The following is a 109,123-nucleotide window of genomic DNA, read 5'->3' as shown; positions in this document are numbered from 1 at the left end:
CGCAGCTCAATTTATTTGGTGGCTGTGAATAATATCATGAATTATTTTTAATTTTTTGTTATTTCTCATTCTATAATTTTATTTAGTCTAGTTAGTACCATCAGTGACAAGGTAAGCATAAGTAGCCCCGCTGCATAGAACCTTATTGGAGTATCATACTCGAATATAGTCAGTGCATTTCCTCTTCCCGGACTTACAATTCCATATTTCATATGAAACAATAGCGATACAACCAAAAATGAACAAAACAGAATGGTAGCAGTATATTCTAACACAGCCAATACTTTTTTCCTTTCTGCCCGCTTTAGTGAAGTTATGATGGCGATAATTCCGCAAATCGTTAAAAGATGAGCAAGCACGACTCCACTCTTCAAAGGTAATAAAAGAAGTTCAAACTGGACAACGTACCACCCATACATGTGCAAACCAACAGCAAAAATCAACAACCCCACTATAGTAGTCCGATCAAGCTTAATTTTATCCTCGGTCATCGCACCACCTCACTCAAAATTACAGCATTATGAGTCACATAAACTTCAATGTAGCTCGAAGTTACCGTCATAATAACTGCCAGCACAGCAATAGGTACTAAATCTTTACTATTTACCTCTTTCTTCTTCACAAAACCGATAATAACGGTAGTTCCAACTGAAGCAGCAAGTACAATCGCAATTACTTCGGTAAATAGGTGTGGAAACATCCTCATAACTGTCTCATTCAACCCCAAAAAGATTAAAGCAGATTTAAACTTCGCTCCAAGCATGTAGCCATTGTACAGAAGCAATGCGGAAGACGGTATGCCAAAAAGCAGCCCAGAAAGAAGCATTATAAGGCACAGACCCAAATTGACGGCAAGGATGTAATACAGCGGGGGTTGAATATTGGTTGGAGATATTCTGGCATTTCCAGACACTGCCCCGATAACAAAAGATACGAGAAAAAGTGCTGCTGAGAGAGCGATACCTTCCACTGCTGTACGAGATATCACATGGGACACACCATGAAGCATCACACGTCCCTCCTCCCACCATAGTGCGTGGCGAACCAGAGAAATACTATGGAATAAAAAAGCAGAACTGCAATCGAAGTTAACTGCATTGCGATTTGACCGTGTTCAGGAAGGACACCCTTTATAACCAGTGCATGTGGGGAAAAGTAGTATAAGAGCTTATTCTGGTACACATACCCGATTACCCCGACTCCGGCTTCTATGGTCGTATAGATGCCAGTGAGAATGAGGGATGCCATTGTCGAGTTTGTCAGTACGGAAAAACAAGTAGATGCAGAGACGAATACGAGTGAAAATAAGAGAAAACATACTACTGCAAACAGAAAATTTATATTAAACTCAACACCATGAAATCGCATATATGAAATAAACACAGGAATCGCAATTGATAAAACAATTCCAGTTGCCAGCAACAGATAAGCTGCCACCCACCTGCTCAACAAGTAAGTTTTTCTTGAAACGCAGCTAAGAAGTATTTCTCTACTACTTCCCGTAAACGTGTCCGATCCAAGCAATATGCCAGCCATTGGTGCGAAGAGTACAATTGATGTAAGGGCTGAAATCAGGGCGAAAACTGTTGAATCTTTTGCAAGGATAAAAACTGTTTCTGAAATTCCCCACGAAATCAAACTCGAAGTTCCAATTAAACATATTAGAAAGAACAATTTGAAACTAAACACATCATCCTTCAGCTTTTCCATCGTAATAAGCGTATTTACGATGTTCACCCCGTCTCCTCCTTCAAGTCCCCAAAAACCTCGTAAAGATTTTTGCGAGATTCCATTTTTAACACGTCAACGCCATTTCTTGTAAGGATGTCAAGAATTGTAGCTATGTCGCTCTTGTTATTGACTGCCACCCACTTACCGGTAACCTGTGCATCAACTCCAGCCTTTCTTAGCAGTTCTATTGCCGCTGTATTATTGCTTGTTTGAAGTCGCAGAACGGCAGAAGTCGCAAGTTCGTGAATTGGCCCATTAAAGTACAGTTTGCCTCTATTGATGAATATAACCCGATCACATAAATCATCAACCTCGTACAAGTTATGCGTGGACAGCAAAACAGTTTTACCATTTTCTACTGCCTCCCTGACGATTTCATGTAAAGTAACCGTCGCCTGCGGATCCAATCCAGCGGTGGGTTCATCGAGTATAAGCAAATCAGGATCGTGGAGAACAGCTAAAGCCAGAGACAACTTTTTACGCATGCCCTTAGATAATTCTCGGGCTTTTTTAGAGCTATCGAGGTCAAGTTTAGAGAGAATTTCATCACAATCGACTTCAATTCCCCGTAGTCTGGCAAAGAACTCCAAGTGGTACTTTACAGTCTTTTCTTCGAAAAACTCTGGTCGCTCTGGCATATAGCCTATCCGGGACTTGACAGAATCTTCAAACGGGTTTTTGCCAAATACTTTTACCTCCCCAGATGTTGGTTGTATGAGTCCAGCAACGATTTTAATCAGGGTCGTCTTACCAGCACCATTTGGACCGATTAGTCCGGCACACGTGCCTTCAACCACATCAAAATCTATGTTTTTTAAGATGAGTTTCTTTTTCCCGTACGCCTTTGACACACCTGATACTGTTACCGGCTTCATCGACTACACCATCTGGACTGCAACTATAGCCATTATCACCCCGAAGAGGATCAACATCCCAAATACTGCTACACCAACACCAACATAGCGCACAATTCCTCTTTTCTTAACAAATGCGTACATTCCTCCTCCCAGCATTCCGATGCTCAAAAATATTGGCACCGCAAAAGTTGCCAGCATTATACCCACGGGTGGCTTGATGATGATGTGCGCTTCAGCAACCTTTCCCGATGTCTCAACTCTGAGTATGTACTCGGCAAACTTAGCATCCTCAGGCACACTGACTGTAACTGTGCTCCCCTCAACATTAACTTCCCAGTCGACTTTAGTCTTTGTGACGTTGTTTACTATTATCGCTTTAATTGCCCCTTCTGCTCCCTCTACAGTAAAACTGTACTTTTCCCCAGGGGTGACTATCTGTTTGTCTGGCACTATGCTTAACCCTGCAGCAGGTGTCAATGCTAAAACCGCCAGCAGTAAACATACCAAAACCTCGATAGCGCAACTTTTCCCCATGGCACCGCATTGCGGCAATATTTTTTAACACTTCACATTTTGCCATATCATTAAAATAATTCAGTTTTATTTGCTTGCTCAGTAGCACCACTGAATAATTTAACAAAAAAATAAGATAGAGATTAACAAATATCAAAAAGAATCGAAAATATTATATATCACAGTAAGAATGCGGGCCCTCGTGGAGAATACAAAACTAACAAAGAAAGACTTGCTAATACTTCAAAACCTCCATGGTAAAAAGATGCCAGGGTATACAGACATAAGCATTAAAACCGGTCTTCCAGAAAGCACGGTACGATATCGCATAGAACGAATGGAGAACATCGGTGTGATAAAGGGCTACTCGGCGATAATTGATCCGTACGCCCTCGGCCTCCATATGGCGATAGTCATAGGCAGTGGTCAATCCCACCAAGGACTGTGTTTCAATACTGTGGGCAGCAGCGAGTGCATAGTCATACTCTTGGATGAATACCAAGAATTATACAATAGCGTAATACGTGGAATGGGAGAGAATATGGACATTAGAGAAGTACTGCCAGTAGTAAACACAAATATTCCAGTAACCACCTGGAGCGTTGAGGATATTTTAAAGAGAAAAATTTTAAAGAAAAAAGCCTAAATTACAAGGCCTGCATTAACTTATCAAACCGCCAACTTTAAATCCCCATAGTTAACCCGATAAAAACATGGTTAACACAAGTCAGAATTCAACGTTGAAGCTCGTATTGGCTGCATCAATGGCTGTAATAACGGCAATCACAGCCCAGCTCAAGTTCAACTTGGGACCTGTGCCCTATACCATGCAGAACTTCGGAATTGTGCTTTCAGGGCTTCTCCTTGGCCCAGTTTATGGTGCGCTCGCTCAGCTCATATATTTGGCGATGATAGCCATCGGCCTGCCTGTTGCCAGCGGTTTCAGGAGTGGGCTTGAAGTTCTGTTTGGATACACAGCAGGTTACCTCTGGATGTTCCCTGTTGCTGCCTTCATAACCGGACTTGTAAGGAGAGCTGTATGGAAGAAGGGCAGCAAGGCGGAACTCTCCATCCTGTGGCTCGGAAGCTGCATAGCAACAATCCCCGTCTATCTGGCGGGATTCTACGTGTTCTACAGCTTTGCTACAGGCGGAGTGCTTGGTGAGTGGTGTCAGTCGGTCGTGGAATACTTCGGCCTGTCTCTAAGCCCATACTGGACTGTATTCTTCGCCTCCGTAGCTATATTCATCCCGCAGGATTTCTTCGTTGACCACGTGCTTGCTGTTCTTGCGTTTGCATACGTGTTCGACCTGATGAGGCAGAAGGGTATCGAGATATGATAGAGCTCAAAAATGTGAGCTACACGTACCCAAACGGTAGAAAAGCCCTCGATAAAGTTAGTTTCCATGCTTTGCATGGAGAAAAGGTATTTGTTGCAGGCAAAACCGGCAGCGGGAAATCCACAATGCTGAGAATTTTAAACGGCCTGATACCCAACTTTTACGGTGGTAGGCTCGATGGAGATGTGCGAGTTTACGGGGAAAAGCCGGGAGTTAAGCGGGTTTTCTTCGTGTCCCAGCATCCGGAAGAGCAGATACTTTGCGACAGAGTAATCGATGAAATAGTCTTTCCGCTCCTTCAGAGGGGATGGAGCTGGAAAGATGCAGTTAATGCTGCAGAATGGGCTGCAAAGCGTTGTGGCATAGAGCACCTGCTCGAAAGGTGCACTTCAGAACTTTCAGAAGGAGAGAAGCAGCTCGTTGTAATATCGACCGCCATAGCAAGCGATGCTGAATGCATCGTGCTGGATGAGCCCTTCAGCCACCTTTATCCAGAAACTGCACTCAAACTTCTCAGAAAGATTACCAAGACGGACAGGACGGTAATAGCGTCGGAGCACCGGCTCGAAATGAGTGAACAGTTTGACAGAGTCTTCTGGCTTGGAGATGAAACGCTGGAGACGGACGTAAAGGTGTCGGATGGCAATGGAAGCAAGGGAGAAGAAAGAAGCACAAGTGATGATGTTGCCATTGAGGCAGAGCTGACGATAGGATACGACGAGCCATTGACCAGCGTATCCCTTGAAGTTGCAAGAGGGGAAATCCATGCCATAGTCGGTCCTAACGGCTCTGGAAAAACTACGTTGCTAAAAACAATCGCCGGAATCCTGAAACCCATCGAGGGTAAGGTAAAAGTAAAAGGGAAAGTTTCGATGGCCTTCCAGTACCCCAACTACCACTTTTCAGCGAAGAGTGTGGAGAGAGAGGTCAGTCCAGAGATGTTGAGACTCTTCGGCCTTACCCACCTTTCAAACAGACATCCGCACGCCCTTAGTGGTGGGGAGGCGAAGAGGGTTTCCATAGCTAAAGCTTTCGCTGGCGATGTTGTGCTGCTGGATGAGCCTACAGCAGGCCAGGATTACGAGTTTCGTAGCAGGCTTTTGAGGATTGCAAGAAAAACAGACAAAACGGTGATTATAGCCACCCACGACTTGAAGCTTGCGTCGATGTGCGACGGGGTGATTGAGCTTTGCTGAAGATGTTGCAAGAGACGGAGAGGATTCTCTCTCCTGAAGGGTTGAGAGTAGGGGATGCAAGGATTGCAATAGCGTGTACACTCGCTTTAACCCTTGCTCTCTACATCTCGTCCTTCAGGATAGAGGTTTCGCTGCTCATAATAGCCATCGCCTGCATGTATGCAGGATTAAGGGCTCTGAGGGCAGTAATCGTCGCCTCACCTTTTCTGGCCTTCTTCGCACTCTCGAGCTTTCTTCTGAGGGGTGATGCCACGCATGCAGCAACCACGACTTTTGGTTTTGCATCCCTCGTGGCCCTTGGCAGTGTGCTTGCTGCCATTCCTCCTGCTGAGCTGAGCTGCGCCCTTGTTTACTTCAGGGTGCCTTACAGGTTCGCCTTTCTTATCTCGCTGGCAGTTAGGATGTTTCGTGTGTACGTCAGAGATTTGAAGCAAGCAATGGAGGCGATGAAGTTGAGTGGGGAGAGAAAAATCACAATTTATGCAAAGCTGCTGAAGACCATGGCATCCATTGCTGTTCTGAGGAGTGTTGCCATCGCGGAAACGCTTTACTCGAGGGGTTTCAGCGGTAAGGCGGAGTGTTTTAGCAGGAGGCTGTCCAGATCTGACTGTCTTGTTCTTTTGTTTGCTATTGTGGTTCTCACATATGCCTGTCTGTACTGATGCCGGAATATTAACAGATGGAAGTTGCTCAAAGGATACATTAGCGATGAGAATAGAATTTACCTTATAATGGACAACAGCATCATTACTCTGCCACCAGAAGCTGAGGAGCACCTGAAAATGCACGTACGAAAGATTGAGAGCATTACAATGACAGGAAGTTTGATTTTTATCTGTTCGAGCAATTATGCACACATTCCAGAGAAAATGCGTGGCAGAGTATATAATCTAAAAAAAATAAAATTTATATACTTTACACGTTGTCAGAGTGTAACAATCATCAGGTGACACAATGGAGATAAGATGTCCGAGATGTGGGATGAGATTGCCGTGGTGGTGGAAAATACGTGGCCAGCACAAATACGGAGCCCTATTCGTGTGTCCGAACTGCAACGCAGCGGTGAAAATCAGAGCCAAATTGGGAAGAAATGAGTACGTCAGGATTTTCCTACTTACAGCATTTTTCATTACGGCTATACTCTGGAGGGATGTGTCCAAGGGAGAACTCATACTCGGACATATCGATTCCGCTGGTATTCTCAGGTGTGTGGACTGGAAGTATCCGTACCTCCTGCTCCTTCTGCTAGTAGTCGGCCACACCATACACTTCGCCCGTTCCGGAGAATTTACTGTAGAACTTGAGAGTAACATTAAGAGGTACACAACGTTCAACTACCTCGCCATCGCCGTGGTTTGTAGTATGGCGTTGTTCGTCACCCTCATGGGTCTGTACATCTATATGCTCGGAGAATGGCGTTTGCTTGCCTTAGCCCTTGCTGTGGACGTTGCAGTAGTCGTATTCGCAAGGAAAGAACGTGAAAAGCTGAAAAGACTGGAAAGGGGGCAGATGATCAGAATTTAACAGCTAAATTTTTTCAGAACGTTCCGTATCACGCCACCCTCGTCCCTTATTCTTATTTTTATCGCAGGAGTTCCCCTAACCTCAATCTCAATGTAGTCATCCTCTACTTCGTAGCCCGCAACATCTCTCCACTCGATAAACCTCAATCCATACACTATTCCCCTCTCGTATATCCCGTACTTGCGCTCTTTGAAGAATGTGATCAGGTTAAGGGCGAAGATAAAGAACAAACTGGCATACATGACCGGGTTAAGTTTCGCTATGAGGTACAGCAGAAATGCAAAGGCAAAAGTTCCTATGAAAAAGTATTCCGCGTACCTCAAATCCCGGCTGGCATCCCTTATTAACCTGTACCTAACTTCAGCGAGCTTTCTTCCCTTGTCCAGCCTTTCGAGTTTTCTCTTCTGCCTGTAAATTTCTGCTCCAAACACGGCTACGCTGAACAAAATCAGGATCACTGCAGCGGGCAGAATTTTGTTTGGCGAAACTCTGCTGAAGAATACAACCAGAGCAGCAATTGTTGCTGCTACAACCGACGAAATTATTAGCACGGCTATGCCTGTTTTCAGGTTGACCATTGCTATAGGCTACATTAAAATAATTCATATACTATTCGTTTTATGTTGTCCTGAACGAGGCTTCAGAAGAGGTTAGTATATGAACGAGAGACCGATTACTTATTACTCTTATATTGTGCAAAGTCACGTAGAAAATCGAGAATTCTATTCAGTCCAATCCATAGGTCATAAAAAGGTGAGCAAATAATGGGAAAGGTGCTGAAGTTCATCGGATTTGGTCTTGCAGCAGTCCTGATCTTGTTTTTGGCTTTAACAGCATATTTCGTATATCAAACCTACCAGCTTAAGGAGGAAACTTTTAGAAGCGGGTACACCTATGAAATACACATAGGCACAAATAAAACACTATTCAACGTTACACTATTCCTGCCACTTCCAGCAGGAGAAATCGCCGACGAACTATCCGCCGGAAACGTTTACAATCCAGAAAACTGGTCATTTGAGATCGTTGACACCGAATACGGAAAAATGCTCAAAATAAGGGCTGATGAAATTCATCCCCGCTATCCGCCCGAGTTCAGACCTATACCTGTAGAACCGGGCAAAGAGTCGCCAAAGGTTGAAAATGTACCATACCACGAAAACATGCTTAAGATTTCAGCTAAATCAAGCAGAGAAATCAATACAAAAGACCCCATTGGCAACGAGCCTCTTTTGCTTCCGAAATACGGGTTGGTGGAAGTTGAGTGTATTCCCTCGTGCAGCAACTGCGATAAATGCTACAGCTATGAAACAGTTATCTATGCGAACTACAACGCCACTCCGAGCACAACCGTAGAAATTACCATCAGGCTGGAGGGTACCAATTCCTGGTGGGCTTACGGCTGGAGCTTCAACGAATACAGAGATTACATCTACGTTTCCCTGTCAGGTGAACATCATTGCTGGATTTCTGCTTCGGGATACATCGTTGCAGGAGACGGCATATATTAGCCGTAACGCAAGAATTTCATCAATAGCACAGGCGGCAAAAAGACCAGAAAACACCAAGACAAAAACTTATATCCCGTTATATACAGGCATTCATAATGCTCAAAGAGCGTATTGATGCTGAAACAGCACTAAAGCTGTTCCTGCCACACGTAAAGCCAGTTACGAGATGTGAAGAAGTGCCGCTATCAGGAGCCATTAACAGAGTTCTCACCCGAGACATTATCGCGAGCAGAGACATCCCCCCATTCGACAGGGCTGCGATGGATGGATATGCTGTTAGAGCCGAAGATACCTTCGGCGCATCGCCTGAAAATCCCATCCTCCTCGATATCGTGGGAGAGATAGAGATAGGAGAAAAACCGGGTGTTGAGGTGCAAAAGGGACAGGCTGTGAGAATCGCTACCGGAGCAATGATGCCCGAAGGCAGCAATGCAGTCGTCATGATAGAATACACAAACAGAGTGGGCGATTCAGTGGAGATATACAAAGCTGTGACCCCCGGAGAGAACGTATCGCTGAGAGGGGAAGACGTAAAAGCTGGAGAGGTCGTCTTAAGGAAAAAAACTGTTCTACAACCGCAAGACATCGGCATGCTTGCAGCCCTCGGTATGAAAAGCGTTGAGGTTTACAAACCCGTCGTTGCTGTAATGTCGACGGGAAACGAGCTTGTTGAGCCAGGTGATGGGGATGAGGAAGCAGGAAAAACCATCGATTCCAACAGATACGCACTGATTGCTGCTTTGAAAGAGCTTGGATGTGAAGTTGTTGACATGGGAATATCCAGGGACAACGAAGAAGAGCTTGAGAGAACAATTAAAACTGCACTTAATAAAGCGGACATGGTAATAGCCAGCGGTGCAACTTCTGTAGGCAAAAAAGACTTGCTTCCAGCTGTCGTTGAAAAGCTTGGGAAAGTTGTTGTGCACGGCGTTGCGATAAAGCCAGGGATGCCAACAGCCCTTGCCATAGCAGATGGCAAGCCGGTCATTATGCTTCCAGGCTTCCCTGTCGCAACCCTGATAGCCTTCTACACATTCGTTCCCCGTATTCTCGAACACATGATGGGATTCGAGACAATAAGGCGGAAATGGGAGAAAGCAAGGGCGATCACGGCAAAGCGCATCCCCTCAAGCTCTGGCATGAGAACCTTCACGAGGGTAATCCTGAGGGAAAGCAAAGACGGTTATATTGCGGAGCCGGTGAGAACATCTGGCTCCGGCATTTTGTCGTCCCTCGTAAGAGCCCACGGTTTTGTTATCATTCCAGAAGAGAAAGAGGGTGTTGAGGAAGGTGAAGAAGTTGAAGTCCTGCTTATCCGCCCGCTCACGAGGTGTCTAAATGCGCAGAATATTTAGAAGCCTCGTCTCAATTGAAGAGGCGAAACAAAAGCTTGAAGAAAGCCTTAAAATAGAGAGGAAGGTCGAAGAAGTTTCCCTGAGAAGCTCGTATGGCAGAATTATAGCCGAAGACGTTTATGCTCCCATCGACATTCCTCCATTCGACAGGGCTGCGATGGATGGCTATGCGGTTAGAGCTGAGGATACCTTTGGAGCTGAAGAGGATAAACCCATAAGGCTGAAGGTTGTGGGCAGAATAGAGGCAGGAGACAAACCAGAAGTTGAAGTTAACAAAGGCGAAGCAGTAGAGATCTCCACTGGGGCGGCGATGCCCAAAGGAAGCAATGCAGTCGTGATGGTTGAGTACACTTCTGCAGAAAACGGAGATGTTCTCGTATTCAGGCCGGTAGCCCCGGGAGAGAACGTCATTGCTGCGGGAAGCGACATAATGGCTGGAGAATTGCTTGTCAGAAAGGATACAAGGCTCACTGCAAGAGAGATCGGAACGCTTGCCGCCGTCGGAATTACCAGCGTTAAAGTTTACTCAAAGCCCGTCGTTGCAGTTATCTCTACAGGAAACGAGCTCATTGATGGCGGAGAGCTCGAATACGGGAAGATATACGACATAAATTCCGCAATGCTGTGCGCTGCCATAGAGGAAAATGGTGGGAAAGCTGTTTATCTGGGCATCGCAAGGGATAACGAAGAGGAAATCAGAAAAATGATAGAGGATGGGCTCAAAACTGCGGACATTGTTTTAACCTCGGGCGGAACGTCAACAGGCATAGGGGACATGATTTACCGCATCCTCGACAATCTTGGTGAAGTACTCGTCCATGGCGTTGCTGTGAAGCCGGGGAAGCCCACAGTTATAGCCATAGCCAACAACAAGCCCGTATTTGGTTTGCCGGGCTATCCAACATCAGCCTTCATGATTTTCGAAATATTCGTCGCCCCTCTGATAAGAAGAATGGCTGGAGTAAGCAAAGAGGATAGCAGGCTGAAAGCAAAGCTCAGCAGCAGGGTTTTCTCCGCTTTAGGTAGGAGGGAGTTCCTGCCTGTAAACATAGTCAAAGGCGAAGGCTATACCGCTTATCCAGTCACTGGCAACTACTCCGCTGCGATTTCAAAGCTTGGTGAAGCAGACGGCTTCATAGAAATCCCCGAAAGCAGAGCATTTGTTGAAGAGGGTGAAGAGGTTGAAGTTAAGCTGTTCTCCACGCTGAAGCCGGCAGACCTCATTATTATAGGCAGCCACTGCGTTGGAATCGATGTCCTGCTGGAGCTCATGCGAAAGGGCAAACCGTTCACTTCGAAGGTCATAAATGTTGGTTCTTCCGGCGGTTTAGCGGCGATAAGAAGGGGAGAGGCTGACATCGCCGGAGTTCATCTGCTTGATGCAGAAACGGGAGAGTACAACGCCCCCTACATAAAGAGATACGGACTCAGAGGCGTCGTTCTCGTGAAGGGATACATGAGGGATCAGGGTTTCATAGTTGCGAGGGGGAACCCCAAAGACATCAAAGGCTTTGATGATCTGTTACGGGATGATGTAACGTTCATAAACAGAAATCAGGGTTCGGGGACAAGGATACTCCTCGACATGCATCTCAAGAAGATTGCTGAACAGAGGGGAGTCAAACTCGAAGATGTAACTGCGAAGATAGATGGTTACACAATCGAAGCGAAGTCTCATACCGCCGTTGCTGTAGCGGTTTTGATGGGGAAAGCTGACGTTGGCCTGGGGATAAGAAGCGTAGCGGAGCGATATGGCCTTGATTTTATTCCTGTGAGAGGGGAGGAGTACGATTTCGTGATAAGGAAGGAGAGATTCGAGAAGGATGTCGTCAAACGATTTCTCGATACTCTCAGGTCAGAGGAGTTCAAAAAAGAATTAGAGAAAAGATTGCCGGGAATAAGAGCGTACGAGAAGACTGGGGAAATTATAGAGTTTACGTGAGGTATGGGTAAATAACCAGAGACTGCATGCATCCTATTACAAAGCCGAGCACCGCTCCAGAGAGCTCTATAAATCTGAGCTCCTTTTTCGCAAATTTCTTGAATATTTTCTCTATCTCCTCGTCGCTTACCTCCTGTGCCTTTTTGATCACGAACTCACGCAAATCAATATTCTTTGCAATATTCTTTGCAACAGCATCCTTCAGCACTCCCGCAATAGAGTCGGAGATTGCTAAAGACATCCTTGCCACAAGTCCTGAGCGTTCTGCAATATCTCTGATGAAAGAGAGCGGATACTTGTCAAAAATCTCATCAATCCTCTTTGCGAGGTCGCTCTCGATGTACGCTCTTACGATTGCCCTGTCGATCATGAACTCAAAGTCGTCCTGAGTGAGGATTTCGGAGAGGGAGTCCATCATCCTCTCCACTATCTCTCTGCTCCTCGCAGGAACAAGGCCCTGAATTTTAAATCCAAAAATGCTGACAGGCTTTTTTGGATGGAAGAGCAACTCTACTGCGATGACGTTCGTTATATAGCCTATGAACGCCCCAAGAATTGGAGGTAGAAAGTATACGAGTTCCATAGTCCGCAGTTGTGAGTTGTCTCAAAAATCTTTGCATACATATTTATATATAAATTAGGTTATATAATCTTATAGGATGGCCACCTTTCAAGAATCATCCCCGATACAACCACGGGAGGTTCGCGCATCGCAAGCTCTACTGCCCTGTCGAGCTTCCACTCCTTCTCAGCGTAAATTGTAAACAGGGGGTCTCCAACCTTCACGTGCTGGCCACCCTTCTTGTGCAGCATAATACCTGCCCCCTTATCCTTCGGAGCTCCAGCAGCCCTTGCAACTTTTTTGATCATAACGTTGTCCAGTCTGGATATTGCCCCATCGATATTCGATGTAACTGTGTACGTTCTGTCTCCAACAGCGATGTCGTCAGACTTCACGTCAGGATTTCCGCCTTGCGCCTCAATTATTTCCCTGAACTTCTCAAGAGCTTTTCCAGATTCGAGAATCTGCCTAGCGTAGTCTGCGCCCCTTGTAGCCTTCCCAGCCATTTCAAAAAGCACTCCAGCAATTCCTATGGATTTTTCGATTAAAGTTTTTGGCCCTTTTGCACTTTCAAGGGCTGATAAAGCTTCTCTGGCTTCCAGAGCGGGGCCAATAGCTCTTCCAACTGGCTGGCTGCCGTAGGTTAAGACGCACGAAACGTTTAGGCCGAGTCTTCTTCCAAGCTCTGAAAAATCGTTGGCGAGCCCCCTGCCATCCTCTGATGTTGCGATTCTCGAGCCTTCTCCCACAGGTATGTCGATTACCACATGTTTTGCACCGAGGGCCCCTTTCTTCGCCATAACACTCGAAAGAAGATGGGGCTTTGGAATTATGGCGAGGGGATATTCAACCCTGATTATCTTGTCGTCCGCAGGGGCTATATTTGTTGCACCACCCCACGCGATCACTCCGCCAACTCTCTCGGTGATCTCCTTTATCTCGTCAACGCTGAGGCTGACGTTTGCAAGCACCTCCATTGTGTCGGCAGTACCGCTCGCAGAAGTGATTGCTCTGCTTGCAGTCTTGGGAATTAATAATCCGCCTGCTGCTATTATCGGAACCACGAGCAGAGAAGTCTTGTCTCCCGGCACACCACCAACGCTATGTTTATCAACGACTATACCCTTCTCAAACGTTAGCGTCTCGCCAGTGTCTATCATCGCCCTCGTCATCCACTCCACTTCGTCTAAATCGACGTCCCGCAGGTAGTTTGCCATGACGAAGGCTGAAAGTTCCACTTCGTTGAGCATGTTCACAACTATGTCCCGGATAATCGCATAAAGTTCCTCTTTGCTGAGTTTCTCCCCCTCCAGCTTTTTCCGTATGTAATCGACCGAGCTTGGCTTAGCAACAGGAGTTACTTCAACCTCAGCGCCTTCAGGCAGCTCCACCTCACACGGACCGACGGTCGTGCAAACACCAAGTTCACCCTTCTCTATCAGCCCAGTAGCGATCTGTACGTCTGCAATACAGTACCTCCTGCCATAGGTTACCTTGAGCCTGTCTCCGACTATGAGGCCGAGTTCAGCAGCATCATCCGGATTCATTATTATCGAAGAGTGCTCGAGCTTTATCGGAATTATTTTCACCTTCAGTTTCATACAATTAATTTAATTATCAAAATTCCTAAGTTTTTTGGTAAAAAGACATTATATTTAGGAGCCATACTGGTGGAGTGGTCTCATGCTTCCTTCCTTCATGAAAGCTTTTTAAACTAAAGGCCAGAGTTCGAGGCATGTGGAGCATCCTCAAGGCTTTGCGAGAGAACCCGGAGATTCTCATGGAATCTCAGCGAAGAAGGGGTGAAAGCACTGAAATCGTTGAAAGAGCTATTGAACTCGACAAACTATGGAGACAGAAGCTGCACGAACTCAACAATCTCAGGCATGAAAGAAACAAGCTTTCTGCAGCGATAAAAAAGGCATCGAAGGACGAGAGAGCGAAACTCATCGAGGAAGCAAAGAAGATAGCAGAGAAAGTGAAGGCTGGCGAGGAGGAACTCAAGAAGCTCGAAGAGGAACTTAACAGAGTTCTGCTCTCCATACCAAACATACTGCACGAAAGCGTACCCATAGGTAAGGATGATACCGAGAATGTCCCTATCAGGTTCTGGGGGAAGCCAAAGGTTTACAGGGAGCACGTCGAGGAATTCATAAAGCAGACCGGTGGAAATATCGATTACGATGTCATCGACAGGCTTCCAGTAGGGCATGCGGATGCTGTGGAAACTTGGGGATGGGCAGATATTGAAAGGGCAGCGAAGGTTGCCGGTTCTCGCTTTTACTATTTGCTGAATGACCTTGTATGGCTCGACTTCGCGCTGATAAGCTACGCCCTCGATTTCCTTGCGAAACAGGGTTTCAGAATTGTCAGCCCGCCGTACATGATGAGAAGGCAGGCCTACGAGGGCGTTACCGCCCTCGGAGATTTTGAAGAAGTCATCTACAAGGTTGAGGGGGAAGACCTGTTTTTGATAGCCACATCAGAACACCCCCTCGCTGCGATGCACATGAATGAAGTTATTGCTGAGGATGATCTGCCTCTGCTCTACGCAGGCGTAAGCCCGTGCTTCAGGAAGGAAGCCGGAGCGCACGGCAAGGATACAAAGGGCATATTCCGCGTTCATCAATTCAACAAGGTCGAGCAGTTCGTTTACTGCCTGCCTGAGGAAAGCTGGGAGTGGCATGAAAAGCTGATTGAGAATGCCGAAAAGCTCTGGCAGGGATTGGAGATTCCATACAGAATCGTGAACATATGCACAGGCGACATAGGTATTGTCGCAGCGAAGAAGTACGATTTAGAGGCGTGGATGCCCGCTCAGGGTAAATACAGAGAAATGGTCTCATGCTCTAACTGCACGGACTGGCAGAGCTACAGACTCAACATCAGATACGCCGAAGAAAAGGGGAAGCCGTCAAAGGGGTTCGTCCACACCCTCAACTCGACGGCAATAGCGACGACGAGGGCTATCACCGCAATTATCGAAAACTTCCAGCTCGAAGACGGCAGGGTTGAGATTCCGAAGGTGCTCAGAAAGTATCTGGAGCCCATCGAAGCTGCTCCGAAAGAGTACCTTGAGCCGAGGAAGAAGATATGAAGTGGGAACCTGATGAACCAGTAAGGCTTACACCAGAGAATGTGAGACGGATGCTGGGCAAAGAGCTGCAGCTTCCAAAGTACACCAGCCCAATAATCAATCTCGCAAACAGATTTGCACAGGCCACGCGTCCCAAAGTGGTCGGAAAAGTAAGCGAACTCGTAAAAGAGTGCCCATATAAGGACTTCGAAGGGTGGAAGCACTGGTACCTTGAAAAATACCCGGAGGCGATAGAAGACGCTACAGATAAAATAATGAAAATGATAGACAGCTTCAAAGAAGTCCTGGATAACATAGATAGAGATACCGTGAGAAAGTGGGTGGAAGACCTTGTCCTCGTAAAAACCTTCATTGGTCTAAATGTTCAGGAACCCATACTCAGCTTCTTGGCCTCGAAAACAAAGTTAACATACAGGTTGTCTACGCCAGAAGAGGAATCGGCAGGCATAGATGGATTTATTGGAGACTTCGCAGTTTCGGTAAAGCCAGTGACATACAGGGAAAAAGAGAGACTCGCCGGAGAACTTCCAAGGGGCGATGTCGTTATTTACTACGAAAAAGACAGAGAGAATAACATTACCATTTCAGAAGTAGAAGCTCTAACTGAGAAAGGAAAGAAATTCATTAAACTGCTCGAAACTCTTGAACTGTAGGCCTCTCTATTATCTCCACCCTGAAATCCATATCAAGTCTGCTCTGGCTGACACCTATTTTATCCTTTATAACCGGTAGGAGATTTTTATCAATCTCGTAGCCGATAGAATTTCTATTAAGCTGCATAGCCACCTTCATTGTTGTTCCAGTACCTACAAAAGGATCAAGAACAGTATCTCCAATTATCGAAAACATCCTTATCAATCTGTATGGTATCTCCTCTGGAAACGCTGCAACCCTTCGCTCAACTTCCGGCAAAGTCTGTCTTGTTCCAACGATGTCCCATATCTGCGTAAACCACCTGTCCCGCTCTTCCTTGGTATATTTACTCGCGTACCTCATGGGGTCATGGGGCGGGAACTTTCTTGGTTCCCCTTTTCTGAAGATAAGAATGAATTCACAGTCAAGGGTTACGTAGGCGTTTGGAGGTAGCATTCCCGAACCAAGAAAAGCTCCTTTTCCCTTGTATTTCGGTTTCGTGGTTGGTTTTTTCCAGAGAATGTATGGCAGAGTAACAAAACCGATTCTCTCACAATGCTCTATGACTCTAGCGTGGTTTGGGAAAAGCCTAAACAGACCATTGACCTTCCTCGTTGCATCTCCGATATTTATACAGGCTATACCACCATCAACCAGTACTCGATAGCATTCCTTCCATACCCCGGCAAGATTCTCGTGCATCAGGTCGTAGATTTTTTGCACGATCCTGTTTTTCTCCGAAGTACCTCCAATAGTGTCTAATTTCGCCCACAGATCATCTATTCGGCTATCCATTTTCCTGAATTGCTCATCCCAGATCTCGATCATGGGGTACGGTGGAGATGTAACGACGAGATGGACAGACTCGTCATCGACTTCTTCCATTTTCCTTGAGTCGCCAATTATGATTTTGTGAGTTGTGGCTTCAACTTCCTCGAGCATCCTAACCCCTCATTTTGTTTTTTATGGTTTCAGAAATCAGCGATTTCTCCGCAAGCCAGGCAAGAACAACATTTCTTACAACTTCTGCATCCGTAGAACCCATTTCACCTTTGAGCGCTTCAATAATTTTCCACTGTTCAGATGTAAACGTGACCTGAACCCTTTTGACGTCTTCACTCATTAAAGACACATCGGAGACACAACATATATGCATTACTGTTTGTCCTTCCTCCTCTTCAAAAGAGATGGGAGGTGTATGACATACCTCCCGTCCTCCTGAAGAGCTATCACAATTTCATCTCTTGAAAAGACTTTCTCCAGGTTTATCTCGTACATTCCAGGGCTGATTATCTTAACGCTCTCTATGCCCTCCGGCAGTGCTTCTCTAACTTCTTCTTCACTTACCTCCTTTTCGCGCCCTCTTTCTTCCTTCGGCACGTAGAGAAACTTGTTGTTCCCACATTCACAGCCCTGCAGTATACGCATGTCACCATCAGGGTATTCCTTTCCGCACTTTGTGCAGCGGTGGGGCATCAGCCTTCACCTTCACGTCAGCCCTCGCCGAGCTGAACAAGGGCAGTAATGAGGTCATCTCTCTTTTGCAGGGTTTTGAGCCTGTTTGCCGGCCCTATAACTGTCAACCTTCCTTTGGATTTCCCGAAGAGCTTGTCGAAAAAGCCCTTGGACTTCTGGGGATAGGATTCAACCTCGATACCAACGAAGTTTTCATGATCGATCTCGAGCATGGTGAGTTCTATGAGCTTTGCCTCCTCCTCCGGTGTCAGGCCCGACTCGAGAACGACTATCTTTCCGCTCTTGACCTCGTCGAGAATCATCCTTATCTTTTCCATCGAAGCCATTTTGTCGAGTCTGTCCTTGGATATGAGATTGAGCTGCACACCCTCCATCTGCAACACCTCAGCCAAACCTCTCGGCTATTGCCTTGTACAGGCTGTCGATGTTAAGCCCTTTCAGCGCTGAAATTGGTACGACGGGGTGCTGCGGGAATGCAGCCTTGATCCTCGCAGGCGACGCGTTTGGAAGGTCAATCTTGTTGGCAACTATGAGCAACGGCAAACCCCTCGCCTCTATGTTGCCCACAATCGTAACGTTAACCTGCGTGAAGGGATCTTCCGTCGAATCCATCACAAGCAGCACTCCATCGAGGTCGTCGAGCCATTTTATTGCTTCTATAACTCCTTCGGTAGCCTCTTTTGCTCTCCTCTTCGCTTCCTCCTCCGGCAGACCGTACTTCAGAAATTCGTGGAAATCGATCTTCGTCGCCAGACCAGGAGTATCGACTATGTCCAGTGTTACCGACTTGCCATCGACTTCGATTCTCACGCCCTCTCTGAGCCGCGCTCTCCTCGTCTCGTGGGGGACGTTGCTAACAGAACCCATAACGTCTCCAGTCCAGTCCCTGAGAATTCTGTTGGCAAGTGTCGTCTTTCCGGCGTTGGGCGGTCCGTATATACCTATTTTCATCCTGTCCTTCTTGAAGAACCACTTGAAGAGGAAACCAAATTTTTTCCTTATCCTGAATATCAATCCCATGAGCACACCTCTATGCTCATAATTTAGACGTGATAATTAAAACTTTGCCATACTTAACTTGCCTACTCAAGCGTTATTGCCTCATTGGGACATACATCAACACACGTCCCGCAATCGGTGCATATGTCCACATCGACATGAGCTGTGTCGTTAAGCTCTATCGCCCCTACGGGGCACTCGTCAACGCACGTTCCGCACCCATCGCACTTGCTCTCGTCAACAACGGCTGGCATAGCTCTCCATTGGTATTATGGGATATAATTCTATCGCTGCTTCTCCTTTAAAAGTGCTCGGGAGTGTCTGATAGTTTAAGATTTGATAGTTTTTCAAAAACTTTTTATTGTTTTTATTGATCGTTAATAATTAGATGCCAATGCAAAGGGCAACACTTGGATTGATTCTGTTCGCAATAGCTCTGGTAAATTATTCCTCCCTCCACCCAGACAGAACAGACTTTCTGAATTACAGAATAAAGAGGTTTGCTCTGTGCACAGTTGTGGCGTCGCTACTTCTGATAATGCAAGGTGTGCTCGGGTTCTGTATATTGCTGCTGAAACTGAACCCTGTTTACCATGCAGTTGTTGGATTCTTGCTGATTGAAGCTTTCCTGATACTCGTGAACACAGACATTCTGTACAGCATGTGGAAAAACTCGTCGATAAAACTTGGAAAAGAAACTTTCGACGCCTGTATTTACGTAACCGTTATTTTTCTCTTTCTGGATAGAACTTACACTCTGTTCTCGAGGGGTTTGGTGATTACAGCTGTCGCGTGTCTCACGATTCTCCTTATAGTTGTCTCCTTCCACCTTTGGAGATACTACAGAGCGATGGACATTCTCGTGGAGCCAGTAACACTTAGCACGCCTGCCAAGGTGTTCGCGTTTGGATGCCTGTTAATATCTGCCTCAGGTGTGCTCATGGATATACATCCTGAAATTGGGCTTGGCGGGCTGTTTGTTTCCATATCTGCATTTTTCGTTACATACGTTGTACTTCTCAAAGAGCTTACAAGGAATTTCATAAGATACTCGTGACACCTCTAAATCAAAACCCACTGGCTGGGGTTTTGCAGAGTGACACCAAAACTTTTATGTGTTTTCGTCAAGCACGCTGAGGCATGGCACGCAGAATGGAGACGAGATCCGCAAGATTTCTCGCATTCTTCCTCGCGCTCATCATGCTGGGTAGCGTTCTCGTTTACGCCCTTAAAGGTAGTTACGTTGCTCCAGAAAGAGAAACAAAGTACGACTTCCAGAGTTTTGACGATTTGCTCAAATGTCTGCCTGCAGGGGCTGGACAGATAATCTACGCATCTACGAAAAATTGCAGCAATGAGATTTTGCTCGAGTACGTGGATCACATCATAAAGATAAATTACGATCCTTACGTCTTCTCAAATTTGCGGCTCGCGCATCCCGTTGAAAGAATGCTCGTGGCAAGCTACGGCGATGGTTTGCTCTACCTCGTTGACGTTAACAAGACTAAAATTTACTTCGCAGGAGAGAAAGACGAATACAGAGGATTTAAAGTGAAAGTAGCAAACGGAATAATGGTAGCTCCCGAAGTTTCTCCGTTTCTGATAGGCACTGCTCCCCACGTCGCAAGGGCAATCGACACGATTGTTTCCGGAAACGGGAGCATGGACGAACTGATCGCAAACTACACATCCAGAATTCCGGGCAGCTTTAACGTGATTCTGATGTTCTACGGCGATGCTGCCAAAGCCCTAACTGAGGGCGACAGTAACGTTACAGACTACATGGACTTCTACTTTACCGGACTGAGAATGAACGGTAGCATGTACGAGAAGGTTGTCGGCGTGCACTTCATCAAGAACGGAGCGTTCGTTGACTCCAACGTCACAGAGTACTACAACTACACCAACTACGATGACGGCCTCAGCGTTGCAGTGATGCGTGACACAAACTTCACGAAGATAAGGACGGCCCAGCCGGAGCTGAGAGTTCTGGAAATAAGGCTCGCAAATTAGAGCTATGCTCGTAAGAGATTCCGATGTAACACTGCTGCTCGAGGGGAAAGCAGAGGTCGTTGAGGGTTACGCAGAGGTCTTCGGCTGCCCCGTGAAGGAGATTGAGGCAAAAAACCTCACCCCCCTGTATCTGAGAGAGGGTGCAGTGAAGATAGAAGGAAAGTATATACCCGTAAAGGGCTCAACGATTCCGGAAAGCTGGGAAAAAGTAGTTGAAGAGATAAAATCCAGCGGATGGAGAAAAATCCTTCTTTTTGGCGAGACGGATACGGGTAAGAGCAGTTTTGCTGTGTGGCTCGTCAATAAACTCGATGGAAAGACGTGCGTGATAGATGCAGACATAGGCCAGGCAGACATAGGCCATCCGGCAGCGATGGGGATCGGTATCGCAGAGAAATGCGCAAGCCTATCAGAAATACCGATGCTCGACGGCTTCTTTGTGGGATCGACGTCACCGATGGGGAGAGAAGCGAGGTGCTTGCGGGGATTTGCAAAGCTTGCAGCCGTTGCAAAGGAGATCAATGCAGACTGGATTATTGTAGATACAACCGGCTGGACGCGTGGCAGGAAAGCGAGGAATTACAAGCTCGCGAAGATTGAGATATTCAGGCCAGACGTCATCGTTTGCCTTGGAGAAATTCCATACTACCTTGAAGAGTTCAACACAATCACCGTCGAGACTTTCGTACCAAAAAAGAGGAGCAGAGAGCTAAGAGGCGCTATAAGGAGCGAGCGCTATGCGAGGTGGCTTGAGGGAGCAAATGTCGTAAGTCTAAGTGTGAAAGACGTAAAGCTTCGCAACACCACGCTTTTCAAGGGGCGAAGGGTGTCGGACGACTTTATAAGGGAAATTCTTGACACTGTTCTCTTCGCCGAAACCGGCCCGGACTTTCTGAACGTCTGCGTTCTGGAAGAAGGAGAGCTGGGAGTGGAGGCGTTAAAGGCCCTCAGGGAAGTCTACGGTGTTGAGGATGTCAGCATATTCACACCCAAAAGCTTTGAAGACCTTGTTGTAGGTGTTTACTCTGACAATAAATACGAAGGTCTGGGACTGCTGAAAAGAATAGATTTCGACTCCGGAAAGATTGATATTCTTACCCGCGCAAAAAGCATAAGAGCAATAGAATTTGGAGAATTCAGACTCGAAAAGGGTAGAGAAGTACTGGCCAGAGTTCCATGATAAACCAGACTCCGGCCAAATAAAATGTAAGAGGTAAGTGTATGCCCGCAATCGAAATTAGAACGGGAAAGAGGACTGAAATAATCGACATAACGGCAGACGTTCGGAAGGTAGTTGAGGAAAGTGGAGGGGGCGGCATAGCCGTAGTTTACACGCTGCATACAACCACGGCCGTGATTATAAATGAAGCGGAACCGGGGCTGCTCGAAGACATAGTCTCAGCCCTTTCAAAGATTGTGCCCACGGGAGCGGGATATAAACATGATCGCATAGACGATAATGCAGATGCGCACATTCGCGCAGTTCTTTTAGGCAATAGTGTGGTTGTGCCAGTTGAGAACGGAAAACTTCAGCTTGGAACGTGGCAGCGCATACTCTTCGTCGAACTTGATGGCCCGAGAACGAGAAGAGTAATTGTAAAGCTGGTAGATTAACATGGCAAAGCCTCGAAGGACTCAGGACAGACAGGATTACTACTACTGGGAGGCCAAAAAGAAAGGGTACCGAAGCAGGGCAGCATTCAAGCTGCTCCAGATGAACAAAACTTTCAAGCTGATTAAAAAAGGCAGCAAGGTTCTCGATCTGGGCGCATCGCCTGGTGGATGGAGTCAGGTTGCTGTAGAGCTTGGAGCAGAAGTCGTTGCCGTCGATATTAACCCGATGCCGCCCATAGAAGGCGTTACATTCATCCAGGGGGACATAACTAAAGAAGAAACGCTTGAAAAGATAAAGGCTGTAAGCAGGGAATACGATGCAGTAATTTGCGATGCATCACCAAAGATTACGGGGCACTGGTCGATAGACCACCTGATTTCAATGGATTTGGCGAGGGCGGCATTCAACATAGCAAGGCAGGTGCTGAAGCCAGGAGGGAACTTCGTTGTCAAAATGTTTCAGGGAGAAGAAATACAGAAGGTCTTCAATGAATTCAAGCCGTACTTCCGCTTCAAGAAGCTTCACAGTCCCCCTGCTTCGAGGAAGAGAAGCGCGGAGATATACTTCATAGGAAAGAGATTTAAGAAGATAAAAACGTACTACATCGTGCCTCCTGAAGAGCAGGAGTAATTACACTATACAAACCTCTCATTTGCCAAGATGCTTGAAGGAGAAATTTACTCCCCAACCCAGCCCACAACAGCCAGCTTGCACTATTAGATGCTAACAGTATTCTCTTACAAGCCTTTCAAGTTCAGCTTTAACGACGTTTCTCGTTGTGAATCCCATAAAACCTCCCACCGCTTCGCCCCTGCTGAAGACAATTACTGTGGGTACGAGTTCGATCTCGTACTCTCTTCCGATGTCCGGATAATTCCCCACATTTATCTTCCCCACCTTAATGCCCATTTCCCGGCATATTGAGCTGAGAATAGCCGTAAGCATTCTGCAGTAAGGACAAAAGTCGTTGTAAAATTCTACAACAGCGAACTTCTCTCTTACGAACTCTCTGAGAGATTGCTCATTTAGTTCAATCACTTCAGAGATTAAAAGCCGGGTGATTGAAAAATGTGTCGAAACCCGGCAGAGATGGGGCATATATAGCCCCGCCCGGATTCGAACCGGGGTCAGGGGATCCAGAGTCCCCCAGGATTGACCACTACCCCACGGGGCTTCAGGCTGGAAAGATTGAGGTGGATAGCTATATGAAATTTATGGTTGTTTTTAGTTGGCAGCAACCCATCCAATCTCCTAAAATAGAATTTACATGTTGAGAACGCGCACCCTATGGTTTCGCAAAACAAACCTAAGTGGCCGAAATTTATTTGTATTCGTTACTATGATGATAGTTATAATGATAAAGAGGAGGTGTGTTGATAATGGCAGACTGTGAATTTCTGGCAAAATGCCCATTTTTTAACAACATTGCGTTGCCTGCGACAGCAGAAATCTTGAAAAAGAGGTACTGTAAGGGAGACTTCAAAAACTGTGCAAGGTACCAGTTGAGAAAGGCTGGAAAAGAGGTTCCTGAGAACCTCTGGCCTGATGGAAAAACTGGCTAAATTCTTCTGAGATTTTATTTTTTGTTTTTCTTTTATTTAAATAAAGCACCTACCAACATCTCCACTTCTTTCAGATTGATAGCAATATTGTCTGAATCAAACAGAACAATAGGTACTCATTCCCAAACACGGGTACGAGATAAGACGAACACGTATTAACCTAAATTTAACCCCCAAACACTACCTCCGGCAAAGGCAGAATAACCCGGCATCAACAGAAAACGTTATAGCTTCCCCGCATGCCATGCCATGGGGATTACGATGATCGTAACACCAGATGACCTGCTGGTTGAGAGAAGCAAGTCCATTGACGAGTACATAGAGAAAGTAAGGCCTATCGTCGAAAAAGTAAGGGAAGGAGGAGATGAGGCGCTGATAGAGCTGACAAAGCAGTTTGACGGCGTTGAACTTCAGTATATCAGGGTCCCATCTGAGGAAATCGATGCTGCATATGAAGAAGTCGACGACGAGATTATAGACGCACTTGAAGTTGCAAAGCAGAACATAGAGCGTTTTCACTCCATAACGTGCGTTGAAAGGGACATGTTCATAGATTTCGGCGATGTTGTACTGGGGAAGAGGTACGTACCCCTGGACAGTGCGGGAATATACGTTCCCGGCGGGAGAGCGAGCTACCCCTCAACAGCCCTCATGGCCGGCATTCCAGCGTCAATTGCAGGAGTAGAAAGAATCGCTGCATGCACACCGCCGGACGAAAGGGGGAAAGTTAAGCCGCTCACCCTCGTCGCCTGCGATATAGCAGGAATAAACGAGATTTACGCCGTTGGTGGAGCCCAGGCAATTGCAGCTCTCGCCTATGGAACCGAAAGTGTGAAGCCTGTTGATAAGATAGTCGGGCCGGGAAACATCTACGTTACGGCAGCAAAGATTCTCGTTTCGAAGGATGTGCCCATCGACATGCCGGCCGGCCCTTCTGAAGTCCTTATTATTGCAGATGAGACCGCAAATGCAAGATTTGTAGCTCTCGATGCTTTAGCTCAGCTCGAGCACGATCCTATGGCCATTGCCGTCGTTCTCACAACATCGGAAAAACTTGCGAAAGAGGTGCAATCGCTGGCAGAAGAGCTTGGAAAAGGTCTGAATCTCGAAAATCTAAGGATTGCCGTTGTAGACAGCATAGACGAGGCAATTGAGATCTCAAACAAGTTCGCTCCAGAGCACCTCGAAATGATGTTTGAAGGGGCCGAAAACTGCATGGACAGAATAAAGCACGCTGGAAGTGTTTTCGTCGGAGAATACAGCCCTGTTGCTGCTGGCGATTATGCATCCGGGACGAACCACATCCTTCCCACTGCAGGATATGGAAGGCGTTACTCTGGCCTGAGCGTTGAAACATTTTTAAAGCACATAACCTTCCAGAAGCTCAGCAAGGACGGACTGAAGAGAATAGGCCAGGCAATAATCACGCTTGCAAATAAAGAAGGTTTGCCGTTTCACGCAAAATCCGTCGAAGAGAGGTTGAAAGAATGAGGAAGTACACAAGCGAGATTGGAGAAGAGGACGTAGGCAAGGAGGTAACGCTCTACGGATGGATTCACGAGGTTAGAGACCACGGTGGGCTGGTATTCGTAATTTTGAGAGATAGAGAGGGGTTCATCCAGATTACGCTGCCTAAAAAGAAGGTTGACAGAGAAATCTTCAACAGGGCAAAAAAGGTTCGAAGGGAAAGCGTTGTCATGGTTAAAGGCATTGTAAAGGCTGAACCAAAGGCTCCCGGAGGGTACGAGGTTATTCCAACCGCCTTCGACGTGCTCAATGAAGCCGATGCGCCTCTCCCGCTTGATGTTGCCGAGAAGGTTCCGGCGGAGCTCGATACAAGGCTCGACCACCGCTACCTCGACCTGAGAAAGCCGAAGATCCAGGCAATATTCAGGATTAGGCACTGCATGCTTCAAAGTGTTCGCAGGTTCCTGTGCGAAGAGGGGTTCATTGAAGTTAATACGCCAAAAATCGTGTCGACCGCCACAGAAGGTGGAACAGAGCTGTTCCCAATAAGCTACTTCGAAAAAGAGGCTTTCCTGAACCAGAGTCCTCAGCTCTACAAGCAGGTTTTGATGGGTGCCGGCCTTGAAAAGGTCTTCGAAATAGGCCCCATTTTCAGAGCTGAAGAGCACAACACCGTAAGGCATCTCAACGAGGCGATATCCATCGACATCGAGGCGAGCTTTATGGATCACGAGGGGGTCATGGATGTGCTCGAGCGACTTGTGGCAAGAATTTACGAGGATGTAAGCGTTGAGTGCGAGAAATTCCTCTCGTGGCTCGACATCAAGCTTGATGTGCCCGAAGTCCCCTTCGAGAGGTTGAAGTACGATGAAGCCATAGAGATTGCACACGAAGGTGGAGAGGACATACCGTGGGGCGAAGATCTTAGCACGGCTGCGCTGAAGATCATCGCAGAACACATGGACAGCCACTACTTCATAGTTGATTGGCCCACCGAATCAAAGCCATTCTACGCGATGCCTTACGACGATAAGCCGGAAGTTTGCAAGAGCTTCGACCTGATGCATGGCTGGCTCGAACTGGCGAGCGGTGCACAGCGTATCCACCTCTACGATCTCCTCGTGAAACGCATAGAAGAGTGCGGAATGAGTCCCGAAAGTTTTGGCTTCTACCTCGAAGCTTTCCGCTACGGCATGCCACCGCACGCTGGATGGGGGCTTGGAGCAGAGAGGCTGCTGATGTCGATGCTTGGCCTTAAGAACATAAGAGAGGCGATAATGTTCCCGAGGGACAGGCACAGGCTTGTCCCCTGATTTCTTTTTTGTTCTTTTGACGAAGGCTTAATTACACATCTTCAAGAACAAAGTTTAAATAAGGATGGGGGAGAGGGGGATGAAATACGCAGTAGGAGGAGTTAGAATTGGCCGAGATAACGGAAGTTAGAATATATAAGGCGAGAGGAGATGGGGCCGTTAAGGCCTATGCGTCTGTATCTCTGGACAACGAATTTGTTGTGAAGGGAATAAAGGTGCTGGAAGGGGAGAACGGCCTCTGGGTAAGCATGCCCAGCAGAAGGGCAAAGGACGGTACCTTCCAGGATATATTCCACCCCGCAAGTAAAGAGGCGAGGGAGAAGATAGTTAACGCTGTTCTTGAAGCCTATAGGGAGCAGGTTTAAAGAGTTCAACCTTATATTCATTCATTAATACTTCTTCTCCATTATTTTAAAGTCGATAACAAGTTTTTTATAAAGTTCATGCACAGATTCAGGTATGGAAGAAGGGGTAACGAGGATCGGTGTTAGCCTTCCAAAAAACCTGCTTGACGAGTTTGACAGCATTATCAGGACGAGGGGCTATTCCTCAAGAAGTGAAGCTATAAGAGATGCAATCAGAAACTACATCGCCGAATACAAGTGGCTCGAGAAAGAAGAAGGGGAAATCGTTGGTGTGGTCACAATCCTCTATAACCACCACTACAAGGGGACAAGCGATGCAATAATCTCGCTCCAGCATGACTTCGGCGACGTTATAACAACCACCCTCCACATACACCTCAACGAGGATAGCTGCCTCGAGATGGTCATTGTAAAAGGAGATATGGCAAAAATAAAGAGGCTCGTTGATAAAATAACGACGATAAAGGGTGTAAACAACGTAAAACTGATTACGGCGCTGAAGGAATAAGCTGAAAAACTTTTTGCACCCAAACCTTCAGGGGATTAAGTTTAAATACCGTGTGGAATTATGATGAATTGAAGCGGGGTGGGGTAGCCAGGTAATCCCGGCGGGCTCATAACCCGCAGATCCGTGGTTCAAATCCACGCCCCGCTATATGCCCTTCCTTCGCTACCCTCCCCTATGATATGCAGAAATTGTGGGACAGAACTTGTGTCGCCTGCTGCGTTCTGTCTCGTCTGCAACACGAGGAATGCCCTTGGATGCGGCCTTTTTTGCGATGGTAGTAATATTTACCTTTTCTTCATAGCCGCAAGAGGGCATGAGTCGTTTAAAATAGCTCTGTATGAGGACGAGTTTGAGATTTCGAGGAGAAACGCCTTCGAGCTTGCTGCAGAACGCATGCACGAGAAAAGAGTTGAGGATGTTTTCGTTTCAGGAACAGACAGAAAAGCCATACTCGATGCAGCCGAGTGGGTGAGGAGAACAGCGATTCATCCGGTTTCGGTAATAACAACAGACACCTTCAACTCTCCTGAAGAGTTCTGCGACGCTATTTCAAGGCATTTGAGGGCGAAAACCGTTCTGCGGAGAATAGACGCAAGGCCAGAGGATAAAATTGGAGGAGCACATTCCACAATAATAGGGGGTAGAGAGGGAGCGAAGCTTCTTCACAGGATTGCCACATGTGAGTACGTAAAGAAGATTGTCCCGGGAGTTATAGAGGCAAAGGGCACGGCTGCTGGAGGGGGTGTAAGGTTGAAGCTCAACAGGAGCGACGAGAGGGGCAACATAAGGGCAATTCTAATCGATGGGGCGAGCGTTCAGAAGGTTCTGGTAATTACGACTGCCTCAAACGCAGAGGAGGGAGAAGAAGTAAGAAAGATACTCGAAGGTTACCTGCGTTCCTGAATTACAATCTCTGTTGTGTACTACCCGTCGTGAACCCAGTGCTCCCCGTCGGTAAAGACCTCTTTCTTCCATATCGGCAGCTCTTTCTTTATCAGCTCCATGCTGTCCTCGAGGGGTTTCCACACATCCTTTCTGTGCCCCCCCATGATGACAACATACACAATGTCCTCTCCCGGCTTTAAAATGCCATCCCTGTGGTGGATTTTAACTTCCACCACTCCAGGATAACTCTTGAGTTTTTCCTCAATATCTATGAGCTTCTCTGTGTAAAGTTCGTCGTACTTCTCGTATTCCAGCCTTTCGACTTCCTTACCATCGGATATCTTCCTCACGAAGCCGACGAAGATTCCTATAGCCCCACACCTTTCGCTACCCTCGCTCCGCTTTACCTTCTCCACGAGGGATTTCAGCGTCTCCCACTCGCTGGCTTCAAAATCGTCGAATCCTTTGAGTATGGCACAGTCGTAGCCAAGGTCTGCAAGAAAGTCGAGGACGTTCTTCAAATTTACTCTGTCAGCCTTGAAGGTACCCACATCTGTTTTTATCAGCTCTCCATCTCTCTCGACGATGGCTACCCTGCCAGAAGCCATGCATTCAGCTTCTCCGCCCTTCTCAGTGTCCTTTCCCAAAACGAGCACCCTCAGAACTCAACCCTCCTGATGTCAAGTGATGGTAGTTCTATCTCAGCATAAACACCGCTTTTCAGAGTTCCCGGACAGAGTATTGTAGGTTTTCCTCTCTTTAAGTAGAATGCGTGGATGTGACCAAATACCATCACCTCAACTTCCAGTTCCCTCGCGAGGTAATAGATGTCCATGAAGTCAGGCATTTCAGGCATGTGCTTGACGCCAAATCTGACGCCTTCGACTTCGAAAACTGTTACTTCCGGAAGCTCTTTTTTGAGCTTCGCATCATCGCAGTTTCCGTGAACGGCCCTAACATCATACTCCTGCGAAAGAAAAGAATAGACGTCGTAGGACACGAAATCTCCGGCGTGGATAATCAAGTCTGCGTCGAGCTTTCGCAGGACTGACTCAGGCTCAACCATATGAGTGTCGGAAACCGCAACGACCTTCATGGCTCGAGTGACAGGTGTCCGTAGTACTGTTCGTAAAGATCCATGGCCTTTCTCATCATCTCTATCGTTTTATCCTTCTCCTTCACCCTCAGGCTGTATATGTGTTCTCTGGCCTCCATGTATTTGTTGAAGGCCTTGCATGCGAGTGAATCAATTGCGTTACTTATCTTTACAAAGTCGTCTATAGTCATGTCGGGAAAGGTCTTGAGGAGTAGCTTTTTAAGGTGCAGGAGTTGGGCGATGCTCTCACCCGGCGTCAGATTTTTATCCGTCGCGAGAAACCTCATTAAATCGTCCACCGCCTCGTCCACATCCACCTCTCTACCTTCATAGTATGCTTCGACGAAGCCGAGGAGTGCTTTTGTGCATTCCTCTATGTAATCCGTTATCTCAATTACTGGCTCTACTGGATAGTTTGCCAGTAGAAGCTTCTGCCAGTCTTCAAGAATCTTTTTCCTCTTTTCTTCACTGAACTTTATCATGAGTTACCATTGATGCGTTCCGATTATAACTTCTTTCCTCGATAAGTAAAAAATGAGGGAAGGAGAAAATTACCAAGGGTGGGTACCCACCACGACCTCTTTGCCTGTAAGGTTCTTGACTGTTTCAACCACCTTATCGAGGTCAAGCGAGCATCCTCCGAGGTTTATGGCGGTTTTTATACAGTTTCCTATAAAGACAACGTCATATTCATCGAACCCGTCTATCCACTTGTTGAAGAGCTTCAGCTTTGGAACAATGTATCCTGGACAGCCGCCACAGCTAACAATTCCAATCAGTTCGACCTTGTCAAACTTCTCAAAGTTGCCAAGTCTCTCCCTTGCGGCAGTCATGCACCTCTCACAACCTATGCAGAACTTACTTCAACCTTATAAGATCGATTGATGGTAATTCAGCCCGATATTGTCCCGATGAGCATAGAGAGGTAAACGACCCCGAGTGTTATGCTTGCGAGCTTGTACATCTGTTTTGCCTTCTCCCTGCTTGGAGAGAGGGCAAATTTCACGGCTCTGTAAAGGAAGTAGGAAACTACGGCAGTGGAAGTCACAAAGTAAAGCACGCTGAGGGGCGCGACAAAGAAAAGAACAGCAACGGTTACAAGCATGAACGCAACGCTGAGCACTATTGCCCATGAAGCGCGCTCCATACCGACTACGAGGGGTAGCATTGGGATGCGGGCGTTGCGGTAGTCTTCCTCAAAGTACATTGAAAGGTACCAGATGTGGGCGGGAATCCACAGAAGAATTATCGCCGCTGCAAGAATTCCTGCAAGCTCAATTCTGCCAGCAGCAGCCGTCCAGCCTGCTAAACAGGGCATCGCTCCTGCAAGACCACCGAGGACGATGGAGTACGGACTTTTCCTTTTTAGCATGATTGTGTAAACGATTATGTCGAAAAAGAGGCCAAGGAGCAAAACCAAGGCAAGATACGCATTTACGAGAAGCCCAAGGCCGAAGCCTGCTACGAACAGGACGAGGCCGTAAAGAGCACAGCCTACGGGGCTGAGCCTACCCGATGGTACGGGGCGGTGCCTCGTTCTGCACATCAGCGCATCTATGTCGCTGTCAAGCCACATGTTGAGTGCTGTTGTTCCAGCAACCGCCAAAATCGTCGCGGTGAAGGTCGCAGCGAAGTGAGAGGGTAAAAAAGGCTTCTGATATAGTTTGAGGGCAATAGTGTATGCTACGACACACGTGACCATGAGAAGAGTTGTTTGCTTGGGTTTTATGACTTCAAGGAATGATCTTGCATCAGGCATGAATGAAGGGGAAAGCTGGCAGATACTTCAAAGTTTCGGTTTACTGGGTTTGAGGCGATTGTTGATGAAAAATAACTTGCTGGCATCATGCCCTAGTAAACTCACCTCCCGATTTCTTTGCTATTTTCAAGAGTGTGAAAACAAGAGTTGTGATGAGGTACTTTCCCATCGTTACAAACTTCGGAACAAAAAATCAAAAAATTGGGGTTACTCAATCTTAATCTCCTTCTTCTGTGCCTTTTCGGTCTTTGGCAGTACTATTTCGAGCACTCCGTTGTTGTAGCTGGCCTTTGCTTCTTCGATCTTCACTTCAGCAGGTAGCGACACACGCCTGTAAACCTCGCCGTACCTGCGCTCCTGTCTTATGAAGTCCTTGCCCCTCTCTTCCTTCTCCTCTTTCCTTTCAGCTCTGATTACAAGGTCTCCGTCTTCAACGTAAATCTGGATGTCCTCCTTGTTGAAACCTGGCAGGTCTGCGACAACCTTGATCTTATCACCCTCATCGATTACGTCCACGGGCATCGCAGCAGGAACCGCAAGTTCCTCTGGAGCAAACTGCCTGCTAAATCTCTCAAACTCCTCAAACATCCTGTTCAGCCTGTCATGCATTCTCCTCAGCTCCTCAAACGGGTCGAGAAAGTGTCTCATCCCCATCACCTCCTTAACTTTTGTACATTTACCTACAAATCCTAACTAATTGTTAGCTACAATAATATTTAAGTTTTTCGGTGAACTTTAATGCAGTTCCAGCGTTGAAAACACGTGCACACAAAAATTTGCAAAGATCTCCAAGAATACATCGAAAGCAGAAGGTACAGGGAGGAGTGGAGAAAAGTCGTAAGCTATGCAAGTGAGCTTCCTCGACTGATGGAGAGCGAGGATTGCAATGTCAGAAAGAAGGCCGTGTATGCAATGGGAAAGCTGACAGAAGAAGGTTACGCAGACTTCTCAGCCCTGCTGCAATCCGCCCTCGACGATGAATGTGAGTGGGTTAGAGGTCATGCAGCCGAAGCTCTCGGCAGGCTCGGCATTGCCGATGAGAGAATAACCGAATTGCTTAAAGACGGCTGTCCGTGGGTGAGACACAGAGCTGCAGAGGCTGCTGGGAGAATAGCAGAGGTTAACCCGGAGTTTGCGAAGAAGACCTACAAGGCTCTGATCGAGAAGCTCAAAGACAGGAGTTCCTACGTACAGTACGTTGCCATCGAGGCTCTAAGGAGGTGCATGAAGGTTCTCGATGAAAGTGAGAGAAGAGAGGTCGAAGCTGCGTTAAGCTCGTTCAGCCCTGAAGGCAGCGCGGAATCAGACCCTGAAGCATCATCGCGTCAGCAATAGCAAGGCTGACCATAGCCTCAACCACCGGCACGGCTCTCGGCACTATGCACGGGTCGTGCCTGCCCTTAACGACTATCTCTTCTTCCTTCATCGTCCTGAAATTTACAGTTCGCTGGGGCTTTGAAATGGACGGTGTGGGCTTTATTGCAGCCCTGACGATAATGTCGTCCCCGTTTGATACCCCACCAAGGATTCCGCCGGCGTTGTTCGTGGCAAATCCGATTCTACCATTTTTTATCACAATCGGGTCGTTGTGTTCGCTGCCTTTCATCCTCGCTGCTTCGAATCCGGCGCCTATCTCAACACCCTTCACTGCAGGAATCCCCATGACCGCATAGGCTATGTAGGCGTCGAGCTTCATGAAAACGGGTTCACCCAAGCCAGCGGGTGGATTTTTCACGATTACCTCCACCACACCCCCAACGCTGTCGCCTTCCCTCCTCGCTTCGATGATGCGCTCCTCCATCAGCTTCGCAGCCTCGCTGTCTGGACATCTGACATCGCTTTTCTCAGCCTTCTCGACTATCTCCTCAAAACTCATGCCATCAACGTTACAGCTTACGCCGGCGATTTCCTTCGCGTATCCTCCAACCTTCACACCAAACCTTGCGAGGAGGTGCTTCGCTATAGCTCCCGCTGCCACTCTCGCAGCAGTCTCTCTTGCTGAGGCTCTTCCACCACCACGCCAGTCTCTGATGCCGAACTTCGCAAGATACGTGTAATCTGCGTGTCCCGGGCGGAGCAGGTCCTTAATCTCTTCGTACGGCCTCGAATCCACATCTTTATTCCAGATGAGCATGGATATTGGTGTGCCGAGTGTTTTACCTTCAAAAACTCCAGATAGAATTTCGACTTTGTCTTCTTCTTTTCTCTTTGTTGCAAGCCTCCCACCCGGTTTTCTCCTGTCGAGCTCCCGCTGAATTACCTCACTGCTGATGTCGAGGCCAGCAGGACAGCCATCAACGACACAGCCTACAGCTTTCCCATGGCTTTCGCCCCACGTTGTTACGCGAAAGATGTGGCCGAAGGTGTTTCCAACCATGCATCACTTTAGCACAGCCTGGTTTATAGCTTTTTGTGGTTTTTAGGATGCTCGCAGCTCACTCCATAGACTCGATAACCCTTCTGGCCCTCTCAAAAACGACGGCATTCATCCACATAACCTCAGACAGACTTTCAAGAGACTCTACTGCCTCATTCTTCGCTATCAGCCCCATCTTCACAGCCTTAATCAGCACACCAACGCTACCAGCGATTTCCAATCTCAGGCCAGCAGCAAACCTCCTAGCTGCGATGTCGTCGAGCAGGACGGGCAGGCCCTTCTCTCTTGCAACAAGGATTGCTGCAGCCTCTCCAGCATGTATGCCCGCTCTGCTTGCAATCTCTTCCACTCCCCCAGGGTTATCGCAAACCTCAATCCACCTACCGATTTCACCTTCGATGAGAAAAGCATCCGGCTTACCCAGCTTTTTACCCGCATCAACCACTTCAACCTTAACAAGCGAGGGGAGTATGATTCTACCAAAGATATCCTTTAGTAGAAAAAGTCTGCCAATTTGAGCGAAGTGAATAAGTGGACCAGCATTGCTAACGGCGGTCATTTCATCGCCCAGCGAACGTCAGCTTCGAGGTCTTCAATGTCGTATCGGAAAGGAATGTTCCTCAGCCTTAGCTGTTCAAGAGCCTCTCTGTAGGTTATACCAGCTATTTCCGCTGCTTTCCAGAGAGACACCTTACCTTCTCTGTACATCTCCATTGCCTTCTTTACCCTGTATTCTCTCAGTGATTCCGTTAGGAGTTTCCTGATGATTGCTCCCTTGTCAATTCCTTCTTCCCTGCTGATTTTCTCCAGCTCATCGAGCAGTTCCTTGGGCAGCCTTACGGAGGTTGTCACCATTCTCATGTAATGCAACTTAGTATGATGTAATACATAAAGTTTACCGGAATCTTGTCAATCCCTCCTCCCTTATTCCCAAGCCAACTCTTCGATAAAATCAGTCAACCAAGCCATAAAGCCCCTCAACGGTACACTCATCCGGCCCCTTATCATCCCTGAGTCTCAGAAAGACAGGAGCCCTTAACTTTCCGTCTTCAGTAACTTCGAGAAACTCGACCTCACAGACATACACAGGCTTAACCCAGTGCACTCTTCGCTTGAATTCTGCTTCGAACCATGGCTTGCTAATTTCAATCTCCTTCAGCTTCTCGTAGAACCAGTCTATGAAGTCGGACTCGAAGCCTGTGCCAACCTGACCAACGTGGACGAGTTTATCCCCTGATTTCAGGGCTAAAACAAGGGAACCGAACTTCCCTTCTCTAACCCCCTCGCCCTCCAGCCAGCCGACGATTATACAGTCGAGGGTCTTTCGCTTCTTCATCTTGACCCATGCGGCGCTCCTCTTTCCCGGCTGGTACGTGCTGTTTTTACGCTTGGCCATCACGCCTTCGAGTCCCATTTCAATTGCCTTTCTGTAAAATTCTACTCCCGCCCCTTCTATAAACTCAGATTTCGTAACCCTCCTTGCCTCTTCCGCCAATTCGTCGAGAATTTTCTTCCTTTCCACTAATGGTAAATTCATTATCCACCCGTCGCTTGCCGTATAAAGCACGTCGAAGGCTATGTAAACGGCGGGAATCCTTTTCGAGAGGATTTCAATCTTTAGCCTGCTGTCAACGTGATCTCTCTGCTGCAAAAGGGGGAACGACGGCTTTCCATTATGGAAAACGACTATTTCTCCATCGAGCACGGCGTTCTGCGACTCAAAATCGAAGAAGTCAAGCTCGGGGTAGCGATACGCTATCTCAATCAGCCTTCTGTTTTGCAATCTAAGTCTCTTTTTCCCAACATCAACGAAAGCTATGCAGCGCGTCCCGTCCCACTTTATCTCATATATATAGTCGTCACTGCTGAAAGGTTTGCCTCTGACTGCCAGCATTGGCTTGATTTTTCTGTTGAACCAGTCTTCCATTGTCTGCCTCCTGCAATGTTCCAGACGGGAAAGTTCCTTTGTGTACCGGTTCTACCGCGACCGAAGTTTCGTCTAACTAAGATTCTTTCACAGCCTCGAGGCTTGCCTTCAGTGCATCCATCAGTGACTTCGCAGCTGTAACCTCCTCTGTAATTGTAATTTCCTTTCCCGCAAGCTTCGCCTCGATTAGTTTGAGCAAAGCTTCCTTGTACTCGTCCTTGTACTCCTCAAGCTTCAACGGCTTTTTCATCGCCAGAATGAGCTGCTTCGCAAGCTCGAGTTCCTCTTCGCTCACGTCAACGCTAATACCCCAGCCCGGAACTTCTGCAGGATTTCGTATTTCATCTATATAGTGGAGCTGCGCGAGCAGCAAACCGCCGTCAAACGCCTTTATGGCTACGAGGTGCTCCCTGCCCCTCATTCCAACCTTTCCTATAGCCATGCTCTGCGTTGCTTTCATCGCCTCCTTCAGCAGGAAGTAGGCCTTCTCACCACCCTTCTCGGGAGCGAGGTAGTAGAAGTTATTATAGTAAATCACACTAAGCTCAGAGGGGTCGAAGAACTGCTTTATCTCTATGCTTTTTACAGACTTCAGCGGAATTTTCTCGAAGTCCTCGTCTGTCAGTATAACGTACTCGTTTTTCGAGATTTCGTAACCCCTAACGATTTCGTCAGCCGGAACTTCAGCGTTGCACTTCTCACACACCTTCTTATAACGAATCCTCCCGCCATCCTTCGCATGCAGGAGATTGAACTTTAGCTCTCTCGTTACCGTTGCTGAGTACATCTTTACGGGAATGCTCACGAGGCCAAAGGATATTGAGCCCTTCCAAGTAGCCTTCATAAGTTAAACTAAGATAGCAATCGATAAAAACTTTTAGTGGGAATATTTAGAATTCTGTGTATTATTTCAACCGCTTATTTCAGCATCCTCGCATTCACTGCAACTATAACCGTGCTCAAGCTCATCAGCAACGCTCCTACGGCTGGTGTGAGCAGTACCGTATCCATAAAGTATGCCCGCAGCGAGAGGAATTGCAAAGGTAGCCGGTGGTCCACAGTAAGTTCTGAAACATCTTTGAATACGTTTTCCTATACAGTGAATTACCGATACGACGTCCCTTGGATCGTTTCTGACTAAAATGATGTCAACAGTCTCTATTGCTACATTGCCAGCTTCAATGACTATGCCTGCATCAGCCTGAGCTAAAGCGAGAGCATCATTTACACCAGATTGTAGCATACCCGAAAAGCCCACATTAAAAATAGGGTAAATATTTATCTCCTCACTTCAAAATGCCAGATATGCCTCTGCTTTTCGGCACTGCAGGCGTCCCACACGCTTCGAAGGATAGAAGTACTGCCGGAGGTGTTAAGACCATAAGTGAGCTTGGTCTCGACGCAATGGAGGTGCAGTTCGTCAGGGGCGTTAAAATGGGCGAAACCAAAGCCAGAGAGGTCGCAACAATGAGCGAGGCTTTAGGCGTTGCCTTGAGCGTTCATGCGCCCTACTACGTCAATCTCAATTCGGAGGACAAGTTTGAGGACAGCGTCAAGCGAATAGTCGATTCTGTAAGAATTGGAAGCATATTCAACGCAAGGAGCATAGTTTTCCATGCAGCATACTACCAGAAGTCGTCGAAGGAGAGAGTTTACGAAAGGGTGAGGAAGGGTATTGCAAAAGTTCTCGAATACATGGAGCAGCATGGTATAAAAACGATTCTCAGGTCAGAAACCACTGGAAAGGCCACGCAGTTTGGTGAACTTGACGAACTGCTGAGACTAAGCCAAGAGCTCGAAAACGTTATGCCGTGTGTCGATTTCGCACATATCCACGCGAGGTACAGGCGATATAATAGCTACGACGAATTCTGCGAGATTCTGAGCAAAGTTGAGGATGTACTCGGAAAAGAAGCGCTGAAGAACATGCACATGCACGTAAGCGGGATTGACTATGGCTTAAAGGGTGAGAAAGCACACCTTAACCTTGAAGAATCGGATTTCAAGTACGTTGAGTTGCTGAAGGCCCTGAAGGACTTTGGTGTCGAGGGCATACTGATATGCGAAAGCCCCAACCTTGAAGAGGATGCGATGCTTCTTAAGAAAACCTACCAGAGCCTATGAGAATTGGCAACGTGGAGCTCACACCTGAAAAAGCCGTAATAATCGAAAACACGGCGATAATAGCTGACTTACACTTGGGATTCGAGAACGTCATGCAGGACTACGGCGTAGCTTTTCCAAGGATGCAGATAAGAGACATTATAGCGAACACGAGAAAAATTCTGAAAAAGTACGATATTGAAAGGCTAATAATCGCTGGCGATTTGAAACACGAGTTCAGCAGGAACCTGCCCTACGAGTGGGAGGACGTAGAGGCTTTTCTCAAGGCTTTTTCCGGCGTGAAAATTGAGGTTATTAGAGGAAATCACGACAACTTCCTCGCTGCAATTCTCGCAAAACACGGTATTGAGTTGAAGGAGAGCATTGACGTTGGGGGCTGGACGGTTGTGCATGGCCATAAGGAATGCGAAGCTGAGAGAATAATTATGGGGCACGAGCATCCGGCGGTCAAGATAAGGAAGGGCGGTTTGTACAGTTTCCCCTGCTACCTCCATGTTAAGGGTGAAAGGGAAATTATCGTCCTTCCAGCTTTCTCTCCTCTAATGTCTGGAAGTGACGTTCTGAACATCGACTCCTTCCTTTCTCCGATTCTGCACGTGAACGCTGATGATGTCGAAGTCTATGCCGTGGATGAAGAGGTCGTGTACCTCGGAAAAGTCAGGGACTTGAGACGGGTCGTGGGCAGTCTCGAATAGCCTTGCTCGCTATCCCTCGCTTTGCCTGTGGATTCGTTGAGTGCAAAAAAGGGATGTTTTGCAAGACACAATATTCCTGCCAGGGCTGCTCGCGTCCACTCAAAGACAAATAAAGTCAAATTAAGTCAAAATAATAATAAATTATTAAATATAACTTTAAATCTCTCCAAAAAGAGACATCCATGATAACTATCAGCCAAAATCGCAAAATTAAATAGGGGGAAGAACAAAAATAAGATTTGTGAACGTGACCGTGATGCAATCAGACGAGCTCATCCGCGAACTCATCGAAAGGGTTGCTGGAGACGTCGGACTCATCATCTACACCCTCAGACCAAAGAGGGAGTTCACGGACGAGGAGCTCTCAGCAGAGCTTGGGATTGAAATAAATGATGTCAGAAAATCTCTTTTCGCTCTGTACGAGCTTGGACTCGCAGAGTACAGAAGAAAGAGGGACGACGAGACGGGATGGATGGAATACTACTGGAAGATAAACTACGACAAGCAGAACGAGGTTCTTAGGAGAGAGCTGCTCAAGACAAGGAGGAAGCTTGAGGAAAAACTCGAGATGGAGGAGGCGAGCGTTTACTACATTTGTGTCAATGGCTGCATTAAGGTGAACTACGAGGAGGCGATGGAGTTCAACTTCATGTGTCCGAGGTGCGGCGGATTCCTCGAGTACTTCGATACAAGCCTTATAGTGGAGAAGGTCAGAGAGGAGATCGAAAAAATTGATGAGATGCTGAGCAACCTGCAATGATTGCTGGTGTAGGGCCTGCGCTCGTTGACCACATCTACTCAATAGACTCCTACCCGCAGAGGGGAGGGCAGGCTATTGTAAGGAATTCGGTTAAAGAGGCAGGAGGCGCTGCAGCAAACGTTATATATGGGCTCGCTTCCTTTGGTTTGCCGTGCAGATTCTACTCCACAATTGGAACAGACAGCGATGCGGACTTTTTTATCTCAAGTTTGAAAAAAGTCGGAGTTGATGTAAGAGCTGCTGTTACCCATCCTGAAACTGGCAGGGTGGACATCTACGTGGACAGCGAGGGTGAAAGAACCTTCTTCGTCCATCCAAACGCCGCGGGTTCTGCTGCTGTTTCAATCCCCAACGGGGATTACGATGAGGTTGAATACTTTTATCTTGACCCATTTCCCGCTGCGAACAGCTTTGAAATCCATCTCGAGATAGCAAGGAAGGCAACGGAGAGAGGAAAGACCGTTATCCTGAATCCCGGCCACCCCTACTCGGCCATGGGATTCGAAAGACTTTCAGAGCTGTTGCAGTACACAGACATTGTAATTCTCTCGCTTCCGGAATTCGAGATGCTGGGAGGGAACGCAGAGAAGTTTCTTGAGTTTGTTGACGTACTCGTCGTTACCATGAGCGAAAAAGGATGTAAAGCTTACAGCGATGAAAAGAGTGTGCACTGCCCGGCGTTCAGAGTTAAGGTTGTTGACACAACCGGGGCGGGAGACGCTTTTTCTGCTGGCTTCCTCTACGGTTACGTGAAAGGCTACTCGCTGGAGAAGTGTCTGAAAGCCGGAAATTTCGTTGCTGCGTACAGCATCCAGCATTATGGGGCGAGGACTTTTCCGCCCGTTAGAGATGTTGACAGGGTTCTTTCGGAATAACTGGTCCAGGTTGTAACTCGCTGGCTCCGTTTTAAGCCCCGATTTCTGCTTCAGACTCCTTCATTCAGACAAGACACTCTTTATTAAAACTGCCTTACTCTGACGAACCGCTCCTCGTTCTGAAGCTCCAGAATTCAAAAAGCTATGGCTACGCAATATCTCTCGACGTATCTATCTGTACACCCTCGCTTATGTAGAACTTGAAGGTCTCCATCATCGGCGGCTTGTTCCTTATCTTCGGGATTGCGAGCCTGCTGGATATGCGATCGCCAACACGCTCCGAATCTATGTCGAATATGACATCGCAGATGTCCATAACCATGTTAACGATGTCTTCAGAATGTACACCCTTCATCAGGTATATGTAGAACAGGTTCTTGCTCTGCTTCGATGCGATGTACAGCTTGTTAATCAACCACTCCTTGAGCCCCCTGCCGACATCGAGCTTGAGAAAGAAAGATATGGAGTCGAAGATGACCACGTAATCATCCTGCTTGGCAAGGATCTCGTTGATGTGATGGTCAACGAAGTCGAATATCTCTTTATCTCTGTAGCGGTCTTCGAGCACGAACTGTCCGTATTCGTTTAGATAGTACTGGGAGAAAACGTCGATAAACTCGATGTTTTCAGCGGAAAAACCCATGGCTTCGATGTTTTCCTTAACGTACTGCGCAGGACGGGACGTTATGAAGTAGTACGTCTGAGTGACCGACGCAAACTGATAAAGGAAGGCTTCAGGCATGCTTATGGGACTTGCATAAACACAAACCAGACTACCTTCGGGCAGACCCCCGTCTAACCTTTTATCGAGAAGAGTTATACCAGTGGGCTTGCTCCGTATAGCCGGAATCGCCCTGTAGTGCTGCTGCAACTCCATCATTATTATTATCACCCTACATTAATATGTTATACAACTCATCCTATTAAGCCTTTTCTGCACCCAATTAACGGCATTGAATAAAATTGGGATAGCGGCTTGGGGAAAGCACTAAAAAATCTTGAGGGCTTTCTTTAAGTCCTCAAAAACAGGATTAGACCGCCTAAAGAACAAACGAGAATATACGTTAACAATTTAACCCTTACCTCTGTAAAGAATGTATGGAGGCTTTCATCCATGGAAATTCTGCATGGGTTAAGGCTACAAAAAACCTCGAAAAAAGAAAGTTTGGCACAAAAAGAGGAGATAAGATTATCCTCCATCCTGTGGAGGTCGCATACCTGTCGTTTAAGGGCATTATTTGCGTTAAAGATGGTGAAAGGGTTATAGACCCGATAGAGGTTCTTGAATGGTGCGCATCCCTTAATCCGGCATACACTCCCATGTTCTTCGTTTTTCAGGATTTAAGGGAGCGTGGACACAGGGTTAGGCCACAGGGGGAAGTATTAGTTGGAAAAGACATTTTTCTGCCTGTTTCAGAGAGGGAGCACCTGAATTTTTACGCGCTCTATGGAACTGTAAAATCTCTGAACCCTATTCTTGCTGTTGTGGATGAGGAGAGCGAAGTAACATACTACAGACTGTACGAGCCGGAGCTCAAGGGAGGGCAGGAAGAGAAACTCGTGACGTTCAGGGGGACATTCACGGGAGACAGAGTTATCACCGACCGAAAGGAGATTTTTGAGGAACACTTCTACGGCAGCCTCGGCTGGGGTGTCGTTACGCTATCTCTCATAGAGGCCCTCTACCTTGTCGATGCTGGCTTTCTCGAGGTCTATGCGAGGGGCAGAAGAATGTCCTTCGAAGAGTTGTGGAAAGCTTCGCTTTCAATCGAGCCGAACCTCGAGAGAAGATATAGCGTTTACAAAGATCTGAAGAGCAGAGGCTTTGTCGTGAAGACGGGTTTCAAGTTCGGGAGTGACTTCAGGCTGTACGAGGAGGTCAGAGGGGTTGAGGAGCTTCCCCACTCCAAGTACCTTGTCTCCATCACTGACAAACCTCTGCCAATGCGAGAGGTTGCAAGGGCGGTAAGGCTGGCCCAGAACGTTAGAAAGCGTATGATTTTCGCCTTCAGTGATGGAGAGGTCAACAGATATGTATGCATTGAGAGGATCAGGGTGTGAGTTCGTCGTTTCTGCCCTAAAGCGAGATTAGACCTTTTTTCAATCATGTCTTTCGACGTTTAAAGGTATGGCGCCTATAGACTCCCCAGAACTTATGCTGAGGTTTGTGGATTGAGTATCCATCATAACATGCCTTTAACTGATCGTGCGGTGGAAAAATTAAGAGGATCAACCTACTCACATTTTTTACTCCCGTATCCCGCAGCGAGCCATGCTGTCGCGAAGGAAAAGAAGCTCAGGAGAAGCGTAACGGCTGCAACAACTTCTATCCCATCAAGAGGGATGTATGGGTGCAGACCAAGGCAGTAATCGCAGAAGTCATTGAAGAGCAGCCAAGCAAGAACGGCTGCGAAGTACGGCTTTCGTTCCGTAATTGTGCAGGCAAGGGGGATTGCTTCGACCGCCATCAGGAAGTGTGTGATAAAAATTCCGGTATAGAGAAGTCGGCTGTAGGGTGAAAAGAAATAGTCGGAGTGGAAGAGCAGAACGAAGCAGGTCCAGAGCCCGTACTTAATCAGGCTTGCTGAAGCTGCAAAGGAGAGAAAGTCGCTCTTCCTGCCTTTCAGGATGAGAAAGAGGGCTACTGTAAACAGCAGGGTTGAATTAGGGCTGTCAGTTATAACCGGCCACGTGTAAACCGGGTTTTCCGCAAGCTGGAGATGATAGTAGTACCATCCGTAGACGGTACCGGCTGCATTCGCTAGAAGAGCGAAGTATACGAGTCTTTTCATCCTGCATTCTGCGAACATTCCGAGGAACGATGATGCGCTCAATGATAGTCTCACGTGCAGGAAGTAGGCAAAGGTATTTATATAGTTTATAAACCTTTTACTCTGGGGGGTAAAATGAAGAAGGATTATAAAATAAAAATAGAAAATGTCGTTGCTTCAACTCAGATAGGGGAAAACATAGACCTCAACAAAATCGCCAAAGAAGTAAAAGATGCCGAATACAAACCCAAGCAGTTTCCCGGACTCGTTTTGAGGACCAAAGAACCAAAAGCTGCAGCTCTTATCTTCAGAAGTGGAAAGGTTGTCTGTACGGGTTCGAAATCCGTTGAAGATGCGAACAGGGCAGTAAGGCAGGTTGTCAAGATTATAAGCGAACTCGGAATTCCCGTAATCCTCGAACCTGAAGTTAAGGTTCAGAACATAGTTGCTTCTGCTGATCTTGGCGTTGACCTAAACCTCAACGCAATTGCTATTGGTCTCGGACTTGAGAACATCGAATACGAGCCTGAGCAGTTTCCCGGTCTCGTTTACAGACTTGACAAGCCCCGTGTTGTCGTGCTAATCTTTGGCTCCGGGAAGATGGTTGTTACGGGAGGCAAGAACCCAGAAGACGCTGTAAAGGCTGTGGAGAGGATAGCCGAAGAACTCTCAGCCCTCGGTCTCATGTAACTTCTTTTTCCACTTTTTAACTGAGTTCCGCATTTTTTATGGCTATATTATTGAAAATCAGTTTTTAATGTTTTTGGAAAAACCAGTAAGATTTATATACCTCTCCTGCAGAACAACTAAACATGAAGGAGGTTAACGGGAACTTTAAGGAAATCGTGAATAAGGACACCCTTGTAGTCGTCGACTTCTATGCAGACTGGTGCGGGCCGTGCAGGTTTCTGACACCAGTACTGGAAAAGCTCGAGAAGGAGTTCGACGGCGTTGAGTTCGTCAAGGTAAACGTTGACAGACACCGCGAGCTTGCGTTCGAGTTCGGGATATCGAGCATACCAACCGTACTGATGTTCCACAAGGGCAAGATCGTAAATTCGTTCATCGGCGCGCTGCCAGAGGCCGCAGTTAGAGTTGAAATTGAAAGAGCACTCCAGCTCATACAGCCATGATGTCGATAAGGGAAGCCATAACCGCCCTGAGCTGCGAAAATGTGCTGGAGTGCTTTTTTGGTCTGAACGAATTTGATATTTTAATTTACAGAACTCTGCTAAAACTTGGCGGTGCGAGAATAGAACAGCTTGCAGAGACAATTGAAAAAAGCGAAAACACGATTTACAAGTCACTCCAGAAGCTCATGCTCTGCGGGCTCGTTTTCAGAGAGAAGAAAACGATTGAGGCTGGAGGCTACTACTACATTTACATGCCTGTGGAACCTGAACGTGTTGCGGAAAAAATGAGGAAGATGCTGGGCGAACTATGCAAAAGGGTTGACACGGCCATAAACGAGTTCGTCACCGAGTTCCGCGAGGTGTGAGTCGGGGGGATTTAAAAGTTACTATTCTACTCTGCTGTTTCTGAAGGGGTGATAACCAAACTTGGGCAAATTAAGATTGCATGCATATGGGCTCTGAGGCTAATAATTTTGGATTATTATTTTACAGACTAAAATCTATTGAAGGGTCAACATAACTCCCCAACAAACGGAGTAGAAGTTGAAGTAAATCGGAATTCGACGAAACTCCGGACAGCTGCTGGAGTGTAGGCAGGTTACTTTAATTCTACAAGTATTCGCCACAAATCCGACAATGACAGACTTATGCGCCATTGGAAATGCAAAAGGTAATCGGACTTAGACCGTTCCAAAAATAGTAAATTCTTGACTTTCGTTACTTGCGATGCAGGGGGTGTCCAGAGTGGCCGTAGGTATTTCCCCAATACGTACAATGAACGTTGGCTTGTCCAGCGGTGACCACGAGAGTTCAGCTACCTTTCCAATGAAAAAGAAAGTAAGTCACAAGGGATCACTTACAGATGAAAAAATTGAAAATCTCATGGAAAACTCCGAAATGAGGAATAGCTAATATGGGCGTGCTTGAGCTTGTCGTACTGACGATGAACTACGTTGGTGTATTTGCATTTGCAGTGAGCGGTGCACTCAAAGGAATCGACAAAAACATGGACGTTTTTGGCTGTGCGTTTCTCGGTCTCGCTACAGCCTTTGGAGGGGGCATTACAAGAGACATAATAGCTGGCAATGTTCCACCGCTGGCATTCAGGAGCGAGCCCGATTTTATCATAGCGATTGCAGCCATAACGATCACGATCTGCATGTACAGAAAGCTTGCGAACGCTGTTGGGCTTCTGCCGTACTTCGATGCGGTTGGGCTGGGTGCTTTTGCCGCACTCGGTGGGGCTGTAGCCCTAAATGTGGGGCTTGGCCCGCTTGGAGTTGTGTTCGCTGCCATGTTTACCGGAGCGGGTGGGGGAATAATAAGAGATGTTCTTGCTGGAGAAGTCCCCCTCGTTTTTACACGCGAGTTCTACGCGACTGCTGCCCTTATTGGCGGCGCTGGGCTTTACGTCCTGAGCTGGGTTACGACGCTTGAAGTTGCCATGTTTGTTTCGGCACTATCCACCACAATTCTCAGAATCGCTTCGATCCGATTTGGCTGGAACCTGCCGAGGGTTAAGATGGATGGATGATTGTTCAGTGAATGAGCGACTGTACAGCACGTTTCAAGGATTTTAAGCCTATATGAGCCTAATTTTGATGAATGGAAAGTTCAACATGTTTTGAGAGTTAAATTATCTCAGATACCGCGAAGATTAAACGTAAAAGCTAAAAAATAGATGCATTCTGTAGTTGTTCGGTAGACGAGAGATGACACTCTTGAACATCAAAATGCGGTAAAATAATCAGAACGACCGGATTGAGGCCCGTTCTCAAGAAAGAGCACGTAAATCCGAACGGGGGCCTTAATCTTTCCAAAAAAAGATGTCCTCGGGGGTGGCTGGCTAAGGAGGTTCTGGAAGGTGTTGCATGCCCCAAAGTGTGGCGAAGTTATTGGAAATGCTAGTAGTCGTGTTATTCGGACACGTCGTTCAATATGAAACCTGTACAGGAAAAGTGTAAGAGGCCCATTACCATATAGGCCGTCCGTGAAGTTTACCACAGCCATAATGCCTTCAACCACTCTTGATAACAAGCCACGCATCCTTCCCGGCCTTGGGGAACTTAACGAGGACATAGGTTCCTTTCAGCTTCTCTCCCTTGAGTTTGACTTTTATTTCGCTCTCGCTTCTTTTTAAAAGTTCATAAGTGCCCTTATCCCATATGATGATCTTCCCTGCACCGTACATGCCTTCAGGGATCTCGCCTTCAAAGTCCATGTAGTCCACGCTGTGGTCCTCAACCTGAATTGCCAGTCTCTTCTCACCCTTTTTAATCGGCATTCCCTTCGGAACTGCCCAGCTCTTCGCCACGCCGTCCATTTCGAGGCGGAAATCATAGTGGTGATGACCTGCGAAGTGCTCTTGTACTACGAACTTCATACTTTTTGCATTATTCCAGACAAATAAACCAGTTATGCCTGCCGGAGCTCGCTTAACCCGAAACTAACTGAAACCAACCAATGCCGCCACAAGCTGCAATCTAACTCAAAAGCTACAACCTTACTTTCACGCCCCGACTCTCAAGCCTTTCTCTGCAAACATCGCAGTATTTCCAGTCCTTCGCATCGGTGTCGAATATGCTGTTGGAAAAGTGCATGACACAGCGGGGATTGGAGCAGTGTGCGAGTCCTAAAACGTGCCCGATTTCGTGCATTGCCTCCTTTAATGCCCTGATCTTGAGTGAGTCCCCGTTCTTCATTCCATAGATGTTCGGATTCAGCCTGCTGAGCGATATGATTGCCCTCGAACCGTTGAGTTCAGCTTCGCCAAAAACGAAGTTCAGTTTGCCTGCGTAAATATCCTCCTCGGTAACACCAAGGAGCACATGGCAGCCTTCAGCGGGTTCGAGATTTTCGAGGATGGTTGTAGAGTTGTACTGGCCTCGCATTGGATTGTAGGCTTCTGGCGGAATCTTCCCCATGTGCAGCACATCACACTCTCCAAAAACCTTCGCAAGATTGCTCTGTAAAAAATCCAGTACTGTAACGTCCACGATGCCAAGAGGTTTTATGCATATTCTCATCAACCCGATTCAATTTTAATAGCATAAAAATTTTTCACATTGCATACCTATATTGATGTTACCTGATAATATTGCCAGCAATATGCCGTCCCGGGTTTTGACATCTGCAGTTCTTTTGCAAATCTGCAAATCTACAGGTTTTGTACATTTCCTAAGCCGAAATATCTTGTAGATTAGAAAATCCGTCTACGAACGGTCTCAAAAAATTTTATAACGAACTTCCACAGGAAACAATGGGGTTATTGTCATAGTATGTCACACCAGCTGCTACATACACGAAAACCTTTAAAAGCAAGCTGACAAGCTGGGCAGCATGAGCGAAATCATGGAAATGCTCATCAGAAGGGGCTTTCTCTGGCAATCCTTCGAAATATACGGAGGAATGGCCGGATTTATTGATTATGGTCCTCTCGGTAATGGATTGCGTAGGAGGCTCGAGAACCTCTGGCGCGAGTTCTTCGTAGTTAACGAGAGAGCTGTCGAGATAGACACGCCAACCGTAGGAATAGAGGAAGTTTTCATAGCCTCCGGCCACGCCACATCCTTCACCGACGTGGCTATTGAATGCAAGAAGTGCGGTAGAGTTTTCAGGGCCGACCACTACATAAAGGAGAAGCTCGGAATCGAGGCTGATGAGACCGTTGAGGCGGTGAAGGAGATCCTCGAGAGCTTCGACTTAAAGTGTGAATGTGACGGTGAGTTTGGAGAACCAACGCCGTTCAACCTCATGTTCGAAACGAAAATAGGGCCGGGGAAGGGGAAGAAGGGCTACCTGCGCCCTGAAACGGCCCAGGGAATATTCATTGCCTTCAAGAGGCTGGCGGACTATTTTAGAGATAAGCTTCCCTTTGGAGTTGCCCAGATTGGAAGGGCTTACAGAAACGAGATAAGCCCGAGACAGGGTGTGATCAGGCTCAGAGAGTTCAATCAGGCCGAACTTGAGTTCTTCGTCCATCCGGGCGAGAAGAAGCATCCTGATTTTCACATTTATGCAGATGATGAAGTCAAGCTTCTCGACAAGTTTGGGAACGAGCATGTCATAACTCTCAAAGAGGCTGTTGAGAAGGGAATAATAGCCAATGAGGTTATAGCGTACTTCATTGGAAAAACGAGGAGATTCCTTCTTCAGGCAGGTATAGACGATGAAAGGTTGAGGTTCCGGCAGCACCGCGACGATGAAAGGGCTCACTACGCCTCGGACTGCTGGGATGCAGAAGCCTTAACGAGCTACGGCTGGATAGAGATCGTAGGAATTGCAGACAGAGGCGACTACGACCTCAGCAGACACATGAAGTACAGCGGAGAGGACTTGAGTGTCTTCGTACCCTTTAAAGAGCCCGTAAAGGTGAAGAGGAGAAAGATCGTTCCAAACATGGGCAAGCTCGGGCCGACATTCAGGCAGAAGGCGAAGAAGATTGCCGAAGTTCTTGAAAGCATGGAGATTGCAGACGATTCTATTGAGGCCATCGAAGTAGAAGTAGATGGAGAGAAAATATCAGTGAGCAGGGAGTTTTTCGAGGTCAAAGAGGTGGAGGAGCTCATCCACGGTGAGAAGGTTACTCCACACGTCATAGAGCCCTCTTTCGGTCTCGACAGGATTACCTTTGCTATCCTCGAGCATGCGTTCGACAAAGACATCGTTGACGGGGAGGAAAGAAGAGTTCTGAGGCTCAAAAGGTGGATGGCTCCCGTTCAGGTTGCTGTGCTGCCGCTTCTCTCCAAGGGTGCTTTTATCGAGAAGTCCATCGAGATAACATTCATGCTTAAGAAAGAGGGTATTTTCACAGAATACGACGACTCCGGAAGCATAGGAAGGAGGTACAGAAGATTCGACGAAATCGGTACGCCTTTCTGCGTTACGGTTGACCACCAGACTTTTGAGGACGAGACAGTAACGATAAGGGACAGAGATACAACGAGACAGATAAGAGTCCATATAGGGGGTCTCGCTCCAGCACTTAGGGAGCTGCTCAGTACAGACAAAGATATATCCGAGTTTGGAGAGGTCTTTAAAGAATAGAGTTTAGTGTTTCGTTGTTCTTTCGCTTTTTCTGGTAAAATGTGAGCAGAGATTTTGTCACAAAACACAGGTTGTAAAGAGTTGCAAGGACTCACAAATTCCCGGTCTTAGTTTGCTCCCAATAGTTGAGCGATTCGTACGGGTCTATTCCGTAACCGGAAAACGTAACGGTTTCACCTCTCGTTGCCGGATTTGGCGATACTTTGAAGTATGCCGTGGGTGGTTGCGGTTCTAATTCCGACATCACGGGCTGTGGTGGTTGAGGCTGGGCTGCAGTTTCAAAACTCCATTTATACAACTCCAGCCTGTTTCCCGCAATGTCAGTGGCTTCGTCTGAAATATAAACCACGTACTCTGTGTTATACTCAAGAAAATCCGGAACAAACACGAACGTGTTTCCTTTCCACATGAACTCCCCAGAAACTGAAAGAGATATTGTGAGTGCCCGTTCCACTGACTCCCTGTCCTACCCTCATCAACACTTACTCCAGAGTCTACGGTACGGCGTTCACAACCACTGGCGGAGTTGTCGTCCTGATATCCAGCAGCGCTCCCTTCCACGCTCACGGCTTCGATGACCAACAGCTACCTTGTGCCGCTCTTGATGTCCCTTTCAGTAACGCTGTTTTCAGAGGGATTTTACCAACACCGCAGCCTGTTCATTTCAAACGACTCCTGAGTATTCGCTTCAACGGCGTATGGCTGTCAGCTTAAATTTACCGGGAAAATAATCTTTCTGAAAAATTATCCATAAAGCTAGAATCATATAGAAACTTAATTTAAAAAAACATTTAGGCAACTTTATAAATAGCAAAGTAGGTAGTGCAAAAGAATATCAACACATCATCAACAAAATGCGAAAGACTTTTAATATATCACTAATGGTAGTGATAATGATATATCAAATCAAACCTAAAGGTGAAAGAGATGGGCAGGAAGAAGAATGTAAAAATACTTATAGTTGACGACGAACCAGCAATAAGAGAGGTAATGAGGCTCATTCTGAAAAACTACGATGTCATTGAAGCTGCAAATGGAATTGAAGCTCTGAAGATGTGCGAAGAGCACAAACCCGACCTGATTTTAATGGATATAATGATGCCCCGTATGAACGGGATAGAAGCTACGAAAGCCATTCTCGAGAGATTTCCCAACGCAAAAATAGTTGCCGTTACGGCGTATGCTACGCACAAGGGCAAGGAAATGCTCGAAGCAGGAGCAGTAGACATCCTCGAGAAGCCATTTGGAAGGAAAAAGCTTGAGGAACTTGTAGAGAAGATAGTTGGAAAAGAAAACGAGAAAAATGAGGTCAAAGGCCAATGAAATTTTAAAATCAATCCCCGTAGCCCTAATTCTTACAGATTCCCAGCTGAAAATTACGGGTTGTAGTAGAGAGGCTGAAAGACTCTTTCGGGAGGGCGAGGAGGAGCTTCGAGGGAGAAGTCTGCCGAGTCTCATCGCTTTCGATGCAGAAGCTACAAGTCAGCAGATCTTCGTTGCCGAAGGAATAAGGAAAGATGGGCAGAGAATAATCCTCGAATGTCGCTGCTCTCCCCTGAAAAATGGTTTCATTTTTGCCTGCAGAGACATTACAGAAGAGGTGATCAGGCGCAGTGAGTCGGAAGAATACAGGCACTTTTTCGTTCGTTCAAGAGATGTCCTCTTCAGACTCGGAAAAATCGAGATAAATCCCGCATTTTGCAGTGTTCTCGGCTACGACCTATCTGATCTCGTCAACGCCACGTTTCAGCGATTGGTTCATCCCGACGACGTGAAGAAAGTCGTGGAAGAGATCTCAAAGGTTTTCAGAGGAGAACCGGCAAGATTTGAGTTCAGAATGCTCGCCAGAGATGGCAGAACCATGTGGTTTGAAGTTGTTGCGTGGCCATGGATTGAGAATTCCGCTCTTGTTGGAGTTGAGGGGATTCTAAGAGATATCACAGATAGAAAGGAGCGAGAAGAGGAGCTTAAGAGGAGAGTCAGGAGACTCGAAGTTCTCAACAGGGTTTTGAGGCACGAGTTCTGCAACTACCTCACTACATTGAAAAACTTTGTAGAAATCGCAAGAGAGGATCCAAAAAGTGAGTACTTTGACAGAATTGACAATGTAATCGCCCAGGCTCTCGAGCTAATAGACGAAGTGAGGAGTGCTGAAGAGGTAGAGAGGTCCGAAGAACTGAAGCCCGTGAATCTAACAGAGGTCCTGCTGAGAGAGATTGAGAACGTCAAAGAGCCAGGAGTGATCGTTACAACTTCCGTTCCCGAGGATCTGATTGTTATGGCGAACGAAATGCTCCACGTTGTTTTTGACAACATCCTCAGAAATGCTGTTGTACACAACGACAAGGACGAAAAGAGGATATGGGCCTCCGCCAATCGGGTTGACGGTTGGATAGAGGTGAGAATAGCGGATAATGGACCAGGAATACCGGATGAAGTTAAGGAAGAAGTGTTCAAGGAGGGTTTCAAGGGAGAGAGCAGTGGTCGGACGGGGCTCGGACTGTACCTCGTGAAAACTCTCATTGAGAGGTACGGGGGAAGCATACACGTAGAGGACAACGAGCCAGAGGGAAGCGTTTTCGTACTCAGATTGAGGGAGGTGTAACTTTTATGCCTGTAGCTTTCCAGAACCTTTGCGAAAGTTCGTTCATGATAATTACGCCAATTACGAGACACACACCCCCCTATTTCCTGTGGAAAGGAGGAATTTCACCATGCATGTAGGAATAGCCTACAGCAACCACGAAAATGCAGGAATAGCAGCAAGGAATGCAGTAGAAGAAGCTCTGGACCAATCAGGCGGAGCAGACCTCACGATTTTGTTCACAACAAACACGTACACGCGACAGGATGTTCTCTCAGCCGTCGCTGAACTCGTGGGGAAAGTCGTTGGATGCTGCACCGCCGGAATACTGACGCCTGACGGAGTTATCAGGGAAGGAATTGGTGTGTGCACTCTGAAGGGTGTAAAAGCGATTACGTACCTCTCGGAAGTCAAAGATCCGTGGAAGAGTGGAGAAAAAGCTGGTGAAGTTTTCAGAAAGGTAAAATCTGGAACTACAATAATATTTCCCGACGGTTTTATAGATGGTATACCCGAACTCCTCAGAGGGTTTTACAACTCCCTTGGTCCTGAATACGTCTACGTAGGAGGTGGTTCAGGAGACAACCTGATGAGCACGAGGACTCAGCAGTTCACAGAAAAGGGAATAATAAAGAGCGGTTTTGCTGCTGCCATTATTGACGTAACGCTCAGTGCAGCTGTTGGTCACGGATGGAGGCCACTAACTGACCCGATGATAGTAACGAAGACCTCGGGCAAGAAGATTTACGAAATCGAGGGGGAAAAAGCCTTTGAGGTGTACTCGAGATATGTGGAGTGTGATAAAGAGAACTTCGCAATTTACGGAATGAAGTATCCCTTCGGTCTTCCGTGCGCGTGTGGAAGTTTTATTATAAGGGACCCCATAGCTCTTGGGGACGATGGTAGCATCGAACTTGTGAGTGAGGTCCCCCAGAACTCCGTCGTTACAATTATGGGATGTGAGAATGAGGAGATCATTAAAGTGGCTGAGAAAGTTGTTGAGCTGGCGACAAGCGGAGTGAAAAAGCCCAGATTCGCTCTCGTTTTTGACTGCATTTCGAGAATGTTTCTGCTCGGGAGTAAGTTTGAAGAGGAAATAAAAGCCATAAAAGAGAGTCTGCCCGTTCCGTTTATAGGGCCCCTAACGTTTGGTGAGATCTATTCCACGTTTAACGTTCCCGTTTTCCACAATAAAACAGTAGTAGTAGCTGTGGGGGGAGATTAAATGGACCTCTACGAATTCCTGATGCTCCATGAACTCCTCGCATTCACTATTCCTTCAAGCGAAGAAGAATTCGGGAAGGAGGTAATAGAACGGGCCACCAGAATTCTCGGAGTGAGGCGGATTGCTCTCTTTGTAGAACTCGATTGTGTAAAGTGCATGGCCCTTCTCGGCTTTAGAAATGATAGAGACGCGCTGGATGCGATAGAAGAGGCCGAGATTCTGAAACCCGATAACGTTTTCATTCACAGATTTGAGGGGGGCGTTTTATACCTCGAGCACCCTCTGAATATCAAAAATAAGAAGCGGTTCTTCCAGCTCTTTTCAAAGCGTGTAGAGGAATTAGCGAGACATTTCATACTTGAGAGAAGAAAAATCGAACTCGAAAAGAAGAACGTTTTGCTAAAGTCAATCCCCGATCCCGTTGTAGTTGTTTCACCAGACGGGGCTGTGAAGGACGTTAATAACGCCTGGATTAACCTTACAGAACTGTCCACGTCAGATGTCTCAGGTAAGAAAATCTATGAGCTGCCATGCTTTGACGATGAAAGTAGAATCAGGCTCTCTGAGATGGTGGGAAAGTGGACGGAGAAATTTGAAGTCGTTGTAATCTCAGGTGGAAAACCAAGGTATCTCGAAATAAATCCTGCGAAAATAGAAGGGAGTGAAGATTACGTCCTCGTCTGCAGAGATGTTACGGAACTGAGGAAAATTACCATAAAGTTCTGGCGAACCGTTGACCTGCTTGAAGCTCTCGTCGATTCAATTCCGGATGTCGTTTACTTCAAGGATACATGCGGCAGAAACATCGTCGTCAACAAAGCTTATGCGGAACTCGTCGGAAAACCCAAAGAGGATATCGTAGGAAAGAGAGACGATGAAATCCTCCCGCCCTATCTTGCCGCCCAGTGCAGGGAGAGTGACGAACTCGTGATGACAAAAGGAGACATTGTGCGCACTGAGGAAACGGGGTACATCAACGGAAGAAAAATCACCTTCGAGACAATAAAGGCTCCCGTTTACGATAAAGGTGGTGAGTTTATCGGGATTATCGGGATAAGCAGGGACATAACCGAGCGCGTCAGAGCAGAAGAACTAAAGCGGTTTAGAACGTTAATGGATTACAGTAATGATGCAATTTTCCTCGTCGAGGCAGAGAGCGGGAAAATAATAGATGTAAACATGACGGCCTGCGAGTGGCTGGGATACACGAAGGATGAACTTCTCGAGAAGACGATTTACGATGTCATGGATCTTCCAGCCTGGAGAGGGGAGGCTGTAGAGGGCTGGCACGTAAGGAGGGATGGCAGCAAGTTTCCAATTTCTGTCAGTCTTAAGGAGTGTGAACTCGAAGGAAGGAGATACCTCGTAATAATTGCAAGAGATATAACGAGGCTTAAGGAGGCTGAGGAGAGAATAAAGAGGATGAACAAGCATTTAAGCCTCCTCAACAAGATGCTGCGGCACGACATAAAGAATGGGCTGACGATAATAAAGGGTTATCTCGACCTCTACAGAGATTCCGGCAATGAAGAGTTTCTTAAGAAGATAGAAGAGAGAATTGCTGTCTGCACGGAGCTAATAAGTACGATAAGGGAAATAGAAGAGGCGTTAATGGCTGGAAGGGGGCTTAAGATCGTTGATATTTCGAAAGTCCTCGAGAAAGAAATTGAGAAAGTGAAGGACAAAGCTATTGTAAATGTAAAGATTCCTGCAGGACTCAAAGTTCTTGCAGACGATATGATCCCCTCAATATTCGAAAACGTTCTCCTTAATGCCATCTTCCATAACGACAAAGAAGAGAAGAGAGTGGATATTGAAGCGAGAGCCATCAACGGCTGGGTGGAAGTTAGAATAGCCGACAACGGGCCGGGAATACCCGATGAAATCAAGGAGGAAATTTTCAAAGAGGGATTCAAAGGAGAGAAAACAGGAAGGACTGGTCTTGGACTGTACCTCGTGAAAACTCTCATTGAGAGGTACGGGGGAAGCATACACGTAGAGGACAACGAGCCAGAGGGCAGTGTTTTCATACTGAGATTTCGTTCAGGAGGTGTCAACGATGAGTAGAGACTTCAAGCTCGAAGAAATACTCGAGAACGTACCCGTACCGACATTCGTCATCGACAGGAACCACGTTGTTAGATACTGGAACAGGGCGTGCGAGGAACTCACCGGGATAAGGAAGGAAGAGATAATAGGCACCACAAATCACTGGAAAGCCTTCTTCTCCAAACCAAGCCCGCTCCTCGCAGACATTGTTCTCGATGGAGTTGAGAACTTTTACAGAAAGAGGAAAGTAAAAAAGAAAAAGATAAGAAAGGTTGACGAAAACACGTACGAACTCGAGTTATACCTCCCGCATATAGGAAAGTGGATCTACTTCAGAGCTTCATTACTCAGGTCAAATGGAGAAGTGATTGGAGTTATCGAGACCATGGAAGACATTACTGAGAGGAAACTGATGAACGCTGAAATCAGAAAGCTTAGTGAGCTACACAGAATTGTAGGGGAAGCTGTAAACAAGTCGGAGAGCATAGAGCAACTCTCGTCAATGATTTTGAAGGAGTTAAAGGAAGTAATAGATTTTGATATGGGTGAGATTCTCATATACAATCCAAAAACAGATACACTCGAAGCTGTTGTTCAGCTCGGTTTTGAAGTTTTTGGCGATTATTCTGCTGATGTTCATAAGGTGAACGAGGAAAATCCAAGTATTGCAGTAAGAACTGCCATCGAAAAGAGGCCGATATACATCTCCAATGTAAAGGAGAACGACCTTACAGCGTATGCGAGAGAAATCTTCAGAAAACTCGACATCGAAGAGATATACGCACTACCTCTCGTCACAAAGGGTAAACTGCATGGTGTTATCCAGATAATAACGAGAAAAGGAAAGAAAATATCAGAAAGAGACAGAAAGCTTCTCGAGAGCATTTCAGAGCATATAGCTGCTGGTATTGCAAAAATAAGGATTGAAGAGGAGTTGAGAAAAAGTGAGGAGTTGTACAGGGGACTCTTCGAATCCTCGATGGACACTATATACCTGACGACGTCTGAGGGCAAAATTCTTGACATGAATAAAGCTGCTGAAGAACTCTTTGGGTATACGAGAGATGAATTGCTGAAGATGGACGTGAGAGAGTTGTACGCTGACGTTTCTGACAGAAAGAAGTTCATAGAAAAGATAGAGAGAGACGGCTTTGTTAGGAACATGGAAATGAGATACAGAAGAAAAGACGGAAAAATCGTTCACTGTCTCGAATCGGCAATTGCAATAAAAGAGGGGCAGTCTATCATATATCACGGGATAATAAAAGACATCACGGAAAGAAAGCGGATGGAAGAGGAGATCCGCAATCTCAGTGAGTTGTACAGGCTCGTTGGAGAGGCTGTAAACAAGTCGGAGAGTATAGAGGAACTTGCAGCGAATTTAATTGACGCGCTCAAGAGAGTATTCGACTTTGATATGGGTGAGATTCTCATATATGACAAGAACACTAACACTTTGAGGGCCGTAACGCAGATTGGTTTTGACGAAGAGTTTGGGGAGAGATCTGCGAAGGTTCAGAAGGTCAGACCAGATAGTAAGAGTACTGCGGTTGTTACAGCACTCAGAAAGGAGCCACTTTATATCCCTGACATGAAGAGAAGTAAGTACACTGAGCATTTCCACGACCTTTGTATTGGATGTGACCTCCAAGAGATGTACTCCGTCCCCCTTATTTCCGGTGGAGAACTGCAGGGTGTAATACAACTTGTAGTTAAATCCGGAAAAAGGATAACAGAACTCGATAGAAAACTCATAGATACGATATCGGAGCATATGGCCGCGGGGATTGTGAAAATAAGGGCTGAGGAGAGGGTTAGAGAGAGCGAAAAGAAGTACAGGGGACTCTTCGAATCCTCGATGGATGCAATCCTTCTGACAGATATGGATGGTAGAATAATCGAAGTGAACAAAGCTGCTGAAGAACTCTTTGGGTATACGAGAGATGAGTTAATTGGACAGAGTGTCCTGAGGCTTTATGTAAATCCCTCTGATAGAAAGAAGTTGCTGGAAGGTCTCTCCAGTAATGAGTTTGTAAGTAACTTCGAGGTTAGATATAGAACAAAGAGGGGAAACGTGATAGACTGTCTCGAGTCAGCGAGAATACTGAGAGATGAGGAGGGACGGCTGGTAGGCTACCACAAAGTTATACGGGATATTACTGAGAGAAAGAAAATGGAAAATAGCCTGAGACGCCTGAATAAACTCCTCCAGATTTCCAGTGAGATAAACCAGCTCATAGTTCATGAGAAGGACGGAAGGATATTGCTGAGGAGGGCCTGCAAAGCCTTTGCCAGTGTGGAGGACTACATGACCGTATGGGTTGGAATCGTCAGGGAGGGTAAAAAGCCAGCAGTTTCTCCTGTGGCAGTTACGGGAAAGATAAGCAGGAAACTGCTCAGAGAGTGGTTAAAGGAGGGTCTCCCTTGTGTTGAAGAAGTTCTTACCACGAGAAGAGCAAAGCTTGTAGAGTGGGGAGACGAAATATGTGAAAAATGCCCCATTAACGATGAGCACAGATTCCTGCAGGTTCTTGTAATTCCAATAGTCCACGAGGAGAAGTTCTATGGAATTCTGAGCTTTAACTCGCCAGTTTCAGATGCCTTCGACACTGAGGAGATAGGGCTGCTACTCGACCTCGCGGACGATCTTGGCTTTGCACTGAAGGCGATAGATGTTGAGAAGGAAAGAAGTGCCGCAATAAAACAGTTAAAAGAAAATATTGAGCAGTTCGAGTACCTCGCAGACAGGTTGAGAAATCCGCTTGCTATAATGAGAGGGTATATGGAACTCAGGGATGAAATAAGTACGGAAAAAGTCCTCGAAATGATAGACAGCCAGATAAATAGAATCCATAGAATCCTCGATGACTTGAGGAGGAGAGAAAAGAGAACTTTTAAGCTAAAGGAGATGCTCAACGGCAAATCCCGCTAATTTTTTAGTATGGCGTTTGGATTTTCCTCGTAGTTTCATTGGGATGTAGTATAAACCACCCCGGTTACGGATCCTCTTTATTCTTACCTCAAGGCTGAAGGTTTTTGGGACAAAACTTCTGGAACGTCTATAATTACCCTATGGTGTCTGCAAACTCACCACTCAGTCGACCTGCAGCATCATCTTTTCCCCCTGAATCCCAGTCGAACGAGAATTGCTATGAGAAGTACGTTAGCATAGACGAATTTAACTATAGATCTTTATCCATAAAGAGTCCACGTTTCTCAGCTTAAAGACGTCTTCTACTTCCGATCTCTCAGCTTTAAGCTCTTTTTCAATTTGGAAGACACCCCTTTCGTCTGGATGATGAGTTTAAAAATACTTGGTCTATGTAGTCTCGTTCAACACGCTGCACAAGATGTACAGCTCATTTACAGACCAAAAGAGCAGAAGTAATAGACTTGATCTTTCTAAGCATAGTTCAATCCACGCTAAACAAAAAGAAGAGAAATTCGGAAGGAAATTGCAGACCGTTAAGTGGGACAATATAAGATTGAAAATGCGTTCTTTCCGGAAGATAACCAACACTATAAATCTATGACAAATTCCCATCCACTGAAAACAGAAGATAGCAGAGTTGAACGAATGCAGGGTGGTAAGGGGATGTAGTAACATATACAGTTGTATTTCCAAGTTATGCTCGACAATATCTATAATAAATCAAGATAGCATAGACTAACTGGAAAAACATTTCTACTTCATTTCCAGTATAGACTACTTGCCTACTCCTCAACGGAGATCCTCTCGAGCTGGCTCGATACGTTCCAGATCAAGGTTCTGACATGCATCGGGATGTTTGGGTCGGAAGAGATCTCTTCGAGTATCGAGATCGCCGATGCAGCCCTTACGGCGAGACTCTCCTCACCGTGAAGCAAGTTCTCTTTTATCTCACTTGCAACACGCCTGATATTCCTCGGAACCGTGTCGTCCTGAATTATTCTGTCCAGAACTTCCAATACGCTGTCTGGCACCTCTTTTGCCACCGTACCACCTCCAGAAGTGAAATTTTTAAATGCGGCCTATCAACATAGGTAACATGGAAGATAAAAAAATTTCGGAGATGGCGGAGCTTCTTTATAAGGGAGCCAAGATGCTCTCGTATTACTGCCCAGACTGTAGGGTTCCTCTGTTTCAAGATAACGCCAGGATTTTCTGCCCCTCATGTGGCAGAAACGTCATAATTGACAGGGGTGAGGGCGTCAGCGTAGAGAATGTGGAAAAGAGCCAGATGATTGATAATAGGGGGATTCAGCAGGAAAAAGAGGGAATGGAGGATAGAAACACTGAAGTGGGAGCGGTGAAACATTTAGCAAAATCTGAGAACAAATCCGCAGAAAGGGATGGTACATGGAATAGATCGCTCGTGGAAGATGCAGTTAAAGATGCTATCAGTAAACTCGCGAGAGATCTGGAGGGGGAGGAGGACATATGCAGAATAGCGGAGATCGTGGAGACTATGAATAAAGCTGTTGAAATCCTCGAGAAGCTTAGAAAATTTGGTTAGCTTTATTTATTTCCTGTGAAAGTTAAATAGAGTACGTTATTAAGGACGTAAATCTGTGTTCGTGGACTTTTCACTCTTCTACCGGTCTCAGAGCTTAGAGGAATTCGAATCGAGATTTGTATTGGCTTGTCGATATTACAACCTCACACTTCCACAGGAAATAAAGGGGTGTCTGTGTAGGGTTATGACTTTAAATAGGGTTAGTGTGGTTGACTAATATATGGTAAGGTTCAGAGGGCATCACCTTATATGTCTGCACTTCTTCAAAGGGGAGGGGTATAACCGCGAGTTCGTAGAAAACCTGCTCAGAGCGCTTAAAGATGCTGAAAGGACTGGAGTTGAAGTGGTTGACGGTGCGGATGACGTCTGCGCCACCTGTCCACACAACTCCAGCGGAGTTTGTGCGTACTCCAGCACAGCTGACGCGGAGATTAGGGAACTTGACAAACTCGCGCTAAATCTGCTCTCTATCTCTCCCGGTTCAAAGGTTTCATGGAGTGAGATTAGAGCGAAGATTCCGGAAATAATGGATGTGTGGAGGCAGAAAGCCTGCACAACGTGTGACTGGAGGAACGTATGCCATGCCGAGAGAAGTAATCATCGCGTGGGGTCATCCAAACATAACAGCAAAGCATCCAACAACCCTCGAGATTACTAAGGACGAACATCTGACGCCGAGAGGTGACTGTATTATAGGTGTGAGAGCAAGTAAAGCGATTTCGGATCTTCCACAGGAAATAAAGGGGTGTCTGTGTGGCGGGAAGAAGGCTATGATTGTGCTTTACCTTCCTGACTACGGGATGAGAGAAGTCGTTACTGGATTCGGGAGCCCCCGGCTCACGTTCACTCATCCAACCGACATTGTTGTCAGGAAGAGCGACTACGTATGCGGGAGGACACTCATCATAAAAGCAGACAAAGCCGCTGCTGACCTCAGCAGGGAGATGGTGCGATTGCTTAAGGACCCATCGACAGAGCTGCACTTTATTATTGAGGTTTAGTGGCATCTCTAATGACACCCACGGGATATTTTCGTGAATGTCGTCTTGGAAGTGAAAATACCGCGAGTGCATGCGGTACCGAAATCCCGGGATTCTGTCAGTAACAACTGAAACTACCGGAAAAAGACAGCCCAGTATGGCAGATATATATGAAACCCCAGACGGAGAAGAGGAATGACAGACTCGTCTCCATCAAAATATAGAAAGCTCAAGACCTTGTCAGAATAAGGCAAGAGCAACGCTTTTTTATCCTTGCCGGTTTTGACGTTTAATGCCATTCAGAATTGGAAAATTCGGCCTCATAAACAACTTTCTCCCGTACTACTGGCTTGAAAAGAGTTTTAAAGAAAATCGGAACTTTGAAATCGTTGAAGCATCACCCAAGCAGATGGCATCCATGCTCGCTTCTGGCCTCATAGACTACGCTCCTGTCCCATCTTTCTTCTTCCTGCAAAATTCCGAAAAGCTCAGGAGCTACAACTTCTGTATAGCATCACGGGATAAAGTGCTGAGTGTCGTCGTCGTATCGAAGATGAAAGAACTCGACGAAAGCCCCATAGCTGTTACAGCCGACACAATGACCTCTGTAAACCTTCTCAGGATTATCCTGGGGGAGAAAGGTCTGAAAAACAGGCTCGTGTTTACAGATTCTGGAAAAGCATCGGATTTACTCGAAATTTGCAAACATGCGCTCGTAATAGGTGATGAAGCAATCAAGGCGAGGATGATATACAGGGTTGTGATGGACCTTGGAGAGGAGTGGTACGAACTCACAGGCCTCCCGATGGTCTTTGGCATATCCTCTTCCCTGCAAGAGGTTGACGCGAACTCGGTTGATGCTATGTTATTCAAATCCATCGACTGGGGCCTAAAAAACATGGAGGAAGTTGTTTCGGAAGCTGCAACGAAGTTCAGCATGCCCCCTGAGTTCCTTGAGGAGTACTTTAAAACCCTGAGCTACAGGATGGGTAATGCAGAAAGGAGAGGGTTGAAGACGTTCGAGGAGATGTGCCGTGAGAGCGGAATTGTACGAGTACGTCAGGAAGAACCTTGAAGGAGAAAATCTGTCGTTCGAGGAAGCCCTCAGGCTATTCGAACTACCCCTTCCAGCCCTCGGGAAGATCGCAGACGAGATAAGGAAAAGGAAGTGTGGAGACCTCGTAACCTTCGTCGTTGACAGGAACATAAACTACACAAATGTATGTACATCCAAGTGTAAGTTCTGTGCATTCTACGCCAGAAACGATGACGAAGGCTACGTCCTAAGTCTCGACGAAATTCTGAAGAAGATCGAAGAAGCGGTGGAAGTTGGAGCGACGCAGATCCTGATGCAGGGAGGAATGAACCCGGAACTTGGCATAGAGTGGTTCGAGAACGTTTTTTCCGAGATTAAAAGACGTTTCCCATCTATTCAGCTTCACGCCCTTTCCCCGCCAGAAATTTACTTCCTGGCGAAGCTCGAGAAGTGCAGCGTTAAAGAAGTCCTCGAGAGGCTGAAAAACGCTGGCTTGGACTCACTGCCTGGAGGAGGGGCGGAAATTCTAAGCGACAGGGTGAGAACGCAAATCAGCCCTAACAAGGTTGACAGCAGAGGCTGGCTCGAGGTGATGCGAACTGCTCACAGTATCGGACTTAAGGGAAGCGCGACGATGATGTTCGGCCACATCGAGAGCGACGAGGACATAGTCGAGCACCTTTTCAAGATTCGTGATCTGCAGGCTGAAACTGGTGGCTTTACTGCTTTCATCCCCTGGACGTTCCAACCAGAGAGGACTGAGCTTTATGGAAGGGTTAAGCATCCAGCCCCAGCGACGAGGTACCTTCAGGTTCTTGCTATTTCCCGCATAATTCTGCACAACATAAGAAACATCCAGGCCTCCTGGCTCACACAGGGTTTTGAAATTGCGACTCTCGCGCTCTTCTTCGGAGCTAACGACTTCGGCGGAACCATGCTTGAGGAGAATGTTGTGAGAGCTACAGGTAAACCCTTCCAGCCTGCGAGGGTTGAGGACATTGTCAGGGCTGTAAAATCTGTTGGAAGGCCGGTAGCGCAGCGTACGACGCTTTACGAGATCCTGAGGTATTTCTGAATAGCTGATAACCTCGATAACATCAGCTGCTCCTGCAAACGGCAGGCAATACTTGCCAATAGCTAACTGCCGGCATCACCCAGCTTTTTTTACGGGAATGGTGAAAGCGCGGCGCAATTCCATCAACGAGATAATACGCTTTCAGTAGGCAGGCTTAACTCCATATCCCGTAAATATCTTTCCCGCAATTGGGACATTTCCCGTTTTTCACCCTGTTTTCGAGAACAGTGGTGTGGTACCTTTGCACGAGCAGAACCCCGCACTGCGGGCAGTAGGTGTTTTCAAATTTATGTCCGGGAACGTTTCCGATGTAGGCGTATTCAACTCCTTCCCTTCTCGCAATCTCAACAGCTCTCTCGAGTTTTGAAACGTCGGTCGGGGGTTTATCGAAGAGAAACGCTGGGAAGTAACGGGTAAAGTGGATTGGAATCTCGTCTCCGGCATACTTCAGATGTTTCTCCACGATTTCCCGTATGGAGTCTTCGTCATCATTCACGTTCCTTACGAGCAGGTTTACGACTTCAACGTGAATTCTCTTTGCAGCGAACCTTATGTTTTTCCAGACGTGGATGTCGCTTTTACCACCACAGTATCTCCTGTAAACTTCTCTGCTTCCCTTTACGTCGATATTTATGGCGTCGAGTCCCGCATTAATCAGCATCTTGAGAGCCTTTGGCATCATGTAGCCGTTAGAGACCATCGTGTTTCTAAGCCCGAACTCTTTTGCGAGGGGGAAGAGGTCGAGGAGATACTCGAAGAGGAGTGTTGGCTCGTTGAAGCTCGCACATGTGCTCCTGTCTTTCGCATCAATTGCCGCTCTGACGATTTTCTCCGGATCGACAACCTGATAGCCCTCTGGCGGTGGAGTTCGCGAAAGTCTCCAGTTCTGGCACCACATGCAGGAAAGGTTGCACGAATACGTTGAGAACGTCATGGAGGTCGTTCCAGGCATGAAGTGGAAGAAGGGCTTTATTTCCACGGGCCTGCTCTCCATTGCGCTTATATTCCCGTAAGTGAGGGTATAAAGCCTTCCAGAGACGTTAAGCCTTGCATTACATCTGCCCCTCTCCCCTTCTTCCACGTTGCAGAGATTCCAGCAGAGATGACACCTCGCTCTCTTTTCTCTTCCAGTTGAGTACAGTAATGCCTCCTTCATTCTCAAATATTCTTGTAGAAAATATAGTAAAGCTTTGGGTCGGAACAGGTACATCTTGGAAGACTCCAGCGGATATGATGTAAAGATACGTTCCTTGCAGGTAAGCAGGCAGTGTCAAAATAACAAAAAATAAATAACTAAGATACAACTTATGCAGCCTGCGCTAAGCCAGTTGGTAGATTACGTCAAGTCTACAAAAGTCTTTCGAAGGAACAGGAAAGATGTGGAACTTAAAATACTTGCAGCATTATTATACTTCTTTGGCCTTTCTTTGAGAAAAACAAGTGATTTTCTATCTTTATTCGAAGAAATAAGTCACGAATCTGTTAGGATTTACTACCATAGACTCAAAACAGTCTTAAAACAACCAGAAAAGAAGAAAAGAAGACTTGTTGCGATAGATGAAACAAAAATAAAACTGGAAAAGAAACAAATCTTTGTTTGGGCTGCTATAGACGTTGATACCATGGAATGCCTAGCTATATGGGCTTCTGGAGGAAGAGGAAGCTTTGAAGCTTACGTTTTCCTTAGAGAAGTTCTCAAGCATTGCGAAAACAAGCCAGAGATCGTTGTTGATAGAGGTTTCTGGTATCTGTGGGCTTTGAAAAGGTTAGGGCTGAGATACAGGCATGAAACGTTTGGTAGAAGAAATGCTGTAGAAGGATTCTTTTCGAGGTTTAAAGAGAGAACGAAGAGGTTCTGGAACAGATTTCCATTCAGGAGTTCTTTTGTCTCTGTACAGAGCTGGTTGGAGAGCTTTATGGCCTTCTACAACTACTGGAGGTGTTAACTTGACACTACCGGTAAGCAGGATATTACATTGAATCTGCACGTGAAAATTTTTTAAATGCATTGTCACAAGATTGGTAGATGGAAATTGAAGACGTTCTGATAAGGAAGCTGGAGGGTCTCAGGACGAGAGTTGCTTACGCGGCCCTGAGACCGATGGTGAGTTTTGCGTTCCTCCATGTAATTCCCTACTACGCATCAAAAAAAGATTTCTACGTTGCAGTAATTTCTGAGATAATGTCCAGAGCTCTCAACAGGTTTTACCACTTCGTGGCGAAGTCGGATTCCGGGCTTGGTGAAATACTCGATACCGCGAAGATCATCAAAATAGGGATGAAGGAAACTGTCCCTTTCGGGGAGCTTTACGACTTCATACCGTGGAGTGGTGAAGAGACGATAGAAGGTGAGGAAACGTTCAGAAACCTGAAAGACGACGACTTCCTTGTACTTTTCGGTATTCACGTACCATTCCCAACGCCCCGCTACCTGACGAGCATGGCTATGATATACGATGTCATGCCTGACGAGCTAACATTCTTCGTTTTTGTCCCTACGGGCGTGTATACGGGCTTCATAGAGAAGAGGTGGCACGTTTACTACGATGTCATCCTGAAAATCAGGAGGTACAACGACTTCGCTTTTGGAGAGGAAGACATATTTTACATAGATGTTGACGGAATCGTCCCCGACCTGCCGGCTGGCTCAATTAAATGCAAGCTCGGAAATGGAGGAACGATAGAACTAATTTGAGGGGACATTCTGATCAGTGTGGCATCTGGTCCGTAACGTTATTTACTCCTTCTCAGCCTGTCGAGGAGAGGGAGTGATAGAAAGCCGAAGACACCGGTCTCAACTCGGAATGAGCCGTCGAAGAAAGCCGCATCTATCGCCGAAGCAAGCATGGCAAGAGCCGAAATAGTTGCGAAGCAGACTGCAAGCAGCGACGCTGTAAATGTATAGGCTTTGCTCTTACCAGCCCATCCCTTGAGATAAATGGCTGCGATAGTGAGAAGGACGAAGGCATTCAGCAGGGAAGCCCTCGCCTCAATCGCTGCGAGAATAGCGAAAATTACAGCGTAAGCGAGGGAGATAATATTACCACCTCCAGAACCTCATTAATTTTATGAGAGCTAAAGACACAACGTAGGCTACGCTAAAGCTGTAAACGACAGCAAAACCCGTCCATTTCCAACTTCCAGCCTCGGTTCTTATAACCGCAAGGGTTGCAAGGCAGGGCATGTAGAGGAGGGAGAAAACCATGAAGCCGAAGGCCTGAGCGGGAGTTAGCAGACCTGCAAGACCATCTCCTACAGTTATCCCTATCGTCTCGACAACGACCTCCTTTGCAACGAACCCCATTAAAAGTGCCACGACGAGTTCCCAGCTCCAGTCCATCGGGGCGAAGAGAGGCTGAATTGCTCTGCCGAGCATTCCCGCATAGCTCTCCTCGATGCTGTTCGACGGATAATTCGTCAGGAGCCATATTACGACGGACATTGCAAGGATGACAGTTCCAGCCTTCTCTATGAAGTGCTTGACTCTGCTCCACGTCAGCTTTGCGATGGCAGAGAACTTTGGAATTCTGTAGGGAGGCATCTCCATTATGAACTCCGCCTCCCCCCTGAAAACGAACCTTCTGAGTACGAAGGCCGAAATAAGAGCAAGGAGGACGCCGAGGAGGTAGAGAGACATTATGGCTGCACTCGCCATCGACGGAAAGAACGTGCCAGCAAACAGGATGTATATCGGAAGGCGGGCGCTGCAGGACATGAACGGATTGATGAGGACGGTCGTAATCCTGATCTTCCAGTCTTCAATGGCCCTCGTCGCCATTATTGCCGGCACATTGCATCCAAAGCCCATAATAAGCGGTATTACTGCCCTTCCGTTCAGACCAAATCTGCTCATTGTTCTGTCCATTATAAAGACGGCCCTTGCCATGTAACCGCTGAGTTCCATGACTGCAAGGGCTATGAAGAGGAACGCTATGTTTGGAACGAACACGAGGACGCTGCCGACACCTTTTATTATTCCCTGGCTGAGCAGGGACGCAAGAACACCTTCGCTGCCTATCGCATCTGCAAGGAGCGAAAAAGCCAGGTCTACGGCGTTCACGAGGGGCGAAGCAACGTCGTACGTGAAGCGGAACACCATCCACATAACGGAGAAAAAGACGGGAATGCCGAAAAGGGGGTCTGTAAAAACCTCGTCTATTGCGTCCAGGTATGTAAAGGCTTCCTTTTTTTCTACAACCTGTTTGGCAATCTGTTCGGCCAATTTCAGCCTGTTTTCAACCCTCAGCCTGCAGACTGCCGGACTGAACAGGGCCTTTTTCAGCTCTTCAATGCCTTTCTTTTCGACGGCGATGGTTTCAATGACAGGCACACCCAGGATCTCCTCGAGTTTTTTTGCATCGATCTCTATCCCCCTTTTCCTCGCTTCATCGAGCATGTTCAAAGCAATAACCATCGGAATGCCTAAATTGCAAAGCTGGAGTGTGAGGTAAAGGTTCCTTTCAAGATTTGTTGCGTCGATAACGTTCAGAACAACATCCGGTTTCTCATTTACGAGGTAGTCGCGGGCTATCTTCTCGTCGAGACTGTAAGCTTCGAGGCTGTATATTCCCGGCAGGTCTACGAACTCCACCTCAACGCCATTTATAACTGCTCGCCCCTCCTTCTTCTCAACAGTAGTACCGGGGAAGTTTCCTACTTCAAAACTTCCTCCTGTCAGTGCATTCAGCAGAGCGGTCTTTCCAACGTTTGGATTACCGACCATTGCGACCTTCAGCATTCCGTACCTCCCGGCCTTGCAGCATTGGGAATTCCTCACGGTTTTAAAACCAATCGGCATATGCTATTTACACGTGAAACGCTTAAAGGTGAGCACGAAATAGTTAATTTTAGCTGCGTAAATAATTAATCCTAATATATTTAGGATAAAGCTCGATGCATCTAACGAATTGAGGTTGTTGTAGCTGCTGGCCTAATTTTGGTTAAGCGGCAATCGACCCCATCAATTTAAATACTTGTTCACGAACTCGTTGCGATGTTCAGGCAGTTCAGGAAGGATGTCATCAAATCGCTCCAGAAGTTTGACGTTGATGAGCGCTTTGTCAGGGAGAGCGAGCACGCTGATTTGGCATGCACAATAGCCTTTAAGCTCGCAAAGGAGATGAAAAAGAAGCCCCAGGAAGTGGCAGAGGAGATTGTCTCGCAGCTGAGCATTGAGAGCGATTACATAGGCAGCGTTGAGGTTGTTAATGGCTACGTAAACTTCTTCGCGAGCTACGAGTTCTTGGAAGACACCATCAACTACATTCTCGATAGCGACGAGGAGTACGGCTCGCTCGCACTCGGGGGAGAGGTACTCATCGAGCACACATCAGCGAATCCCGATGGTCCCCTGCACATCGGGCACATCAGGAACTCAATCATTGGGGACACCCTCGCAAGAATATTCAGAAAGGCTGGAGTCAACGTCACCACACACTACTATGTCAACGACATGGGGCGGCAGGTGGCACTTACAGTACTCGGAATTGAGAAGTTCGGCCTCGACAAGACGGAGAAGCCGGACCATGCTGTGGCCAAAGCCTACATAGCCATAAACCGCTACATAGAAGAGCATCCCGAGGAGAAGGACGAAATCGAGGCGAAAGTGGAAGAACTCATGAAGAAGTACGAGGAGGGCGACGAGGAGACAGCAAAGCTTTTCAGAGATGCTGTAAGCAGGGCACTCGAAGGGGCGAAAGAAACGCTGGAAAATCTTAACATAGTTCACGACGAGTACGTATGGGAATCTGAATTTATAAGAAACGGCTACGTTGACCGCATAATTTCAATGCTCGACGAAAAGGGGCTGATACAGAAGGACGGAGCGTGGACGATTGACTTGAGCGAGCTCGGGTACAAGAAGAACGTCGTCATCAGAAGGGAGAACGGCACAACGCTATACGTAACGAGAGACCTCGCATATCATCTCTGGAAGAACGAGAACTTCGAACGCTTTATAAACGTCCTCGGGGCTGACCACAAGCTGATTGGAAGTCAGCTTTCGGACATCCTGAAACTTATAGGTCTTAAACCTCCGGAGATTGTCTTCTTCGAGTTTGTTTCGCTGCCTGAGGGTTCCATGAGTACGAGAAAGGGTAAGTTCATCTCAGCAGATGAGCTTATTGATAGGGTGTACAGAGAGGCTTACGAGATAATAAAGGACAGAGGATTTGACGAAAAAGAGAAAAGGGATGTGGCAAAGGCAGTTGCAATCGGAGCGCTGCGCTACGACTTCATAAGGGTCGCTCCCGAGAAGCCAATAACCTTTGACTGGAAGAAAGCGTTGGATTTCGAAAGACAGACTGCGAGCTACATCCAGTACAGCCATGCGAGGGCGTGCAGCATTTTACGCAAGGCGGTAAGCGAAGGCATGCCCGACCTGGAATTTGTCGGAGAGCTGTGCACACCGCTTGAGAGGAAGCTCGTAATGCTGTTATCGAAGTTTTCCTCGGTGATCGAGAGAGTTGTGAAAGAGCTCCGCCCCAACGTCTTTGCTGAGTACGTAATGGATGTTGCGACGACTTTCAACGACTTCTACACCCAGCATCCCGTTTTGAAGGCTGAGGCAGAGTACAGGATGCATCGCCTTGCGATAGTTGATGCTTGCCGCATAGTGCTCCGTAACGGGCTTGAGGTTCTTGGAATTGAGCCACTTGAGAGGATGTAGATATTTTTAAAGCTTTTCTTCTCCCCTCTTTGGCAGCAGCGACGATAGCCAGCCAACGTATTCACTAACGGAACGTGTCTGTATCCAGACGCTCCCTTCTCCCTCAAACTCTGCGATGAGTCCCTCTCCACTCAGCAGCGTTGCCTTCAGGCCTCCGGCCTTCCTGACTTTAAAGGCGAGCGTATCCTCAAAGGCGACTATGTGTCCAGTGTCAACGATCAGAGAGCCATTTACGTCAATTCTCTCGATACCTCCAAAGGATGACAATAACACGTCGCCCAGCCCGTCAAGTTTGAGGAGAAATAGCCCCTCTCCTGCAAAGAAAGTCCTTGCCCCTCCCCACTTCGTGTCAATTGAAATGTCTGGCGAGGATGCAAGGAACGCTCCACTCTGGGCGTATATCCTGCCGTTCAACGGGATGTGGATGACGTCTCCCTGGTATGGAGGTGCGAGGCCGAGAAGACCTTTTCCTTTTGAAATGAATCTGTTGACGAAAAAGGATTCGCCACCAAGCAGAGAGCGCTTTAATCCGGCAAGCAGCCCGCCCTTAACCTCTGTCTTCAGCTCCACGTTTCTCATGTACACCATTGCGCCCGTCTCAGCGACGATTTCCTCTCCATCTTCAAGCTCAACCTCGAGAAGGCTGTAGCTCGGTTTCGATAAAATTCTGTGTTTCATAATTTTTGTTTTATTTCGTATGTTATATCTTTAACGGTTCAGCGTGCAGTGAATTCCTGTTAGAACGACTTTAGCACAATCAGCACAGCGGAAAACAAAACTGCAAGGCATGAAACCATCCAGAAAACAGAGATACTCCTCTCCACGTCTCTCTCGCTCGGGAGCCTCCCGGCTTTGATTATGTAGCTCCCAGGTTTTTCCAGAGTAACCCTGAGGGTGTATGCCATCGCAACCATCGCATGGCCGTTCAGCTTGACGCTATGCCTGTACGCCTTCAAAGCCCTCGGATTCAGCAGGGCGAAGAGCAGAACCGAGAGCCGTGCTGGAATAAAGTTCGCAGCATCGTCAATGCGAGCAGCGAACTTTCCAAACTTTTCATACTCTGGAGTCCTGTAGCCAACCATCGCATCGCAAACATTTATCGCCCTGTAAACAACAGCTCCCGGCAGGCCAAAGATTGCGAAGTAAAGAAGCGGGGCAAGAACACCATCGACGAAATTCTCGGCAACAGACTCTATTACTGCAGAACATAGCTGGTGTCTGCTCAACTTGCTTGTGTCTCTGCTTACTATCATCTGAACTTTCTTCGCATCCACACCATTGGATATCGTCGCTTTTGCATGGTCCACCATGCTTCTTATGGATATGCAGGAAAAGAGCAGGTATGTCGAAACAAGAAAATCGAACGGCTGAGGAAGCAAAGAAGGAGATTGTGAGAGCAAAAGGGCGAAGGCAATAACAATAAACGTGAAAAACGCTCCGGCAATCACGTCCGGCAAACCCCTCCTATTCCACTTCGAATCGAAGAAACCTATAAGCTTTCCGAACCAGACGACGGGGTGTGCAAAGCTGGGCGGCTCACCAAAAGCAAAATCAAGGATTACGGCGAGGAGGAGAACTGCCATTTGATCAGATAGCATTAAAGGCTGGAGAATGTAATGACTTTTCACACTTTCGCACCGGCCAAAAATGACTTTAAGTATACTTGCAGTATTCAGGCAGGGTGGAATGAATGGGTGAGGATAGCGAATCAGGTAGCATGAAGGTTATCGATCTTGAAGATTTGCCCAACGTCGGTCCTGCAATAGCTGAAAAACTTAGAGAGGCAGGTTTCTCAACTATAGAGGCGATTGCCGTAGCCTCCCCATCTGAACTCAGTGCTGCTGCAGAAATCGGCGAATCGACGGCCGCAAAAATAATATCCGCTGCCAGAAAGCTTGCAGACGTTGGCGGGTTTGAGAGTGGTGATAAGGTACTCGAGCGCAGAAGGCGCATAGGCAAGATTACGACCGGGAGTAAGGCTCTCGATGAGTTGCTTGGTGGTGGTGTGGAAACACAGTCCATAACGGAACTCTTTGGTGAGTTTGGAAGTGGTAAAACGCAGATATGCCATCAACTTGCCGTAAACGTCCAGCTTCCCCGCGATCTTGGAGGGCTTGAAGGTTCTGTAATCGTGATAGATACCGAAAATACCTTCAGGCCGGAGAGAATAATACAGATGGCCGAGGCAAAAGGACTCGATCCAGAAGAGGTGCTGAGGAACATATATGTCGCCCAGGCTTACAACTCAAATCACCAGATGCTCCTCGTTGATAATGCCAAAGAGCTTGCGAACAAACTCAAAAAGGAAGGAAAGCAGGTAAAGCTCCTCATCGTGGACTCGCTTATGGCCCACTTCAGAGCTGAATACGTTGGTAGGGGAACGCTTGCCGACAGGCAGCAGAAGCTGAACAAGCACCTGCACGACTTAATGAGGTTCGGAGAAATCTTCAATGCAGCAATCGTCGTCACAAATCAGGTTCAGGCGAAGCCCGACACATTCTTTGGCGACCCGACGAAACCTGTAGGAGGGCATATAGTTGCGCACACAGCTACGTTTCGCATCTACCTGAGGAAGAGCAAGGGAGAGCTGAGAGTAGCGAGGCTCATCGACTCGCCACACCTGCCTGAAGGTGAAGCTGTTTTTAAAGTCACCGAGAGGGGTATAGAGGATAAATAGTTTAAATTATAATAATAATTTCTAATTTTTTGAATGTAGGACTTTATTAAAATTTTAAGCTATTCTGTGTTGAATTCGGAAAAAATTTATAAAGGAAACGCAATGCTACTATTGCGGTGATTACAATGAGGATGGAGATGAGAGTCGAGACTGGTATTTATGGCCTCGATGAACTTCTCGGTTCAGGTTACCGTTCGAATACTGCTAATATAGTCCTTGGTTCCACAGGAACTGGAAAAACAATATTTGCGCTCCAGTTTATCCTTAAGGGGCTTGAAAGAGGTGAGAAAGGCATATTCGTGTCATTCGACATGGACGTTAAGGACGTTGTTGATACAGCCGACGCAATGGGATGGGACGACATCGAAGACTACGTTAACAGCGGCATGCTCGCCATAGACAAGTTTTACGCTGAAAACATCACGTACATAAACAACGACCTGCTTGGCTTTATAACGGCTGAAGCGGGAGAAACAACGAGGATAGCGATAGACTCGTTTACCCCTCTAATCTCCTCTCTGAGCTATGACATGCGAAACGATGTTAACTGGTTCTTCTCCAAGTTGAGGGAGATTGGAACCGCCGTAATAACTCTCGAAGAACCCCTTAACGGAAATATGAGTGAACCCTCTGTGGTCATACCGCTGTTTCTGGGTGACAGTGTGATACACCTGAAGAATAACGGCTACGGCGAAGCATTCAACCGCACGCTACGCATTATAAAGCACCGCGGCTCCTGGCACGCGGAAGGAGTATTCCCGTACAGGATACTCGAAGGAGTTGGAATAGTCGTCGAGGGATGGGAATTCGTTGAGTCCATGCGGGAGGAAGTTAACCTTGACCAGCTCATCAGGGAGGCTGGCTTGAGAAAGGAAGATATAGACAGGGATTTGCTCAAGAAGCTCCAGAGGCTTGCGGAAAGCAGAGCGAGTGGAGTGAGGGAAGTAATACTCGGGATTCTGAGAAAGTACGCCTGAGGGTGCAGGATGATCTCCAGAATATCGTTACTCCTTTCTCCAATATATTCTGATCCTGGAATAAAAATGGTGGCTCTGTACAGGATAGATGGCGTCCCCGTCTTTATAAAGATAAATGCGCCGAAACGAGAAATCGCAGGAACACTTTACTGGCTGGAGGGGCAGATAAAGGAAATGCTCTACCAGATATTTAACCGCAACCTGAGCGAAGCGAGTTTCAGGTTTGGAGACGTGAGAATACACATGTATCCTGTTTCCAGAACCCTCGTTCTGAGCATAATGGCCAGCGAAGAAGTTTCCATGTATAAGTTAGAGGTTGACGTGATGTCGGTCAAAAAACAGCTTGGCGTTCTTGTTGGTTATGAGGGCTGAAGTTGTTTATTCTCCGTCCAACGATGCTAAGGAAGCTTACAGGCAGATTGCAAAGCAGCTTGAGCAGATAGACTTCGAACCGAATTTTCTCCTCCTCTTTTTAACTGAAGGGGTCTGGAAAAACTACAAGCTTTTTATCCAATTGCTCAAAAAGAAGTTTCCCGATGCGAAGATGCTCGGCTGCACTGTTGAGGGCTACCTCGTCAAAGATGAAATTTGGATGAGAGGGGTTGCTGCCCTTCTCGGTGAATTTGATGGAAAGGTGGAGGTTTTCTGGGCTAAAGATAAGACTGCAACCAGAACGGCAGAGAAGCTCGGAGAAAAGATTGGAAAGGGATGGGATGCCATTCTTTTGATGTTTCCAGCCCTCTATTTTCCAAGTAAGTTTGGATTTTTGAAATACTTTTTGAAAGATAGGGTTTACTACCGAAGATACATTAGAGGGGAAAGTGTTAAGGAAAAAGAGGATGTTCTTAAAGAATTTTCTGATTATCTAAGATCTAAGTTCGTTTTTCCGATCAACGATGTGCTAAAGATAGTGGCCGAAAAAACAGGCGGCTCCATACCTATACTGGGTCTGAACCTTATGCCCCTTGAGGCTACTTCATATACACCTCTTATTTTGGCAGATTATAATGAATTGGGTTTCGGATCAGCGGCAATGTGTTTTAAGGGAAAAGCTAACGTACTTTTCCATGATATATTTCCCGAGAGGGGGAACAGTTATGAGGAAACCTTTGAAGTAATTAAGAATTATTTTGCTGGAGTGGAAGAAGTTAAAGTCGTTAAAGGGGGACTGGCAATCGGTGAGATAAACGGCTTGAAACCCGTTGCTTTTTTGAAAATGAAGAGGAGTGGATTTGAAGACGTTAGTCAAGATGAATTTCTCAAAAAAGTTGAGAGCGGTAAGTTGCAAATGGCAACACCATATGGTTTATCGTTTATAAGTAAGGAAACCTACGGAAGTGCAGGGTTGGGCTTATTTAACTATCCTCTTAATATATATCCCTCACTTTTTAATGTTGATAATTTTTATGATGAAGTAATATTCGGTGGAGAAGTATTTAGAGGAGGGGTAAAAGCATTTGCGGAAATATTTGAAAAGAAAAAACTTAAGGGCTTTGACTTTTATGTTGTTGATCAAAATGCTATAATGAGTTTCGGTGGAAACATTCATAAATTCTTAGATGTTGTTAGGGAAAAAAGTAATAAATATTTTGGAATTTTCTCTTCTTTTCCCTCGGCTTATATACCAGTGCCGGATAAAAAATATCTAAGCGAAGTACACAAAAGTATTTTTGCTAATTTAGGTGGAACCTCGGCAATGGTAGAGTTTGAGTAATACCTGCTACAATAAGAATTAAAAGAGATATCAGGTTAGAATAGACCATAATTTTAATTGGCTTTACTGATTTAGGAGATATGGCCCATTTATTATTCAGGAAATATTTTATTGTATAAATTAATCCAAGAAAGGAAAGAAGTGAGAATGCACAGAAAGATGGAAATACGCCAGTGATAGAAAATACTAAAATAGATAGGTAGTAAAAACTCAGTAAAAGCAAAGAAACCTTCAACAGCGTCTGGGGAGAGAAGACTACACCAAGGGTCTTCAAGCCAGCAAGTCTGTCACTGCTTATATCTTTTATATCCTTAAGAAATGCTCCGGGAAGTAAAAATAGGGTCATAATTACAGAAAGGGCAAACGCCTTTGGCGATATGGGTGCGAAGAGAGTCCATAATAACAGCGTTATTGACGGAGCAGAAATAATGTAGGCAAGGACTTCAGTAACATAGTAGTCTTTCCACCTCCTTATCATCTTTCCGAGTACCATCCTGTCAGAGTATATCCATGTGGCAATGGCAGCTCCGGTAAAGGCTATGATACCTTTTTTGTCAATTATCCAATAGGCTGAGAGTATAAAGGAAATTACGTAGAGAAAAGCTGAAAGAGCTGCAGCCCCCATTCTGACATTCTCGTTTTCTGTTAAAATGTTTTTCTTACCAGCGAGGACGTCCTCTTTTACGTCATTTACATGGTTCCACAGATTTATCCCAGCGTAAAAGAGGAATGAGATGATAATTGCCTTGATTAAGGAAATTAGACTGAGCGTTCCCGAAAGAGAAAAAACAAGAAAAGCAAGAAAAGGGTATGGATATATTATTGTTGCAGGCGTCGCCGACAATTTCACTAAATTTACTGACACCCTATACATAATGTAGCTTTAGTATTCTAACAAAATAATTATACAATGCTTAATTAACCCCAATACAGTCTTATCGTCTTAAACACTTCCTCAGCTTCCTTCTCCCTTCTCTCCCTCTTCATTGGCATCACCATAATCAAAGCATAGCTCAAGCTATTTATATTTTACGATTTTTATTCTTATCCTTACAATAGTTATGATGAGCAAGAATCAATTCAACTTAACAATTTAAGTTTAACCACCTTTTTATTGAATTTTTCGCAGCATAGGGTGTGGAGCTTGGTAAAGCAACAGCGTAGATGGTTTAGTCCATGAATGTACCAATAAAAGCAAATCTTATCTGTCATCAGCAGCACGAACTCATGATGAGATAAAAGATTTTCCATTTTGTTTTATCAGAGGTTTTTTATAGAGCGGGGTTAAGGAGAGTAGTAATGTCCGAGTTACGAAATACGTTCCTGGCGGGACTCCTGATACTCATACCACTGCTCGCGACTGTGTACGTGGTCTACTGGACTTTTACGTTCGTGGACAACCTGCTGAAACCTGCACTCCTGAAGATAATTGGGTTCTACTTCCCGGGGCTAAGCTGGATAGCGCTCGTAGCTCTGATATTTGCTCTCGGGGCACTGGGGAGGTTTGCGATAGGTAACAAGGTAATCGAGGCAACGGAGAACTTTCTGAGGAAGATTCCCGTAGTGAGGACAATTTATTCGGCGGCGAAGGAGGCAAGCAAGGCAATCCTCGTATCTGAAACCGAGAGAATTAAGGGTGTCGTGCTTGTGGAGTACCCAAGAAAGGGGATCTACGCGATAGGGTTCACGACGGGAACACGAATGGATGAAGCCATCGAAAAAACCGGTAAAAAGCTCGTTAACGTGTTCATACCGACTTCTCCAAACCCCACGTCCGGACTCGTCGTCCTTGTGCCCGAGGAGGAGTTAATATACCTCGACATGAGCGTTGAGGACGCGCTGAGGGTCGTCATCTCCGGAGGCTTTACGAAATAATTTTATCTTCCATATATCTTTTAATTTAATTTGTTATCTTTGGTTCAGTGCAGCGGAACATCTTAATAGCTACGAAGATTTGATAAGGGGGAGGGAAATCTTAAAAGATTGGGTGTATAAACTAATTTAGCGGTCGCTGAGACATGTAAAGAAGCCTTCAAGTGCTCTCCTGCGGTGGGAAACTGCGTTCTTCTCTTCTCCCATTTCAGCAAATGTCCTGCCGTTGTAGAGAAATATCGGGTCAAAGCCGAATCCTCCGCTACCCCGCATCTCCGTAGAAATCTCGCCATCAACTCTGCCGGTGAATGTTTGCACTTCGCTCCCGTCGAAGTACGCAATTACAGCGAGGAAGTACGCACGTCTATCCTCAACGCCATCCATCAGCCTCAGTATTCCCTCGTTGCCTATGGTTTTGAAAACGTAGGATGAATATGGGCCGGGGAAACCTTTCAGTGCCTCGATAAACAGGCCACTGTCTTCTATGAAAAATGTCTCTTTTAACTCTTTGCTGAGCATCTCTGCGCTGAGGCTTGCAATCTCCTCGAGGCTGCTCCCCTGCGGCTCGAGATACGACATCTTTTTCCACTTGAGCGATATCCCGTACTTCGCGGCAATCTGTTCTGCTTCCCTGAACTTCCCCTCGTTGGACGTAATGAATGTCAGTTCCATGCCTCGCGTTTCTGGGCGGGGTAGATAACTATTGCTGATGGCGTTGTCATGCTACCAGTATCATTTTAACTTCAACGCGTCTATGGCGGCTTTTTTCATCACGTCAACTGGCGGATCAACGTCAAGCCATAATCTGAACGCTTCAGCCCCCTGAAAGACGAGCATGTCAATCCCGTAAACAACCCTGCAACCCCTGCGCTTTGCGAGGGATATCAGAAGAGTCTCCATTGGATTGTAGACCGTGTCGAAGACGACGACATCATCTACAAGCCCCTCTGGTACGGGCAATTTCGACTCAAAACCCTTCATGCCGAGGGGTGTCGCGTTGATTATAATGTCGATCTTGCCTTTCAACTCCTCGAGTCTGTCATAGGGGTAAAATATGCATTCTCCGGATTTTCTCACATCTTCTACAAGCTTTAAACCCTTCGATTCCGTCCTGTTCGTGACAATAACCGTTGCTCCATTTTCTACGAGTGCGAAAGCTATCGCCCTCGCTGCTCCACCAGCCCCAACCAGAAGCGCGGTCTTTCCTTCCACTCCAACGCCCGCATTTTCCAGGGCCTTCATCGCCCCATAGGCGTCTGTGTTGTGACCTTCAAGCCTATCGACGACAACGGTGTTCACAGCCCCTATCTTCGCCGCTATGCCCACGGGTTTGACAAACTTTAGAATTTCTTCTTTGTGTGGTATCGTTACGTTAAGCCCTCTGATGCCCAGGGCTTTCGCGCCGAATACGGCATCTCTCAGCGACTCTGGCCTAACTTCAAATGCAAGATAGATGGCGTCGATCCCGAGACGTCTGAACGCTGCATTGTGCATCGCGGGTGAGACGGAGTGCTTGATAGGGTATCCTATAACTCCGTAGCAATCCATGCCACGAGTTAGCATGGGAGTATATAAACTTGTGCTGTTAGGGCTGACGGAGTAGAGGCGTTATACAAAAATAGTTAGGCTGGATTTATGGTGAAATGTCTAATGGCTGCTACAGTAAAATCACCAGCTAAATTTTGTATCCACCGTACTTGGCCCAGATGTTACATGTGCCTTCGAAGCTGACCATGCACGGCCCTATAGGGTCCTTGGGTGTGCAGGCCTTCATGAAGAGCGGGCAGTCGGATGGTGTGATTAACCCCCTCAACACCTCCCCACACCTGCATGCCCTCTTTCTTGCATCCTCTTTCGGCTCGAAATCCTTAAAGACATCTTCAAACACCTTCATCGCATCGTAATCCTCGTACTTCTTTCGTATCGCTCCTCCCGACGCTGGCACAACTCCAAGACCTCTCCACTCCCAGTCGTGCCTGTCGAAAACCTCGTCCATGACTTGCTGAGCCTTTACATTGCCCTCGTATTTCACGGCCCTCGTGTACTCGTTGAGTAGAGCTTTCTCTCCATTCTTTATGGCCTTAACGAGGTTGTAAACGGCAAGCATGACATCGTAAGGCTCGAATCCGGCAATTATCTGTGGAACTCCATACTTCTCCTTTATTGGCTCGTAAGCCTTAACGCCGACTATAGTGGAAACGTGCCCTGGGTTTATGAAGCCGTTAATCCTCGCTTCGCCGAGAGAAAGCAGATGCTCCATGGCAGGAATGAAAAATCGGTGCGAGGAGAAGACGTGGAAGTTCTCAACGCCATCGAGGATGGCCAGAGCGGTTGAAGGCATCGTCGTTTCGAAGCCAATTCCGAAGTGCACTACGGGCTTATCGCTCTGCTTTGCGATTTCAACCGCATCGAAAACGCTGTAAACGATTCTTATGTCATGACCCTTCGACCTGTAGTAAAACAGAGATTTGCCCTCAAACGGTACTCTCGCCATGTCGCCGAAGGTTGTGAAGATTATGTTTGCGTTCTGGATGAGGTGAAAGACCATCTGCAAGTCCGTATCGGGGATGATGCAGACAGGGCAGCCGGGTCCGCTGAGAAGTTTGAGATTCTCCGGCAGCAAGCTTCGTATGTTGTAGCGAGTAATCGTGTCTTCATGCGTCCCACATAAATGCATTATTCTTATTTCCTCTTCACTCTCCATCTCTTTTTTTATCTTTGCTGATAGCTCCTTTATGCCCGTCTTGACCTTCTCCAGCGAAATCATACCCATCACTCTACGAGGATTTCTGCAAGCATTTCTTCCAGCTTTTTCGCCTCCTCCTCGTCAACTTTCTGAATTGCAAAGCCAACGTGGACGAGTACGTACTCGCCAGGCTTTACATCGTCAACGAGGTCTATTCTTACCTTCTTTTTTGTCCCGCTGAAGTCAACTATGGCAAATGGATATTCAACGCTCTCTACTTTGCCAGGAATTGCCAAGCACATCGTTATCACCTTCCATTCTGCTTGCTCATGACTTCTTGAAGCCACTCAAGCCATTCATCAAAGCCTACGTCTTTCTTTAAATCCATCTTGATAATTTTTGCCTTGGCATTGAGTTTTCTCGCATCTTCCACCATCTTGTCTACGTTAGCTTCAACCGCCTCAGCCAAAGCGACCTTGTTGATGATGATCACGTCCGCAAGCCTGAAGATCTCGGGATGCTTCTCAATAACGTCATCACCTTCTGTAACACTCACCATCACAACTCGATAATCTTCACCTAAATCGAAGTCAACGGGACATATAAGGTTTCCAACGTTCTCCATGAGCAGCAGATCAACATCATTAAACTTCTCTATTGCATGGTGTATCAGATGGGCGTCGAGGTGGCACTCCTTGCCCGTGTTTATCATCTCCGCCTTAACTCCGTGCCTCGCAACCCTCTCGTAGTCCGCCTTGCCAACGACATCGCCAAGAATTGCCCCCATCCTGACCTTGTCGCCAAGAGCGTCAGCAGTCTTCTCGATCAGCAGTGTTTTTCCACTGCCGGTAGCCCCCATTATGTTGATGGCTGTAATGCCATGCTTTTTCAGGAATTCCCGATTTTCTGCGGCAAGTCTTCTGTTTGCCTCAAGTACGTCAATTTCAGCATCAACTTCAATCCTGTGCATGGTCACACCCCCTCACACTTCCATCTCTATTTTCCGAATCACCATATCCTTACCGCCTTCAACTTTAATAATCCCTCCACATTCGCAGATTGCGATGGGTTCGTCGTATCTTTTCCCGCAGAGCAGACACTCGATGTGAGGTTTGATGAATTCGAGTTCGAGGACAGCTCCTTCAGCAATTGTCCCACTGCTTGCAACCTGAAAGCAGAACTCGAGCTGTTCCGGATTTATAAGCAGGAGTTCGCCCATTTCCACGAGAACTTTCGACACTTTTTTTGCGCCCTTCTCCTCGGCAAGTTTCAAAACGTTCTCAACAATTGCCTGAGCAAAACTCATCTCGTGCACGAGGAGTAGTATCCCACCCCGAAGTTATAATTATTTCTTGTAGGGTGATTTCGCTCTGTGAAAATTCACTGAAAGTTAGACTTCCCTTTTAGAACCTTTGAATCGCAGTAGGTGAAGCACTCTGAATAGTTCTATTGTCGGCATGGTTTGGTCTCATTTTCGCAATATAGGGTATTGAAGCCGTTTTAAACAGGTATGGAACAGTATCGAATTTTTTAATATATTATTTTTAATGTAAATTTCACAGTCGAAAGGTCAATAAAATGCGAGATTTTAACAATTATATGGACACAGAAGTTCTTTCGAGGATGCGAACGGCTTATGCAAGTGAACGAACAGCTCTTGCGTGGATAAGGACTGGGTTAACCGTCGTTGCATCGGTCCTCGTTTTAATGCGCTTGTATGAAGTTTGTTTTGAATTACAGACGGTTGCAATCCTGCCGATTGTGGCCGGTCTCTTGATGATCGGATACGGCGTCTATCGCCTTTACATGGCTCTGCGGATAGAAAAAGTAATAGAGGGGGAGATTAAGAAGAGCAAATAATGGAGACTATCGATGCAGTAGCAATAGTAGTCTTCCTTTGCTGTTTTGCAGGCTATCATGGCTCTTATTTTATAGTTCACAGGTTTAAGCCGGAGAAGACAATAAAATCTCACGCAAATTTCTTCAGAATGAAGGGAATTGAGTTTGTTCTCAGGAAGGGTGACCATCTCCTCCTCATACAGCAGCTTAGAGATGTCATCTACGTGAGTAACCTGCTCGCTTCCTCAACCCTCATCTTTATAGGTATCCTCCTGAACCTGCTGATAAATCTGAGAGACTTGGCAAAGAGTCTCGGAATTGTAGATGTAGAAACGTTTGAACTCAAAATCCTGTTCATTGCAACAATCCAGGCCGCCTCGTTTATGTTTTTCATATCGTCTCTCCGCTACTACCGCCTCGTCAGTCTGTTTGCCACAACCCCTCCAGAAGTCATAAAAGATGCTACGGGTGAGGAGGCACACGAGTATCTTGGCAGGCTGCTCAATAGGGGATGCAGCTTTTACACTCTTGGGAGCAATTGCCTGGTTCTTCAACACACTGCTCTTCATGGCTGTCGTCATTACCGTCACCCTCCTCTTCGCGTTTTTCAGGGATTTTATGAAAAAGTAGCGCTCAGTCTGCATACCTGAGCAGCATCTCTGCAAGCCTCGACAGTCTGTAGTATCTGTGGTGTGTCCTTGTCTCCTTTTTTGCCTTGGCTTTTCTGTGCTTTCTTTTCAGCACCTTTGAGTCGCAGTACACAAGCAATCCAAGCTGCACGAGCTTTGCAAGTAGCTCCCGGCACTCGTCAATTCTCATGGAAAATGCTCTGGCCACAACGCCGGCATGTTCGCATCCGGCCATGCGAAAAAATTGCAGAATGGGGAAGGTTACATTGCAGCCGGTAAGATGGGCGAGGTATTCACTGAAGTCATCCCTGATACTTCTTATCGTGTGTTCGCCATCTTTTGTGAGCCCGTAGTAGGTGTGGTGCTTTCTGACCTCGTGGCTCAGCTTAAACCTCGCCTCGCTGCGCTTTATGGCCGAGCCGTGAGTCCTTTCGATAAACCTCATATCCTCCAGTTCTTTAAGCACCTTCTCGATTTCCTGCTGCTCCATTTTGAGCGTTCGAGCTATCGACTTCGCGTAGTCGATGTTGGCGCGGCGCAGATGAAACAGTATGTAAACCTGCAGCGGCTTTAATTCGACACTTTTGAAGTCATTCCCGCTCATGGTTATTCCTTACTGCCTTAGCCACCTTTTTCCCTTCCTTGGTCAGCTCAAAATACTGGCCATGTTTTGCCGTTTCCTTTGATTTCGCCTTTATCTTTATCCATGGTTTTATGCTTGAAGTCGGTGTACGCTTTGGAAGTGTTTTTCCATCTCTCCTCTTCACGAGCCCCATCTCACAGAGCTTTATGCAGACTTCTTTTATATTCGGCGGATCAATATTTGTTCTCTCTCCGAGGAGCCTCTTTCCCATAAGTTTGGGCGTATCTGGCCCAAAAATCAAAAGATGAAGCAGAACTCTTCTGGATAAATCGTCCAGATTTTCTTCTGGATTCATAGTTAACCCTTCAGGATGTTCTGCGCGTTGCGGTTAGATAATCTCTCAACAATTGCCTTCTCGATTCCGGCCTTCATCAGGTGCCTCGCTGTCTTTGGCACTGCAAGGGGGTCTGTGTTGGTTAGAGAAGCGCAGTCACTGTTCAGCAGCCCGTTTCTATACTTATCGATGTTGGTGGCTATTTTCTCCGGTGTTAACAGCCCGGGTTTGACCGAAAGCCCCGGCACGGCGTTTGCCTCGTTGATTAAGTCTATGGTGTCATCATCTGTGTGGTCAACAACAAGCTTGCCCAAGTCCATTCCCACCTCGTTTGCCATGGATAGGATTTTGTCAGTGATTTTTGCTCTGTTCTGCATAGGTATGTGCACTATCACCGGCACATCGTACTCTCTTGCAAGAATTAACTGTTCTTTCAAAACCTCTATTTCCGTCTCGTTTGCCTTTTCCAGCCCTATTTCTCCGATACCTTTTGCCTTACCCGCTTCGATGCACTCCCCTATAATGGGAAGCAGCCTTCTCCATTCCTCTGGTATGCACCTCGGGTGGATCCCGACGAAGATATGGGCGGTAATGCCGTACTCAGAAAGTCGTGCGCGATGCACGGTGTCGAGTTCGGTGAAGTGATCCATCAGCGTTTCCGCATATTTCGCGACTGGAACAAAACTGCAGAGAACGGCGGTGTTTACTCCCGACAAACCCATGAGCTCGAGGTCTCTACCGGAAAGCATGTATGCATGGGTGTGGGAATCGATAAAGTTCATGATTTTTAGGAATATATCCGGAATATCAGTCTTTTGGTACATGTCTTTTCGTATGCAATGTCTCTTGAAATGGGTATGCCCTCAGGTTTAACACTTCCAGGAGATTTTGTGATGTTGTACCTCGGACCGGTTGAGAAATCGCGGTAATGCCACTTATAACCAGTCCACCCTTGTAGTTGAAATCAACGATCATGTACGCTGCTGCACCAGATTGGTGTGTGCCACACGTCCCTGCCAACAGCCAGACCAATTACCATACCCACATAGCTCATTAAAAGGAGCGGGTCAAAGATGATGCAATAAACCAGAATTCTCGGCAAGTTTCTGTATCGATATATGCAGTAAAGATCCACAAAACCAAGCATAAAGTAGGTCCCGAGAATGATAGATCCCCAGGCCATTGCTGAAGAAAGGTGTGGTCTGTAGAGCAACTCCACAGCTCGAGTTGGCTGAAGAAGCTCGCCAAAGTATACTTGACTAAAGTCGGCTTTTCAATGCCCTTTCTCAGATCTTTATTTACGACTATAACACTGTTGATAACGGGTTTGTTTCAAACCGTAAGTAGTTTAATACTCTACTTTGCTCCTAAGGGTAGGAATCAGAGAATATAATCCTTTACAGACTAAAACACATCTGGAAAAATTACACTTTTACGTAGGAATCCTATAGTGGTGTGTTTCACAATCGTACGCCTATCCTTAAACTGGAAGATGTTCAAGAACGAAAAGTTTAATTAGTAGGTAACTATAAATTTGATATAAAAGCGTATAAAAACCAAAACAACAAAAACAAGCCAATAAACAGTATTATCAAACCCGCTGGCAAAAAAGGTAGAAACTCTTTGTCTTTGTCCTTGCTTGCTATTCTAACTATCCACAAACCGAAGACCACAAAGACCATTGAAAACAAAACTCCACGAAAAATGAAAAAACAACATCTTCAAGTTTCATGGAGGACTTTTGTCACTAACAATATTTTAATGTTTTCGAATAGTTTAGTGGGTTTTATAGAAATAGAAATAATCTAAGCAGGTAGTTGCGTTACAGCATATTTCAAAAGTAAAGTAGCAGCCTAACAGACTGTCTTCTTAATAAAAAGTTTAAAACCAAAAATCAAAAAACATCTGGGCGGTAAAATGAGGAAAAAGATCGGCTTCTGGGAAGCTTTCAGCATAGGTGTAGGAGGAATGATTGGTGGCGGCATCTTTGCTGTTTTAGGTTTGAGCATTCAGCTATCGAAAAGTGCCGCCCCAATAGCTTTTCTTTTAGCCGGTCTTATAGCGCTGACAACCGCCTATTCATACGCCAGACTGTCGGTCAGGTATCCAAGCGAGGGAGGAACAATAGAATTCATCGTGAGAGCATACGGAACAGGACTGCTCTCTGGCACCCTCAACGTATTGCTGCTCGCAAGTTACATCGTTATGATCTCCCTCTACGCCTACGCCTTCGGCAGCTACGGTGCAAATGTGCTGGACTTCACCAACCCGATCATTACAAAGCATCTGCTGACAACTTTTGCTATTGTTCTGTTTACCTCGATTAACGCACTGGGAGCGGTTATAAGTGGGAAAACTGAGGACTTGCTTGTAGCATTTAAGCTGGCGGTACTGCTAATCGTGGCCGGAGCGGGTATGGCTTTTGTGGACGCAGCCAGACTTTCACCATCAAACTGGGCAGATCCCGTGAGCATTGTTGCAGGCGGGATGATAATATTTCTCGCCTACGAGGGCTTTGAGCTGATAGCGAATACAGGAAGCGACGTCGAAGACCCTTCAATTCTGCCAAAAGCCTTCTACGCTGCGGTTCTGCTCGTGATAGCAATCTATGTGATGATTGCAGTTGTCACAGTTGGAAATCTGCCGTATGATGTGATAATTAAAGCGAGGGACTACGCTTTAGCAGCTGCAGCGGAACCACCCCTCGGAGAGATTGGATTTTGGCTAGTCACGTTTGCTGCCTTAGCGTCCACTAGCTCAGCGATAAATGCCACTCTCTACGGCACTGCAAGAGCAAGTTACATGGTGGCAAAGTACGGACAGCTTCCTAAAGCTGTTGAGAAACCTCTCTGGAAGGAGGCTTATGAAGGCCTGCTTATTATAAGCATCCTCTCCTTGCTGTTCGCAAATACTGCAAGCCTCGAGTCCATATCCACAGCTGGGAGCAGTGGATTTTTGCTCATCTTTCTCTTTGTGAACATCGCAGCATTAAAGCTCCGTGATAGCGTTAAGCTAAACCCGGTAGTTCCAGCAGCAGGAGCCACGCTAACCTTTGTGGCTCTTGTTACGCTCACATACAGGATGGCCGAGACCGACGTAAAGAATTTGATGGTCTTCTACACCATGATTGTAGCATCTTTTTTGATTGAGGCATCCTACAGAACTGTCACAGGCAGGAAGATCGAGGAGTGTTTGGACATAAGGCTCAGGAAGAGAGAAGAAAACCTGAAAAACTGGCATAGATGGATTGATGGTATTATTGATTGCATAGTGGATGCTTTTGAAGATGCAGAGGTGTATCTGGTTGGCAGCATTGCCCGTGGGGAAATTGGCAGAGCCCACGATGTTGATCTGCTCGTTCTTACAGAGAATCCCCCAGCAAAGAATAAAGAAAAAGGTGTTGCAAGAGAACTCAGACAGAAGGCTGGCCTGACACCGCAGCATTCAGTTGACATTCATTTTGAAGACAAGCAGAAGAAGGAAGAAGTGCTCAAACGGGCAAGGCATTACAAGATTTTGAAACGATCAAACTGATTTGGAATCTGTCGCCCGTTCTAAATCATTTTGATGGAGCAATTTAGGAGATACTGCATGAATTCTTCGAAAACTGTACTAATATTCGATATTTGCACCAAAATGGCTATTTAAGATGAGATTAAGGTAAGATTAAAGATATGGGAGGTGATATCGTGAAAAGAAGCTACATGATTGTGTTGCTGGTTGCAATGGCAGTGTTGGGTGCTATTGGGGCGGTGGGAGCAGCAAGCACAACAAGTGTGCAAACGGCAGATGTGCAGAACGATGTGCAGGAACCGGGCTACATCGCATCAATCAAGGCCCCGCAGATGAACGGTGACGAAGCTCAGGAAGCCAAGGCACTCGAAAGTTACGCAAAAATAACACCAAAGGATGCAGAAAATGCGGCACTTGCAAAAGTTCCGGGGAAGGTCGTTAAGGTTTCACTCGACAACGAAAACGGATATGTCGTGTATTCAGTTGAGATTTCAACCAACGCTGGAGTAAAGGACGTCAAGGTCGATGCTGGAACTGGGCAAGTGCTGCATATTGACAGCGGTGATGACCACGAAAGCGGCGAGCAAGAAATCACCGAAGAACAGGAGACAGCACTCGAAACAGAGTAACCAAACTTTTTTATTTTTAGTTTGCACCAGATTATAATAACAGATAGTATAAAAGGTGTAAAAGATGGAACTGGACTTGGATGAAATAATAAGAGTCCTTTCGAGTCTTCTTGCCCTTGCAATATTTACTATCTCAGCCATAGCTTACTTGCGGGAAAGAAGGAGAAAGCTTATGCTCGTTTCAGCAGCATTTTTCTTTTACGCTCTAAAGGGCTTCCTGAAGGCCTCTGACATCCTGATCCCTCAAAAAGGAGACATCATCGATGTTACAGCGAATCTGCTCGATTTTGTAATACTGCTGCTGTTCTTTTCTGCAATGGTCGTAAAAGAGTAGGTGAAGCATGGAAATCGATCTTGAGACGAGGAGAAGGATATACGAACTTATAAGAACGTCTCCCGGCATACATTTCAGAGAAATTGAAAGAAGATTGAAGATAGCTGTTGGGAATTTGCAGTATCACCTCCATTATCTGGAGAAGAAGAATTTAGTAAGGTCTGAGCAGGACGGTGAATACATTCGCTACTTTCCGAAAGATTGCCGGCTGGATGAGGCTGACAGGAAGATACTGTCCTTTCTAAGGCGCAGAACGTCAAGACGTATTTTGATACACCTTCTGAGCAATCCCGGCGCGAACAATAAAGACATATCCAGAAGCGTTAATCTTTCCCCATCTACAGTCTCGTGGCACCTGAATAAGCTCGTGGAAGTAGGGATCGTCGAAAGAAAAAAGGAAGGGAGGGAGAGTTACTTCAAGGTTAAGGACCCTGAGAGGGTTGTGAGGCTTATTATAACGTATAAAGAGAGTTTTCTCGACAGACTTGTCGAAGGTTTTGTGGAAGCTTGGGAACGTGCAGAGATGGGTTGAACTCTGCTAATGGTTTTAACATGCCTTATGGCGGAAATCCCTGTATTTTGCGAGCAGTATGGTTATACCCACCACTACCGCTACGAATGCCTCTGTATTTACAAGCCACAGCAGTATCAGGAGGCTGTATATGAGGCCTCGGCTTCCCAGTGTGTAGTAGGTACATCCGCTGTTCAGGGCCTTTCCCAGATATCTGTGAGCGGGCTCACCGGTGTACTTTTGTATCGATTCTGGAGGAGCCATGACCAGTACTGCCACGAGTCTGTAGTATCTCAGGGCAGAAACCAGAAAAATAAAGGAGACTGATAATACTCCAACCATAAACAAAATCTTAAACTGGAAATGGTGCAGATTCCATACACCCATATTTCTGGCGAGTTTATCCATGTTTATGAGGAGGTTCAGGATAGCACCAATGAAAATCAATGTAGAGGATGCAAACAGATTGCAAACCATTATTGCATCTCTGAGTGCCTGCACGACGACAATTTGATCTCCCCTCTTAATCATGTACTCAATTCCATCTTCCCTGAGTTTGTTGATGTAGGCTTTTACAGCCCTGTGAGGACATTTTTTTAGCAGGATGAAATATGTCCCGTGATATCCTGCAAAACATAAGAGATAGATTGCTAACGCTGTTATATTTAAAGCATCAAGCATGCAAAGCATTTTAAGCGAGAGATATAAAAATCTGTCCCATCCTGAAAGAGTTAATTATATGTGCTCTTAAAACTGCTCTGCTCAATCAAAAGCCAAATATACTCCTCTGGTTAGACGAATCTTCATGTGTAAAAAAGTCAGTGGCGAGGAACCAGCAGACGACGAGCTACTCGAAAAAGTCGCAAACCAGCAGATACGAGCCGACTACAGGAAATCTCTCGGTAAGGAACACGCAAGATTAAGCTGGGACGTTGAGATAAAGAAGGTTTTTAAGAAAATTGACAAGTAAATTTGTAGAGTTAGATATGTCCTCTTTTATTTCTCTGATTGCACTATAAAATATCTTAAAAATATTATAGACTTTAAAAGTTATAAGGCATAAAAGGCTGGACATGGAGGAAAACAACTGACAGGGCAACTATGGGAGCCCAGTGGGTTTGAGGAGACGATTCTGCATGCTTATGGTGAAGTGCCCGGTTGTTGGAGCAAGCATAGTGCCGAAATTGGGACGTAGTATTTTGATTGCGATGTATGCTGATCGAAGAGAGACCTAGGAGCGAACACTCAAATATTTACGTAATTTTTAGCAAACATCATAAAAAACAAAAACTATCTTAAGAAAATAGGGAAAGATGAAATAAGTTTATTCAATTACCCACATGGCACAACAAGAACAGGAAGCACGGAATTCCTTATTACGCTCTCTGCCGTACTGCCGAGGAGCAGCTCCTTGATTATGCTCTTGCCCTTCTTTCCGATTACTATCAGCGTGGCACCCTTAACTGGAGCAGTCATGAGGATTTCCTTTGATGCAACTCCCGTGTGTACTTCTTTTTCAACCGGAAAGTCGAGCATTTCTTCGTACCTCTTCAGACCCTCCATTGCCTTCTTTGCGTTCTCCTCCACTTCGTCAGCTCTTCCGTAGTCAACGACGTGCATCAGAACTGCCTCTTTGACAAACTCCTTGAACACATCAGTTGAGCGTATCACCTTCTCCGAGCACTGTGAAAAATCTACAGCTATCAGAGGCCTCTCGAAAACCCTCTTTGCATCCCAGTAGCACTTGATGGACTTCTTTCCTCTATCCCACTCGTACCTTACGAGGAGAACTGGCTTCTTGGCAGCCCTTGCGACGTTCGCAGCTGTTGAACCTATCAGCATCTCTCTGAATATGTTCTCGCCCTTCATTGGCATGTATATTAGGTCAACGTCTTCCTCCTCAGCGATCTTGGCAATTTCCAGGGCAGGAGTTCCGAGTCTCACAATTCCCTTTGTCTTTATTCCCATCTCCTCGAATTCCTTCGAGATTTCATCGATCCTCTTCTTGTACTTTCTTTCTATTTCCTCAACAGCCTCGAGCTCCTCTGCTGACTGGGGGACTAGGTCGAGGGCGTAGAATAAGATCAGCTCGTTAGCCGCTCCTGAAGCAAAGAACCTGGGTATACAGTTTCCGAAAGCGTATTCAGAGACTATTGAGAAGTCCACAGGGAACAGTACCTTTCTTATCATTACTACCACCTCCATTAAATTGAGCCAAGACGATTTTTTGCATCTACTGCATATAAACTCTTTATGGCTTTATATAGGCGTATCCTGCCTGCTGCAGTTCCACGAGCTTGGTTATGCCAGCTGGCACGACTTCACAGAACTCAAAGATCTCATCCTTGTTAATTTTATGGGCATTCAGGGCATTGTTGCAGACGTAGAACTTTACTCTCTTCTTATGAAGCTCCTCAAGTTTTTCTCTGAACTTCTCATTTGCACTTTTCACAAAGAGCTTAACAGCAAATCCGTTGGCAAGCAAAGCTACTTCTGCGTCGCCCACGTCCTTCAGGAAGTTTGTTATGTTGGCCAGTGTAAGTTCGAAAACAGGTGTGTCATCCATATCTACGTGAAATACTGCCTTGTACACAATTTCACCTCCTGACAAGCATTATGGCTGAGCGGACAACCTAAAAAATTTGTGGTGATTAAATCTGATAAAATAATCTTACTCTATTCTACTTCGGTATCACGAGCACGGGCAGAGGAGACCTTCTAACAACCGAAGCGGCTGTGCCGAGCATGACAATATCGTCGAAGAACCTGCTTTTTCTGCCAACGATTATCGAAGTAGCCTTGGTTGAAACAGCAGCATTCACAATCTGCTCCGGCAGCTTCTTTCTTTCCTCTACTACAACTTCATAAGGCACACCGAGCTTCCTGGCGTAGTACTCAAGCTCCTCTTTCCCATTGCCCGCATGGTAGAACACGGCCGTTTTAATCATCTTCCTGATTCCCTTGAGAGTATCCATAATGTCGAGACAGAACTCCGCATCCTCAAGGGGCAGGGATATTAGAGGCTTTTCAAAGGCGTTATCGTCAAAACCATCCTTCACGACAAGAATCGGCCTCCTGCTGAACTTTAGAACGTTGTTTGCCATGTTTCCGTAAATCAGCCTTTTGAAGAAGCCACCACTCATTACAGGAACAACAATCATGTCGGCTTTCTCCCTCTCAGCAATCTCGGCAATCTTCAAACCCGGATTGCCAATCTTCACGACTGTTCTCGTCTCAACTCCCGTTTCCTTGAGTCTTTCGGCCATTCCACCCAATCTTCTTTCAACATCCTCTTTTACTTCTAAATGAGATGACAGGGGCATGATCTCGACGATGTGAGTTAGTACGACCTTTCTCGCGAATTTTCTCAGTGAATCGAGCTTTGATACAGGATTCATAAACTCAACAGGAAACAGGACTTTATCCATCATTTCCGCTCACAATTTATTGTTGTTTCTGTTCAGGTATATATTTTTCGGAATTTGTAGTGAGAAGTATGAAATGTGCGTTGCAGATGCTCACTCAGCATTGACAAAAACAGGTTTAGTAAATTGAGCATCAAGTATTTATTTATCGGTAACAAATTATTTCCGATTGCCATGTACAGACTCACGGTAAAGGGAATCGTTCAGGGAGTCGGTTTTCGCCCCTTCGTTTACAGGCTCGCAAAGTCAATGGGACTCAAAGGCTATGTGAAAAATACCGGTGACGGCACGGTTGAAATTATCATAGACTCGCGGGTTGACGAATTCGTCGAGAGACTCAGGAAAGAGAAGCCGCCCATTGCAGTCGTTGAGTCTGTAAGGGTGGAAGAAGTCGATTTAAAACCTCCCGAGGACTTTACAATTGAAAAAAGCGGCGGAAGCAGAAAGGAACTCTCTCTTCCTCCCCCGGATGTTGCCACATGCGACGCCTGCCTTAACGAGCTTTTCAACCCTAAAGACAGGAGGTATCTCTACTCCTTCATCTCCTGCACCGACTGCGGGCCCCGCTTCAGCGTAGCGGTAAGACTACCCTACGACAGGGAAAACACGACATTCGTGGACTTTCCGCTCTGTAGCGAATGCAGCAAAGAGTACTGGGATGTTGAAGACAGGCGTTACTATGCGCAGTCCATCGCCTGCAGACAATGTGGGCCGGACTACGAGCTCGTTCTTGGAAACAGGATAATAAGAGGACTCGATGGAATAATAAGGGCTGCGGAACTCATAGATTCTGGCAAAATCATTGCAATCAAGGGTCTCGGCGGATACCACATCGCATGTATTACAGATGATGAAGTCGTATGGAATCTCAGGAAGATTCTGAACAGACCCCAGCAGCCCTTTGCAGTAATGGCGAGGGATGTGGAAGCTGTAAAAAGGGTGGCAAAACTCAGCAGCGAAGAGGAAAACGAAATGCTTAGCTACATCCGTCCCATAACCGTGTTGAGGAAGAAGGACGTTAATTCATTCTTCGCAGTTGCACCAGATCTCGATACCATTGGCATAATGCTGCCATATGCCCCGATTCACCACATACTCTTTCGTTTCCTGAAAGCAGACTTCATCGTTCTCACATCTGCAAACATGCCCGGAGAACCTATGTTCATCGATGATGGTGTCTTCAGCTTAGCTCTTGACGCCGTGCTTCGCCACAACCTCGTAATTGCCAACAGGGTTGACGATTCCGTGATTAAGTTCGTGGGAAATCACAGGATGATTATCAGGCGTTCCAGAGGTTTCGTCCCAAAAACCTTCAGCCTTAACGTTAATATCAACGCAATCGCTCTGGGAGCAGAACTCTACAACTCCATAGCCCTGCTTAAGGATGGTAAAGTCGTCCTTTCCCAGTACATAGGCAATACGGCAAACTTCAGGACCTATAACGAGTTTTTCAAGAAAGCCATAGATTTCTTTACATCTTTCCTGCGGATGGATCGCATCAATGCAGTGATATGCGACGCCCATCCGCTCTACAACACCTCCCGCTTTGCCGAAAAGCTGGCCGAGGATGCGAATTCCAAACTCGTCAGAGTTCAGCACCATTTCGCCCACGGAATGTCCGTTATGGCGGAAAGAGGGATAGACAGGGCTGTTGCCATAGCGGTTGACGGTGTTGGCTACGGCTTTGACGGCACTACATGGGGTGGTGAGGTTCTCCTGATAGATTTCGAAAATCGGCGATTTGAACGCGTGGGGAGGCTTGAGACCCTCGAGCTTCTTGGAGGAGATCTTGCAGTTCGCTTCCCGCTCAGAGTGCTGTTCTCGGCTGTGTATACTGAGAAGGGAGATTACAACATTCTCGAACCCTACAGCAGATATCTGAGGTCGGGTGAAAACTTCGAGCTCTTTGCGAAGCAAATAGACGAGGGTCTGGCATTGGCAAAGGCATCGTCAGCCGGCAGATATCTCGACGCGTGCTCTGCCATGCTCGAGCTGTGTTTCGAAAGGACGTACGAAGGAGAACCAGCGATGAAGCTTGAAGCGTGCGTAAAGGAGGGCGAGCCGTACTACGAGCCCATAATTTCAAGCGAAAGAGAAGAGGCAATCTATCCATCTCCATGCATTACAGAGGGGTTTGAGGCAAAGACGTCGGAGGTAGAAGTACTGAGGGTAAAACCAGTCATCTGTGACGCCCTTGAAAGATATCTGGAGGGGGAGACTAAATCCACAATCGCCTACCAGGTGATAGACTATCTCGCCTGCGGACTTGCGGAGATTGCAGCGAGGGCAGCAAGGAAGGCAAAAGCCGATGTCGTTATGAGTGGTGGTGTTGCCTTCAACTCCTACCTGACACCCCTCGTTGAAAAGTATCTCAGCGAGAAGGAAATCAGACTTTTCGTTAATGAAGAAGTTGCTGCAGGAGATAACGGCATAAGTTTTGGGCAGATTTATATTTCGAAGTTTCTGGAGGAGCTTGCATGAAGTTGATAAGAAAGGAGGATGGAGCCGGCGGAAAGTACATGATGGATTTTCTCAGGAAGCACGTCATATCGAGGTTCGATTCAAAGGCTGGAGAAATTGCCCTCTCAGAACTTGATGATTCTTCCGATTTCAACGGCTACGCGTTCACAACAGACTCATACGTCGTAAGTCCACCGGTTTTTCCGGGAGGAAGCATAGGCAGCCTTGCAGTTTGCGGTACTGCTAACGATCTCGCAGTAATGGGAGCGAAGCCGGCAGTCATGTCCATGTCTCTCATAGTTCAGGATGGCTTCTCCGTCGAAACTCTCGACAGAATTCTCGATGACATGGCTGAATGGCTCGAAAAAATAGATGCAAAGATAATAACCGGGGATACAAAGGTGGTTGAAGCGAATATAGGGATTGCTGTTAACACTACGGGCATTGGCCTGAGAAACGAGCACCTCGAGAAGAACCTTAGCATCGTTAGGGAATATCGTAGCTACCCCTATTCGTGGGTCAGAGACAGAGGACTCGCAGAGGGAGACGCAGTAATAATCACCGGCAACATAGCCGAGCACGCAGCAGCCATTATGGCGAGCAGAGAGGGTTTTGGATTCGAACTCGACGTAGAATCTGACGTTTATCCAGTCTGGCTTTTCCTGAAGAATGCTCTTGAGACAGGTGGCATTACTGCCATGAAAGATCCAACGAGAGGCGGAATTGCCGCGGCACTCAACGAGATAGCCGAGAAGAGCGGCGTTGGAATTCTCATCGAGGAGGAGAAAATACCGATAAGAGATGACGTGAAGAGCTTCTGCGATGTGCTTGGCCTCGATCCGCTCATGATGGCCAATGAGGGCAAAGTCGTAATGGGTGTCGTTGCAGATCTGGCTGAAGAGGTGCTTAAAGCTCTGAAAAAAGCTGGACAAAAAGATGCTGCAATTGTCGGTTACGCTACTTCGGAGTTTAGGGAGGTTGTTATAGAAACGACCATAGGCACCCGCAAAATTATGCCACCTCCAACTGCAGACCCCATTCCGAGGGTTTGCTAAGTTAACACCTCTTTTTTAGTTTGAGGTCTTGGATGATAAGAAGTTAGGAAAAAAGTGTTACTAAGTGTTAAGTTCTTTAGTTTTTAATTTATACTTGAGAAATTTGAAAAAAGTTTAAATAATCCCTACCTCACAATAAGGATTAACATCAAGACAATTTGATAGGAGGTGAAGGCATGAAACTTAGCAGAAGAAACTTTATGAAGGGAGTTGCAGCGCTGGGAGCAACGGCCTTTCTCACAACGTACAAATCCGAAATCGTTGAAGCACTTACAGAAGTCAAGGACTACTGGCACATCTGCTGGCTCAACGGTGCTGCTTGCACTGGCTGCACGATATCATTTGCCCAGGCAACCGAGCCGGACTTGGTCCAGATTTTGACGGAAATAACTGTGGGTACGTCTGGATTACCGATTGCTCTGCCTGATTACATGGAAACAATTCATCCCGCATCGGGAAGCCTTGCAGAGAGACTAAAGAAGGAAAGGTGGGAAAAGGGAACGAAAGGCAGAAGAATTCTTGTCGTGGAGGGTTCGGTGCAGGAGGAAGGGTACTGTGAGATCGCTGGCAAGGATTTCAGAGATCACTTGAGAGAAGCTGCAGAAATCGCGGATGCGATAGTTGCGGTAGGGCAGTGTGCGACTTTTGGCGGAATACCTGCTGCGAAGCCAAATCCAACCGGAGCCATGAGCGTGCAAGAGTTCCTGAAGCAGGTTGGAATTAATAAAACTGTAATCAACCTCCCATTCTGCCCTGCTCATCCGGATCACATAACTGTAATTCTTGCAGCGGTAATGATAGGTGCCCCGATAGAACTTGATAAATACGGTAGGCCGAAGGTCTTCTTTAGCACCAACATGCACGACGAACTGTGCCCCTACAGACCGTACTACGACAGGGGACTATTTACCACAAGACCTGGAGAAGAGGGATGCAGATTTAAGATGGGTTGCAAGGGTCCAATAGTTTGGACTGATTGTGCACTCAGAAAATGGAACAACCACACAAGCTACTGTGTCGAAACGAACATGTGCATAGGATGTGCTGAACCGGGATGGCCTGACAGATTCTCGCCGTTCTATTCGGAGGTTTCTGAGCTTCCGACTGTTCTCGGTTTCAACGCCACAAAGATCGGTGAGGGAATACTTGCAGCTACTGCTGCGGGTATAGCGATACATGCGGTAAAACACGTTGCGAGTAAAGGAAAACACGAGGAGAAGAAGGAGTAAGGAGGTGGAAGTATGGCAAAGGTGGTAATGGATCCCGTAACAAGAATTGAGGGCCATCTCGGCATTTCAATGGAAACTCAGGATATTACCACTTCGACAGGAACGTGGACGGTTGTTAAAGAGGCTTACAGCCACACAAACCTGTTCAGAGGTTTTGAGATCATTCTCAGGGGGAGAGACCCGAGAGACGCGTTTTTCATAACCCAGAGAATATGCGGAGTCTGTCCAGCCCCGCATGGTGAGACGGCGATACAGGCTTTAGACCACGCTTATGGAGTTACACCGCCTCCCGCGGCAATACTCATCAGAAACATCCTGCACGGAGCATACTACGTTTATGACCACATGATTCACACGTACCTGCTCATTGGCCCAGAACTCGGTGTTATATGCAAGTACCCGCCGATGGTTCCGCCGGCACTGGGTAAACCAGGAATTGCCAAACTTGGCCTTGGTTCGAGCTATGTGAAGTGTATAGAAATGCAGAGAAAGGCTAACGAGATTGTAGCGCTGTGGGGCGGTAAGTTCCCCCACCACACGAGTGAGTATCCTGGTGGTGTGACCGTCAAGCCAACTCTCGACAGAATTGCAACCACGCTTACCAACATGACAGAACTCTGGGATTTCGCCGTGAACACAATGGTTCCCGATTTGATGGCTCTTGTTGAGAGAAACGAGCACGTTGGCGAAGCGGTAAGTGCGCTGCTCGACATAGACTTTAGAGGACTGCAGGACTTGGGCCCAACGTATGGAAACTTCCTGAGCTACGGTCTATTCCCGGACGTGAACGACTACGACAAGTGGGTTGAGGCGCAGGATGGAAAGCCGACTTACAGAGACAACGCCCTGATAAAGGCCGGAGCATGGGATGGAGACTTCAAGAAGTTCGATCTCAGTAAGATTGCCGAGTACGTTAAGTATTCACGCTACGACGACAGCATTTCCGGCAGACACCCGAGGGAGGGCGATGTAATAGTAAGGAAGGACAAGCCTGGAGCCTACGCGTGGATGAAGGCTCCCCGCTATGAGGGCAAGGTATACGAAGTTGGACCTCTCGCAAGGATGATCAACACATTTGGCCTCCACTGGAAGATCGACGTTACCAACCCCGTAACTGGAGAGACCTTCACCTTCAAGTGGGACGTGCTGAACCCCAAGGGCTCGGTAATCGACAGGGTGGCTGCAAGAGTAGCCCAGACTGTCTGGTTCGCAACGAAGGTAATGGAGTGGGCAATAGAGCTCAAGCAGTACATGAGCGGCGACATCGTTGACAGAAGAATTCCAGACTATAAGTACGTTCCAGACAACGCAGAGGGCTTTGGTCTCTGGGAAGCTCCCCGTGGAGCACTGCTGCACTACACCAACATAAAGAACAAGAAGATCCACAACTACCAGTGTATCGTACCTTCAACGTGGAATTTAGGGCCGAGAGACGATATGGGTCAGCCCGGGCCAGTCGAAAAGGCGCTTGAAGGCACGTGGCTGCCAAAGAACCTCAGCGTGCCGGAGATATGCAATGTGCTGTACCCCGAAGAGGACATCGACCTCTCACCGCTGGGCATAAACAAGAAGGTAACGTGGGGTGATGCCCTTGCAACAGCCCTAACACCTCTCGGACTTGCAGAACTCAACATGGAGCCAGCAAATGGGGTGACGTACAACACATCTCTCGCAATAACCATCGTCAGGAGCTTCGACCCCTGTATTGCGTGCGGTGTCCACATAATCGAAAAGCGGTGATGCGTATGGCCGAAACGGTGGAAGTCTACCGCCATTCACTTTTTTACAGGATGTGCCACTGGGCCATAGTCATCACCGGCTTCATTCTTGCCTTTACAGGCATGCAGATGGCTGGACTTTACGGAGTAAGGATTCTTGGGGGTGGGCAGAGCCTTGCTGTGCACATAACCGTCAGTTTCGTCTTTGGGGCGCTATGGTTCCTGATGCTCTACTACATAATCGCCGAAGAGTGGAAGTGGTTCGGCTTTGGCAGGATTCCCTACAGCATAAAGTTCCTGATCGCTGAAGCAAAGGCCTGGCTTGGCATCGGGCCACACATCGAAGACCCGAGGGGTTACAATCCCGATAAGAACGAGTACGTGGAGAAGATAATACCCACGGAAGTCATGGTCTGGTGGATATACTTCGTCCTCGCGATGCTCATGGGCATAACGGGACTTGCCATGTACTACAGGGAGTTCTTCCAGCCGGTAATCGACTTTGCAGCTTCAATCGCGCCACTCTTCGGAGCTTACGACGGTTACGCGCTGCTCAGAGCAATTCACAGATTCGGCATGTACCTCTTCGCCATGGTAATGTTCATGCACGTCTACGCAGTGCTGATCTTTGGTGTGCTGCCGTCGATGATATCAGGCAGGAGGAAGGAGAAGGTAGTCAGAGAATGAAGAAAATCGTAGTGGTCGGCATCGGAAACATACTGCTCGGCGATGAGGGCTTTGGCGTAAAAGTCGTCGAAGAGTTGAGGAAGCTCGAACTGCCCGAGAACGTCGAAATTTACGATGGTGCAACGCTTGGCCTTCAAATTCTTAATTTTTTAGACAATGCAGATTTTGCAATAATTGTTGACGCTGTTAAAGCAGGCGGTAAGCCGGGCGAACTTTTTGTTTTTGAAATAGGCGATGCAAAGAACAGGGGCCCAATGCTCTCCATGCACGATCTCGACCTGGTTAAGGCAATAGAGATTGGAAAGCTTGCGTACAATCTACCTGAAAGAATTCTCGTCGTGGGTGTTGAGCCGGAGAAGATTGAAGAAAGCTTTGAGCTATCTGAAAAAGTAAAAAATGCCATTCCCAAGGCAGTCAGCAAGGTCCTCGAACTCATCAACTCAGCATGAGGCTAATCCACGTTAGGGCGAAGAGCCCGAGAGCCAGAACAAACAGCGCGTCCGCCATGTTTTTAATTATGCTCGCTCCCCTATAAAAGCTTATTCCTTAAATTCTCTAATGGCCCCGTGAAGTCGTCTCAATCATTAAATTGAACAGAACACCTAAGGCCTACTACTGAACTTCCAGTTCTGACCGATAGAACATCAGGATGTACTGGACGATGTAACCAATTCCTCCTCCTTAACGTGCCCGTCTGAATTCACTACAATAATGAGTTTCCTCAGACCCTCCACCATCTCGGCATCAATGTTCAGTGCCCTGAGAAGACCTTTGAAAAACGTCCTGAGAATTCTCTGCTCGCTTCTTGCCGAAAGAATCAGGGTGTATATTCCTTCATCTGCCTTAACCCTGAACCAGTTCTCATTCTCCATGTGTGTGAGGACATCTTGGAGGCTGTAGAGTCCCTTCATCCTGTACTGAATGCCGTGCTCGTACCCTATCTTCTCTACGATTTCCCAGAATTTTTCTGATGCAGTTTCGTTCAGCTCATCGAGCATCGCTACCCAGAGCTCTATGTCCACGATTACGTGCTCCCTTCCAGCGAGCAACTCAGCATAAATTTTGGTTTTCCCGGGAGAAACACCTTTCTCTTTATCCTTGTCGAATTCGGAGTAAACGGAGATGGCATTTCTTATTATTTCGGAGATTGTTTTATTTTCCTTTTTTGCGAGTATTCTAAGTATCCTGTCTGTATCGCTGTCAACAGCTACTGAGATTCTCTTGAGCTTTTCTGCCATAAACTCTATTGTATCCTACAGATTTAAAAATTTATTTAATAAATATTATTACCATGGCAGTATGGTTATCAATGGGTCACTATGTGGAACGGCAACTCATGTTTAATGTACTATCTGCGATGAATCTGATATTAACTTGGAGTGAAACTGAATAATAGATATTATCTAATAATAAAAACATATTTATTTTGAAACTGAGAATATCGCATATTGAGGGGGTGTCTGAGGTGGATGTTGAATGTGAAGTTCAGGAAAATGAGGAGAGACCGAGAATACTTGCGGTAATAGATGAATACGATGACAGCAAAAAGATTGCGGACAACATTGAGCAGGTGGCAAAGCCCTGGAAAAATCCGGAAATCTATGTGCTTTATGTGGTCGATCTGAGTTATCTGCCATCGGACATCTTTGCAGGCCTTGACAGGAAGTTCTACGATAAGCTGAGAAAGAAGGGTACAAAGGTTCTTGAGGAGGTAATATCTGAGTTAAAGAGTGATGGCTTTGACGCAAAGCCTGCCGGGATGTATTTCGGGTTTGCAGCTGAGGGCGTACTCAGGTACGAGAAACAGCTCAGACCGGACGTGATAGTAATCCACGAAAGACAGCAGGCAATAAAGAAGGCGATGAAAGGGTTTCCAGTTACCGTGGTTGCGGAAACGAGAACACCTGTGCTGATAGCTAAGTGATGCTATTTAATGTAACTATTTTAATAAATTATGGTGCTACAATTTTAATCCTCAGGCTATTTTAAATTGCACAATTTAGAATACTGACCAATTGCTACTCCCCGACAATAAAGTTACCTGTCGGGGTTTCACACATCTTGTACAGACTTAGCAAAGAGCGTCAGTAGAGCAGTTCTTCTTGACGATTATGAGCTTTCTGAATCCCTCGATTATCTCTACCGGGAGACCGATGGCTTTGAACATGCTCTGAAGAAACACTTTAAGAATTCTCTGCTCACTCCTTGTGAACAGTACAAGTGTGTAGCTCCCGTTGTTGGTGTTTACCTTGAACCAGTTCTCTTTTTCAAGGTGCGACAGTATGTCATCAATTCTCGTCATTCCCATAGCCTTATATTGAATTCCGTGCTCGTAGCCTATCTTTTCGACGAGTTCCCAGAATTCCTCGGAACCCTTCTGCGTGAGTTCGTCGAGTATGGCCGTCCACAGTTCTATGTCAACTATGACGTGGTCCTTGCTTGACAGGAGTTCAAGGTATTCAACGGTCTTCTCTGGTGAAATTCCAGCACCGTTCTCAATTTCTGAGTACATACCGATAGCACTTCTTATTATTTCTGAAACGGTTTTATTTTTTCTTCTTGCAAGAGTTTTAAGCAGATCATTGGTTCTTTCATCGACTGCCACTGATATTCTACGTAGCTTCTCAGCCATGATGTATGGCAGCACACCCACGATTTAAAAATTTTACTTCATAAATTATAACTAACTATAATATTCTATCCGAAAATGTAGTGCTTTATCATTCTATGGTACGATCCTGATAGTGAATGGTAGTGAAGTTCAATAAAAGATATTAAGTTATCACAAAAAGATTTATTTTCAAAAGATTGGACACCACCGGCAGCGAGGAGGTGAGGTAGTTGTGATAACAGTGCAGAGTAATAAATCCGAGGCTATACCAGAGAACAGGGCAAGAGTCCTGCTTGTTATCAGTGATTCCACAGGGACTGACGTTGCTGAGCGTGTCGTAAAATTTGTGAAATCGGGTTTCGATGCAGTAGTACTTGTGCAGTACATCGTAGACATGGAACCCATTCCGCCCATGGTATCTGTTGAGGAAGAAAAGAGATTCTTCAGCGAGATGAGGGAAAAGGGCAGGAGGATCGTGGAAAAAGTCATCTCGAAGCTTACCAGCGAGGGCGTAGATGCAAGATTCGTTGGCATGCACTTTGGAATTGCTGATGAGGAGGTACTCAGGGCTGAGAAGACCTTGAAGCCTGATGTTATAATCGTGGGATGCAGGAAGTCCCCGCTCAAGGGACTTTCAAAGGGTCTGGCTGAGAAGATTGTTGCTGAAGCAAAAACACCTGTTTTGATAGCAAAATAGAGGTGAAAAGATGGACGACTACGTAGAAGTAAATTCGACTGAGGAGGGGTGGTGAAAATGGGAGGTTTGCCTCCACCAGACGCGACCATAACCCCGGATATGTTTATAGCAATAGGGCCGAAAGAGGCGCTGTTTCTGATATTCCTGGGCATTCTTGGAGGTATGTTGAGTGGCTTTATTGGCAGCGGTGGAGCATTCGTACTTACACCTGGAATGATGTCTATTGGTGCTCCCGGCCCTATTGCGGTTGCGAGTAACATGTGCCACAAGTTCCCGAAGGCAATGGTTGGTGCATGGAGGAGGGCTAAGATCGGACACCTCGACGTTAAGCTTGCAGTCCTGATGGCGTTCTCGGCAATAGCAGGAGTTCAGGTGGGTATTAAAGTACAGGAGATGATTCTGGAGGCTCTCGGAACTGCTGGAACAAACCTGTACGTCAGCCTGGCGTTCCTGATCGTTCTTCCAGCTGTTGCAGCCCTCTGCATTAAGGACGTTATAAAGGCGAAGAAGGGCGGGTTAGAGGACACAGAGCCGAAGCTCGCCATGAAGCTCGAGAAGAAGTTCAGAATTCCGCCGATAATTCACTTCAAGGTTGCGGGAAGAAAGCAGTCTCTCTGGCTCACGATACCGACTGGTTTTGCAACTGGATTCCTTGCAGCAACCATTGCAGTTGGTGGATTCATAGGTGTACCATCGATGATATACATAATAGGTGCTCCGAGTGCCGTTGCAAGTGGTACTGAGCTGGGTGTAGCCTTCGTCATGGGCTTAACCGGAACATTCACGTGGGCATACAAGCTCGGCGCTGTTGACTTCAGAATGACAGCACTTATTCTTGCCGGATCGTTGTTCGGCGTTCAGATTGGAGCAGTGGGAACTACCTACGTAAAGCAGTATATGATCAAGCTCGCCATGGCAGTGGTAATGCTGATCGTTACGGTTAGCAGGGCACTGGCAATCCCCAAGTACCTCCACCAGCTCGGGTGGATTTCCCTTGACGAGTCAATGATACCTCTGGTAGATCAGCTGGTATTCTGGACAATGCTCATGGCCATGGTTGCCTGTGCGATAATCGTCCTGACACCCATGATAAAGGTAAGGAAAGAGCTTGCTCGCAGAGGCATGCTTGAGGATGCCCTGGTATCAAGCAGCGTTGACAGGAAGAAGCTGCTGCCTAAGGCAGTATTCTGGGGAGCAATCTCAATGACATGCTACGCGCTCCTCTTCAAATACGCAGACGCATGGACGGCATTCGCAACTTCAAAGACCATAGTTTCGGCACTTGGAGTAGTTGTCACAGCAATAGTCTTCTCAGTCGTACACGGAAACTTTGCTCACGCTGTCCTCGACATGCTGAACATCGGAGCGCTCAAGAAGGGCACACTGGAGAAGCTCGAGGCCATGGAAAGGGTGCCAGCAGCAGGAGGTGTCACGAGTGCTTGATAGAATTCTTTTTCCCACTGATTTTTCAAGGTACGCTGACAAGACCCTTGAATGCGGTCAGGAACTCATTGAGCTTGGAGTGAAGGAGGTAATCCTCCTCCATGTGATTGAAAGAGAAATCCTGGAGTACGTTGACTCCTTTGCTGGTGTGAGCGCTGAAGACCTGATAAGAGACGCGACAAAGGTTGCTGAGGAGAAACTCAAAGAAAGGACAAAGATCGTCGAGGAGATGGGAATAAAGGCCAGGTACGTCATAACAGTAGGAGACCCAGTTACAGAAATCGCAAAGGTTGCTGATGAGGAAAATGTCTCGGCAATACTCATGGGTGCCAAGGGAAGGGGGATGCTCTCCACAACCTTCCTTGGCAGCGTTTCTGAGGGTGTGCTCAGAACGTCAAAAGTTCCTGTAATCGTAACAAAGCTCAAAGTTGCCGAAAAAGACGGAGCCTACTACTGCGAGCTAGCACTCGGAAAAATGCTCGACCGAATTCTCTACGCCACTGACTTCTCCCCGAGTTCAGAAAAACTGCTTGACTACGTTAAAGGCATGGCAGGCAGGGAAGTCGTGCTGCTGCACGTGATGGAAAAGGGAGAGGACAGGGAAGAAGTTGAGTCGAAGCTTGATAGCATTGCCTCCCAGTTAGACAGGGTAGAGAAGGTTATAGCGGAAGGAAAGCCGTGCAAGGAAATCCTTAGAGTTGCGAAGGAGAAAGGGGCGACACTCATAATGGTGGGTTTCTCTGGCGGTGGCATATTCGGAAGCACAGCCGACTGCGTGGTGAGAAGAGCAGAAGTGCCCGTTTTTGTGGGCAAGTAATCTTCTATTTTTAATCTTTCCAATCCGGGTTATCGGTTACCTCAAAGAAACTTTACACGGATGCACTCCGCTCCGGCAGAACTCTCTGAAGTGGTTCAGCCACTTCGGGTCAATTGGGGATTCCTCAACAAACTTCACGAACTTCTTAAGCTGCGTAACTGTTTCAGGATGCAGAACGTGTTCAATTATGCACGCGTCCTCCTCCGCAATGTGTTTCGGAACACCAAGGGTAACGAGGAACTTTACGAGAATTTCCCTCCTCTCCTTCACGCTCTCTGCAACAGTTTTGCCCTTCTCCGTAAGGGCCACGAAAAGCCTCTTCTCGTAAACAACGTAACCTTCCTTTGCGAGCTTGGCAACCATCTCCGAAACACTTGCAGGCTTTACGTTCAGCTTTGAGGCGATGTCCTTTATTCTCGTGTAACCTTTCTCCATGCTCAACTGATATATTGCTTCGAGGTAGTCTTCAGTTCTTCTGCTCAGCATCTACCATCACCTTCATGGCAAGTCCTCTGCCAACAACAAGGCGAGTTCCGTTAACGGCAACTAGAACCGCCCCGCCGGAGTTCCTGATAACTCTGATTTCCTTTCCAGCGACGATTCCGAGATCTTCGAGATTTCTGTGAGCTCCTCTTCCACCGGCTATGCTGGCAACGATACCTCTGCTACCTTCTTTCATCAGTGCAAGTGGAGTAAGACTCATCAGTCTGTTAGGTAGTCCTAAATTATTTAAGATTTTCGGTATGCCTAAAAGAGTACTGTTCCACCATGTATACTCCCGCTATCGTCAGCACACCTCCGACAGCAATAAATGGTGTTATCTCCTCTCCAAGGAGAAAAACCGCCATGATGGCCGTAAAGAGAGGTACAAGGTAAACGAAGACTGCTACTTCCGTCGCGTCCATGTGCGAAAGCGCTGCATACCATACGACGTATGCGAAAACGGAGCAAAGGACTGAGAGATATAGTAGTGAAGCCCAGGCCTGAGGAGTCAGGGAGAAAATGTCCTCGATTCCTTCATAAAGGGCAAATGGGAGCAGTAAAAAAGTGCCCGCTGCGAAGGCATAGGCTGTAAGCGCTCCAGCCCCATATTTTTCGAGCAGGCGCTTACCGAGAACTGTGTAGATTGCCCACAGCAGGCCATCGAAGACCATGAGAACGTCTCCAAGAGCCGTTTGTCCAGAGAAGCCCGCATTAAATCCGTTGGAGATTATCATAACCACTCCTACAAAGGATACAATGATTCCGGCAACCTTTAGCCCGGTAAATCTCTCTCCGAGCAAAATGTACGACATCAGGGCTATAAAGATCGCACAGGTGTTTATGAGGATGGATGCGTTGGTTGCAGTCGTGAGTTTAAGCGCAAGAAACTGAACAGCGTAAAGAAGAGTCACCCCCGTCAGGGCGAGAACAACGATGTTTGGCAAATCTTTCAACTCAGGCAATCTGAGATTTCTGCACGCGATGAGCATGAGAGGTGTTGCAATCAGAAATCTGTAAAAAGCGAGGTTGAAGGGTGAAAGCTCCCTGAGCGCAATTTTTATCGCTATAAATGAGCCGGCCCATATGAGCATGGTTAAAAATAAAGCAGCAATGTAGAGCCTCCTTGCCATGCCCCTTTCCCGTGCCATCTGTTAATAAGCCTAATCGTCCCGCAGTAACGCATAAATAGCCAGCACTTAAAGTGCTCAGCGTTTCGGGTGTTACTATGAGTCACGAAATTCACTGGGCTGACTGTATTGCAGATGAACTGCTGAAGAGGGGAAAGAAACACAGGATAGCCACGGGTATAACCCCCTCAGGCCACATTCATCTCGGAAACCTGAGAGAAATGCTTACGGCCGATGCGGTAAGGAGGGCCGTCATAGACAGGGGCGGAGAAGCGGAGATGATCTACATAGCCGACACGTTCGACCCGCTGCGAAAGAGGTATCCGTTCCTTCCCGAAGAATACGAGAACTACGTGGGTATGCCCCTCAGCGAAATTCCCGACCCCGAGGGGTGTCATGAAAGTTATGCAGAGCACTTCCTCCAGCCCTTCCTCGAATCTCTCGACATCCTCGGCATAGATGTCAGGGTTGAGAAGGCTGATGAGATGTACAAGGAAGGGAGGTACGAGGAAGCCATAAAAACATCCCTCAGGAACAGGGATAAAATCGCCCAGATAATAAAAGAGGTTACGGGAAGGGCTGTTGACGATAGCTGGAGTCCTTTCATGCCTCTCTGCGAGAAGTGTGGTAGAATAAACTCTGCAAGGGTTACAGGCTTCGATGATGACTGGATATACTACTCCTGCCAGTGCGGGCACGAAGGAAAAGCCTCGTACAAGGGAGGAGGAAAGCTCGCGTGGCGTATTGACTGGCCGGCAAGATGGAAAATCCTCGGCATTACGTGCGAGCCCTTCGGAAAAGATCATGCAGCAGCGGGTGGAAGCTACGACACAGGCGTGAGACTGGCGAGGGAAGTCTTTGGCTTCGAGCCGCCTTTCCCCATAGTCTACGAGTGGATAAACCTGAAGGGCGTAGGAGCCATGAAGAGCTCGAAGGGCATTGTAGTGCCTGTAAGGGAAATGGTTGATGTTTTACCTCCTGAAATTGTCCGTTACATAATCATCCGCTCCAAGCCTGAAAGGCACATAGAGTTCGATCCTGCGGCGCTTCTCGACCTCGTTGATGAGTTCGAGGAGGCTGCGATGAACAAGGATAGAAGCGTAGAGCTTTCGATGGTTGAAAAGGTGGAATATTCTGAGGTGCCTTTCAGACACCTAATAGTCGTTGGTCAGATCGCTAAGTGGAACCTTGACGAAGTTCTCAAGATTCTCGAAAGGACGGGTTACAAAATCGATGAGGTTACGAGGAAGGATGTGGAGCGAAGGCTTGTTTACGCGAAGAGATGGCTTGAAAAGTTCGCACCTGAGAAGTTGAAGTTTGAGATTAAGGACAGCGTTGATGTGGAGTTCAGCGAGGAGGAGAGGAAGTTCCTCAACGAGTATGCGGAAAGGCTGAAGGAAGACATGAACCCTGAGGACATCCACGAACTGGTTTACGAGGTTGCAAACGAGCTTGGTATAAAGCCAGCGAAGGCCTTCAAAGCAATCTACAAGGCCATTCTCGGAAAAACGTATGGGCCGAGGGCTGGCTACTTCATCAAGTCTCTTGGCATAGAGTGGGTGAAGAGAAGACTGAAAGTATGAAGAGAATAGAGGCTGGAAGCTACTACAGATACCTGAGCGAAGGCTGCAAATTGTGCAGGAGGGGCGCAAAACTCGTCCTCTTTGTTACTGGGGAGTGTCCGCACTCCTGCTTCTACTGCCCCATTTCGGAGGAGAGGAGGGGCAAAGATGTCATTTTCGCCAACGAGAGAGAGGTAAGGAGTGCTGACGACGTCATTGCCGAAATAGAGCTGATGGATGCAATGGGAGCATCCATCACCGGAGGAGAACCACTGATAAAGCTCGAAAAGGTTCTCGAATTTGCAAAGCTCTTTAAGTCCTTCGACCTGCATGTGCACATCTACACGAGCATTCCTGCTAAACCCCACGTAGTGGAGAAGCTTGCAGAATATATCGACGAAATCCGCTTTCATCCAATAAATCTTGAAGGTGTTGAGAGATTCAGGGAGCCCATCGTTTACGCGAAGAAGCTCGGCATGGACGCAGGAATCGAGATTCCAGCGCTGAGGTTTTCCGAGGAGCTTGCAAGGCTCGTCAATGAGTGCGACGCTTTTATGAACCTGAACGAGCTCGAGTTCTCCTCCACCAACTTCGACGAGCTTATTGCCAGAGGCTACGAGCCGGGAGAGTTCTATGGAGATGTTAAAAGCGGAGAAATAGCGAGGATGTATGCCGAAGTGGTGGAAAAGTTCCACTACTGCACGGCTCTCTTTAAAGACAAGGCCCAGCTTAGGAGAAGACTCATACGGATGGCATTCAACCACCCTGACTTTTACAGAGTCACAAACGACGGGACTCTGCTCTGCGGGTTTATTGAAGGCGACATCGAGGTTGCAAAGAAAATACTCGATGCCGAGGGAGTAGAATACGTGGTTGTGGAAGGTGGAGTGGAGACCTCCATCGAGTTTGTGGAGGAAAGGAGTGAAGATTTAAAAGCTGCCGGCCTTAAGGTAAGTATCATTGAGAGATACCCGACATCAAAGAGAATTGTCGTGGAATCGATACCGCTGTGAGAGCATGAACAGGCAGGAAATTGAGTCAAGACTCAGGAAGTACCTCGAGAGAGACAGAAGTGGGATAAGGAAAGAACTACTCAGGATTCTCCTCGAAGGAGGAAAGTACACTACCGACGAGATATTCGAGAGACTCAGTACAAGGGCGATAAACCAGCGCGGAGTATCTGCGATGGTTGGGCTGATGTGTGCACGCCTCGGGATCATCAAAACCGAGCTTGGAGAGAAGAACAGGTACTATATCAAACCCGAATACGCAGATCTCGTCAGGGAAATCCTTCGGGAGTACGAAGGAAAATGATCAGATTCATCAGGTTCATCTACGAAAGAATGCTCATAAAGGAGATTAAGCCCTTCGGAATGCCCAACCACGTAGCTATCATTATGGATGGAAACAGAAGATTTGCAAGGAGACGCGGCCTGCCACCGCAGGCTGGCCACGTCTTCGGTTCGAGGAAGGCTGAAGAAGTGCTCAACTGGTGCTGGGAACTGGGAATAAAGAACGTTACAGTGTACGCTTTCTCCACAGAAAACTTCAATAGGAGCGAGGAGGAGAAGCAGAACATATTCAAGTTAGTGGCGAAGGAACTCAGGAGGCTCGCGAAGGACAGGAGAATACACAGAAACAGGGTGAAGGTTAAAGTTATCGGAAAGCTGGAAATGCTGCCCGAATACGTTAGAGAGGCCATCAGAGAAGTGGAGAAAGCAACGCAAGGCTATGGAAACTTCAACCTCAACATAGCTCTTGCCTACGGTGGCAGACAGGAGCTGATCGACGCAATAAGGGGCGTGCTGCACGACGTTAGGAGAGGAGTACTGCGAAGCAGAGACATCGACGCCAAAACTCTTGAGAAATACCTTTACGGTGAGGGCGACTACGCGAGCGTTGACCTCGTGATAAGAACTGGTGGGGAGCAAAGGCTTTCAAACTTCCTGCCCTGGCAGACTGCCAACAGCGTTGCTTACTTCTGCGACGCTTACTGGCCCGAGTTCAGAAAGATAGACCTGCTGAGAGCGATAAGAGCGTGGCAGCAGAAGAAGATGGCCGTAAAAAAGCCAGCGGTTAGGATGGAGGTGGCAGAAGCATGACGTCCAAGCTGGAGTACGAGTTCAAGAGGAAGCTCGAGGAGCTTGAGAAGCTCAAGGGTAGGGGGACGGAACTCATAACCCTGTATATTCCCCCGGACAAGAACATTGCAGATGTAGCCTCGCAGCTGCGAAACGAGCTCAGCCAGGCATCGAACATCAAATCCAAGCAGACCCGAACGAACGTTATGGCCGGGCTGGAGGCAATACTCCAGAGACTCAAGTATTTCAAGAAACCCCCTGAGCATGGAATGGTCATAATAAGCGGTGTTG

Annotated in this window: 130 protein-coding genes, 2 tRNA genes and 1 pseudogene (2 of these 133 running past the window's edge); 76 read left to right on the top strand and 57 right to left on the bottom strand. The window is 46.8% G+C overall.

All coding sequences use genetic code 11. From position 1 onward, the window contains the following. A protein-coding gene (locus ARCVE_RS01265) for a hypothetical protein (protein ID WP_048085456.1) crosses the window boundary here: on the top strand, window positions 1-28 show its final stretch. The gene continues 353 nt to the left of window position 1, outside the view; the window shows 28 of its 381 coding nt (coding positions 354-381); the start codon falls outside the window, past its left edge; it ends in the stop codon at window positions 26-28. A gap of 37 nt (window positions 29-65) precedes the next feature. Here ARCVE_RS01265 and ARCVE_RS01260 read toward each other — a convergent pair whose 3' ends face one another. Genes ARCVE_RS01260 through ARCVE_RS01240 form a run of 5 tightly spaced genes read right to left on the bottom strand, consistent with a single transcriptional unit; the run spans window position 66 to window position 3,122 of the window. Beyond that, window positions 66-491, bottom strand: a complete 426-nt coding sequence (locus ARCVE_RS01260; protein WP_013682968.1) for a hypothetical protein — start codon at window positions 489-491, stop codon at window positions 66-68. Continuing rightward, entirely contained in the window at window positions 488-1,009 is a 522-nt protein-coding gene (locus ARCVE_RS01255; protein WP_013682967.1) for a stage II sporulation protein M, read from the bottom strand. The genes ARCVE_RS01260 and ARCVE_RS01255 overlap by 4 nt, the downstream gene beginning before the upstream one ends. Then, window positions 1,009-1,737, bottom strand: a complete 729-nt coding sequence (locus tag ARCVE_RS01250) for an ABC transporter permease (protein ID WP_013682966.1) — start codon at window positions 1,735-1,737, stop codon at window positions 1,009-1,011. Before ARCVE_RS01250 ends, ARCVE_RS01255 begins: the two co-directional genes overlap by 1 nt. Next, window positions 1,734-2,606 carry an ABC transporter ATP-binding protein gene (locus ARCVE_RS01245; RefSeq protein WP_013682965.1) on the bottom strand — a complete coding sequence of 291 codons (873 nt, stop codon included), beginning with the start codon at window positions 2,604-2,606 and terminating at the stop codon, window positions 1,734-1,736. The genes ARCVE_RS01250 and ARCVE_RS01245 overlap by 4 nt, the downstream gene beginning before the upstream one ends. 3 nt (window positions 2,607-2,609) lie before the next feature. Next, window positions 2,610-3,122, bottom strand: a complete 513-nt coding sequence (locus ARCVE_RS01240) for a hypothetical protein (RefSeq protein ID WP_013682964.1) — start codon at window positions 3,120-3,122, stop codon at window positions 2,610-2,612. Window positions 3,123-3,291: 169 nt separating this feature from the next. Here ARCVE_RS01240 and ARCVE_RS01235 point away from each other — a divergent pair, with 169 nt between their 5' ends. The 5 genes from ARCVE_RS01235 (at window position 3,292) to ARCVE_RS01215 (ending at window position 7,161) form a co-directional block, all read left to right on the top strand. Then, window positions 3,292-3,747 carry a winged helix-turn-helix transcriptional regulator gene (locus tag ARCVE_RS01235; RefSeq protein ID WP_013682963.1) on the top strand — a complete coding sequence of 152 codons (456 nt, stop codon included), beginning with the start codon at window positions 3,292-3,294 and terminating at the stop codon, window positions 3,745-3,747. Between the two features lie 67 nt (window positions 3,748-3,814). Then, window positions 3,815-4,441 (top strand): biotin transporter BioY, encoded by a 627-nt coding sequence (locus ARCVE_RS01230; RefSeq protein ID WP_013682962.1) that lies wholly within the window; start codon window positions 3,815-3,817, stop codon window positions 4,439-4,441. Beyond that, window positions 4,438-5,637 (top strand): ABC transporter ATP-binding protein, encoded by a 1,200-nt coding sequence (locus tag ARCVE_RS01225; protein ID WP_013682961.1) that lies wholly within the window; start codon window positions 4,438-4,440, stop codon window positions 5,635-5,637. Before ARCVE_RS01230 ends, ARCVE_RS01225 begins: the two co-directional genes overlap by 4 nt. A 2-nt stretch (window positions 5,638-5,639) precedes the next feature. Next, window positions 5,640-6,299, top strand: a complete 660-nt coding sequence (locus tag ARCVE_RS01220; RefSeq protein ID WP_048085442.1) for an energy-coupling factor transporter transmembrane component T — start codon at window positions 5,640-5,642, stop codon at window positions 6,297-6,299. Between the two features lie 292 nt (window positions 6,300-6,591). Next, the gene (locus ARCVE_RS01215; RefSeq protein ID WP_013682959.1) at window positions 6,592-7,161 is read left to right on the top strand and encodes a hypothetical protein; all 570 of its coding nucleotides are present in this window, start codon (window positions 6,592-6,594) and stop codon (window positions 7,159-7,161) included. Here ARCVE_RS01215 and ARCVE_RS01210 read toward each other — a convergent pair. Then, window positions 7,158-7,739 carry a hypothetical protein gene (locus tag ARCVE_RS01210; protein ID WP_013682958.1) on the bottom strand — a complete coding sequence of 194 codons (582 nt, stop codon included), beginning with the start codon at window positions 7,737-7,739 and terminating at the stop codon, window positions 7,158-7,160. The genes ARCVE_RS01215 and ARCVE_RS01210 overlap by 4 nt on opposite strands. 186 nt (window positions 7,740-7,925) lie before the next feature. Here ARCVE_RS01210 and ARCVE_RS01205 point away from each other — a divergent pair, with 186 nt between their 5' ends. The 3 genes from ARCVE_RS01205 to ARCVE_RS01195 all read left to right on the top strand — a co-directional run bounded on the left by ARCVE_RS01205 (window position 7,926) and on the right by ARCVE_RS01195 (window position 11,969). Continuing rightward, window positions 7,926-8,672: a hypothetical protein gene (locus ARCVE_RS01205; protein ID WP_013682957.1), complete on the top strand. Its 747-nt coding sequence runs from the start codon at window positions 7,926-7,928 to the stop codon at window positions 8,670-8,672. 95 nt (window positions 8,673-8,767) lie between these two features. Then, entirely contained in the window at window positions 8,768-10,027 is a 1,260-nt protein-coding gene (locus tag ARCVE_RS01200; RefSeq protein ID WP_013682956.1) for a molybdopterin molybdotransferase MoeA, read from the top strand. Beyond that, window positions 10,011-11,969 (top strand): molybdopterin biosynthesis protein, encoded by a 1,959-nt coding sequence (locus ARCVE_RS01195; RefSeq protein WP_013682955.1) that lies wholly within the window; start codon window positions 10,011-10,013, stop codon window positions 11,967-11,969. Before ARCVE_RS01200 ends, ARCVE_RS01195 begins: the two co-directional genes overlap by 17 nt. On the opposite strand, the gene ARCVE_RS01190 is transcribed toward ARCVE_RS01195, so the two are convergent. Together ARCVE_RS01190 and ARCVE_RS01185 are read right to left on the bottom strand one after the other, a co-directional pair. After that, window positions 11,962-12,552, bottom strand: a complete 591-nt coding sequence (locus ARCVE_RS01190; RefSeq protein WP_013682954.1) for a DUF445 domain-containing protein — start codon at window positions 12,550-12,552, stop codon at window positions 11,962-11,964. The two genes, ARCVE_RS01195 and ARCVE_RS01190, sit on opposite strands and share 8 nt — an antisense overlap. Before the next feature lie 59 nt (window positions 12,553-12,611). Beyond that, window positions 12,612-14,132, bottom strand: coding sequence for an AMP phosphorylase (locus ARCVE_RS01185; RefSeq protein WP_013682953.1), 1,521 nt, complete (start codon window positions 14,130-14,132; stop codon window positions 12,612-12,614). Between the two features lie 134 nt (window positions 14,133-14,266). Between ARCVE_RS01185 and serS the strand changes: the two genes are divergently transcribed. Continuing rightward, the gene (gene serS / locus ARCVE_RS01180) at window positions 14,267-15,628 is read left to right on the top strand and encodes a serine--tRNA ligase (protein WP_013682952.1); all 1,362 of its coding nucleotides are present in this window, start codon (window positions 14,267-14,269) and stop codon (window positions 15,626-15,628) included. Continuing rightward, window positions 15,625-16,281, top strand: coding sequence for an MjaI family restriction endonuclease (locus tag ARCVE_RS01175; RefSeq protein WP_013682951.1), 657 nt, complete (start codon window positions 15,625-15,627; stop codon window positions 16,279-16,281). Before serS ends, ARCVE_RS01175 begins: the two co-directional genes overlap by 4 nt. On the opposite strand, the gene ARCVE_RS01170 is transcribed toward ARCVE_RS01175, so the two are convergent. From ARCVE_RS01170 to ARCVE_RS01145, 6 genes are all read right to left on the bottom strand, one after another. Beyond that, a complete protein-coding gene (locus ARCVE_RS01170) occupies window positions 16,253-17,203 on the bottom strand; it encodes a DNA-methyltransferase (RefSeq protein ID WP_013682950.1) in 951 nt (316 codons plus the stop codon). The genes ARCVE_RS01175 and ARCVE_RS01170 overlap by 29 nt on opposite strands. Window position 17,204: 1 nt before the next feature. Next, window positions 17,205-17,384 carry a hypothetical protein gene (locus tag ARCVE_RS01165; protein WP_048085440.1) on the bottom strand — a complete coding sequence of 60 codons (180 nt, stop codon included), beginning with the start codon at window positions 17,382-17,384 and terminating at the stop codon, window positions 17,205-17,207. A gap of 32 nt (window positions 17,385-17,416) precedes the next feature. Further along, on the bottom strand, window positions 17,417-17,737 hold the full coding sequence (locus ARCVE_RS01160) for a Zn-ribbon domain-containing protein (RefSeq protein WP_013682948.1): 321 nt from the start codon (window positions 17,735-17,737) through the stop codon (window positions 17,417-17,419). A 17-nt stretch (window positions 17,738-17,754) separates the two neighbouring features. Beyond that, window positions 17,755-18,111 carry a DUF2073 domain-containing protein gene (locus ARCVE_RS01155; protein ID WP_013682947.1) on the bottom strand — a complete coding sequence of 119 codons (357 nt, stop codon included), beginning with the start codon at window positions 18,109-18,111 and terminating at the stop codon, window positions 17,755-17,757. A gap of 10 nt (window positions 18,112-18,121) precedes the next feature. Beyond that, window positions 18,122-18,757: an Era-like GTP-binding protein gene (locus ARCVE_RS01150; RefSeq protein ID WP_013682946.1), complete on the bottom strand. Its 636-nt coding sequence runs from the start codon at window positions 18,755-18,757 to the stop codon at window positions 18,122-18,124. A gap of 62 nt (window positions 18,758-18,819) precedes the next feature. Continuing rightward, window positions 18,820-18,990 carry a 4Fe-4S binding protein gene (locus tag ARCVE_RS01145; protein ID WP_013682945.1) on the bottom strand — a complete coding sequence of 57 codons (171 nt, stop codon included), beginning with the start codon at window positions 18,988-18,990 and terminating at the stop codon, window positions 18,820-18,822. Window positions 18,991-19,124: 134 nt separating this feature from the next. On the opposite strand from ARCVE_RS01145, the gene ARCVE_RS01140 reads away from it, so the two are divergent. The 5 genes from ARCVE_RS01140 (at window position 19,125) to ARCVE_RS01120 (ending at window position 22,994) form a co-directional block, all read left to right on the top strand. After that, window positions 19,125-19,793, top strand: a complete 669-nt coding sequence (locus ARCVE_RS01140; protein WP_156785982.1) for a hypothetical protein — start codon at window positions 19,125-19,127, stop codon at window positions 19,791-19,793. An 83-nt stretch (window positions 19,794-19,876) separates the two neighbouring features. Continuing rightward, entirely contained in the window at window positions 19,877-20,749 is an 873-nt protein-coding gene (locus ARCVE_RS01135; RefSeq protein ID WP_013682943.1) for a hypothetical protein, read from the top strand. 4 nt (window positions 20,750-20,753) lie between these two features. Beyond that, window positions 20,754-21,929: a Clp1/GlmU family protein gene (locus tag ARCVE_RS01130; RefSeq protein ID WP_013682942.1), complete on the top strand. Its 1,176-nt coding sequence runs from the start codon at window positions 20,754-20,756 to the stop codon at window positions 21,927-21,929. 41 nt (window positions 21,930-21,970) lie between these two features. Then, complete coding sequence (locus tag ARCVE_RS01125) at window positions 21,971-22,363, top strand: secondary thiamine-phosphate synthase enzyme YjbQ (RefSeq protein ID WP_013682941.1); 393 nt, start codon at window positions 21,971-21,973, stop codon at window positions 22,361-22,363. A 1-nt stretch (window position 22,364) separates the two neighbouring features. Then, window positions 22,365-22,994, top strand: a complete 630-nt coding sequence (locus ARCVE_RS01120) for an RlmE family RNA methyltransferase (protein WP_013682940.1) — start codon at window positions 22,365-22,367, stop codon at window positions 22,992-22,994. 93 nt (window positions 22,995-23,087) lie between these two features. Here the strand turns inward: ARCVE_RS01120 and ARCVE_RS01115 are convergent, their stop codons facing one another. Both ARCVE_RS01115 and ARCVE_RS01110 read right to left on the bottom strand, forming a co-directional pair. Beyond that, complete coding sequence (locus ARCVE_RS01115; RefSeq protein ID WP_013682939.1) at window positions 23,088-23,402, bottom strand: thioredoxin family protein; 315 nt, start codon at window positions 23,400-23,402, stop codon at window positions 23,088-23,090. A gap of 63 nt (window positions 23,403-23,465) precedes the next feature. Beyond that, window positions 23,466-23,538: transfer RNA gene (locus ARCVE_RS01110), tRNA-Gln, on the bottom strand. Between the two features lie 205 nt (window positions 23,539-23,743). On the opposite strand from ARCVE_RS01110, the gene ARCVE_RS01105 reads away from it, so the two are divergent. From ARCVE_RS01105 to ARCVE_RS01075, 7 genes are all read left to right on the top strand, one after another. Beyond that, window positions 23,744-23,926 (top strand): hypothetical protein, encoded by a 183-nt coding sequence (locus ARCVE_RS01105; protein ID WP_013682938.1) that lies wholly within the window; start codon window positions 23,744-23,746, stop codon window positions 23,924-23,926. Window positions 23,927-24,187: 261 nt separating this feature from the next. Beyond that, entirely contained in the window at window positions 24,188-25,417 is a 1,230-nt protein-coding gene (gene hisD / locus ARCVE_RS01100) for a histidinol dehydrogenase (protein ID WP_048086090.1), read from the top strand. Then, window positions 25,414-26,706: an aspartate--tRNA(Asn) ligase gene (gene aspS, locus ARCVE_RS01095; RefSeq protein ID WP_013682936.1), complete on the top strand. Its 1,293-nt coding sequence runs from the start codon at window positions 25,414-25,416 to the stop codon at window positions 26,704-26,706. The genes hisD and aspS overlap by 4 nt, the downstream gene beginning before the upstream one ends. Window positions 26,707-26,813: 107 nt before the next feature. Further along, complete coding sequence (locus tag ARCVE_RS01090; protein ID WP_013682935.1) at window positions 26,814-27,071, top strand: SpoVG family protein; 258 nt, start codon at window positions 26,814-26,816, stop codon at window positions 27,069-27,071. Between the two features lie 94 nt (window positions 27,072-27,165). Further along, window positions 27,166-27,579 carry a nickel-responsive transcriptional regulator NikR gene (gene nikR / locus ARCVE_RS01085; RefSeq protein WP_013682934.1) on the top strand — a complete coding sequence of 138 codons (414 nt, stop codon included), beginning with the start codon at window positions 27,166-27,168 and terminating at the stop codon, window positions 27,577-27,579. A gap of 72 nt (window positions 27,580-27,651) precedes the next feature. Beyond that, window positions 27,652-27,726, top strand: a tRNA-Met gene (locus ARCVE_RS01080). 27 nt (window positions 27,727-27,753) lie between these two features. Beyond that, on the top strand, window positions 27,754-28,482 hold the full coding sequence (locus ARCVE_RS01075) for a DUF2103 domain-containing protein (protein WP_013682933.1): 729 nt from the start codon (window positions 27,754-27,756) through the stop codon (window positions 28,480-28,482). A gap of 20 nt (window positions 28,483-28,502) precedes the next feature. On the opposite strand, the gene ARCVE_RS01070 is transcribed toward ARCVE_RS01075, so the two are convergent. The 6 genes from ARCVE_RS01070 to hsp14 all read right to left on the bottom strand — a co-directional run bounded on the left by ARCVE_RS01070 (window position 28,503) and on the right by hsp14 (window position 31,967). Further along, a complete protein-coding gene (locus tag ARCVE_RS01070; protein ID WP_394295108.1) occupies window positions 28,503-29,120 on the bottom strand; it encodes a molybdenum cofactor biosynthesis protein MoaE in 618 nt (205 codons plus the stop codon). A gap of 2 nt (window positions 29,121-29,122) precedes the next feature. Beyond that, complete coding sequence (locus ARCVE_RS01065; protein WP_013682931.1) at window positions 29,123-29,560, bottom strand: YfcE family phosphodiesterase; 438 nt, start codon at window positions 29,558-29,560, stop codon at window positions 29,123-29,125. After that, window positions 29,557-30,042: an RsbRD N-terminal domain-containing protein gene (locus ARCVE_RS01060; protein ID WP_013682930.1), complete on the bottom strand. Its 486-nt coding sequence runs from the start codon at window positions 30,040-30,042 to the stop codon at window positions 29,557-29,559. Before ARCVE_RS01060 ends, ARCVE_RS01065 begins: the two co-directional genes overlap by 4 nt. Before the next feature lie 69 nt (window positions 30,043-30,111). Beyond that, a complete protein-coding gene (locus tag ARCVE_RS01055; protein ID WP_048085437.1) occupies window positions 30,112-30,411 on the bottom strand; it encodes a CGGC domain-containing protein in 300 nt (99 codons plus the stop codon). Window positions 30,412-30,452: 41 nt separating this feature from the next. Continuing rightward, window positions 30,453-31,319 carry a heme o synthase gene (cyoE, locus tag ARCVE_RS01050; RefSeq protein ID WP_013682928.1) on the bottom strand — a complete coding sequence of 289 codons (867 nt, stop codon included), beginning with the start codon at window positions 31,317-31,319 and terminating at the stop codon, window positions 30,453-30,455. A gap of 207 nt (window positions 31,320-31,526) precedes the next feature. Continuing rightward, window positions 31,527-31,967 (bottom strand): archaeal heat shock protein Hsp14, encoded by a 441-nt coding sequence (hsp14, locus tag ARCVE_RS01045; protein ID WP_013682927.1) that lies wholly within the window; start codon window positions 31,965-31,967, stop codon window positions 31,527-31,529. 114 nt (window positions 31,968-32,081) lie between these two features. On the opposite strand from hsp14, the gene ARCVE_RS01040 reads away from it, so the two are divergent. Then, a complete protein-coding gene (locus ARCVE_RS01040) occupies window positions 32,082-32,654 on the top strand; it encodes a HEAT repeat domain-containing protein (RefSeq protein WP_013682926.1) in 573 nt (190 codons plus the stop codon). On the opposite strand, the gene aroC is transcribed toward ARCVE_RS01040, so the two are convergent. The 6 genes and pseudogenes from aroC to ARCVE_RS01010 all read right to left on the bottom strand — a co-directional run. Next, window positions 32,599-33,696 carry a chorismate synthase gene (gene aroC / locus ARCVE_RS01035; protein ID WP_013682925.1) on the bottom strand — a complete coding sequence of 366 codons (1,098 nt, stop codon included), beginning with the start codon at window positions 33,694-33,696 and terminating at the stop codon, window positions 32,599-32,601. The genes ARCVE_RS01040 and aroC overlap by 56 nt on opposite strands. Before the next feature lie 58 nt (window positions 33,697-33,754). Beyond that, a complete protein-coding gene (locus tag ARCVE_RS01030) occupies window positions 33,755-34,255 on the bottom strand; it encodes a hypothetical protein (protein ID WP_013682924.1) in 501 nt (166 codons plus the stop codon). Then, entirely contained in the window at window positions 34,252-34,557 is a 306-nt protein-coding gene (locus ARCVE_RS01025) for a UPF0175 family protein (RefSeq protein ID WP_013682923.1), read from the bottom strand. Before ARCVE_RS01025 ends, ARCVE_RS01030 begins: the two co-directional genes overlap by 4 nt. Before the next feature lie 91 nt (window positions 34,558-34,648). Further along, window positions 34,649-35,623 carry a non-homologous end-joining DNA ligase gene (gene ligD / locus ARCVE_RS01020; RefSeq protein WP_013682922.1) on the bottom strand — a complete coding sequence of 325 codons (975 nt, stop codon included), beginning with the start codon at window positions 35,621-35,623 and terminating at the stop codon, window positions 34,649-34,651. A 76-nt stretch (window positions 35,624-35,699) separates the two neighbouring features. After that, window positions 35,700-36,467 carry a non-homologous end joining protein Ku gene (ku, locus tag ARCVE_RS01015; protein ID WP_013682921.1) on the bottom strand — a complete coding sequence of 256 codons (768 nt, stop codon included), beginning with the start codon at window positions 36,465-36,467 and terminating at the stop codon, window positions 35,700-35,702. Window positions 36,468-36,541: 74 nt separating this feature from the next. Next, window positions 36,542-36,866, bottom strand: a pseudogene (locus ARCVE_RS01010) (heavy metal translocating P-type ATPase); the annotation flags it as partial. A 62-nt stretch (window positions 36,867-36,928) separates the two neighbouring features. Here ARCVE_RS01010 and ARCVE_RS01005 point away from each other — a divergent pair. From ARCVE_RS01005 to ARCVE_RS00990, 4 genes are all read left to right on the top strand, one after another. Beyond that, window positions 36,929-37,747 carry a TIM barrel protein gene (locus tag ARCVE_RS01005; RefSeq protein ID WP_013682920.1) on the top strand — a complete coding sequence of 273 codons (819 nt, stop codon included), beginning with the start codon at window positions 36,929-36,931 and terminating at the stop codon, window positions 37,745-37,747. Further along, a complete protein-coding gene (locus tag ARCVE_RS01000; RefSeq protein ID WP_013682919.1) occupies window positions 37,744-38,442 on the top strand; it encodes a metallophosphoesterase in 699 nt (232 codons plus the stop codon). Before ARCVE_RS01005 ends, ARCVE_RS01000 begins: the two co-directional genes overlap by 4 nt. Before the next feature lie 241 nt (window positions 38,443-38,683). After that, on the top strand, window positions 38,684-39,202 hold the full coding sequence (gene tfe, locus ARCVE_RS00995) for a transcription factor E (RefSeq protein ID WP_232215812.1): 519 nt from the start codon (window positions 38,684-38,686) through the stop codon (window positions 39,200-39,202). Continuing rightward, window positions 39,199-40,077 carry a carbohydrate kinase family protein gene (locus ARCVE_RS00990; RefSeq protein ID WP_013682917.1) on the top strand — a complete coding sequence of 293 codons (879 nt, stop codon included), beginning with the start codon at window positions 39,199-39,201 and terminating at the stop codon, window positions 40,075-40,077. The genes tfe and ARCVE_RS00990 overlap by 4 nt, the downstream gene beginning before the upstream one ends. A gap of 148 nt (window positions 40,078-40,225) precedes the next feature. Here ARCVE_RS00990 and ARCVE_RS00985 read toward each other — a convergent pair whose 3' ends face one another. Next, window positions 40,226-40,957 (bottom strand): RAD55 family ATPase, encoded by a 732-nt coding sequence (locus ARCVE_RS00985; RefSeq protein WP_013682916.1) that lies wholly within the window; start codon window positions 40,955-40,957, stop codon window positions 40,226-40,228. 218 nt (window positions 40,958-41,175) lie between these two features. On the opposite strand from ARCVE_RS00985, the gene endA reads away from it, so the two are divergent. Next, window positions 41,176-42,138, top strand: a complete 963-nt coding sequence (gene endA, locus ARCVE_RS00980; protein ID WP_013682915.1) for a tRNA-intron lyase — start codon at window positions 41,176-41,178, stop codon at window positions 42,136-42,138. 173 nt (window positions 42,139-42,311) lie between these two features. Here the strand turns inward: endA and ARCVE_RS00975 are convergent, their stop codons facing one another. Beyond that, the gene (locus tag ARCVE_RS00975; protein ID WP_052302942.1) at window positions 42,312-42,923 is read right to left on the bottom strand and encodes a DUF1405 domain-containing protein; all 612 of its coding nucleotides are present in this window, start codon (window positions 42,921-42,923) and stop codon (window positions 42,312-42,314) included. A gap of 60 nt (window positions 42,924-42,983) precedes the next feature. Between ARCVE_RS00975 and ARCVE_RS00970 the strand changes: the two genes are divergently transcribed. The 5 genes from ARCVE_RS00970 (at window position 42,984) to ARCVE_RS00950 (ending at window position 45,515) form a co-directional block, all read left to right on the top strand. Further along, complete coding sequence (locus ARCVE_RS00970; RefSeq protein WP_013682913.1) at window positions 42,984-43,538, top strand: TATA-box-binding protein; 555 nt, start codon at window positions 42,984-42,986, stop codon at window positions 43,536-43,538. 122 nt (window positions 43,539-43,660) lie between these two features. After that, window positions 43,661-43,981 carry a thioredoxin gene (gene trxA, locus ARCVE_RS00965; RefSeq protein ID WP_013682912.1) on the top strand — a complete coding sequence of 107 codons (321 nt, stop codon included), beginning with the start codon at window positions 43,661-43,663 and terminating at the stop codon, window positions 43,979-43,981. Further along, window positions 43,978-44,346: a helix-turn-helix domain-containing protein gene (locus tag ARCVE_RS00960; RefSeq protein WP_013682911.1), complete on the top strand. Its 369-nt coding sequence runs from the start codon at window positions 43,978-43,980 to the stop codon at window positions 44,344-44,346. The genes trxA and ARCVE_RS00960 overlap by 4 nt, the downstream gene beginning before the upstream one ends. Window positions 44,347-44,725: 379 nt before the next feature. Beyond that, window positions 44,726-44,893, top strand: coding sequence for a hypothetical protein (locus tag ARCVE_RS00955; RefSeq protein ID WP_156785981.1), 168 nt, complete (start codon window positions 44,726-44,728; stop codon window positions 44,891-44,893). Window position 44,894: 1 nt separating this feature from the next. Next, window positions 44,895-45,515 (top strand): trimeric intracellular cation channel family protein, encoded by a 621-nt coding sequence (locus ARCVE_RS00950; RefSeq protein WP_013682909.1) that lies wholly within the window; start codon window positions 44,895-44,897, stop codon window positions 45,513-45,515. A 483-nt stretch (window positions 45,516-45,998) separates the two neighbouring features. On the opposite strand, the gene ARCVE_RS00945 is transcribed toward ARCVE_RS00950, so the two are convergent. Beyond that, window positions 45,999-46,364: a DNA polymerase ligase N-terminal domain-containing protein gene (locus ARCVE_RS00945; protein WP_013682908.1), complete on the bottom strand. Its 366-nt coding sequence runs from the start codon at window positions 46,362-46,364 to the stop codon at window positions 45,999-46,001. Window positions 46,365-46,476: 112 nt separating this feature from the next. Continuing rightward, window positions 46,477-47,007 (bottom strand): archaemetzincin family Zn-dependent metalloprotease, encoded by a 531-nt coding sequence (locus ARCVE_RS00940; RefSeq protein ID WP_013682907.1) that lies wholly within the window; start codon window positions 47,005-47,007, stop codon window positions 46,477-46,479. Between the two features lie 313 nt (window positions 47,008-47,320). On the opposite strand from ARCVE_RS00940, the gene glyS reads away from it, so the two are divergent. Beyond that, window positions 47,321-49,027, top strand: coding sequence for a glycine--tRNA ligase (glyS, locus tag ARCVE_RS00935; RefSeq protein ID WP_013682906.1), 1,707 nt, complete (start codon window positions 47,321-47,323; stop codon window positions 49,025-49,027). Window positions 49,028-49,118: 91 nt separating this feature from the next. Here glyS and ARCVE_RS00930 read toward each other — a convergent pair whose 3' ends face one another. Continuing rightward, entirely contained in the window at window positions 49,119-49,481 is a 363-nt protein-coding gene (locus tag ARCVE_RS00930; protein ID WP_048085428.1) for an Ig-like domain-containing protein, read from the bottom strand. Here ARCVE_RS00930 and ARCVE_RS11215 point away from each other — a divergent pair. From ARCVE_RS11215 to ARCVE_RS00905, 6 genes are all read left to right on the top strand, one after another. Continuing rightward, window positions 49,469-49,741, top strand: coding sequence for a hypothetical protein (locus ARCVE_RS11215; RefSeq protein WP_156785979.1), 273 nt, complete (start codon window positions 49,469-49,471; stop codon window positions 49,739-49,741). The genes ARCVE_RS00930 and ARCVE_RS11215 overlap by 13 nt on opposite strands. A 213-nt stretch (window positions 49,742-49,954) precedes the next feature. After that, window positions 49,955-50,350, top strand: a complete 396-nt coding sequence (locus ARCVE_RS00925) for a response regulator (protein WP_013682905.1) — start codon at window positions 49,955-49,957, stop codon at window positions 50,348-50,350. Continuing rightward, window positions 50,310-51,632 (top strand): PAS domain S-box protein, encoded by a 1,323-nt coding sequence (locus ARCVE_RS00920; protein ID WP_198002011.1) that lies wholly within the window; start codon window positions 50,310-50,312, stop codon window positions 51,630-51,632. The genes ARCVE_RS00925 and ARCVE_RS00920 overlap by 41 nt, the downstream gene beginning before the upstream one ends. Window positions 51,633-51,741: 109 nt before the next feature. Then, entirely contained in the window at window positions 51,742-52,836 is a 1,095-nt protein-coding gene (locus ARCVE_RS00915; RefSeq protein ID WP_013682903.1) for an FIST signal transduction protein, read from the top strand. Next, complete coding sequence (locus tag ARCVE_RS00910; protein WP_013682902.1) at window positions 52,837-54,903, top strand: PAS domain-containing sensor histidine kinase; 2,067 nt, start codon at window positions 52,837-52,839, stop codon at window positions 54,901-54,903. Continuing rightward, window positions 54,896-57,817 carry a PAS domain S-box protein gene (locus ARCVE_RS00905; protein WP_013682901.1) on the top strand — a complete coding sequence of 974 codons (2,922 nt, stop codon included), beginning with the start codon at window positions 54,896-54,898 and terminating at the stop codon, window positions 57,815-57,817. The genes ARCVE_RS00910 and ARCVE_RS00905 overlap by 8 nt, the downstream gene beginning before the upstream one ends. Before the next feature lie 782 nt (window positions 57,818-58,599). Here ARCVE_RS00905 and ARCVE_RS00900 read toward each other — a convergent pair. After that, window positions 58,600-58,860, bottom strand: a complete 261-nt coding sequence (locus ARCVE_RS00900; protein ID WP_013682900.1) for a UPF0147 family protein — start codon at window positions 58,858-58,860, stop codon at window positions 58,600-58,602. A 53-nt stretch (window positions 58,861-58,913) separates the two neighbouring features. Here ARCVE_RS00900 and ARCVE_RS10700 point away from each other — a divergent pair, with 53 nt between their 5' ends. From ARCVE_RS10700 to mqnC, 5 genes are all read left to right on the top strand, one after another. After that, on the top strand, window positions 58,914-59,381 hold the full coding sequence (locus ARCVE_RS10700; protein ID WP_013682899.1) for an Sjogren's syndrome/scleroderma autoantigen 1 family protein: 468 nt from the start codon (window positions 58,914-58,916) through the stop codon (window positions 59,379-59,381). A gap of 220 nt (window positions 59,382-59,601) precedes the next feature. Beyond that, a complete protein-coding gene (locus ARCVE_RS00890) occupies window positions 59,602-60,039 on the top strand; it encodes a DUF1284 domain-containing protein (protein ID WP_013682898.1) in 438 nt (145 codons plus the stop codon). Further along, the gene (locus ARCVE_RS00885; protein ID WP_232215811.1) at window positions 59,942-60,382 is read left to right on the top strand and encodes a DUF371 domain-containing protein; all 441 of its coding nucleotides are present in this window, start codon (window positions 59,942-59,944) and stop codon (window positions 60,380-60,382) included. The genes ARCVE_RS00890 and ARCVE_RS00885 overlap by 98 nt, the downstream gene beginning before the upstream one ends. A 271-nt stretch (window positions 60,383-60,653) precedes the next feature. Further along, a complete protein-coding gene (locus tag ARCVE_RS00880) occupies window positions 60,654-61,436 on the top strand; it encodes a menaquinone biosynthetic enzyme MqnA/MqnD family protein (protein WP_013682896.1) in 783 nt (260 codons plus the stop codon). Further along, window positions 61,396-62,472, top strand: a complete 1,077-nt coding sequence (gene mqnC, locus ARCVE_RS00875) for a cyclic dehypoxanthinyl futalosine synthase (RefSeq protein WP_013682895.1) — start codon at window positions 61,396-61,398, stop codon at window positions 62,470-62,472. The genes ARCVE_RS00880 and mqnC overlap by 41 nt, the downstream gene beginning before the upstream one ends. A gap of 154 nt (window positions 62,473-62,626) precedes the next feature. Here mqnC and amrS read toward each other — a convergent pair whose 3' ends face one another. After that, window positions 62,627-63,628, bottom strand: a complete 1,002-nt coding sequence (gene amrS / locus ARCVE_RS00870; RefSeq protein ID WP_013682894.1) for an AmmeMemoRadiSam system radical SAM enzyme — start codon at window positions 63,626-63,628, stop codon at window positions 62,627-62,629. Window positions 63,629-63,779: 151 nt separating this feature from the next. Here amrS and ARCVE_RS00865 point away from each other — a divergent pair, with 151 nt between their 5' ends. Together ARCVE_RS00865 and ARCVE_RS00860 are read left to right on the top strand one after the other, a co-directional pair. Continuing rightward, the gene (locus ARCVE_RS00865; protein WP_013682893.1) at window positions 63,780-64,418 is read left to right on the top strand and encodes an IS6 family transposase; all 639 of its coding nucleotides are present in this window, start codon (window positions 63,780-63,782) and stop codon (window positions 64,416-64,418) included. Between the two features lie 80 nt (window positions 64,419-64,498). Beyond that, window positions 64,499-65,167, top strand: coding sequence for a hypothetical protein (locus tag ARCVE_RS00860; protein ID WP_013682892.1), 669 nt, complete (start codon window positions 64,499-64,501; stop codon window positions 65,165-65,167). Window positions 65,168-65,512: 345 nt separating this feature from the next. On the opposite strand, the gene feoB is transcribed toward ARCVE_RS00860, so the two are convergent. Beyond that, complete coding sequence (feoB, locus tag ARCVE_RS00855) at window positions 65,513-67,249, bottom strand: ferrous iron transport protein B (RefSeq protein WP_232215810.1); 1,737 nt, start codon at window positions 67,247-67,249, stop codon at window positions 65,513-65,515. 216 nt (window positions 67,250-67,465) lie between these two features. Here feoB and argS point away from each other — a divergent pair, with 216 nt between their 5' ends. Next, complete coding sequence (gene argS / locus ARCVE_RS00850) at window positions 67,466-69,139, top strand: arginine--tRNA ligase (protein WP_013682890.1); 1,674 nt, start codon at window positions 67,466-67,468, stop codon at window positions 69,137-69,139. A gap of 6 nt (window positions 69,140-69,145) precedes the next feature. Here argS and ARCVE_RS00845 read toward each other — a convergent pair whose 3' ends face one another. Together ARCVE_RS00845 and cbiB are read right to left on the bottom strand one after the other, a co-directional pair. Beyond that, complete coding sequence (locus tag ARCVE_RS00845; protein WP_013682889.1) at window positions 69,146-69,817, bottom strand: TIGR00266 family protein; 672 nt, start codon at window positions 69,815-69,817, stop codon at window positions 69,146-69,148. 59 nt (window positions 69,818-69,876) lie between these two features. Continuing rightward, a complete protein-coding gene (cbiB, locus tag ARCVE_RS00840) occupies window positions 69,877-70,737 on the bottom strand; it encodes an adenosylcobinamide-phosphate synthase CbiB (protein WP_198002010.1) in 861 nt (286 codons plus the stop codon). A gap of 119 nt (window positions 70,738-70,856) precedes the next feature. On the opposite strand from cbiB, the gene radA reads away from it, so the two are divergent. From radA to ARCVE_RS00820, 4 genes are all read left to right on the top strand, one after another. Further along, window positions 70,857-71,816 carry a DNA repair and recombination protein RadA gene (gene radA / locus ARCVE_RS00835; protein WP_048086081.1) on the top strand — a complete coding sequence of 320 codons (960 nt, stop codon included), beginning with the start codon at window positions 70,857-70,859 and terminating at the stop codon, window positions 71,814-71,816. A gap of 125 nt (window positions 71,817-71,941) precedes the next feature. Beyond that, entirely contained in the window at window positions 71,942-72,793 is an 852-nt protein-coding gene (locus ARCVE_RS00830; RefSeq protein ID WP_013682886.1) for an RAD55 family ATPase, read from the top strand. Window positions 72,794-72,802: 9 nt separating this feature from the next. After that, window positions 72,803-73,165 (top strand): hypothetical protein, encoded by a 363-nt coding sequence (locus tag ARCVE_RS00825; protein ID WP_013682885.1) that lies wholly within the window; start codon window positions 72,803-72,805, stop codon window positions 73,163-73,165. Next, the gene (locus ARCVE_RS00820; RefSeq protein ID WP_013682884.1) at window positions 73,155-74,507 is read left to right on the top strand and encodes a hypothetical protein; all 1,353 of its coding nucleotides are present in this window, start codon (window positions 73,155-73,157) and stop codon (window positions 74,505-74,507) included. Before ARCVE_RS00825 ends, ARCVE_RS00820 begins: the two co-directional genes overlap by 11 nt. On the opposite strand, the gene ARCVE_RS00815 is transcribed toward ARCVE_RS00820, so the two are convergent. Next, a complete protein-coding gene (locus ARCVE_RS00815; protein WP_198002009.1) occupies window positions 74,467-75,357 on the bottom strand; it encodes a UbiA family prenyltransferase in 891 nt (296 codons plus the stop codon). The two genes, ARCVE_RS00820 and ARCVE_RS00815, sit on opposite strands and share 41 nt — an antisense overlap. A 449-nt stretch (window positions 75,358-75,806) precedes the next feature. Between ARCVE_RS00815 and ARCVE_RS00810 the strand changes: the two genes are divergently transcribed. Beyond that, window positions 75,807-76,382: a DUF502 domain-containing protein gene (locus ARCVE_RS00810; RefSeq protein WP_013682882.1), complete on the top strand. Its 576-nt coding sequence runs from the start codon at window positions 75,807-75,809 to the stop codon at window positions 76,380-76,382. A 126-nt stretch (window positions 76,383-76,508) separates the two neighbouring features. On the opposite strand, the gene ARCVE_RS00805 is transcribed toward ARCVE_RS00810, so the two are convergent. From ARCVE_RS00805 to hypA, 6 genes are all read right to left on the bottom strand, one after another. After that, a complete protein-coding gene (locus ARCVE_RS00805; protein ID WP_013682881.1) occupies window positions 76,509-77,051 on the bottom strand; it encodes an XTP/dITP diphosphatase in 543 nt (180 codons plus the stop codon). Window positions 77,052-77,111: 60 nt separating this feature from the next. After that, window positions 77,112-77,927, bottom strand: a complete 816-nt coding sequence (gene aroE / locus ARCVE_RS00800) for a shikimate dehydrogenase (RefSeq protein WP_013682880.1) — start codon at window positions 77,925-77,927, stop codon at window positions 77,112-77,114. Window positions 77,928-78,054: 127 nt separating this feature from the next. Further along, window positions 78,055-79,152 carry a hydrogenase formation protein HypD gene (gene hypD, locus ARCVE_RS00795; RefSeq protein ID WP_013682879.1) on the bottom strand — a complete coding sequence of 366 codons (1,098 nt, stop codon included), beginning with the start codon at window positions 79,150-79,152 and terminating at the stop codon, window positions 78,055-78,057. Next, a complete protein-coding gene (locus ARCVE_RS00790) occupies window positions 79,152-79,367 on the bottom strand; it encodes a HypC/HybG/HupF family hydrogenase formation chaperone (RefSeq protein WP_013682878.1) in 216 nt (71 codons plus the stop codon). Before ARCVE_RS00790 ends, hypD begins: the two co-directional genes overlap by 1 nt. Before the next feature lie 5 nt (window positions 79,368-79,372). After that, a complete protein-coding gene (gene hypB / locus ARCVE_RS00785) occupies window positions 79,373-80,035 on the bottom strand; it encodes a hydrogenase nickel incorporation protein HypB (protein WP_013682877.1) in 663 nt (220 codons plus the stop codon). Between the two features lie 12 nt (window positions 80,036-80,047). Beyond that, window positions 80,048-80,371: a hydrogenase maturation nickel metallochaperone HypA gene (hypA, locus tag ARCVE_RS00780; RefSeq protein WP_013682876.1), complete on the bottom strand. Its 324-nt coding sequence runs from the start codon at window positions 80,369-80,371 to the stop codon at window positions 80,048-80,050. A gap of 293 nt (window positions 80,372-80,664) precedes the next feature. On the opposite strand from hypA, the gene ARCVE_RS00775 reads away from it, so the two are divergent. Further along, window positions 80,665-80,925, top strand: coding sequence for a DUF202 domain-containing protein (locus ARCVE_RS00775; protein ID WP_232215809.1), 261 nt, complete (start codon window positions 80,665-80,667; stop codon window positions 80,923-80,925). After that, window positions 80,925-81,554, top strand: a complete 630-nt coding sequence (locus ARCVE_RS00770) for a DUF599 domain-containing protein (protein ID WP_013682874.1) — start codon at window positions 80,925-80,927, stop codon at window positions 81,552-81,554. The genes ARCVE_RS00775 and ARCVE_RS00770 overlap by 1 nt, the downstream gene beginning before the upstream one ends. Here the strand turns inward: ARCVE_RS00770 and ARCVE_RS00765 are convergent. The 3 genes from ARCVE_RS00765 to ARCVE_RS00755 are packed head-to-tail and all read right to left on the bottom strand — an operon-like array spanning window position 81,538 to window position 83,232. Continuing rightward, the gene (locus tag ARCVE_RS00765) at window positions 81,538-82,137 is read right to left on the bottom strand and encodes a DUF2250 domain-containing protein (RefSeq protein ID WP_013682873.1); all 600 of its coding nucleotides are present in this window, start codon (window positions 82,135-82,137) and stop codon (window positions 81,538-81,540) included. The genes ARCVE_RS00770 and ARCVE_RS00765 overlap by 17 nt on opposite strands. Next, a complete protein-coding gene (locus ARCVE_RS00760) occupies window positions 82,124-82,471 on the bottom strand; it encodes a DUF2250 domain-containing protein (protein WP_013682872.1) in 348 nt (115 codons plus the stop codon). The genes ARCVE_RS00765 and ARCVE_RS00760 overlap by 14 nt, the downstream gene beginning before the upstream one ends. A 2-nt stretch (window positions 82,472-82,473) precedes the next feature. Next, on the bottom strand, window positions 82,474-83,232 hold the full coding sequence (locus ARCVE_RS00755; RefSeq protein WP_048085417.1) for a TatD family hydrolase: 759 nt from the start codon (window positions 83,230-83,232) through the stop codon (window positions 82,474-82,476). Window positions 83,233-84,367: 1,135 nt separating this feature from the next. On the opposite strand from ARCVE_RS00755, the gene ARCVE_RS00750 reads away from it, so the two are divergent. The 4 genes from ARCVE_RS00750 to ARCVE_RS00735 all read left to right on the top strand — a co-directional run bounded on the left by ARCVE_RS00750 (window position 84,368) and on the right by ARCVE_RS00735 (window position 87,458). Next, complete coding sequence (locus ARCVE_RS00750; protein WP_013682869.1) at window positions 84,368-85,984, top strand: amino acid permease; 1,617 nt, start codon at window positions 84,368-84,370, stop codon at window positions 85,982-85,984. Window positions 85,985-86,139: 155 nt separating this feature from the next. After that, entirely contained in the window at window positions 86,140-86,592 is a 453-nt protein-coding gene (locus ARCVE_RS00745) for a PepSY domain-containing protein (protein WP_013682868.1), read from the top strand. Window positions 86,593-86,656: 64 nt separating this feature from the next. Then, window positions 86,657-86,926 (top strand): hypothetical protein, encoded by a 270-nt coding sequence (locus ARCVE_RS00740; RefSeq protein ID WP_013682867.1) that lies wholly within the window; start codon window positions 86,657-86,659, stop codon window positions 86,924-86,926. Window positions 86,927-86,933: 7 nt separating this feature from the next. After that, on the top strand, window positions 86,934-87,458 hold the full coding sequence (locus ARCVE_RS00735) for a winged helix-turn-helix transcriptional regulator (protein ID WP_013682866.1): 525 nt from the start codon (window positions 86,934-86,936) through the stop codon (window positions 87,456-87,458). A gap of 15 nt (window positions 87,459-87,473) precedes the next feature. Here the strand turns inward: ARCVE_RS00735 and ARCVE_RS00730 are convergent, their stop codons facing one another. Continuing rightward, window positions 87,474-88,118, bottom strand: coding sequence for a DUF599 domain-containing protein (locus ARCVE_RS00730; protein WP_013682865.1), 645 nt, complete (start codon window positions 88,116-88,118; stop codon window positions 87,474-87,476). A 124-nt stretch (window positions 88,119-88,242) separates the two neighbouring features. On the opposite strand from ARCVE_RS00730, the gene ARCVE_RS11445 reads away from it, so the two are divergent. Next, window positions 88,243-88,407, top strand: coding sequence for a hypothetical protein (locus ARCVE_RS11445; protein WP_013682864.1), 165 nt, complete (start codon window positions 88,243-88,245; stop codon window positions 88,405-88,407). Between the two features lie 362 nt (window positions 88,408-88,769). Here ARCVE_RS11445 and ARCVE_RS00725 read toward each other — a convergent pair whose 3' ends face one another. The 3 genes from ARCVE_RS00725 to ARCVE_RS00715 all read right to left on the bottom strand — a co-directional run bounded on the left by ARCVE_RS00725 (window position 88,770) and on the right by ARCVE_RS00715 (window position 90,868). Beyond that, window positions 88,770-89,627 (bottom strand): universal stress protein, encoded by an 858-nt coding sequence (locus ARCVE_RS00725; RefSeq protein ID WP_013682863.1) that lies wholly within the window; start codon window positions 89,625-89,627, stop codon window positions 88,770-88,772. Between the two features lie 61 nt (window positions 89,628-89,688). Then, window positions 89,689-90,030 (bottom strand): DsrE family protein, encoded by a 342-nt coding sequence (locus ARCVE_RS00720; protein ID WP_013682862.1) that lies wholly within the window; start codon window positions 90,028-90,030, stop codon window positions 89,689-89,691. Between the two features lie 88 nt (window positions 90,031-90,118). Continuing rightward, window positions 90,119-90,868 carry a universal stress protein gene (locus tag ARCVE_RS00715; protein ID WP_013682861.1) on the bottom strand — a complete coding sequence of 250 codons (750 nt, stop codon included), beginning with the start codon at window positions 90,866-90,868 and terminating at the stop codon, window positions 90,119-90,121. 168 nt (window positions 90,869-91,036) lie between these two features. Here ARCVE_RS00715 and hypF point away from each other — a divergent pair, with 168 nt between their 5' ends. The 6 genes from hypF to ARCVE_RS00685 all read left to right on the top strand — a co-directional run bounded on the left by hypF (window position 91,037) and on the right by ARCVE_RS00685 (window position 98,460). Beyond that, the gene (gene hypF / locus ARCVE_RS00710) at window positions 91,037-93,343 is read left to right on the top strand and encodes a carbamoyltransferase HypF (protein ID WP_013682860.1); all 2,307 of its coding nucleotides are present in this window, start codon (window positions 91,037-91,039) and stop codon (window positions 93,341-93,343) included. Further along, window positions 93,340-94,377, top strand: coding sequence for a hydrogenase expression/formation protein HypE (gene hypE, locus ARCVE_RS00705; protein ID WP_013682859.1), 1,038 nt, complete (start codon window positions 93,340-93,342; stop codon window positions 94,375-94,377). Before hypF ends, hypE begins: the two co-directional genes overlap by 4 nt. Window positions 94,378-94,553: 176 nt before the next feature. Next, entirely contained in the window at window positions 94,554-95,606 is a 1,053-nt protein-coding gene (locus ARCVE_RS00700) for a hydrogenase small subunit (protein WP_013682858.1), read from the top strand. 12 nt (window positions 95,607-95,618) lie between these two features. Continuing rightward, a complete protein-coding gene (locus ARCVE_RS00695; RefSeq protein WP_013682857.1) occupies window positions 95,619-97,346 on the top strand; it encodes a nickel-dependent hydrogenase large subunit in 1,728 nt (575 codons plus the stop codon). A 5-nt stretch (window positions 97,347-97,351) separates the two neighbouring features. Further along, a complete protein-coding gene (locus ARCVE_RS00690) occupies window positions 97,352-98,011 on the top strand; it encodes a cytochrome b/b6 domain-containing protein (RefSeq protein ID WP_013682856.1) in 660 nt (219 codons plus the stop codon). Then, a complete protein-coding gene (locus tag ARCVE_RS00685) occupies window positions 98,008-98,460 on the top strand; it encodes a hydrogenase maturation protease (RefSeq protein WP_013682855.1) in 453 nt (150 codons plus the stop codon). Before ARCVE_RS00690 ends, ARCVE_RS00685 begins: the two co-directional genes overlap by 4 nt. A 195-nt stretch (window positions 98,461-98,655) precedes the next feature. Here ARCVE_RS00685 and ARCVE_RS00680 read toward each other — a convergent pair whose 3' ends face one another. After that, on the bottom strand, window positions 98,656-99,249 hold the full coding sequence (locus ARCVE_RS00680) for a ribbon-helix-helix protein, CopG family (RefSeq protein WP_013682854.1): 594 nt from the start codon (window positions 99,247-99,249) through the stop codon (window positions 98,656-98,658). Between the two features lie 227 nt (window positions 99,250-99,476). On the opposite strand from ARCVE_RS00680, the gene ARCVE_RS00675 reads away from it, so the two are divergent. Beyond that, window positions 99,477-99,935 carry a universal stress protein gene (locus tag ARCVE_RS00675; protein ID WP_013682853.1) on the top strand — a complete coding sequence of 153 codons (459 nt, stop codon included), beginning with the start codon at window positions 99,477-99,479 and terminating at the stop codon, window positions 99,933-99,935. A 147-nt stretch (window positions 99,936-100,082) separates the two neighbouring features. Here ARCVE_RS00675 and ARCVE_RS00670 read toward each other — a convergent pair whose 3' ends face one another. Further along, window positions 100,083-100,643: a ribbon-helix-helix protein, CopG family gene (locus ARCVE_RS00670; protein WP_013682852.1), complete on the bottom strand. Its 561-nt coding sequence runs from the start codon at window positions 100,641-100,643 to the stop codon at window positions 100,083-100,085. A 211-nt stretch (window positions 100,644-100,854) separates the two neighbouring features. Here ARCVE_RS00670 and ARCVE_RS00665 point away from each other — a divergent pair, with 211 nt between their 5' ends. The 3 genes from ARCVE_RS00665 to ARCVE_RS00655 are packed head-to-tail and all read left to right on the top strand — an operon-like array spanning window position 100,855 to window position 103,579. Continuing rightward, window positions 100,855-101,319, top strand: a complete 465-nt coding sequence (locus ARCVE_RS00665; protein WP_013682851.1) for a universal stress protein — start codon at window positions 100,855-100,857, stop codon at window positions 101,317-101,319. Between the two features lie 57 nt (window positions 101,320-101,376). After that, on the top strand, window positions 101,377-102,762 hold the full coding sequence (locus ARCVE_RS00660) for a sulfite exporter TauE/SafE family protein (protein ID WP_013682850.1): 1,386 nt from the start codon (window positions 101,377-101,379) through the stop codon (window positions 102,760-102,762). Continuing rightward, window positions 102,755-103,579, top strand: coding sequence for a universal stress protein (locus ARCVE_RS00655; protein WP_013682849.1), 825 nt, complete (start codon window positions 102,755-102,757; stop codon window positions 103,577-103,579). The genes ARCVE_RS00660 and ARCVE_RS00655 overlap by 8 nt, the downstream gene beginning before the upstream one ends. A gap of 36 nt (window positions 103,580-103,615) precedes the next feature. Here the strand turns inward: ARCVE_RS00655 and ARCVE_RS00650 are convergent, their stop codons facing one another. From ARCVE_RS00650 to ARCVE_RS00640, 3 genes are read right to left on the bottom strand one after another with little or no spacing between them, the layout of a single operon-like run. Beyond that, window positions 103,616-104,065: a metal-dependent transcriptional regulator gene (locus tag ARCVE_RS00650; RefSeq protein WP_013682848.1), complete on the bottom strand. Its 450-nt coding sequence runs from the start codon at window positions 104,063-104,065 to the stop codon at window positions 103,616-103,618. After that, the gene (locus tag ARCVE_RS00645; RefSeq protein WP_013682847.1) at window positions 104,046-104,282 is read right to left on the bottom strand and encodes a FeoA family protein; all 237 of its coding nucleotides are present in this window, start codon (window positions 104,280-104,282) and stop codon (window positions 104,046-104,048) included. The genes ARCVE_RS00650 and ARCVE_RS00645 overlap by 20 nt, the downstream gene beginning before the upstream one ends. 22 nt (window positions 104,283-104,304) lie before the next feature. After that, on the bottom strand, window positions 104,305-105,192 hold the full coding sequence (locus ARCVE_RS00640) for a DMT family transporter (protein ID WP_013682846.1): 888 nt from the start codon (window positions 105,190-105,192) through the stop codon (window positions 104,305-104,307). Between the two features lie 95 nt (window positions 105,193-105,287). Here ARCVE_RS00640 and lysS point away from each other — a divergent pair, with 95 nt between their 5' ends. The 5 genes in view from lysS to prf1 are tightly spaced (at most 4 nt apart) and all read left to right on the top strand, a layout consistent with a single transcriptional unit that may run on beyond the window. Then, a complete protein-coding gene (gene lysS / locus ARCVE_RS00635) occupies window positions 105,288-106,772 on the top strand; it encodes a lysine--tRNA ligase (RefSeq protein ID WP_013682845.1) in 1,485 nt (494 codons plus the stop codon). Next, on the top strand, window positions 106,769-107,764 hold the full coding sequence (locus ARCVE_RS00630) for a radical SAM protein (protein WP_013682844.1): 996 nt from the start codon (window positions 106,769-106,771) through the stop codon (window positions 107,762-107,764). Before lysS ends, ARCVE_RS00630 begins: the two co-directional genes overlap by 4 nt. Window positions 107,765-107,768: 4 nt before the next feature. After that, window positions 107,769-108,065, top strand: coding sequence for a DUF2551 domain-containing protein (locus ARCVE_RS00625; RefSeq protein WP_013682843.1), 297 nt, complete (start codon window positions 107,769-107,771; stop codon window positions 108,063-108,065). Next, complete coding sequence (gene uppS / locus ARCVE_RS00620) at window positions 108,062-108,853, top strand: polyprenyl diphosphate synthase (RefSeq protein ID WP_013682842.1); 792 nt, start codon at window positions 108,062-108,064, stop codon at window positions 108,851-108,853. Before ARCVE_RS00625 ends, uppS begins: the two co-directional genes overlap by 4 nt. Continuing rightward, on the top strand, window positions 108,850-109,123 hold the beginning of the coding sequence (prf1, locus tag ARCVE_RS00615; RefSeq protein WP_013682841.1) for a peptide chain release factor aRF-1. It continues 941 nt past the right edge of the window; 274 of the gene's 1,215 nt are visible here — the first part of the coding sequence; the start codon lies at window positions 108,850-108,852; its stop codon lies off the right edge, out of view. Before uppS ends, prf1 begins: the two co-directional genes overlap by 4 nt.

Origin of the sequence: Archaeoglobus veneficus SNP6 (genome assembly GCF_000194625.1) — an archaeon.
Classification (GTDB): Archaea; Halobacteriota; Archaeoglobi; order Archaeoglobales; family Archaeoglobaceae; genus Archaeoglobus_C; species Archaeoglobus_C veneficus.
Note: the sequence above shows the minus strand (reverse complement) of the source record. Positions and strands in the feature narration are given on the sequence as shown.

Excerpts from the sequence above, each read along its gene's own strand:
- ARCVE_RS01260 (WP_013682968.1), bottom strand. The coding sequence starts at position 491 with ATGACCGAGGATAAAATTAAGCTTGATCGGACTACTATAGTGGGGTTG.
- ARCVE_RS01255 (WP_013682967.1), bottom strand. The coding sequence starts at position 1,009 with ATGCTTCATGGTGTGTCCCATGTGATATCTCGTACAGCAGTGGAAGGT.
- ARCVE_RS01245 (WP_013682965.1), bottom strand. The coding sequence starts at position 2,606 with ATGAAGCCGGTAACAGTATCAGGTGTGTCAAAGGCGTACGGGAAAAAG.
- ARCVE_RS01240 (WP_013682964.1), bottom strand. The coding sequence starts at position 3,122 with ATGGGGAAAAGTTGCGCTATCGAGGTTTTGGTATGTTTACTGCTGGCG.
- ARCVE_RS01235 (WP_013682963.1), top strand. The coding sequence starts at position 3,292 with ATGCGGGCCCTCGTGGAGAATACAAAACTAACAAAGAAAGACTTGCTA.
- ARCVE_RS01230 (WP_013682962.1), top strand. The coding sequence starts at position 3,815 with ATGGTTAACACAAGTCAGAATTCAACGTTGAAGCTCGTATTGGCTGCA.
- ARCVE_RS01225 (WP_013682961.1), top strand. The coding sequence starts at position 4,438 with ATGATAGAGCTCAAAAATGTGAGCTACACGTACCCAAACGGTAGAAAA.
- ARCVE_RS01220 (WP_048085442.1), top strand. The coding sequence starts at position 5,640 with ATGTTGCAAGAGACGGAGAGGATTCTCTCTCCTGAAGGGTTGAGAGTA.
- ARCVE_RS01215 (WP_013682959.1), top strand. The coding sequence starts at position 6,592 with ATGGAGATAAGATGTCCGAGATGTGGGATGAGATTGCCGTGGTGGTGG.
- ARCVE_RS01210 (WP_013682958.1), bottom strand. The coding sequence starts at position 7,739 with ATGGTCAACCTGAAAACAGGCATAGCCGTGCTAATAATTTCGTCGGTT.
- ARCVE_RS01205 (WP_013682957.1), top strand. The coding sequence starts at position 7,926 with ATGGGAAAGGTGCTGAAGTTCATCGGATTTGGTCTTGCAGCAGTCCTG.
- ARCVE_RS01200 (WP_013682956.1), top strand. The coding sequence starts at position 8,768 with ATGCTCAAAGAGCGTATTGATGCTGAAACAGCACTAAAGCTGTTCCTG.
- ARCVE_RS01195 (WP_013682955.1), top strand. The coding sequence starts at position 10,011 with ATGCGCAGAATATTTAGAAGCCTCGTCTCAATTGAAGAGGCGAAACAA.
- ARCVE_RS01190 (WP_013682954.1), bottom strand. The coding sequence starts at position 12,552 with ATGGAACTCGTATACTTTCTACCTCCAATTCTTGGGGCGTTCATAGGC.
- ARCVE_RS01185 (WP_013682953.1), bottom strand. The coding sequence starts at position 14,132 with ATGAAACTGAAGGTGAAAATAATTCCGATAAAGCTCGAGCACTCTTCG.
- serS (WP_013682952.1), top strand. The coding sequence starts at position 14,267 with ATGTGGAGCATCCTCAAGGCTTTGCGAGAGAACCCGGAGATTCTCATG.
- ARCVE_RS01175 (WP_013682951.1), top strand. The coding sequence starts at position 15,625 with ATGAAGTGGGAACCTGATGAACCAGTAAGGCTTACACCAGAGAATGTG.
- ARCVE_RS01170 (WP_013682950.1), bottom strand. The coding sequence starts at position 17,203 with ATGCTCGAGGAAGTTGAAGCCACAACTCACAAAATCATAATTGGCGAC.
- ARCVE_RS01165 (WP_048085440.1), bottom strand. The coding sequence starts at position 17,384 with ATGAGTGAAGACGTCAAAAGGGTTCAGGTCACGTTTACATCTGAACAG.
- ARCVE_RS01160 (WP_013682948.1), bottom strand. The coding sequence starts at position 17,737 with ATGCCCCACCGCTGCACAAAGTGCGGAAAGGAATACCCTGATGGTGAC.
- ARCVE_RS01155 (WP_013682947.1), bottom strand. The coding sequence starts at position 18,111 with ATGGAGGGTGTGCAGCTCAATCTCATATCCAAGGACAGACTCGACAAA.
- ARCVE_RS01150 (WP_013682946.1), bottom strand. The coding sequence starts at position 18,757 with ATGGGATTGATATTCAGGATAAGGAAAAAATTTGGTTTCCTCTTCAAG.
- ARCVE_RS01145 (WP_013682945.1), bottom strand. The coding sequence starts at position 18,990 with ATGCCAGCCGTTGTTGACGAGAGCAAGTGCGATGGGTGCGGAACGTGC.
- ARCVE_RS01140 (WP_156785982.1), top strand. The coding sequence starts at position 19,125 with ATGCCAATGCAAAGGGCAACACTTGGATTGATTCTGTTCGCAATAGCT.
- ARCVE_RS01135 (WP_013682943.1), top strand. The coding sequence starts at position 19,877 with ATGGCACGCAGAATGGAGACGAGATCCGCAAGATTTCTCGCATTCTTC.
- ARCVE_RS01130 (WP_013682942.1), top strand. The coding sequence starts at position 20,754 with ATGCTCGTAAGAGATTCCGATGTAACACTGCTGCTCGAGGGGAAAGCA.
- ARCVE_RS01125 (WP_013682941.1), top strand. The coding sequence starts at position 21,971 with ATGCCCGCAATCGAAATTAGAACGGGAAAGAGGACTGAAATAATCGAC.
- ARCVE_RS01120 (WP_013682940.1), top strand. The coding sequence starts at position 22,365 with ATGGCAAAGCCTCGAAGGACTCAGGACAGACAGGATTACTACTACTGG.
- ARCVE_RS01105 (WP_013682938.1), top strand. The coding sequence starts at position 23,744 with ATGGCAGACTGTGAATTTCTGGCAAAATGCCCATTTTTTAACAACATT.
- hisD (WP_048086090.1), top strand. The coding sequence starts at position 24,188 with ATGATCGTAACACCAGATGACCTGCTGGTTGAGAGAAGCAAGTCCATT.
- aspS (WP_013682936.1), top strand. The coding sequence starts at position 25,414 with ATGAGGAAGTACACAAGCGAGATTGGAGAAGAGGACGTAGGCAAGGAG.
- nikR (WP_013682934.1), top strand. The coding sequence starts at position 27,166 with ATGGAAGAAGGGGTAACGAGGATCGGTGTTAGCCTTCCAAAAAACCTG.
- ARCVE_RS01075 (WP_013682933.1), top strand. The coding sequence starts at position 27,754 with ATGATATGCAGAAATTGTGGGACAGAACTTGTGTCGCCTGCTGCGTTC.
- ARCVE_RS01065 (WP_013682931.1), bottom strand. The coding sequence starts at position 29,560 with ATGAAGGTCGTTGCGGTTTCCGACACTCATATGGTTGAGCCTGAGTCA.
- ARCVE_RS01060 (WP_013682930.1), bottom strand. The coding sequence starts at position 30,042 with ATGATAAAGTTCAGTGAAGAAAAGAGGAAAAAGATTCTTGAAGACTGG.
- cyoE (WP_013682928.1), bottom strand. The coding sequence starts at position 31,319 with ATGCCTGATGCAAGATCATTCCTTGAAGTCATAAAACCCAAGCAAACA.
- hsp14 (WP_013682927.1), bottom strand. The coding sequence starts at position 31,967 with ATGAGACACTTTCTCGACCCGTTTGAGGAGCTGAGGAGAATGCATGAC.
- aroC (WP_013682925.1), bottom strand. The coding sequence starts at position 33,696 with ATGGTTGGAAACACCTTCGGCCACATCTTTCGCGTAACAACGTGGGGC.
- ARCVE_RS01030 (WP_013682924.1), bottom strand. The coding sequence starts at position 34,255 with ATGACCGCCGTTAGCAATGCTGGTCCACTTATTCACTTCGCTCAAATT.
- ARCVE_RS01025 (WP_013682923.1), bottom strand. The coding sequence starts at position 34,557 with ATGAGAATGGTGACAACCTCCGTAAGGCTGCCCAAGGAACTGCTCGAT.
- ligD (WP_013682922.1), bottom strand. The coding sequence starts at position 35,623 with ATGGAAGACTGGTTCAACAGAAAAATCAAGCCAATGCTGGCAGTCAGA.
- ku (WP_013682921.1), bottom strand. The coding sequence starts at position 36,467 with ATGAAGGCTACTTGGAAGGGCTCAATATCCTTTGGCCTCGTGAGCATT.
- ARCVE_RS01005 (WP_013682920.1), top strand. The coding sequence starts at position 36,929 with ATGCCTCTGCTTTTCGGCACTGCAGGCGTCCCACACGCTTCGAAGGAT.
- ARCVE_RS01000 (WP_013682919.1), top strand. The coding sequence starts at position 37,744 with ATGAGAATTGGCAACGTGGAGCTCACACCTGAAAAAGCCGTAATAATC.
- ARCVE_RS00990 (WP_013682917.1), top strand. The coding sequence starts at position 39,199 with ATGATTGCTGGTGTAGGGCCTGCGCTCGTTGACCACATCTACTCAATA.
- ARCVE_RS00985 (WP_013682916.1), bottom strand. The coding sequence starts at position 40,957 with ATGATGGAGTTGCAGCAGCACTACAGGGCGATTCCGGCTATACGGAGC.
- endA (WP_013682915.1), top strand. The coding sequence starts at position 41,176 with ATGGAGGCTTTCATCCATGGAAATTCTGCATGGGTTAAGGCTACAAAA.
- ARCVE_RS00970 (WP_013682913.1), top strand. The coding sequence starts at position 42,984 with ATGAAGAAGGATTATAAAATAAAAATAGAAAATGTCGTTGCTTCAACT.
- trxA (WP_013682912.1), top strand. The coding sequence starts at position 43,661 with ATGAAGGAGGTTAACGGGAACTTTAAGGAAATCGTGAATAAGGACACC.
- ARCVE_RS00960 (WP_013682911.1), top strand. The coding sequence starts at position 43,978 with ATGATGTCGATAAGGGAAGCCATAACCGCCCTGAGCTGCGAAAATGTG.
- ARCVE_RS00950 (WP_013682909.1), top strand. The coding sequence starts at position 44,895 with ATGGGCGTGCTTGAGCTTGTCGTACTGACGATGAACTACGTTGGTGTA.
- ARCVE_RS00945 (WP_013682908.1), bottom strand. The coding sequence starts at position 46,364 with ATGAAGTTCGTAGTACAAGAGCACTTCGCAGGTCATCACCACTATGAT.
- ARCVE_RS00940 (WP_013682907.1), bottom strand. The coding sequence starts at position 47,007 with ATGAGAATATGCATAAAACCTCTTGGCATCGTGGACGTTACAGTACTG.
- glyS (WP_013682906.1), top strand. The coding sequence starts at position 47,321 with ATGAGCGAAATCATGGAAATGCTCATCAGAAGGGGCTTTCTCTGGCAA.
- ARCVE_RS00925 (WP_013682905.1), top strand. The coding sequence starts at position 49,955 with ATGGGCAGGAAGAAGAATGTAAAAATACTTATAGTTGACGACGAACCA.
- ARCVE_RS00915 (WP_013682903.1), top strand. The coding sequence starts at position 51,742 with ATGCATGTAGGAATAGCCTACAGCAACCACGAAAATGCAGGAATAGCA.
- ARCVE_RS00910 (WP_013682902.1), top strand. The coding sequence starts at position 52,837 with ATGGACCTCTACGAATTCCTGATGCTCCATGAACTCCTCGCATTCACT.
- ARCVE_RS00905 (WP_013682901.1), top strand. The coding sequence starts at position 54,896 with ATGAGTAGAGACTTCAAGCTCGAAGAAATACTCGAGAACGTACCCGTA.
- ARCVE_RS10700 (WP_013682899.1), top strand. The coding sequence starts at position 58,914 with ATGGAAGATAAAAAAATTTCGGAGATGGCGGAGCTTCTTTATAAGGGA.
- ARCVE_RS00890 (WP_013682898.1), top strand. The coding sequence starts at position 59,602 with ATGGTAAGGTTCAGAGGGCATCACCTTATATGTCTGCACTTCTTCAAA.
- ARCVE_RS00880 (WP_013682896.1), top strand. The coding sequence starts at position 60,654 with ATGCCATTCAGAATTGGAAAATTCGGCCTCATAAACAACTTTCTCCCG.
- amrS (WP_013682894.1), bottom strand. The coding sequence starts at position 63,628 with ATGAAGGAGGCATTACTGTACTCAACTGGAAGAGAAAAGAGAGCGAGG.
- ARCVE_RS00865 (WP_013682893.1), top strand. The coding sequence starts at position 63,780 with ATGCAGCCTGCGCTAAGCCAGTTGGTAGATTACGTCAAGTCTACAAAA.
- ARCVE_RS00860 (WP_013682892.1), top strand. The coding sequence starts at position 64,499 with ATGGAAATTGAAGACGTTCTGATAAGGAAGCTGGAGGGTCTCAGGACG.
- argS (WP_013682890.1), top strand. The coding sequence starts at position 67,466 with ATGTTCAGGCAGTTCAGGAAGGATGTCATCAAATCGCTCCAGAAGTTT.
- ARCVE_RS00845 (WP_013682889.1), bottom strand. The coding sequence starts at position 69,817 with ATGAAACACAGAATTTTATCGAAACCGAGCTACAGCCTTCTCGAGGTT.
- cbiB (WP_198002010.1), bottom strand. The coding sequence starts at position 70,737 with ATGCTATCTGATCAAATGGCAGTTCTCCTCCTCGCCGTAATCCTTGAT.
- radA (WP_048086081.1), top strand. The coding sequence starts at position 70,857 with ATGAAGGTTATCGATCTTGAAGATTTGCCCAACGTCGGTCCTGCAATA.
- ARCVE_RS00830 (WP_013682886.1), top strand. The coding sequence starts at position 71,942 with ATGAGGATGGAGATGAGAGTCGAGACTGGTATTTATGGCCTCGATGAA.
- ARCVE_RS00825 (WP_013682885.1), top strand. The coding sequence starts at position 72,803 with ATGATCTCCAGAATATCGTTACTCCTTTCTCCAATATATTCTGATCCT.
- ARCVE_RS00820 (WP_013682884.1), top strand. The coding sequence starts at position 73,155 with ATGAGGGCTGAAGTTGTTTATTCTCCGTCCAACGATGCTAAGGAAGCT.
- ARCVE_RS00810 (WP_013682882.1), top strand. The coding sequence starts at position 75,807 with ATGTCCGAGTTACGAAATACGTTCCTGGCGGGACTCCTGATACTCATA.
- ARCVE_RS00805 (WP_013682881.1), bottom strand. The coding sequence starts at position 77,051 with ATGGAACTGACATTCATTACGTCCAACGAGGGGAAGTTCAGGGAAGCA.
- aroE (WP_013682880.1), bottom strand. The coding sequence starts at position 77,927 with ATGGATTGCTACGGAGTTATAGGATACCCTATCAAGCACTCCGTCTCA.
- hypD (WP_013682879.1), bottom strand. The coding sequence starts at position 79,152 with ATGGGTATGATTTCGCTGGAGAAGGTCAAGACGGGCATAAAGGAGCTA.
- ARCVE_RS00790 (WP_013682878.1), bottom strand. The coding sequence starts at position 79,367 with ATGTGCTTGGCAATTCCTGGCAAAGTAGAGAGCGTTGAATATCCATTT.
- hypB (WP_013682877.1), bottom strand. The coding sequence starts at position 80,035 with ATGCACAGGATTGAAGTTGATGCTGAAATTGACGTACTTGAGGCAAAC.
- hypA (WP_013682876.1), bottom strand. The coding sequence starts at position 80,371 with ATGAGTTTTGCTCAGGCAATTGTTGAGAACGTTTTGAAACTTGCCGAG.
- ARCVE_RS00775 (WP_232215809.1), top strand. The coding sequence starts at position 80,665 with ATGGACACAGAAGTTCTTTCGAGGATGCGAACGGCTTATGCAAGTGAA.
- ARCVE_RS00770 (WP_013682874.1), top strand. The coding sequence starts at position 80,925 with ATGGAGACTATCGATGCAGTAGCAATAGTAGTCTTCCTTTGCTGTTTT.
- ARCVE_RS00765 (WP_013682873.1), bottom strand. The coding sequence starts at position 82,137 with ATGAGCGGGAATGACTTCAAAAGTGTCGAATTAAAGCCGCTGCAGGTT.
- ARCVE_RS00760 (WP_013682872.1), bottom strand. The coding sequence starts at position 82,471 with ATGAATCCAGAAGAAAATCTGGACGATTTATCCAGAAGAGTTCTGCTT.
- ARCVE_RS00755 (WP_048085417.1), bottom strand. The coding sequence starts at position 83,232 with ATGAACTTTATCGATTCCCACACCCATGCATACATGCTTTCCGGTAGA.
- ARCVE_RS00750 (WP_013682869.1), top strand. The coding sequence starts at position 84,368 with ATGAGGAAAAAGATCGGCTTCTGGGAAGCTTTCAGCATAGGTGTAGGA.
- ARCVE_RS00740 (WP_013682867.1), top strand. The coding sequence starts at position 86,657 with ATGGAACTGGACTTGGATGAAATAATAAGAGTCCTTTCGAGTCTTCTT.
- ARCVE_RS00735 (WP_013682866.1), top strand. The coding sequence starts at position 86,934 with ATGGAAATCGATCTTGAGACGAGGAGAAGGATATACGAACTTATAAGA.
- ARCVE_RS00730 (WP_013682865.1), bottom strand. The coding sequence starts at position 88,118 with ATGCTTGATGCTTTAAATATAACAGCGTTAGCAATCTATCTCTTATGT.
- ARCVE_RS11445 (WP_013682864.1), top strand. The coding sequence starts at position 88,243 with ATGTGTAAAAAAGTCAGTGGCGAGGAACCAGCAGACGACGAGCTACTC.
- ARCVE_RS00725 (WP_013682863.1), bottom strand. The coding sequence starts at position 89,627 with ATGATAAGAAAGGTACTGTTCCCTGTGGACTTCTCAATAGTCTCTGAA.
- ARCVE_RS00715 (WP_013682861.1), bottom strand. The coding sequence starts at position 90,868 with ATGATGGATAAAGTCCTGTTTCCTGTTGAGTTTATGAATCCTGTATCA.
- hypF (WP_013682860.1), top strand. The coding sequence starts at position 91,037 with ATGTACAGACTCACGGTAAAGGGAATCGTTCAGGGAGTCGGTTTTCGC.
- hypE (WP_013682859.1), top strand. The coding sequence starts at position 93,340 with ATGAAGTTGATAAGAAAGGAGGATGGAGCCGGCGGAAAGTACATGATG.
- ARCVE_RS00700 (WP_013682858.1), top strand. The coding sequence starts at position 94,554 with ATGAAACTTAGCAGAAGAAACTTTATGAAGGGAGTTGCAGCGCTGGGA.
- ARCVE_RS00695 (WP_013682857.1), top strand. The coding sequence starts at position 95,619 with ATGGCAAAGGTGGTAATGGATCCCGTAACAAGAATTGAGGGCCATCTC.
- ARCVE_RS00690 (WP_013682856.1), top strand. The coding sequence starts at position 97,352 with ATGGCCGAAACGGTGGAAGTCTACCGCCATTCACTTTTTTACAGGATG.
- ARCVE_RS00685 (WP_013682855.1), top strand. The coding sequence starts at position 98,008 with ATGAAGAAAATCGTAGTGGTCGGCATCGGAAACATACTGCTCGGCGAT.
- ARCVE_RS00680 (WP_013682854.1), bottom strand. The coding sequence starts at position 99,249 with ATGGCAGAAAAGCTCAAGAGAATCTCAGTAGCTGTTGACAGCGATACA.
- ARCVE_RS00670 (WP_013682852.1), bottom strand. The coding sequence starts at position 100,643 with ATGGCTGAGAAGCTACGTAGAATATCAGTGGCAGTCGATGAAAGAACC.
- ARCVE_RS00660 (WP_013682850.1), top strand. The coding sequence starts at position 101,377 with ATGGGAGGTTTGCCTCCACCAGACGCGACCATAACCCCGGATATGTTT.
- ARCVE_RS00650 (WP_013682848.1), bottom strand. The coding sequence starts at position 104,065 with ATGCTGAGCAGAAGAACTGAAGACTACCTCGAAGCAATATATCAGTTG.
- ARCVE_RS00645 (WP_013682847.1), bottom strand. The coding sequence starts at position 104,282 with ATGAGTCTTACTCCACTTGCACTGATGAAAGAAGGTAGCAGAGGTATC.
- ARCVE_RS00640 (WP_013682846.1), bottom strand. The coding sequence starts at position 105,192 with ATGGCAAGGAGGCTCTACATTGCTGCTTTATTTTTAACCATGCTCATA.
- lysS (WP_013682845.1), top strand. The coding sequence starts at position 105,288 with ATGAGTCACGAAATTCACTGGGCTGACTGTATTGCAGATGAACTGCTG.
- ARCVE_RS00630 (WP_013682844.1), top strand. The coding sequence starts at position 106,769 with ATGAAGAGAATAGAGGCTGGAAGCTACTACAGATACCTGAGCGAAGGC.
- ARCVE_RS00625 (WP_013682843.1), top strand. The coding sequence starts at position 107,769 with ATGAACAGGCAGGAAATTGAGTCAAGACTCAGGAAGTACCTCGAGAGA.
- uppS (WP_013682842.1), top strand. The coding sequence starts at position 108,062 with ATGATCAGATTCATCAGGTTCATCTACGAAAGAATGCTCATAAAGGAG.